The organism is Inquilinus ginsengisoli (assembly GCF_031453975.1).
In the GTDB taxonomy this organism is placed as follows: Bacteria; Pseudomonadota; Alphaproteobacteria; order DSM-16000; family Inquilinaceae; genus Inquilinus; species Inquilinus ginsengisoli_A.
On record NZ_JAVDPW010000008.1, the window covers coordinates 112,750 to 226,353 of the forward strand.

Genomic DNA, 113,604 nt, shown 5'->3' on the forward strand with positions numbered 1-113,604 from the left:
GATCGTGCGCGCGGTGGCCGACGCGCTGCGCCGGCACGGGCTGACCCAGGTGGTGGTCGACCCGGTCATGGTGGCCAAGAGCGGCGACCGGCTGCTGCGCCAGGACGCCGTCTCCGCCCTGCGCGAGGAGATCCTGCCGCTGGCCGCGTTGGTCACCCCGAACCTGCCGGAGGCGGCCGACCTGCTGGACCGGCCGGCGGCCGCGCGCCGGGCGGAGATGCCGGAGACCGCGGCGGCGCTGCTGGCACTGGGGCCGCGCGCGGTGCTGCTGAAGGGCGGGCACCTGGAGGACGAGGCGGAGAGCCCGGACCTGCTGCTGGGCCCGGCCGGCGCCGTCATCCTGACCGCGCCGCGCATCGCCACCCGCAACACCCACGGCACCGGCTGCACCCTGTCGGCCGCGATCGCCGCCCTGCTGCCGCAGCGTCCCGACCTGGAGACGGCGGTGCGCGAGGCGAAGTCCTATCTGACCGGGGCGCTGCAGGCCAGCGGCCGCCTGTCGGTCGGCGGCGGCCACGGCCCGCTGCACCATTTCCACGCGCTATGGGGCTGACCGGTCAGGCGGCCGCCGCCTGATCCCGCTGCTGCGCTTCGAGCAGCCCCGCCCGCTCCGCCTCGGTCAGCTCGATCCGGGTCAGCCCGGCATCGAGCAGGAACGGAACGCCGCCCGCCGCGCCGGTCACGGCGAGCGCGCGCTTGCCCTTGGCGTCGAGCGTGAACGGCAGGAAGTCCTTGGCGGTCATCACATTCGCCTTGGCCTCACGGCCGGCGGACGGATAGCTGAACCGCCAGGCGATGGATTTCCGGACCTTCTGGCGGGTCCGGATGGTCACCGCCACTGGGGTCAGCTTCTGGCCGTCCAGCGCCAGGGCCTGCCGCTCGCCGCGATGCTGGCCGATCGAGGCGCGGACCATCCCGATGACGCCGACGACCAGCAGCACCACGGCCGCCGCGAAGCAGAGGACCCGGTCCCAGAAATAGTCGAGCCCCAGGGTCGTGGTCAGCAGATGCGGGTCGTCGGCGCTCTGCACCACCTCGGTGTCGTAGTCGCCGGAATGGATGTCGAGGAAGAAGTAGGAGACGTCGGAGCGGAAGGCGGTGCCGTCCGGGCCGGGCGCGGTCAGGGTGGCATCGCAGAAGGTGATGGCCAGTCTTGTCTGGCAGCTGCCGTCCGCAACCTCACCGTCCTGCGCGATTGCCGGATTCTGGCGGATCCGCGCATCGTTCAGCAGCGGCGGCGCCATCCACACGAACAGGGCGGCAAGCATTCCCAGCAGGATCACCTCGACGAAGACGAGCATGATCACGCGACGCACCGTCTTCGGCTTGGGCGCGTTCACCCGCAGCGGCCGGGTCGGGAAGGCGGACAGGGTCTGCATGCGGGAACTCGTCGTCAGTGATTTCTGTGGGCGGGCGGGTCGATACCGCCCGCCCGCAGAAAGCGACTGAAGAGGATTTTGTTCCCGCCCCGACGCTGGCGACCGACTTCGCCGACCTCGCGATCGGCTTCGCCGACGCGGGGATCAGCCCTTGTTCTTGTTGTAGACGTCGAAGGCCACGGCGGCGAGCAGCACCAGGCCCTTGATCACCATCTGCAGGTCGATGCCGAGGCCGAGGATCGACATGCCGTTGTTCATCACGCCCATGATGAAGGCACCGATCACCACACCGGTGATCTTGCCCACGCCGCCCGAAGCCGAGGCGCCGCCGATGAAGCAGGCGGCGATGGCGTCGAGCTCGAACTGGTTGCCGGCCTGCGGCACCGCCGAGGTCAGGCGCGCCGTGGTGATCAGCCCGGCCAGCGCCGCCAGCACCCCCATGTTGACGAAGGTCAGGAACACCAGCCGTTCGGTGTTGATGCCGGACAGCTTGGCCGCCTTCTCGTTGCCGCCCACCGCGTAGATGCGGCGGCCGAGCGTGGTGCGGGTGGTGACGAAGGCGTAGAGCACCACCAGAACGCCCATCAGGATCAGGATGTTGGGCAGGCCGTTGTAGGTCGCCAGCAGGTAGCCGAGCCCGGCCAGGGCCACCAGCGTCGCCACGTTCTTGATGACGAAGAACAGCAGGGGCTCCTGCTCGACGCCGTGCTGGATCTCGTTGCGCCGGTTCTTGATGTTGAACCAGACCAGGATCAGCGGCACGGCCAGGCTGATCAAGAGCGTGGTGATCCAGACCTTGCCGTTGCCGGTGAACAGCTCCGGCACCGAGCCGAACGGCTCGGCGATGAAGCCCGAGGACATCTTCTGGAACTCGACCGGCACCGGCCCGGCGCGCTCGCCGTTCAGCACCATGATGCAGAGGCCGCGGAAGGCCAGCATCCCCGCTAGGGTGACGATGAAGGACGGGATCTTGCGGTAGGCGACGAAATAGCCTTGGGCGGCCCCGATCACCGCGCCCAGCACCAGGCAGGCGATGGCGGAGAGCCAGGGGTCGACGCCCTCCCACACCATGAGCGCGCCGCCGACCGCGCCGACGAAGCCCGCGATCGAACCGACCGACAGATCGATATGGCCGCTGACGATGACCAGCAGCATGCCGAAGGCCAGCACGATGACGTAGGCGTTCTGCTGGATCAGGTTGCTCAGGTTCAGGGGGGTGAACAGCCGACCGTCGGTCGCGAACTGGAAGAAGACCATGATCGCGACCAGCGACAGCAGCATCGCGTATTCGCGGATGTTGTTCTTCAGGAACTCGCCGATCCGGGTGTTCACCCGAGTCTGCAGGGCAGTGGTTTCGGTGGTCATCGCCTTGGTCCCTAGGCCCGTTCTCTCGAGCGCATGATCGCCCGCATGATGTTTTCCTGAGAGGCTTCCTTCGCCGGCATCTCGGCGACAAGGCGGCCCTCGTTCATGACGTAGATCCGGTCGCACATGCCCAGCAGTTCGGGCATCTCCGACGAGATCATGATCACGCCCTTCCCGGCCGCGACCAGCTGGTTGATGATGGTGTAGATCTCGTATTTGGCGCCGACATCGATGCCGCGGGTCGGCTCGTCGAGGATCAGCACCTCGGGCCCCGCGAACAGCCACTTGCTCAACACCACCTTCTGCTGGTTGCCGCCGGACAGGTTGACCGTCCGCTGCTGCACGCCGGAGGAGCGGATGTTGAGCTTGCGCCGGTAGTCGAAGGCGACGCCGAGCTCACGCATCTCGTCGATGATGCCGCGGCGGGCCACGCCGGGAAGGCGGGCCAGCGGGATGTTGTGCTGGATCGAATCGCCCAGCACCAGGCCCAGCTGCTTGCGGTCCTCGGTGACGTAGGCGAGGCCGGCGGCGATCGCCTTGGGCACGGTGCCGAGGTCGGCCGGCTGGCCGCGCATGGTGGCGGTGCCGGTGATCTTCTGGCCGTAGGACTTGCCGAAGACGCTCATGGCGAATTCGGTCCGCCCCGCCCCCATCAGCCCGGCGATGCCCACCACCTCGCCGGCCCGGACATGCAGGTCGATGCCCTTGATCATCTGCCGGTCGCCATGCAGCGGGTGGTAGACGCTCCAGCCCTTCACCGCGAGCAGGGTCTCGCCCGGCTCCGGCTCGCGCCCGGGATAGCGGTCGGTCAGGTCGCGGCCGACCATGCCCTTGATGATGCGGTCCTCGTTGACCACGCCGCCGCGCGCGTCCAGCGTCTCGATGGTCGAGCCGTCGCGCAGGATGGTGATCGAATCCGCGACCTTGGTGATCTCGTTCAGCTTGTGCGAGATCAGGATCGAGGAGATGCCCTGGCGCTTGAACTCCAGCAGCAGCTCCAGGAGCGCGTCGCTGTCGCTCTCGTTCAGGCTGGCGGTCGGCTCGTCGAGGATCAGGAGCTTCACCTCCTTCGACAGGGCCTTGGCGATCTCGACCAGCTGCTGCTTGCCGATGCCGATATTGGTGACCAGCGTCGCCGGGTTCTCCTTCAGCCCGACCTTGCCGAGCAGCGCCCGCGCCCGGACCAGCGTCTCGTTCCAGTCGATGACGCCCCGGGTCGCCACCTCGTTGCCGAGGAACAGGTTCTCGGCGATCGACAGGAGCGGCACCAGCGCCAGCTCCTGATGGATGATGATGATGCCGGCGTGCTCGCTGTCCGCGATCGAGCGGAACTGTCGTTCCCGCCCCTCGAAATGGATTCCGCCTTCATAGGTGCCGTGCGGATAGACGCCGGACAGGACCTTCATCAGCGTCGACTTGCCGGCGCCGTTCTCGCCGACCACGGCATGGATCTCGCCGCGCCTGACCGCGAGATTGACGTCACTGAGCGCTTTCACGCCCGGGAACGTCTTGGTGATGCCGCGCATCTCCAGGATCGTATCGACCGTAGGATTAATCGTATCCACCTCAAGGCTCCGCTCGCCACGGGCGCCGACCTGCCGCTTGGGCGCGGCAGATGCAACGGCAGGGCCCCGCGCCCGGAGGCGCGGGGCCCTGGGGGCATTGTCAGATTACTTCAGTTGGGCGGCGGTGTAGTAGCCGCTGTCGACCAGGGTCTTCTGGACGTTGGCCTTGGTCACCGGCACCGGAATCAGCAGGTAGGACGGCACCACCTTGACCCCGTTGTTGTAGGTCTTGGTGTCGTTGACCTTCGGCTCGGCGCCCGACATCACGGCGTCGATCATGTCCACCGTCACCTTGGCGAGGTCGCGCGTGTCCTTGAACACGGTCGAGTACTGGTCGCCGGCAAGGATCGACTTGACCGACGGGACCTCGGCGTCCTGGCCGGAGACGAAGGGCAGCGGCCGGTCGCCCGAGCCGTAGCCGACCGCCTTCAGCGAGGCGATGATGCCCATCGACAGGCCGTCATAGGGCGACAGCACCGCGTCCACCTTCTTGTCGCCGTAATAGGCCGACAGCAGGTTGTCCATGCGGGCCTGGGCAGTGTTCGGGTCCCAGCGCAAGATGCCGACCTTGTCCATGCCCATCTGGCCGCTGGGCACCACCACCTTCTTGCTGTCGATGTAGGGCTGCAGCACCGACATCGCGCCGTTGTAGAAGAAGAAGGCGTTGTTGTCGTCCGGCGAGCCGCCGAACAGCTCGACATTGAACGGGCCCTTGCCGTCCTTCAGGCCGAGCGCGTCGACCAGCGAACCCGCCTGCAGCACACCGACCTGGAAGTTGTCGAAGGTGGTGTAGTAGTCGACATTCGGCGTGTCGCGGATCAGGCGGTCATAGGCGATGACCTTGATCCCGGCATCATGCGCCTGCTGCAGCACCGAGGTCAGCGTGGTGCCGTCGATCGACGCGATCACCAGCACCTTGGCGCCCTTGGTGACCATGTTCTCGATCTGGGACAGCTGGGTCGGGATGTCGTCGCCCGCATATTGCAGGTCGGCGCTGTAGCCCTTGGCCTGCAGCGACTTGACCATGTTGTCGCCGTCGGCGATCCAGCGCGCCGAAACCTTGTTCGGCATGGAGACGCCGACGAGGCCCTTGTCGGCCGCCTGTGCCTGGGAGGCGAGGGCGAACAGCCCCACCGCCAGCGCCGCGATTGCGGATTTCATCGTGCTCAAATGTCTCTCCCTCGATTTTGTGTTGAGCCGCCGGAGGGACCGAAATGGTACGGTTCCGGTGGCCGGTTTCGACGTGGATGGTCCAGGGGCACCGCCCCCGGTCATCTAAGCCGAACCATTCGCTTTCATGCGCTTGGGTGGAGTGTGGCGCCCGCGGCCCCGGCAAGACAAGGCCGTCGCGACGCCCGGCAGCCGTCCTGGCGCGATGGCCGGGCCGGTCGCGGCCGAAGGGTCAAGGTCGGCGCCCCGTGATTGATCTGGAATGCATGTCGTCCTCCCTGGCTCGGGCGCGGTTCGGCCGCGCCATCAATCCTCATACAAATAGGCCGCCACTTTCCTTCGGCGCCGGGATGCTGTCAAGCGGCGCCCGCGTCACCCGGTGAAAGGAAGCGTCGCCACCGGGCGGATGCTGTCGGCCGTGCAGCGCAGCACCGTCACCGCCTCGATCCGCCCGGCGATGGAGAGCCCGTCCCTCCGGATGTCATTCGCCAGCGCGGCCGCGCCGGCCGCATCGGCAAACCGGGCCACCGTGATGTGTGGGCAATAGGGCAAGTCAGGGCGCAGGGCCGGGGCCAGCGCGCCGGTGTAGAGTCGGTCGTGCAGCGCCGTGAGCGCGACGCGGCCGTGGCCGGGCAGCAGGAAGACCAGGTGCTCGCCCATCGCGTCGTCCACGGCCGGTTCCGCCGCCGACAGGGTGAATTCGATCGGCGCATCGCCGCGCAGCCGATCGTGCAGATGAGCCAGAACCGCATCCTCGTTCAGCAGGCCGGTCGGGAACACGAAAGTGACATGGGCCGCGATCATCGCAGCCTTGGCCGGGTCATGACGCCGGCGAATGCCCTCGACCCGGTCGCGATCCGCATCCGACCAGGCGGGATAGCCGACCACCGCGATCTTGACTGATGCCCCGCCCATCGCTTCACCCAAGCTGCTTCGAAACACTAGCCACACCTTCCCGCCGCCGCAAAACCCGGCTAAAGCTCCGCCCCATGTCCCTGCTGCGCGGCATGGCGACGGTCGGGGGATTGACGGCCGTCAGCCGGATTGCCGGATTCGCCCGCGATATCCTGACCGCGTCCCTCCTGGGCGCGGGGCCGATGGCCGACGCCTTCGTCATCGCGGTCAAGCTGCCGAACCTGGCCCGCCGGCTGTTCGGCGACGGCGCCTTCATGGTCACCTTCGTGCCGCAATACGCCGCCGAGCGCGGCGAGAACGGCCGCCGGGCGGCGCTGGATTTCGCCGGCGAGACGCTGGCGGTGATGCTGGCGGTGCTGATCCCGCTGACCGTCTTGGCCCTCTTGGCCATGCCCGGCATCCTGGCGGTGATCGCGCCCGGCTTCGTCGCCGACCCGGCGCGCCAGGTCCTGGCGCTGGACTATGCCCGCCTCGCCTTCCCCTACCTGCTGCTGATGTCGGTGTCGGCCCTGCTGGGCGGCGTGCTGAACGCGCAGGAGAGGCTGGCGCCCTTCGCCGCGGCGCCGATCCTGTTCAACCTGGTGCTGATCGCGGCGCTGCTGTTCGGCACCCATATCGCGGGGTCGCCCGGCCGGGCGCTGGTGGTCGGGGTCACCCTGTCGGGCATCGTCCAGGTGGCCTGGCTGGCCCTGGCCTGCCGCCGGCACGGCGTGTCGATCCGGCTGATGCCGCCACGCATCGGGCCGCGGCTGAAGCGCCTGCTGGTGCTGATGGGGCCGGGCGCGGTCGGGGCCGGCATCACCCAGATCCAGATGTTCCTGAACACGCTGATCGCCAGCTTCCTGCCGGCCGGCGCGGTCAGCGCCCTATACTACGCCGACCGCCTGACCCAGCTGCCGCTCGGCATCGTCGGCATCGCGCTCGGCACCGCCCTGCTGCCCACCCTCACCCGCCTCCTGGTCGAGGACCGGCCGCAGGATGTGACGGCGACGCAGAGCCGGGCGATCGAGTACGCGCTGCTGCTGGGCCTGCCCTCCGCCGCCGGGCTGATCGCCCTGGCCGGGCCGATCATCCACACCCTGTTCGAGCGCGGCGCCTTCGGCCCGGCGCAGACCGTGGCGGTGTCCGGCGCCCTGGCCGCCTACGCGCTGGGCATCCCGGCCTACATCCTGATCCGGGTGTTCTCGACCCTGTGCTTCGCCCGCGCCGACACGACGACGCCGATGCGCACCGGCGCGGCCGCCACCCTGCTGGCCGTCGCCGGCGCCGTGGTCCTGATGCGGCCGCTGGGCCATGTCGGCATCGCCCTGGCGACCGGCATCGCCGCCTGGGTCAATGCCGGGCTGCTGGCCTGGTCGCTGCACCGCCGCGACGCCCTGCCGCTCGATTCCGGACTGCGGCGGCGGGGCTGGAGGATCGTGCTGGCGGCGCTGGGCATGGCCGCCGGCCTGCTGCTGGGCCGGCAGGCGCTGGGCGCCGTCGGCGGCGGCGCGCTGGCCACGCTGATCGGCGGCGGCGTGGTCCTCTACACCGCCCTGTGCCTGCTGCTGGGGGCGGTCGACCGCGGCGAACTGGCCCGGTTCCGCCGCCGCGCGCATCTGGCGGGTTGACCCGACCGCTGCGGCCCGGCGATATACCCAGCCTTCCCCAACCCCTGTCGGCATCGGCGGACATGAAACGCATCTTCTCGGGCATCCAGCCCACCCACAACATGCACCTCGGCAACTACCTGGGCGCCGTGCGGAACTGGGTGGCGCTACAGGGGGACGAGTTCGAGACGATCTACTGCGTCGTCGACCTGCACGCCCTGACCCAGCCGCAGGATCCGGTCGAACTGCGGGCTCATATCCGCGAGCTGGCAGCGACGCTGCTGGCGGTCGGCATCGACCCGGCGCGCAGCATCCTGTTCGCGCAGAGCCAGGTGCCGGGGCACAGCGAGCTGGCCTGGCTGTTCTCCTGCGTCACCCCGCTGGGCTGGCTGCGCCGGATGACCCAGTTCAAGGACAAGGCCGGCAAGCAGCAGGACACGGCGATGCACGGCCTGCTGGCCTATCCCGTGCTGATGGCGGCCGACATCCTGCTGTACAAGGGCACCCATGTGCCGGTGGGCGAGGACCAGAAGCAGCATCTGGAACTGACCCGCGACATCGCCCAGTCGTTCAACCAGCGCTACGGCGTCGACTTCTTCCCGTTGCCGGAGCCGCAGATCCTGGGATCGGCGACGCGGGTGATGAGCCTGCGCGACGGGTCGAAGAAGATGAGCAAGTCGGACCCGTCCGACTACAGCCGCATCAACATGACCGACGACGCCGACACCATCGCCCTGAAGTTCCGCAAGGCCAAGACCGACCCGGAGCCGCTGCCGACCGAGGCGGAGGGCCTGGCGACGCGGCCCGAGGCCGAGAATCTGGTCAACATCTACGGCGCCCTGGCCGGCAAGGATGTGGCGGCGGTTCTGGCCGAATTCGGCGGCACGCCGTTCTCGACCTTCAAGGGCGCGCTGACCGACATCGCGGTCGCGGTGCTGGCCCCGATCGGCGGCGAGATGCGCCGGCTGATGGCCGACCCCGGCCATGTCGACGCGGTCCTGCGCCAGGGCGGCGAGAAGGCGGCGGCCTTGGCCGCGCCGACCCTGGCCGAGGTGCAGGACATCATGGGGCTGCTGCGGCCATGAGGGAGCGCCCGATCTCCACTTTGCCGAATCTCGGCCCCAAGACCGCCGACTGGCTGGCCGAGGTGGGCATCAGCACCGAGGCCGAGCTGCGCGCGCTGGGCCCGATCACGGCCTGGCAGCGGCTGAAGGCGTGGCAGCCGGAGAAGATCACGGTCAATGCGCTGTACGCCCTGCATGGCGCCCTGACCAACCAGCACTGGGCCTCGCTGACCCAGGAGCTGCGCGCCGAACTGCGCCGGGACGCCGGGGTGGAGTGAGGCAAACCGCGTAGGTTGGGTTCGCCTCGGCGAACCCAACATCGGTCGAACGGAAAAGTGTTGGGTTCGCGATGCGAACCCAACCTACGCCTCATCTTCCATTGTCATTGCCGGGCCTTGACCCGGCAATCCAGGGGCCACCAAGGACCGCTCCGGCCGCCCCTGGATGCACCCCTCGGACTTGATCCGGGGCAAGCCGTGGCATGACAGGAACGGAGAGTGCAGGCGCTAGATCGACGGATCGACGCCTTCCGCCACCCGCTTGGCCGAGCCGGCGAAGCTGGTGATGGTGAAGGATTCCAAGAGGTCGATCGCCGCGTCGATCGGCATGGTGCCGGTGTCGATGGCGAGGTCCGGCGTCTCCGGCGCCTCATACGGCGCCGAGACGCCGGTGAAGCTCTGGATCTCGCCGCGGCGGGCCTTGGCGTAGAGGCCCTTGGGGTCGCGCTGCTCGCAGATCGCCAGGTCGGCCTTGACGAAGATCTCGCGGAAGCCGTCGCCGACCACGTCGCCGGCCAGCGCCCGGTGCCAGCGTTCGGGCGAGATCAGCGCCACGATGGCGATCAGCCCGGCCTCGGCGAACAGCCGGGCCACCTCGGCGGCGCGGCGCACATTCTCGGCCCGGTCCTCGGTGGAGAAGCCGAGGTCGCGGCCGAGGCCGGTGCGCAGCGAATCGCCGTCCAGCACCGTGGTCTGCCAGCCGCGGGCGAACAGCCGCAGCTCCAGCGCCGTCGCCAGCGTCGACTTGCCGGAGCCGGACAAGCCGGTCAGCCAGACCACGCCGCCGGAATGGCCGTTGGCCAAGCGCCGGGCCTGGGCGTCGACCCGCCGTTCGGTCGGGAACAGCAGCCGGCTGTCGACCGTGGCGTCGAGGATGGTGACGCCGCCGACCACGTCATAGCCGTCGATCAGCACGCCGCGGCCGGTGCCGGGCAAATCGGCATGGCGGTCGAAGGCGATCGCCGTGCGGCCGACCACCTCGATCTCCGCCGTCTCGTTGCGCCGCACCAGCTCCGCCGTCCGGGTCTCCAGCGTGTGGACCTCGACCACATGGTCGATCCGCTCCACCGTCACGGTGTGCTCGGCGGTGGCCAGGCGGAGCGTCAGCCGGGCGCCGGGGCGCAGCGGTTCGCGCGCCAGCCAGAACAGCCGCAGCTTGATCCGGGTCGCGGTCGGCGGCGCCGCCTCGGCCAGGGTCGCGATCTGGCCGCGCTCGACGAAGATCGGCGGGTCCAGCGTCAGCCCGACCGCCTCGCCGGCCTTGGCGATGGTCTGGTCCGCCGCCGCCGGCCAGTTCTCGATCGTGGCGATGCGCGCGACCTTGCCCGACGGGGCGAAGCGCAGGGTCTGGCCGACCTTGAGCGTGCCGCTCTCGATCCGGCCGGCGACGATGCGGCGGTCGTCGAATTTGTAGACATCCTGCACCGGCAGGCGCAGCGGCCGGTCGGTCGGCGCTGGGGCGGCTTCCAGCCCGTCCAGCGCCTCGACCAGCGACGGCCCCTCGTACCAGGGCATCAGCGCCGACCGGGTGACGATGTTCTCGCCATGCCGAGCGGCGAGCGGCACCACCACCCAGGGGGTGATGCCGACGCTGTTGAGATAGGCCGAGATCTCGTCGGTCACCGCCTGGTAGCGGGCCTGGTCGTATTCGACCAGGTCCATCTTGTTGATCGCCACCACCACCTGGGTGATGCCGAGCAGGCCGAGGATCAGGGCGTGGCGGCGCGACTGTTCCAGCGTGCCCTCGCGGGCATCGACCAGCAGCAGGGCGGCATCGGCCCCGGCCGCGCCGGAGACCATGTTCTTGAGGAATTCGGCATGGCCCGGCGCGTCGATCAGCACATAGCGCCGGCGCGGGGTGCGGAACTGCACCTCGGCCGTGTCGATGGTGATGCCCTGGTCGCGCTCGGACTGCAGCGCGTCGATCAGGAACGACCATTCGAACGGCATGCCGCGCTTCTTGCTCATCGCCTCGACGGCGGTGACGCGCTCGGGGCCGAGGGTGCCGGTGTCGTGCAGCAGCCGGCCGATCAGGGTCGACTTGCCGTGGTCGACATGGCCGGCGATGACGACGCGCAGGGTGCGGGCGGCGGCGAGCGCCGGGTGCAGGGCGACGATGCCTTCCATGTCACATGTACCCCGCGCTGCGGAGGCGTTCGAAGCCGTCCTCGGTTTCGTTGTCGATGATCCGGCCGGAGCGTTCGGAGACCTTGGTGGTCTCCAGCTCGGCGATGATCGCGTCGATGGTGTCCGCGTCGCTTTCGACCGGCAGGGTGATGTTCTTCTCGCCCAGCGAGCGGTAGCGCAGCCCGTCCTTGGCCAGGTACAGCGGCACGATCGGGATGCCCTCGCGCTGGGTGTAGCGCCAGACGTCGATCTCGGTCCATTTCAGGATCGGGTGGATGCGGACATGGGTGCCGGGTTCGAACCGGGTCTTGTACTGGCCCCAGAATTCCGCCGGCTGGTCGGTCACGTCCCAGCCGCCCTCGAAGCTGCGCGGGCTGAACACCCGTTCCTTCGCCCGCGTCCCCTGCTCGTCCCGGCGGATGCCGACGATGATGCCCTCGAAGCCCTCGCGGTGGATCACCGACTTCAGCCCCTCGGTCTTGCGCGCCGCCGCCCGGGCGCCGGCCGCCAGCGTCGGGTCCATCGCCGCTTCCGGCGGGCAGTCCTCGATGATCAGCGGCAGATTCCACTCGCGCACCAGCCGGTCGCGGAACTCATAGACCTCCGGCAGCTCCATATGGGTCTCGAGCTGGACCAGCGGGAACGGGATATGGCCGAAGAACGCCTTGCGCAGCAGCCACAGGATGAGGGTCGAATCCTTGCCGATGGACCACAGCAGGCCGAGACGATCGATACGGGCGAAGGCTTCGCGGAGAATCGTGATGCTCTCCGCTTCCAGTTCGTCGAGATGATTCATTTTTACGGGGTATCGCTCAAAGAGAGACAGGATCGGCGGGGCGATGGATGCCGCATTCGGTCTTGGCCTGGCCAGACCAGCGGCCGGAGCGCGGGTCGGCGCCAGGCGCCACCCGCTCGGTACAGGGCATGCAGCCGATCGAGGGGAAGCCGTCGGCCTCCAGGGGATGGTGCGGCAGGCCGCGGGCGTCGAATTCCGCCGCCACCCGGTCGGGCGCCCAGCTGGCCAGCGGGTTGATCTTGAACCGGCCCTCGTCCGGCGCCCATTCCACCGCCGGCAGCACCGCGCGGGTGGCGGCCTGGAAGCGCTTGCGCCCGGTGATCCAGCCGCCGAAGCCGGTCAGCGCCCGCGCCAGTGGTTCGACCTTGCGCAGGCCGCAGCAGGCGTCCGGGTCGCGCTGGAACAGCAGCAGGTCGGGGTCGCGGCGGGCGATCTCCGCCGAGTCGGGTTTGACCGAGCGCACATCGGTCAACCCGAGATGCGCCACCAGCTTGTCGCGGTAGCGCAGGGTCTCGCCAAAGTGTCGCAGGGTGTCGAGGAAGATCACCGGCGTGGCCGGCGCCACCTCGGCCAGCAGGGCCAGCAGCACCGCCGCTTCCGTGCCGAAGGACGAGACCAGGGCGATACGACCAAGCCGTGGTTCTGCCAGCGCTTTTTCGATCAGGACGCGCCCGTCCAGCCCATCGAACTGGGCGGCGATCAGCTCCGGATCGAGCGGCGAGGATGCGGCGGCGGCAGGCATCGGGTACTCATACTCAGCAAATTGCCCGTACTTTCCTGTAAAATAGAGCCTATTTGCTGATTGACTGTGTGTGAATCTCGAAGCTAATGTCAACACTCAATTTGTGGATAAGAACGCCGCCTCATGTCCGCCGATCTTCCCGCCGCCCCCGCGGCCCCGCCGAAGCTTTCCGCTGTAGAAGGCGTGAAGGAACAGAGCCGATTCCTGCGCGGCGACATCGCCGCCGACCTGACCGCACCCGGCACATCGGTCACGGAAGCGAGCTATAACCTGCTGAAATTCCACGGCAGTTACGAGCAGTACGACCGTGACACCGCGACCGCTCTGAAGAAGCAGGGGCTGGAGAAGGAATACCAGTTCATGATCCGCGCCCGCATTCCGGGCGGGCGGATCACAGCGGACCAGTACCTCGCCCTCGACGCCATCGCCGACAGATATGCCAACGGAACGGTGCGGATTACCACGCGCCAGGGCATCCAATTCCACGGCGTTCTGAAGGGAAATCTGAAGCCCACCATCGCCGACATCAACCATTCGCTGCTGACCACCATGTCGGCCTGCGGCGACGTGGTGCGCAACGTCATGACCACCCCGGCGCCGATCCGCGATGCGGTGCATGGCCGGCTGGAGGCCGACGCGCGGTTCCTGTCGCAGCGCCTGCTGCCGAAAAGCCGCGCCTATTACGAGATCTTCCTCGACGAAGAGAACCTGACGCCGGACGCGCCGGTGGCGGAGCCGCTGTACGGCGCCACCTACCTGCCGCGGAAGTTCAAGATCGGCCTGGCGGCGCCCGAGGACAACACGGTCGACATCCTGACCCACGACCTCGGCGTGCTCGCCGTGTTCGAGGGCGACCAGTTGCAGGGCTACAACCTCAATCTCGGCGGCGGCCATGGCCTGACCCACACCAAGCCCGGCACCTACGCCCGCATGGGCTCGCCGATCGCCTCGGTCGGCCCCGGCGAGCTGCTGCAGGGCGCCGAGGCGGTGATCCGGCTGTACCGCGACCACGGCAACCGCGCCGACCGCAAGCGCGCCCGGCTGAAATACGTGCTGGACGACATGGGGCTGGACTGGACCCGGGCGGAACTGGAGCGCCAGTTCGGCCGGGTGCTGGCCGACCCGCTGCCGCACGCCCCATTCCAGGTGCCCGACCATCTCGGCTGGCACGAGCAGGGCGACGGCCGCTTCTGGCTGGGCCTGCCGATCGCCAGCGGCCGCATCCAGGACGGACCGCAGATCCGCCTGCGCACCGCGCTGCGCACCCTGTTCGAGAATTGGGCCAAGCCGGCGGTGCTGACGCCGCAGCAGGACATCCTGATCGCCGACATCGCCGCCAATGAGCGCGACGAGATCGAGGCGCATCTGCGCAGCCACGGCGTGGTCTTCGCCGAGGAGCTGACGGCGGTGCGGCGCTGGGCCCTGGCCTGCCCGGCCCTGCCGACCTGCGGCCTGGCCCTGTCCGAGGCCGAGCGCATCCGCGAGCCGCTGATCGATTCGGTCGAGGTGGCGCTGCGCAAGCATGGGCTGATCGACGAGCGGATCAGCATCCGCATCACCGGCTGCCCGAATGGCTGCGCCCGCCCCTATGCCGGCGACATCGGCCTGGTCGGCCGCACGCCGGGCACCTTCGCCCTGTTCGTGGGCGGCGATTTCGAAGGCACCCGGCTGAACGCCAAGCTGACCGAGAAGGTGCCGGAGGCGTCGATCGCCGACACGCTGGACCCGCTGTTCGGCGCCTTCGCCAAGGAGCGGCTGCCGGGCGAAGGCTTCGGCGACTATTGCCACCGCCAGGGGCTGGACCGGCTGGCCACCCTGCTGCCGGGCGGAAAGGCGCTCTGATGCTGCCGATCACCCTGTGCCCCGAGGCGGTGCCGGTCGCCCTGGTCGGCATCGGCGACAAGACGGTGCATCGCCTCGCCCAGCTCGACGAGGGCGGCTTCACCGTCACCGTGTTCTCCGATGCCCCGTCGTCCGACCTGGTCCTCGCTGCCGGCAAGCGCCTGCACCGCCGGCTGCCGACCGCCGCCGATCTCGGTGCCCAGCGCCTGCTGCTGGTGGCCGATCTGGACGAGGCCCGCGCCGTCGACCTCGCCTTCCTCGCCCGCCAGCTCGGCCTCCTGGTCAATGTCGAGGACCGCACGGCGCTGTGCGACTTCCACCTGCCGGCGATCGTGCGCCGCGGCGACCTGGTGGTGGCGATCTCGACCGGTGGGCAGAGCCCGCGGCTGGCCGGCCGGCTGCGCCGCGCCGCCGAGCGGCTGATCCATCGCGACTGGGGCGCCCGCCTCGCCCGGCTGGGCCTGCTGCGCACCGAACTGCGGGCACAGGGACGCGGCCCGGCCGAGATCGCCCGCGCGGTGGATGTGGTGATCGACCGCGAAGGCTGGCTGGGCCGCCCCGGGACCTGACCCGCTTCTCCACCCGCGATTCGACCTCTATCGTCCGGCCGGTTTCCACCGCCGGACCGATGATGACCAGCCCCACGATCGACCTTGCGGACGCCGAAGCCCGCCTCGAGGCGGTGGCCACCGCGGCCGTGCCCGCCGGCGACGGGTCGCACGACCTCACACATCTGCGCCGCGTCCGGGCCAATGCCCGCGCCATCGCGGCGGACGAGGCCGAAGCCGGCGATCCCCTGGTGCTGGCCGCCGCCTGCTGGCTGCACGACCTGGTCGCGATCGAGAAGAACGACCCGCGCCGGGCGGAGGCGTCGCGCCTGTCGGCCGTGGCCGCCGCCGACCTGCTGCGCAGCTGGGGCTGGGACGAGGGCCTGATCGCCGGCGTGAGCCATGCGATCGAAGCCCACAGCTTTTCCGCCTGCATCGCGCCACGGACGGCGGAGGCGCGGATCCTGCGCGACGCCGACCGGCTGGATGCGATCGGCGCCGTCGGCATCGCCCGCGCCTTCGCCGTGTCGGGGCGGCTGGGCCACGCCCTGTACGATGGCGAGGATCCGGCTGCGGCACACCGGCCGCTGGACGACCGCCGCTTCGCCATCGACCATTTCCGGACCAAGCTGCTGGGCCTCGCCGACGGCATGCTGACCGCGACCGGCCGCCGGATCGCGGCGGAGCGGACCGTGGTGCTGCGCGAGTTCCTGGACCGCTTCCTGGCCGAGATCGACGGCCGCGCCTGAACGAGGAAGGGCCCGTCCGGTGGGACGGGCCCTTGTGCCGGGCGGCCGGCTATTCCGCCGGAGTCGGGGTCGGATGCGCCGGCGGCGCGTCGTCCTCGACCACGCGGTGATGGTCGCGCGCCAGGAAGGTGTAGACCATCGGCACCACGAACAGGGTGAACAGCGTGCCGATCGACATGCCCGACGCGATCACCAGGCCGATCGAGAAGCGCGCCGCGGCGCCGGCGCCGCTGGCATAGAGCAGCGGCACCACGCCCAGCACCATCGCCGCCGTGGTCATCAGGATCGGCCGCAGGCGGATCGCCGCCGCCTGCTCGATCGCGTCGCGCCGCGACAGCCCCTGCTCCTCCTGCAGCTTGTTGGCGAACTCCACCATCAGGATGCCGTGCTTGGTGATCAGCCCGACCAGGGTGATCAGCCCGATCTGGGTGTAGATGTTCAGGCTGGCCCCGGGCAGGTCGGCGAGCTGCATCCCATGCAGGATCCCGCCGACATTCAACACCGCCAGCGCGCCGAAGATCGACAGCGGCACCGACATCATGACGATCAGCGGGTCGCGGAAGCTCTCGAACTGCGCCGCCAGCACCAGGAAGATCACGATCACCGCGAACAGGAAGGCGATCATGATGGTGTTGCCTTCCGTCACGTATTGCCGCGAATCCCCCTCGTAGTCGTAGGAGACGCCGCGCGGCAGGACACGATTGGCCGTGTCCTTCAGGAAGTCCAGCGCCTGGCCCAGCGTCACCACGTTCGGGATCGGCACGGCCTGGATGGTCGAGCTGTTCAGCTGGTTGAACTGGGAGAAGGCATTGGCCGTGGCCTGGGTCTTCAGCTTGACCAGGGACGACAGCGGCACCAGATCGCCGCCGCTGGACCGCACGAAGTACTTGTCCAGCTCCTCCGGGTTCAGGCGGTCCGCCTGGGCGACCTGCGGGATCACCTTGTAGCTGCGGTTGTCGCGGTCGAAGCGGGCGATGTCGTTGCCGCCCAGCATCACGTTCAGCGTGGTGCCGATGTCGGCCATGGCGATGCCCAGCGCCGCCGCCTTGTTGCGGTCGATCTCGACCGACAGCTCCGGCCGGTCGAAGGACAGGGTGGCGCTGGCGAAGATGAACATGCCGCTCTTGCGGGCCTCGTTCGCCACCTGCTCGGCCAGGGCATAGACCTGTTCGGGAGAGCCGGGGGATTTGATGACGAACTGGATCGGCGGGCCGCCGCCCGACCCCGGCAGGGCCGGGGGCGTGGCGGCGAAGCCTTCCACCCCGGCGATGGCGGACAGGGCGGCCTGGACCGCCGCTTCCTGGGCCGCGGCCGTGGTCGTCCGTTCGCTCCAGGGCTTGAACACCATGCCGCCGAAGGCCGAGGACAGCCCGTCGAAGCCCGAGACCAGGAAGATCTTGTCCTTGTCGGGAATGCCGTTGAGATCCTGGATCAGCTTGTCGCTGAACCGGTTCATGTATTCGAGATTGGCGTAGCGCGGGCCGTTCATGATCATGAACATGAAGCCCTGGTCTTCCTTCGGCGCCAGCTCGCTGGGCGTCTTGAGGAAGAGGAAGGCCGTGGCCCCGAGCAGGACCACGCCCATGAAGACGGTGACCGGGCGGTAGTTCAGCGAATGGTGCAGCCGCCGCTGGTACCAGCCCTGCAGCCCAGTGAAGAAGCGGTCCACCACACGCTGGAACCGGCCGGCCCCCTGGCCATGCGGCTTCAGCAGCTTGCTGGTCATCATCGGCGACAGGGTCAGCGCGACGATGCCCGAGATGATCACGGCGCCGGCCAGGGTGAAGGCGAATTCACGAAACAGCGCCCCGGTCAGGCCGGTGGCGAAGCCGATCGGCGCATAGACGGCCGCCAAGGTGATGGTCATCGACACCACCGGCCCGGCGATCTCCCCTGCGCCCTGCAGCGCCGCCTGCCTGGGCGTCAGCCCCTCCTCGATGTGGCGGTGGATGTTCTCGACCACGACGATGGCGTCGTCGACCACCAGGCCGATCGCCAGCACCATGGCCAGCAGCGTCAGGGTGTTGATCGAATAGCCCAGCACGTAGAGGCAGAACAGCACGCCGATCAGCGACAACGGGATGGTGACGACCGGGATGATCACCGCCCGGAACGATCCGAGGAACAGCAGGATGACGACCACGACGATCGCCACCGCCTCGGGGATGGTCTTGCCGACCTCGTAGATCGATTCCTCGATGAACTTGGTCGCGTCGTAGACGATCTGGCCGCTCATGCCCTCCGGCATCTGGCGGAGGATGGTCTCCATCGTGCCGCGCACATTCTCCGCCGTCACCAGCGGGTTCGCCGCCGGCGTCGGGTTGATGGCGACGAAGATCGCCTCCTTGCCGTCGAAGGTGACGCGGGCGTCGTAGCTTTCGCTGCCCAGCTCGACCTTCGCCACATCCTTCAGGCGGATGATGTTGTCGCCGGACGACCGCACGACCAGATCGCCGAACGCCTCGGCGGTGCGCAAGGTGGTGTCGGTGCGGATCGCGAAGGTGACCAGCTCGCCTTCGGTGCGGCCCGGGGCCGACAGGAAGTTGTTGGACCTGATCGCGGTCACCACATCGGCCGCCGTGACCTGGCGCGCGGCGAGGCGGAGCGGGTCGACCCACACCCGCATGGCGAAGCTCTTGGCGCCGAGGATCTTCGCCTCGGCCACGCCTTCGGTTGTCGCCAGCTGCGGCTGGACCACGCGGGTGATGTATTCGGTCACCTCCTCCGGCGACATCCGGTCGCTGTTGAAGGAGAGATACTGGATGGCGACGTCGTTGCCGGTGCCCTTCACCACCACCGGATCCTTCGATTCGGTCGGCAGGTCGTTGCGGACCTGCTGCACCTTGGTCAGGACCTCGGTCAGCGCCGCATCGGGATTGGCGTTCAGCTTCATGTGCACCGACACGGTGCTGAGGCCCTGGACGGACGAGGAGGTGACGTAGTCCAGGCCCTCGGTGCTGGCCACGGCCTGGGCGATCGGGGTGGTGATGAACCCCTGCATCAGGTCGGCATTGGCGCCGGGATAGGAGGTGGTGACGGAAATCACCGTCTCTTCCGTCTTCGGGAACTGGCGCACCGGCAAGGTGGACAGCCCCTGCAGGCCGAGCAGGAGGATGAGAAGGCTGATCACCGACGCCAGCACCGGCCGGCGGATGAAGATCGAGGTGAAGTTCATGGCGTTCCCCCTTCCCGGCCGGGCTTAGGAGCCGGCCTGCGGCGGACGGGTGGGATCGACCGAGTTGTCGACCACCACCGGGAAGCCGTTCTGCAGCTTGAGCTGGCCGGAGGTGACGACCTGGTCGCCGGCCTTCAGCCCCTCCAGGATCTCGGCGATGCTGCCCTGGCGCTGGCCGACGCGGACGAACACCTGCTCGACCACCAGCGCCGGCCCGGCCGGCGCGTGGGCGCCGCCGCCGGCCGCCGCCTGCGGCTCGGGCTGCGCCGGCTGTCCGGCCTCGGCCTTCTTCTCCCGGATCACGAAGACCGTGTCGCCATAGAGGCTGTAGGTGATGGCGGTCTGCGGCACCGTGACCACGTCCGGCCGTTCCGGCAGGATCAGCCGGACATTGGCGAAGAAGCCGGGGCGCAGCTTGAGGCCGGGATTGTCGATGGTCGCCCGCACCTTGACCATCCGGCTGGCCGAATCGATCACCGGCTCGATGCCGCTGACCTCGCCGCGGAACACCTCGTTCGGGAAGGCGTCGGCCCGCACCTCGACCTTCTGGCCCTGGCTGACGCGGCTGATCGCCTGTTCCGGCAGGGTGAAGTCGGCATAGACCTGGTCGAGGCGCTGCAGCGTCACCAGCGGGTCGCCGGCGGCAACGTAGCGGCCGACATCGATCTTGCGGATGCCGACCATGCCCGCGAAGGGCGCCGCCACGGCCTTCTTCTCGATCATCGCCTGGGCGCGCGACAGCTGCGCCTGGGTCTTCAGCAGGTCGGCATTGGCATTGTCGAGATCGGCCTGCGGGGCATTGCCGCGCGAGCGCAGCGTCGACACCCGGGCCAGCGTCTGCTTGGCCAGGTCGATCGACGCCTGGTACAGCCGCGCATCGGTCTGGTCGACCGTGTCGTCGAGCTGCACCAGCCGCTGGCTGGCGCTGACCGTGTCGTTGGCCTTGAAGTCGATCGATTTGACCATGCCCGGCACTTCCGAGGCGACCTCGATGCCCTCGATCGCCGCCACCGTGCCGATGCCCTCGAGATAGTCGGTCCAGGTCTTCGCCTCGACCTTGGCCGCGGAGATGGTGACCGGCGGCATCTGCATGTTGGCGAAGAAGTCGGCCGTGCCCTTCTCACGCATGACATTCATACCGACAAGCGCACCGACGACGAGGACGAGGGCCACCCCGACCAGGAAGAAACGGAGGATCATGTGGAGACCTGTTCCCTGGCAGCCGATCCGTCTTATCGGGGCCGAGCAAGAATCGAAAGGCAGCGCAACATACACCAGACTGTTACAGATGACATAATTCGAAACATACATGCATGAACGGCATGGGTAACCGACCAGCCCTGCCGCCGTTGCATCCGTTTGTTTTCGCTGCCATTAGCCTTCGCATCCGCCGCCGCACCGATTAAGGTGCCGGACGGAGACAGGACGGACCCGCCCCGATGCAAGTCTATCTGCCGATCGCCGAGGTGTCGGTGAACGCCCTGCTGATTCTCGGCATGGGCGGGCTGGTCGGTTTCCTGTCCGGCCTGTTCGGCGTCGGCGGCGGATTCCTGATGACGCCGCTGCTGATCTTCATCGGCATCCCGCCCGCGGTCGCCGTCGGCACCCAGGCCAACCAGCTGGTCGCGGCCAGCGTGTCGGGCATGCTGGCGCATTGGCGGCGCGGCAATGTCGACGTCAAGATGGGGCTGGTGCTGCTGGCCGGCAGCACCGTCGGCAGCGTGCTCGGCGTCTGGCTGTTCGGCATCCTCAAGGCGCTCGGCCAGATCGACCTCGCCATCAACCTGTTCTACCTGATCTTCCTGGGATCGGTCGGCGCGCTGATGCTGCTCGAAAGCGTGCGCTCGATGCTGCGCTACCGCCGCACCCCGGGGCAGCGGCGCAAGCTGCACAAGCACGGCTGGTTCCACGGCCTGCCGTTCAAGACCCGGTTCCCGAAGTCGCGGCTGTACATCAGCGCGTTGGCGCCGCTGGCGATCGGCGCGCTGGGCGGATTCCTGACCGCGATCATGGGCATCGGCGGCGGCTTCATTCTGGTGCCGGCGATGATCTACCTGCTCGGCATGCCGGCCTCGCTGGTCGCCGGCACCTCGCTGTTCCAGATCATCTTCACCACCGCCCTGGTCTGCTTCCTGCAGGCCTTCCAGAACCAGACGGTGGACGTGCTGCTGGCGTTGCTGCTGCTGGCCGGCGGGGTGATCGGGGCGCAGTTCGGCACCCATGCCAGCGGCCGGCTGCGCGGCGACCAGGCCCGCGCCCTGCTGGCGACGCTGGTGCTGATCATCTGCGTCAAGGTCGCCTTCGACCTGATGGGGACGCCGCCCGACCTGTTCACCATCGCCATGCGCCGGGGGGGCTGAGTCTTGGCCCGCCTGCTGCTGCTCGCCGCCCTCCTGTGGACCGCGGCCTTCCTGCCCCGCGAGAGCCGCGCCCAGGACCTGGTCGCCGACCTGTCCGACCATGTCATCGCCATCAACACCGGCTTCACCGGCACCCGCGTCCTGCTGTTCGGCGCCACCGAAGGCAACGGCGATGTCGCGGTGGTGGTGCGCGGCCCGGTCGACCGGGCAACGGTGCGCGAGAAGGACCGCGTCGCCGGCATCTGGATCAACCAGGCCAGCATGAGCTTCAACGGCGTGCCCGGCTTCTACGCCGTGGCGTCGAGCAAGCCGCTGGAGGAGCTGGCGCCGGCCAGCGTGCTGGACCGCATCGGCATCGGGCTGAACCATCTGCAGCTGGCGACGGCCGACGCCAACGACGCCAGCCCCGAAACCGTCGCCGCCTATCGCGGCGCGCTGATCCGCGGCCTGCAGCGCCGCAGCCTCTATGTCACCGAGACCGGCCAGGTCAGCTTCCTCAGCGGCCGGCTGTTCCGGACCCGCATCGACTTCCCGGCCAACGTCCCGACCGGGCAGTACCAGGTCGAGGCCTATCTGTTCCGGAACGGCCAGGTGGTCGACGCCCAGACCACGCCGCTGATCGTCGGCAAGGTCGGGCTGGGTGCCGAGATCTATGATTTCGCCCACCGCGAATCGGCCCTGTACGGGCTGGCCGCCATTCTCGTCGCCGTCGCCGCCGGCTGGCTGGCGAGCGTCGTCTTCCGCCGCGCCTGATCGTCTTTCCAACCCAGAGGGTGCCATGACCGACAACGCCCCAGAGACCCCGCAGAAGGAGATGCCGCGCATCTTCCTCGTGGTCGTCGACAATTCGGAGGAATGGCGGGCGGCCCTGCGCTACGCCTGCCGGCGGGCGCAGCACACCGCCGGCCGGGTCGCCCTGCTGCATGTCCTGAGCCCCAGCGAAATCCAGCATTGGGGCGCGATCGAGGACGTGCTGCGCGAGGAGGCCCGCAACGACGCCGAGCAGCGGCTGCAGCGGGTGGCGCGCGAGGTCAACCAGCTGACCGGCACCATCCCGATCCTGCACATCCGCGAGGGCGCGCCGCGCGACGAGCTGATCGCCCTGATCGCAGAGGAGCCCTCGATCTCGGTGCTGGTGCTGGGCGCCGACACCGTCTCCTCCGCCGGACCGGGCCCGCTGATCCAGTACCTGACCAGCAGCCGGGGCATGGCCAAGCTGCGGGTGCCGCTGACCATCGTGCCGGGCAACCTGTCCACCGACGCGATCGACGCCCTGACCTGAACACCCTCTGCGGCCTGCCGGCGCTTGACGCCGCCGGCCCGCAGTGGCATCCGAGCCAAGACGGGCAACGGGTGCCGCAACGGGCCCGATGCCGCCATCGACGAATCGAGACATGGACGACCCTGACAGTCGCCCCGCCAGGGGTGCCATCGAACCGGACGGGCGATCGACCCGGATCGCCCCGAGACATGACGGACGGCCGGGCATCGGACCGGCCGGGGTGACCCGCTAGGGCAGCGCGGGCCTCCGGCCCGGCACGGTGCGCCGGCCCGCAGAGGAAGCACCGCGATGCTGCGTGCCTATACGCTTTCCAACGCCCATTTCGCGACGATCGACCCGTCGGCCGGCGCCCCCTTCCCGCCGGATGCGGTCTGGATCGACCTGTTCAACCCGACGCCCGAGGAAGAGCACTTCTCCGAGCAGCATCTGGGCCTGCTGCTGCCGACCCGCGAGGAGATGCAGGAGATCGAGGCGTCGAGCCGGCTGTACCAGGAAGACGGCGCGATGTTCATGACCGCCAGCGTCCTGTTCGCCACCGAGACCGATGCGCCGGGCACCGCCCCGATCACCTTCGTTCTGAAGGGCCAGACTCTCGTCACCATCCGCTATGCCGAGCCGAAATCCTTCGCCGGCTTCATCGCCCATGCCGAGCGCCAGCCGATGCTGTGCCCTTCGGGCTCGGCGACGCTGATCGGCCTGCTGGAGGCGATCGTCGACCGCACCGCCGACATCCTGGAGCGGGTGGCGACCGAGGTCGACGCCCTGTCGCAGCGCATCTTCAAGGTGCATGAGGCCGTGCACAAGCGCACCACCAACGAGGAGCTGGAGGCCAATCTGAAGCTGATCGGCCGCAGCCAGAACCTGGTGTCGAAGGTGCGCGAGAGTCTGGTCAGCCTGGCCCGGCTGCTGAGCTTCCTGGCGGTCGGCGACGCCACCAAGGACAAGGCGTTCCGCATCCATCTGAAGAGCCTGAGCCGGGACGTGCTGTCGCTGACCGACCACGCCACCTATCTCGGCAACAACATCACCTTCCTGCTCGACGCCTCGATGGGGATGATCAACATCGAGCAGAACGCGATCATCAAGATCTTCTCGGTGGCAGCGGTGGTGTTCCTGCCCCCGACCCTGGTCGCCAGCATCTACGGCATGAACTTCACCAACATGCCGGAGCTGCAATGGCTGCTGGGCTATCCCTGGGCGATCGCGCTGATGATCCTGTCCGCAGTGCTGCCCTACTTCTGGTTCAAGCGGAAGGGCTGGCTGTAGGAGCCCATTCGACAATGCTACTGGTGCGGCCGTCTGATGGCGGTTTCTGCGCTTCCGGTGCTCACGGACCCAAACGTCCGCTGCGCGCCGGTTCTCGACACCACCACCAGCCGACTCACACCAGCGCATTCTCGAACGGTCTCGCGGCCGAGCTGGCGACCGTATCGATCGCAACCGTGGCCAACCGGACCGCGTCGGCATAACAGTGGGCGTATTGCGGTTCGCCGCCCCATATTCCACGGATATGCCGATGATCGAGTTGCGTCATCTCCGCTACTTCATCGCCGTGGCCGAGGAGGGCCACCTGACCCGCGCGGCGGAGCGGCTGGGCATCCAGCAGCCGCCGCTGAGCCAGCAGATCAAGGCGATGGAGCAGGAGCTCGGCGTCATCCTGTTCCGCCGCCTGCCCCGCGGCATGCAGCCGACCGAGGCCGGCCTGGCCCTGCTGGCCGAGGCGCGCGCCATCCTGGCCCATCTCGACCGTGCGCTGGAGACCGCGCGCCGGGTGGCGCTGGGCCAGGAGGGGCGGATCGCCATCGGCTTCACCAGTTCGGCCGCCTTCCACCCCTTCGTCTCCGCCGCCATCCGCGGCTTCCGCGAGGCGGCGCCGCAGGTCGCGCTGGCGCTGGAGGAGAGCAGCACCGGCGAGCTGGTCGAGGCGTTGCGGGCGGAGCGGCTGGACGCGGCCTTCATCCGCTCCCCGGTCGGCGAGGCCGCCGACCTCGTGGTCGAGCCGCTGCTGGACGAGGAGATGCAGGTGGCGGTGCCGGCCGGCCACCCCCTGGCGTCGGGGCCCGGCGTCATCCCGCTGTCCGCCCTGGCCGAGATCCCGTTCGTGCTGTACCGCCGCCCGAGCGGGCCGGGCCTCTATGATTCGATCATCGCCGCCTGCCGCGCCGCCGGGTTCAGCCCGCGCATCGCGCAGGAGGCGCCGCGGATGGTGTCGACGCTGAGCCTGGTCGAAGCCGGGCTGGGCGTGTCGATCGTGCCGGCCTCGATGTGCCGGCTGGACACCGGCGGCATCGCCACCCTGCGTCTGGCCGACCGCCCGGCCCTGACCGCGCCGCTGCACCTGGCCCGCCGCGGAGTCGAGCCGCTGGGCGCCACCCGGCGCTTCATCGAGCATGTCCGTCGGATGGCCGCGGCGCTGCGCAGCGAAGGTCCGGCCTAGCGGGCAAAACGCTTGGCCCCGGCGACGCAGAGCACGACGGCGGCGGCGCAGCCGACCAGGGACCAGCCCACCGGCTCATGCAACAGCGCTGCGGCGAGCGCAAAGCCGAAGAAGGGCTGCAGCAGCTGCAGCTGGCCGACCGCGGCGATACCGCCCAGGGCCAGGCCGCGATACCAGAAGATGAAGCCGATCAGCATGCTGAACAGCGAGACGTAGCCGAGCGCCGCCCAGGCCGGCCAGCCGATCGCGCCCCAGGACCCCGGCAGGGTCAGCAGGGTCGCCGGCAGCGACAGCGGCAGCGAGATCAGCAGCGCCCAGGAGATCACCTGCCAGCCGCCGAGGCGCCGCGACAGCCGGGCGCCTTCGGCATAGCCCAGGCCGCAGGCCAGGATGGCCGCCAGCATCAGCCCGTCGCCCAACGCCGAGGCGTCGCCCCCCTGGCGCAGGGCATAGGCGCCGACGATCAGGGCGCCGAGGATCGAGAACGCCCAGAAGGCCGGCCGCGGCCGCTCACCGCCGCGCAGCACGCCGAACACCGCCGTCGCGATCGGCAGCAGCCCGACGAAGACGATGGCGTGGGCCGAGGTGACGTAGCGCAGCGCGATGGCGGTCAGCAGCGGGAAGCCGACCACGACGCCGAGCGCGGTCACGACCAGCGGCCCGATGTCCGACCGTTCGGGCCGGCGCGGCCGCAGCACCAGCAGCAGCGCCGCCGCGAGCAGGCCGGCGATCGCCGCGCGCGCCACGGTCAGGAACAGCGGGTCGAGGTCGAACACCGCCAGCCGGGTCGCGGGCAGCGAGCCGCTGAAGATCAGAACGCCGAGCAGGCCGTTGATCCAGCCCGCCGCGGCGTCGCTGGACGGGGCGTTGATGGTCGCGATTGCCGTTTTCATGCCGGCACCCTGGCCGCCTCGGACAGGACGCGCCAGACATGGTAAGGTACAATTCTGACGAACTGTACTGATCCGGAGTCCGGTACGGATGCTCGACCTCGCCCCCGAGCCGAAGCCCGGCACCACGCTGGTGGTCATGGTGATGGAGACGATCCGCGACCGGATCGCGGCGCGGGTCCTGGTGCCGGGCGCCCGGGTGCCGTCGATCCGCCGCCTGGCCGAGACGCTGGGCGTGTCCAAATCGACCGTGGTCGAGGCCTATGACCGGCTCGCGGCGGACGGGGCCATCGCTGCCCGCGCCGGGTCCGGCTTCTACGTCACCCGGCAGGCCCAGCCCTTCGCCCTGGCCGAACCCGGCAGGCGGCCGGAGCGGGAGATCGACCCGCTGTGGATCATGCGGCAGGCACTGGAGGAGGGCGGGCCGGCGCTGAAGCCCGGCTGCGGCTGGCTGCCGGCCGACTGGATGCCCGACGCCGCCATCCGGCGGGCCCTGCGGGCCCTGGCCCGGTCGGACACCGCGGGCCTGGTCGAGTACGACTCGCCGCTCGGCTTCGCGCCGCTGCGCCACCATCTGGCCGGCCGCCTGGCGGAGCGCGGCATCGCCGCCGAGTCCGGCCAGGTCCTGCTGACCGACAGCGGCACCCAGGCGATCGACCTTGTCTGCCGCCTGTTGCTGCAGCCGGGTGACACGGTGCTGGTCGACGACCCCTGCTACTTCAACTTCCTGGCGGTGCTGCGGGCCCATCGGGTCAAGGTGGTCGGCGTGAAGCGCACCCCGGCCGGCCCGGACCTCGACGCCTTCGCCCGGGCCGCGGCGGAGCACAAACCGCGGCTGTACGTCACCAACGCGGCGCTGCACAACCCGACCGGCGCCAGCCTGTCGCCGGCGGTGGCACACCGGCTGCTGATGCTGGTCGAGGCGCATGACCTGATCGTGATCGAGGACGACATCTTCGCCGATTTCGAGATCGAGCCGTCGCCGCGGCTGGCCGCCCTGGACGGGTTCGACCGGGTGATCCATGTCGGCAGCTTCTCCAAGACCCTGTCGGCGGCGGTGCGCTGCGGCTTCATCGCGGCGCGGCCGGATTGGATCGAGGGGCTGATCGACCTGAAGCTGGCCACCGGCTTCGCCAGCGGCGCGGTGGCGGCCCGGCTGGTCCACCGGCTGCTGACCGACGGCAGCTACCGCCGCCATGTCGAGGGGCTGCGCGGCAAGCTGGCGCGGGCGATGGGCGAGACGCGGCGGCGGCTCGAGGCGCTGGGGCTGACACTCTGGGTCGAGCCGCGCGGCGGCATGCTGCTGTGGGCGGCCCTGCCCGACGGGCTGGATTCGGCGGATGTCGCGCGCCGCGCCCTGGCGCTGGACGTGGTGCTGGCGCCGGGCGACGTGTTCAGCCCGTCGCGCACCGCCGGCCGCTTCCTGCGCTTCAACGTCGCGCAATGCGCCAGCCCCCGGATCTTCACGGTGCTGGAGGAGGCGATGCGGGGGTGAGGATGCCGCAGAGTTTGTAGGTTGGGCTCGCTCTTGCGAACCCAACAATGGACCCGGCTGCAGGATGTTGGGTTCGCAAGAGCGAACCTAACCTACACAATGCAGAAGGGCGCCCCTGGAGGCGCCCTTCTGTCTTCAGCCCAACCGTCGATCAGGCCAGTTCGGGTTCCTTGGCCGCGTCGTCGGAAGAGACGGGGGCGGTCGGATTCTCGATGTAGTCGAAGCTCAGGCTATCGCCGTCCGGCGCGACGTCGACCCGGACCTGGCCGCCCTTGACCAGCTTGCCGAACAAGAGCTCGTTGGCCAGCGGCTTCTTGATGTACTCCTGGATCACCCGGGCCATCGGCCGGGCGCCGTAGAGCTCGTCATAGCCGCGCTTGACCAGCCACTGCCGCGCCGTCGAGGTCAGCTCGATGGTGACATGGCGGTCGGCCAGCTGGGTCTCCAGCTGGATCACGAACTTGTCCACCACCTGGGCCACGATCTCCGGCGTCAGATGGCCGAAGGCGATGGTGGCGTCGAGCCGGTTGCGGAACTCCGGCGTGAACATCCGGTTGATCGCCTCCGTGCCGGCATCGTCCTTGCGGCTGGCGCCGAAGCCGATCGACTGCTTGGTCAGTTCGGTGGCGCCGGCGTTGGTGGTCATGATCAGGATGACGTTGCGGAAATCGACCGACTTGCCGTTGTGGTCGGTCAGCTTCCCGTGATCCATGATCTGCAGCAGGATGTTGAAGACATCAGGATGCGCCTTCTCGATCTCGTCCAGCAGCAGCACGCAATGCGGGTGCTGGTCGACCGAGTCGGTCATCAGCCCGCCCTGGTCGAAGCCGACATAGCCCGGCGGGGCGCCGATCAGCCGGCTGATCGAATGCCGCTCCATGTATTCCGACATGTCGAAGCGGACCAGCTCGATGCCGAGCAGCTTGGACAGCTGGCGCGCCACCTCGGTCTTGCCGACGCCGGTCGGGCCGGAGAACAGGTAGTTGCCGATCGGCTTCTCCGGCTCGCGCAGGCCGGCCCGGGCCAGCTTGATCGCGGCCGACAGCGCATCGATCGCCGGGTCCTGGCCGAACACCAGGGTCTTCAGGTCGCGGTCGAGGGTCTGCAGCAGCGTCTTGTCGTCCCGGCTGACGCTCTTCGGCGGGATCCGGGCGATCTTCGCCACCACCGCCTCGACGTCGCGCATGCCGATGGTCTTCTTGCGCCGCGACGCCGGCAGCAGCATCTGGGCGGCCCCGGCCTCGTCGATCACGTCGATCGCCTTGTCCGGCAGCTTGCGGTCGCCGATGTAGCGGGCCGACAGCTCCACCGCGGTGCGGATGGCATCCGCGGTGTAGCGCACCTGGTGGTGCTTCTCGTAATAGGTCTTCAGGCCCTGCAGGATCTTGATCGTGTCCTCGACCGACGGCTCGTTGACGTCGATCTTCTGGAACCGGCGGACCAGGGCACGGTCCTTCTCGAAGTAGTTCCGGTATTCCTTGTAGGTGGTCGACCCGATGCACTTCAGCGCGCCCGAGGCCAGCGCCGGCTTCAGCAGGTTGGAGGCGTCCATCGCCCCGCCCGAGGTGGCGCCGGCGCCGATCACGGTGTGGATCTCGTCGATGAACAGCACCGCGCCGGGCAGGTTCTCCAGCTCGGTCATCACGGCCTTCAGCCGCTCCTCGAAGTCGCCGCGATAGCGGGTGCCGGCCAGGAGCGCGCCCATGTCGAGCGCGAAGATGGTGGCGTCGGCCAGCACCGGCGGCACTTCGCCGTCGACGATGCGGCGGGCCAGGCCTTCGGCGATGGCGGTCTTGCCGACCCCGGGGTCGCCGACATAGAGCGGATTGTTCTTCGAGCGGCGGCACAGGATCTGGATCGTTCGCTCGATCTCGGCCTCACGGCCGATCAAGGGGTCGATCTTGCCCTTCGTCGCCTTCTCGTTGAGGTTGACGCAATAGGTCCTGAGCGCTTCCGAGCCCTTCTTCACGACCTTCTCCGCCTGCGCATCCTCGTCGGCGCCCGAGATCGGACGCGATTCGCCCGCCCCTGCCCCTGTCCGTGTTCCGCCCGAGGCCCCGGCCTTGGCGATGCCGTGGCTGATGTAGTTCACGGCATCGAAGCGGGACATGTCCTGCTCCTGCAGGAAGTACACCGCATGGCTCTCGCGCTCGGAGAACAGGGCGACCAGCACGTTGGCGCCGGTCACCTCCTCCCGCCCCGAGGACTGGACGTGGATCGCGGCGCGCTGCAGCACGCGCTGGAAGCCGGCAGTCGGCTTCGCGTCCTCGATCCCGTCGATCTTCAGGGTGGCGAGTTCGGTGTCGATATAGCCCACCAGGTCGCGGCGCAGCTTTTCGAGATTGACGCCGCAGGCACGCATCACCGCGACGGCATCCTGGTCTTCGGACAGCGCCAGCAGCAGGTGTTCGAGCGTGGCGTACTCATGCCGTCGCTCATTGGCGAAAGCGAGAGCCCTGTGCAGCGTCTGCTCCAGATTACGCGAGAGCATCGGTCGTCCCCATGCCGGGAGGGCCCGCCAAGCCTGGTCAGGCCTTCTCAAGAATACATTGTAGAGGATGCTGGTTGCGGCGCGCGAAGTCCATCACCTGCGCCACCTTCGTCTCCGCCACCTCGTAGGTGAAAACGCCGCAGACGCCCACACCCCGCCGGTGAACATGGAGCATGATGGTGGTCGCTTCCTCGCGACTCTTCGCGAAAAAGCGTTCCAGGATATGGACGACGAACTCCATCGGCGTGTAGTCGTCATTCAGCATCAGGACCTTGTACATGGACGGCTTCTTCGTCCGCGGCTTGGTCTGAATGACAACCCCGGTGCCGGCGTCGTTGCCGCCTCCTTGATCATCCTTCCGTTCGATATCGCTCATGGATATGGGATGTGCATTGCCGGTTTTGAACCCAAGGAAGAACCCTGGGTTAGATGATAGTGCCGCAGAGGCCGGAGTTGTAGACCCGCAACGCGGAATAGCTGAAATGAGGACGGCCCCGTCGACATCGTCGACGGGGCCGTTGGCCGCGATCTCAAACCGGCGATCCCTGGGGGTCACCGGTCCGGGAAAGAGGGTTGGATCAGGCGGCGAGCGGCTTGGACAGCTTCTCGACGGCGACGTTGACGCGGGCGGCGATCGGCGCCACGGCGTCGTTGGTGACCTTCAGGCCCAGCTCCGACAGCTTGCTGCTCTCGGCGACGAAGCCGTCGAAGGCGGTCTTGCTGTAGGTCGACTGCAGGTCGACGACCTCACGCAGGGTCTTGGCGGCGAACAGCGAACGGGTCGCCTCGGCGGCCTGCTCGGCGGCACCCTGCTGCAGCGCGAACCAGGCGCGGCTCAGCTGCTCGGTGCCCTGGGCGAAGACGGCGGCCGACGCGAAGAAGGCGTCGACATTGCCCTTGGCGAGGGTGACGAGGTCGTCGAAGCCCTTGGTGGCCGCCTGGGCGGTCTTCTCGAACTGCTCCTTCGACAGGGCGAGGCCCTGGGCGAGGTTCTTTTCGACGGCGGCCTGGCTGGTCTTCACGGTGTCTGCCACGGTGTTCCTCACGATCTCGGTGTTGGATTCGACGGCTTCGAGCACCTTGCTCGTCCCGGCGCGGGTCTTGCTGGTCGTCATGACGACAGCGCTCCTGTAAGTGGTTGACCGACGCAGCCGACCTGCGATGCCCTGGAGCAACCGGTCATGCTGCACTGCAACATGCCGCGAATATGGGCAGGTCGATGCGATCTGTCAACGTTTTTTGTGCACTGCAACATAACTGACCCGGGACGAGGCCGGGGCGAGCCGTGGCGGTGCCCGCCGGCTCTTGCCGCAACGCCGTTGCCTTGACCCGGCCGAGCCTGCCAAAATCCCTGCGGCCGCGCTGGGCGACACGTCTGCCCGGTGAAATTTATGGCCTTGCCATCAATTGAATTATAGACAGAAATCAACGGGTTATTTTACACTTCTGAAATCACGCCTGAACCAAGACCGGCAAATGGCGTGAAGCGGGGGGTTGGCATGCCAGGTTTCCTTGCGCGATCGGCGGCGGCGGCTCTTGCCTGTCTTGCTCTCGCGCTTCTGCCGATCCGGGCCGAGGCGGCGGGGCGCTATGCCGCCTATGTCATCGACGCGCGCACCGGCGAGGTGCTGCACCAGGAAAATGCGAATCAGCAGCTGTACCCGGCGTCGCTGACCAAGCTGATGACGCTGTACCTGACCTTCCGCAGCCTGCAGCAGGGCGACCTGACGCTCGACACCCGGCTGGCCGTGTCCGGCTACGCCGCCGCCCAGTCCCCGACCAAGCTGGGCCTCGTGACCGGGTCCCGCATCCGGGTGGAGGACGCGGTCCTGGGCCTCGTCACCCAGTCGGCCAACGACGCGTCGGTGGTGCTGGCCGAGGCGATCGGCGGCAGCGAATCCCGCTTCACCCGGATGATGACGCAGCAGGCGCGGGCGCTGGGCATGAGCCGCACCAACTTCAGCTCGACCAACGGCCTGCCGGACCCGGACAACGTCTCGACCGCGCATGACATGGCGGTGCTGGCCCGGGCGCTGATCAACGACTATCCGCAGTACTATCCCTATTTCGCGACCAAGAACTTCCGCTATCGCGGCCGCAACTTCCCGAACCACAACCGGCTGATGCAGGCCTATCCGGGCATGGACGGCATGAAGACCGGCTACATCCGCGCCGCCGGCTTCAATCTCGTGGCGTCCGCGGTGCGGGGCCGGACCCGGCTGATCGGCGTGATCTTCGGCGGCACCAGCCCGACCGAGCGCAACGCCCGGATGGCGGAGCTGCTGGACGAGGCCTTCGAGGCCGGCTCGGGCACCGGCGCCTATGTCGCCGACGCGCCGGCCGCCCCGCCCGCGGTGGCTGCGACGCAGGTGGCGAGCGTGCCGTTCGAGCCGCCGCTGCCCGACCGGCGTCCGTCCGACACCGATGCCATGCTGGCGTCGGCGGAGGGTGATGCCGAAGAGGAAGGGTCGACCGGCAGCGACGGCATCGGCGCCATGATCGCGATGCACGCCCCGGCCCGGGCACAGAAGGTCAGCTTCGAGCCGGTGCCCCGCGCCCTGGCCAACATTCCCCTGCCCAAGCACCTGCCGGCCCGGCGCGCGTCGCGCTGAGCCACGGCCCCGTTCAGCCCGGTAGGGATCCCCGTTTCCACAGGGATCCCGGCGGCGGCCTGCGTCAACCGCGCAGCGTGCCGCCCTGCTTCTCCACCGCGGCGACGATCTTCTTGCCGACCGCCTCGATCGCCTCGTCGGTCAGGGTCGCCTCGACCGGCTGCAGCGTCACCGCCAGGGCCAGCGACTTGCGCCCTTCCCCCAGCCCCGCGCCGCGATAGACGTCGAACAGCGCGACATCGGCGACCAGCGCCTTGTCCGCGCCCTTCGCCGCCTTGACGATGCGATCCGCCGGCACGTCCTCGGCCACCACGAAGGCGAAGTCGCGCACCACCGGCTGGAACGCCGCCAGCTTCAAGAGCGGCTTGGCCGTGCCCGCCTTCTTCTTCGGCTGCGGCACCGCGTCGAGGAACACCTCGAAGCCGACCACCGGCCCGTCCACCGCCAGCGCCGACAGCACCGCCGGATGCAGCTCGCCGAAATGGGCCAGCACGGTCGGCCCCAGCCGCAGGCAGCCGGAGCGGCCGGGGTGGTACCAGTCCGGCGCGTCGGTCGAGACCACGAGGTTGGCGACCGGCGCCCCGGCGGCGTCGAGCGCCCCGATGGCATCGGCCTTGGCGTCGAAGGCATCGACCGGGCGCGGCGGCTGGGCCCAGTGTCGTGGGCCGCTCTGGCCGCTGCGCACGCCGGAGGCGACCATTTGCTGGCCGGTCTCGGTGGCGTCGCGATAGACGGGGCCGATCTCGAACAGCGCCGCGTCGGGCAGGCCGCGCGCGGCGTTGCGGCCAGCGGCGCGGATCAGGTTCGGCAGCACCGAGGGCCGCATGGTGTCGAGATCCGAGGCGATCGGGTTGAGCAGCTTCAGCCCGCTGTTCTGGAAGCCGAACCAGGACGCGTCGCGGCCATCCATGAACGACCAGGTCACCGCCTCGTCCAGGCCGCGCGCCGCCAGGCCGCGCCGCACCAGCTCGCGCGCCTTCTGCTGGGGTGTCAGCGCCGACTGGGTCAGGGTGCTCATACGCGGCAGCGGCACCGCCGGGATGGCGTCGTAGCCATTGACCCGCAGCACCTCCTCGACCAGGTCGGCCTCGCCCTGGACGTCGCCGCGCCAGGACGGCACGGCCGCCACGGTGGCGCCATCGGCACCGTCGGAGATGCCGAAGCCGAGCGCCGCCAGGATCGCCTGCTGCCGCTCGCGCGGCACCACGATGCCGCCCAGGCTCTCGACCCGGCTGGGGCGCAGGGTCAGGCTGCGGCGCCAGTCGGGCTCGCGCCCGGCGACCACCAACTGCGAGGCCTCGCCGCCGCAGAGATCGAGGATCATGCGCGTCGCCTGCTCGACCCCTGCGAACACCGCCGCCGGGTCGACGCCGCGTTCGAAGCGGTAGCGGGCGTCGCTGGTGATGCCGAGCGCGCGGCCGGTCATGGCGGTGCGGATCGGGTCGAACAGCGCGGCCTCGAGGATCACCTCGGTGGTGTCCCCGGACACGCCTGTCGAGGCGCCGCCCATGATGGCGCCGAGGCTGAGCACCGCGGCGTCGTCCGCGATCACGGTCACGCCGTCGCCGAGCGTGTAGGTCTTGTCGTTCAGCGCCTCCAGCGTCTCGCCCGGCTGCGACAGGCGCAGCGACAGCCCGCCCTGGACCTTGGCCTTGTCGAAGACGTGCAGCGGCCGGTTGCGGTCGAAGGTGAAGAAGTTGGTGATGTCGACCAGCGCCGAGATCGGGCGCAGGCCGATCGCCTTCAGCTTCTGCTGCAGCCAGACCGGGCTGGGGCCGTTCTTCACGCCGCGGAAGACGCGGGCGACGAACAGCGGGCAGGCCGAGGCGGCGTCCGCCGGGAAGTCCAGCGTCACCGTCAGGTCGGTGTGGAAGCGGCCTTCGACCGCGGTCTCGTCGAGCGGCTTCAGCGTGCCGAGGCCGGCGGCGGCGAGGTCGCGGGCGATGCCGCGGATGCCGGCGCAATCCGCGCGGTCCGGGGTCAGCCCGATCTCGATCACCGGGTCGTCCAGCCCGCGCCAGGCGGCGAAGGAGGCGCCCAGCGGCGCGTCGTCCGGCAGCTCGATGATGCCGTCATGCTCGTTCGAGAGCCCCATTTCGCGCTCGGAGCACAGCATGCCGTTCGAGGCCTCACCCCGGATCACGCCGGGCTTGAGGTCGACGCCGGTGCCGGGGATGTGCGCGCCCGCCGGGGCGAACACGCCCTTCATGCCGGTGCGGGCGTTGGGCGCGCCGCACACCACCTGGACCTCGCCCTTGCCGGTGTCGACGATGCAGACCCGCAGCCGGTCGGCGTTGGGGTGCTGCACCGCCGATTTGACATAGGCGATGGTGAAGGGCGCCAGCGCGGCGGCCGGGTCCTCGACGCCGTCGACCTCAAGCCCGAGGCTGGTCAGCGTCTCGGTGATCTCGCCCAGCGACGCCGTGGTGTCGAGATGGTCCTTCAGCCAGGACAGGGTGAACTTCATGGTCTCGGCCTCGATGCGGCAGGACGTGTCAACGGGGGGCGGGTCAACGGGTGAGGCCGGTGGCCAGGCTGGGGACGTCCAGCGGCAGGAAGCCGTAGTGCTTCAGCCAGCGCAGGTCGGCGTCGAAGAAGGTGCGCAGGTCGGGGATGCCGTATTTCAGCATCGCCGGCCGCTCGATCCCCATGCCGAAGGCGAAGCCCTGGTAGCGGGTGGAATCGATGCCGCAGGCCTCCAGCACCTTGGGATGGACCATGCCGCAGCCCAGGATCTCGAGCCAGTCGCCGTAGTTGCCGATCTTCAGCTCGCCGCCCTTGCGCGAGCAGCCGATGTCGACCTCGGCCGACGGCTCGGTGAAGGGGAAGAAGCTGGGGCGGAAGCGGAGCGGCAGGTCGGGCACGTCGAAGAAGGTGCGGCAGAACTCGATCAGGCAGCCGCGCAGATGGCCCATATGGATGGCCTCGTCGATCACCAGCCCCTCGATCTGATGGAACATCGGGGTGTGGGTCTGGTCGTAGTCGGACCGGAAGGTCCGGCCCGGCACCACGACGCGGATCGGCGGCTTCTGCGACAGCATGGTGCGGACCTGCACCGGCGAGGTGTGGGTGCGCAGCACCGCCGCCTTCCCGTCGGGGCGGTCCGGCAGGTAGAAGGTGTCGTGCATCTGCCGGGCGGGGTGCTCCGGCGGGATGTTCAGCGCGGTGAAGTTGTGCCAGTCGTCCTCGATGTCGGGTCCTTCAGCGACCGTGAAGCCCATCTCGGCGAAGATCGCGACCATCTCGTCCCGGGTCTGGCTGATCGGGTGGATGCGGCCCGTCCGCTCCGGCCGCACCGGCAGCGAGACGTCCAGCCGCTCCCGCGCCAGCCGGGCGTCGAGCGCCGCCCGCTCCAGCACCGATTTGCGCGCGTCGAGCGCCGCCGAGATCTCGTCCTTGACCACGTTCAGCGCCGCGCCCGCGGCCTTGCGCGCCTCGGGGTCGAGGTCGCGCAGGCCGGCCATCAGCCCGGTCAGGCGGCCCTTCTTGCCCAGCGCCCCGACCCGGACCGTGTCCAGCGCCGCGAGGTCCTGCGCGGCGGCCACGGCGTCGGCCAGCTCCTGCTTCAGCGTCTCAACCTGTTCCATCGCCTGAATTCCCCGATGGGCATGCCGGCTATCCCGGCGGCCATATCACGGCCATGAAAAAAGGGGCCGAGCCTTTCGGCCCGACCCCCGCTTCTCTATCGCTATATCCTGTCCCGCCGGGGCGGGATCGGATCAAGCGGCGTTCTTCAGCGCGGCCTGGGCCTGATCGACCAAGGCCTTAAACGACTCCGGCTCGCGCGTGGCGATGTCGGACATGACCTTGCGGTCGATGTCGATGCCGGCCAGCTTGATGCCGTGCATGAACTTCGAATAGGTCAGCCCGTGCTCGCGGACACCGGCGTTGATGCGCTGGATCCACAGGCCGCGGAAATCGCGCTTCTTGTTGCGGCGATCCCGGTAGGCGTATTGCAGCGCCTTCTCGACCTTCTCGATCGCGACGCGATAGTTGGTCGAAGCGCGACCCCGATAGCCCTTGGCGAGCTTGAGGATCTTCTTGTGACGGGCGTGGCTGGTGACGCCGCGTGAAACTCTTGCCATTGCTTAGCGCTCCCCTGCTCAGCCGTTGACCAGGAAATAGCGCTTCACCTTCGTCGCGTCGGCGTCGCACATGATCTTGGTGCCCTGGTTCCGCTCCTTCGCTGCCTTGGTCTTGGTCAGCAGTCGGTGGCGGCGATAGGCCGAGTTGTAGCGGACCTTGCCGGAGGCGGTCAGCCGGAAGCGCTTCTTGGCGCTGGAGTGGGTCTTCATCTTGGGCATTTTCAGTCCTTCCGAGGGAAGACGATGGAAGGGTGGTTGGGCATGCCCCGGGGGTCGTACCCCGGCCTCGCCACCCCGAACGAAGCGCGCGTTATAACGGCACGGGCGCGCGTTGACAAGCACCGCATAAACTGGGCTAAGTCGCTGCCTTCCCGCAACCCACGAGACTCTGTCCAAGACTCTCTCTCAGCGAGCCTGTCCATGATTCCCGCCGTGATGCCGACCTATGCGCGTGCCGACCTCGCCTTCGAGCGGGGCGAAGGGGCGTATCTGTTCGGGACCGACGGGCGACGATACCTGGACCTGATCGCGGGAATCGGCGTGTGCGCGCTCGGCCACGGCCATCCGCATCTGGTCAAGGCGCTGCAGGACCAGGCCGCGAAGCTGTGGCACACCTCGAACCTGTACCGGATCCCGGAGGGCGAGCGCCTGGCCCAGCGGCTGGTCGACAGCACCTTCGCCGACACGGTGTTCTTCACCAATTCCGGCGCCGAGGCGTGGGAGGGCGCGACCAAGCTGGTGCGCAAATACCACTACACCCGCGGCAACCCGAAGCGCTGGCGGGTCATCACCGTCACCTCCAGCTTCCACGGCCGGACCCTGGCCGCGATCTCGGCCGCCAAGGGCGAGAAACTGATCAAGGGCTTCGGCCCGCTGGTCGACGGCTTCGACCAGGTGGCCTGGGGCAACATGAACGAGTTGCGCGCGGCGATCACCGACGAGACCGCGGCGATCTGCATCGAGCCGATCATCGGCGAGGGCGGCATCAAGGCCGCCACGCCGGAATATCTGCGCGAGCTGCGCCGCGTCTGCGACGAGTTCGGCCTGCTGCTGTTCTTCGACGAGATCCAGTGCGGCTACGGCCGCACCGGCAAGTTCTTCGCCCATGAATGGGCGGGGATCACGCCGGATGTGATGTGCATCGCCAAGGGCATCGGCGGCGGCTTCCCGCTCGGCGCCTTCATGGCGACCGAGGAGGCGGCCTGCGGCATGACCCCCGGCACCCACGGGTCGACCTATGCCGGCAACCCGCTGGCCATGGCGGTCGGCAACGCCGTGCTCGACATCGTCCTGGCCGACGGCTTCTTCGAGACGGTCGAGCGCACCGGCCAAGCCTTCAAGGCCGAGCTGGAGGCGCTGGTGAAGCGCCACCCGACGGTGCTGGAGGAGGTGCGCGGCAACGGGCTGATGCTGGGCCTGAAATGCGTGCAGCCGAGCGACCAGATCGTCCCCGAGCTGCGGGCCGCGGGCCTGCTGACCGTGGGCGCCGGCGAGAACGTCATCCGCATCCTGCCGCCGCTGACCATCGGCGCGGCCGAGATCGCCGAGGCGATCGCGGCCTTCGACAAGGTCTGCGGCGCGCGGGCGACATCGGGCAAGGCGGCGGCGAATGGCTGACATCCGGCACTTCACCGACCTGCACCATCTGTCCAAGGGCGACCTGCGGCAGATCATCGACCGGTCGCTCGACCTCAAGCGCACCGATCCGCGCGGCACCCGGTCGAAGCCGCTGGCCGGCCAGACCCTGGCGCTGATCTTCGAGAAGCCGTCGACCCGCACCCGCGTCTCCTTCGAGGTCGGCATGCGCCAGCTCGGCGGCGAGGTGGTGATGCTGACCGGGGCGGAGATCCAGCTGGGCCGCGGCGAGACCATCGCCGACACCGCCCGGGTGCTGTCACGCTATGTCGACGCCATCATGCTGCGGACCTCGGACGAGGACCGCCTGCGCGAGATGGCGGAGAACGCGACCGTCCCTGTCATCAACGGCCTGACCGACGAGACCCATCCCTGCCAGCTGATGGCCGATGTGATGACCTTCGAGGAGCTGCGCGGCCCGATCGCCGGCCGCGTCGCCGCCTGGAGCGGCGACGGCAACAACGTCGCCCGGTCCTGGATCCGCGCCGCCGCCATGTTCGATTTCGAGCTGCGCCTGGCCTGCCCGGACGAGCTGGCGCCGCCGGCCGACCTGATCCACTGGGCGCATCGCGAGGGGGCCCGGGTCTCGGTCGGCACCGATCCGGACACCACGGTGCGCGGCGCCGACCTCGTCGTCACCGACACCTGGGTGTCGATGGGCGACAAGGATGCCGCGTCGCGCCACAACCTGCTGCGGCCCTACCAGGTCGACGAGCGGCTGATGGCGCAGGCCAAGCCCGATGCGCTGTTCATGCACTGCCTGCCGGCCCATCGCGGCGAGGAGGTGACGGACGGCGTGATCGACGGGCTGCAATCGGTGGTCTGGGACGAGGCGGAGAACCGCCTGCACGCCCAGAAGGGCATCCTGCTGTGGTGTCTCGGAGCGTTGTGACCATGGTGGCCGACGATATCGTCCTCCCCTTCCAGATCGAGGCGTCGGGGCTGCGCGGCCGGCTGGTCCGGTTCGGCCCGCTGCTCGACGACATCCTCGGCCGCCACGCCTATCCCGAGCCGGTCGCCCATCTGCTGGCCGAGACCGTGGTGCTGACCGCGCTGCTGGCCAGCGCCCTGAAATACGAGGGCGTGTTCACCCTGCAGGCCAAGGGCGACGGGCCGGTGCGGCTGGTGGTGGCCGACGTCACCGCGGACGGCGCCGTCCGCGCCCATGCCGTGTTCGACGAAGCCCGGCTGGCCGAGGCCGAGGGCAGCACCACGGTGCCCGCCCTGATGGGCCGCGGCCACCTGGCCTTCACCGTCGACCAGGGTGCGGACACCGAGCGCTACCAGGGCATCGTCGACCTGTCCGGCGAGACGCTGTGGGAATGCGCCCAGCATTACTTCCGCCAGTCGGAGCAGTTGCAGGCGGGCCTGCGCTCAGCCGTGCGGCTGACCCCGACCGGTTGGCGCGGCGGCGGCATCATGCTGCAGCGCCTGCCCGACCCCGAGAAGGAGGTGCCGACCGATCGCGAGGACGATTGGCGCCGTTCCATGGTGCTGCTGGGTTCGGCCACCGATGACGAGCTGACCGAGCCGCAGCTGGCGGGCGAGGCACTGCTGTACCGCCTGTTCAATGAGGACGGGGTGCGGGTCTTCGCGCCCCAGCCGATGCGCTTCTCGTGCCGCTGTTCGCGCGAACGGGTGACGGCGATGCTGTCCTCGCTGCCGCGGGCGGAGGTCGAGAGCCTGGCCGTCGACGGCCGGGTCGAGGTCGACTGCGAGTTCTGCAACACCCGCTACGTGTTCGACGAAGACCAGCTCGCGGCGCTGTACGCCGCCTGACCCGGCGGGAGGCCGGGTCCGCCCGGACACCCGCAGATGTTCCAGTCCCGGAGAGCCCCGATGCCCCATCTCACCCGACGCAGCCTGCTCGCCGGCGCCGCCCTGCTGCTCGCGGCCTGCAGCGGCCCGGCCGACCTGACGCCCTTGCAGCCGGTGAATTTCGCCGGGCGTGCGCCGATCCGGCTGAACGTCGCCCGGGTCGACACCGTCGACCAGTCCGCTGCGGGCGCGGCCGGCTTCGGTGCCACCCTGGCGCAGAGTCCGGCGGCGGCGATCCGCAACTGGGGCGCGGCGCGGCTGCAGGCGGCCGGGCGCGCCGGGACCGCCCGGCTGGTCATCCAGCAGGCCAGCCTGACGCAGGAGCGGCTGGCCACCCAGGGCGGCCTGACCTCGCTGTTCAACGACCAGCCGGCGCAGAAGCTGACCCTGCACTTGGTCGCCCGGCTCGAGATCGGCCCCGTGGGCACCTACACCGGCGGCTACACCGACGTGAAGGTCGAACGCTCGACCACCCTGACCGACGGGTCCAGCGCCGCCGACCAGGCCCAGGCGACGAGCGGCCTGGTGCGGGACGGCATGGATGATTTCGACCGCCAGTTCGAGGCCAACATCCGGCAGTATCTGGCGCCGCTGCTGCTGCCCTGACAGCCATTGGTACGACCGCGCGGCCGGGCCTCATCCGTCCGGCCGCTTTCCTTTTCGCCGTCGCCTATGGCACAAGGCATGAGGTGAAGCGTTCTTAGCGGCGTTCCAGGTTTCAGAAGAAGGCGTTCATGTCCGAGCCCGTCAAGGTTGCCGTCTTCCCCGTCGCGGGTCTTGGCACCCGGTCGCTGCCCGCCACCAAGGCGGTGCCCAAGGAAATGCTCTGCGTCGTCGACAAGCCGGTGCTGCAATACGCGGTCGAGGAGGCCAAGGCCGCCGGGATCGAGGAGTTCATCTTCGTCTCGAGCCGGGGCAAGACCGCGCTGGAGGACCATTTCGACCAGCACACCGAGCTCTATGCCAGCCTCGAGGCGCGCAACAAGACGGAGCAGCTGAAGGCGGCGCGGGATGCCGAGCTGCCGCCCGGCCAGTTCAGCTTCGTGCGACAGGCCCAGCCGCTCGGCCTCGGCCATGCCGTGTGGTGCGCCCGCCACCTGGTCGGCAACCGGCCCTTCGCGGTGCTGCTGCCGGACGAGATCTTCAAATGCAAGACCCCGCTGCTGGCGCAGATGGCCAAGGCCTATGCCAGCCATGGCGGCAACGTGATCGCGGTGCGCGAAGTGCCGAAGGCGCTGACCTCGCGCTACGGCATCCTCGCCATCGGCCAGGATGACGGCACCGTCGCCGAGGTCACCGGTCTGGTCGAGAAGCCGAAGCCGGAAGACGCACCGTCCGACCTCTCGGTCGTCGGCCGCTACATCCTGCAGCCCGAGGTGTTCGCCCATCTCGACCGGCAGGAGCGCGGCGCCGGCGGCGAGATCCAGCTGACCGACGCGATGGCCCGGCTGATCGGCAACCAGCCCTTCCACGGCACCCGCTTCGAGGGCGACCGCTTCGACTGCGGCGACAAGGTCGGCTTCATCGCCGCCAATCTGGCCTACGGGCTCGATCGCGCGGATCTGTCGGCGGCGCTGCGCGAGGCGATCGCCCCCTATCTGCGATGATCGCGCCGGAATGATTTGGCCGGCTTGGGTCCGGCGGTCCGTCTGACACTGGAGTACATGGGCCCATGCGCATCGCCATGATCGGAAGCGGCTATGTCGGCCTCGTCTCCGGCGCCTGCTTCTCCGAATTCGGCCACGACGTCGTCTGCGTCGACAAGGATGCCGGCCGGATCGAGCGGCTGAAGCGCAACGAGATGCCGATCTACGAGCCCGGCCTCGACGCGCTGGTGGCGAAGAACGCGGCCGCCGGCCGGCTGTCCTTCACCACCGACCTGGCCGCCGCGGTCGACGGCGCCGACGCCGTGTTCATCGCCGTCGGCACGCCCAGCCGGCGCGGCGACGGCCATGCCGACCTGACCTATGTCTTCGCCGCGGCCGAGGAGATCGCGCGGGCCCTGACCGGCTACACCGTCGTGGTCACCAAATCGACGGTGCCGGTCGGCACCGGCCGCAAGGTCGCCGAGGTGATCCGCCAGACCCGGCCGGACGCCGATTTCGACGTCGCGTCGAACCCGGAATTCCTGCGCGAAGGCTCGGCGATCGGCGACTTCATGCTGCCCGACCGGGTGGTGATCGGCACCGAGGGCGAACGCGCCAAGAAGATCCTGTCCGACGTCTACCGGCCGCTGTACCTGATCGAACGGCCGATCGTGATCACGGCGGTGGAAACGGCGGAGCTGATCAAATATGCCGCCAACAGCTTCCTGGCGATGAAGGTCACCTTCATCAACGAGGTTGCCAATCTGTGCGAGCAGGTCGGCGCCAACGTGCATGACGTCGCCCGGTCGATCGGGCTGGACAAGCGCATCGGGCCGAAGTTCCTGCATCCCGGCCCGGGCTATGGCGGATCGTGCTTCCCCAAGGACACGCTGGCCTTCGTCCAGACCGCGCGCGAGGCCGGGGCGCCGCAGCACCTGATCGAGGCGGTGATCGAGGTCAACGAGGCCAGGAAGACGGAAATGGCCGATCGCGTGATCGCGGCCTTCGACGGCGATGTCGCCGGCAAGACCATCGCGGTGCTGGGCCTGGCCTTCAAGCAGAACACCGACGACATGCGCGATTCCCCCAGCCTGACCGTGGTGCCGGCGCTGCAGCAGGCCGGGGCCCGGATCCGGGCCTACGACCCGGCGGCGATGACCGAGGCGCGCAAGCTGCTGACCGACATCGACTACGCCACTGGCGCCTATGAGGCGCTGCGCGGCGCCGACGGCGCGGTGATGCTGACCGAATGGAACGAGTTCCGCGCCCTCGACCCCGCCCGTATGCGCCAGCTGCTGACCGGCCCGGTGTTCGTCGACCTGCGCAACGTCTACAAGCCGGCCGACATGACCGAGGCCGGCTTCCGCTATCACAGCATCGGCCGCCCGGTCCCCGGCTCCGCCGGCTGACCTGGCCAACAAGACCCGTCCTCAAGGAACGCGCCCGCATGACCCACAGCTTCCACCCCACCGTTCTTCGCGAGTACGACATCCGCGGGGTCATCGGCAAAACCCTCAACGCCGCCGACTATCGCGCGGTGGGATCCGCCTTCGGCACCATGGTCAAGGGCAAGGGTGGCCGGCAGGTGGTGGTCGGCTATGACGGAAGGCTGAGCTCGGTCGAGCTGGAGGCGGCGCTGGTCGAGGGGCTGGCTTCGACCGGGCTGGAGGTGGTGCGGGTCGGCCTGGGCCCGACGCCGATGCTGTACTTCGCGCAGAAGCATCTCGACGCCGATGCCGGGGTGATGGTCACCGGGTCGCACAACCCGCCGGACTACAACGGCATCAAGATGGTGGTGCGCGGCGGCCCGGTCTATGGCGACCAGATCCTGGAGATCGGCCGCATCGCCGCCGCCGGCACCCTGGCCAAGGGCGAGGGCCGCGTCAGCAACGTCGACCTGCAGGACCTCTATGTCGAGCGCATGCTGCGCGACTATGACGGGCCACGCGACCTGACGGTGGTGTGGGACAACGGCAACGGCGCCGCCGGCGAGATCCTGCGCCGGCTGACCAGGAAGCTGCCGGGCAAGCACATCCTGCTGTTCGACGACATCGACGGCCATTTCCCCAACCACCATCCGGATCCGACCATCCCGGACAACCTGGTGGCGTTGCAGGCCAAGGTGGCCGAGACCAAGGCCGACATGGGCATCGCCTTCGACGGCGACGCCGACCGCATCGGTGCCATCGACGGCAACGGCCGGATCATCCCGGGCGACATGCTGGTGGCGATCTATGCCATCGACGTGCTGCCGCGCCATCCCGGCGGCGTCGTCATCGCTGACGTCAAGACCAGCAAGACGGTGTTCGACGCCATCGCCAAGCTGGGCGGCACACCGCTGATGTGGAAGACCGGCCATTCCCTGATCAAGGCGAAGATGGCCGAGACCAAATCGCCGCTGGCCGGCGAGATGTCGGGCCACATCTTCTTCGCCGACAGATGGTACGGCTTCGACGACGCGCTGTATTGCGGCCTGCGCCTGGTGGCCCAGGTCAGCCGCAGCGGCGGCACGCTGGCGGCGCTGCGCGACACCTTCCCCAGCACGGTGTCGACCCCCGAGGTCCGCTTCCAGATCGACGAGACCAGGAAGTTCGCGGTGATCGACGAGGTGATGGCCCGGCTGCGCCAGTCCGGCGCCGACGTCAACGACATCGACGGCGCCCGGGTGACCACGGCGGATGGCTGGTGGCTGCTGCGCGCCTCGAACACCCAGGACGTGCTGGTGGCCCGGGCCGAGAGCGGCGACGAGGCCGGTCTGGAGCGGCTGAAGGCCCAGATCGTCGACCAGCTGAAGGCCAGCGGCCTGGCCGAACCGAGCTTCACCGACTCGGCGCATCACTGAGAGATGAGGGGGCTCTCCCCTTTTCTGTCATTGCCCGGCTTGACCGGGCGATCCAGGGGCCGCCAAAACTGCTCTCGATGGCCCCTGGATCCTCGGGTCAAGCCCGAGGATGACAGAGGGAGCAATGCGGTTCCCTACCCTGGAAGACCCCGGAGCCGCGCCATCGCCAGCACATCGGCATAGGCGCCGTCGCGATAGCCGTAGGCGCGCAGCCGACCCTCCTCGACGAAGCCGGATTTGCGGTACAACGCCAGGGCCGGCGCGTTGTCGGCCCACACCGTCAGCTCCAGCCGCTTGAGGTCCAGCCAGTTGTCGGCGGCGTCGATCAGCGCCGCCATCAGGGCGGTGCCGATGCCCTGGCCCTGCCAGCCGTCATGCACGCCCATGCCGATCCCGGCGGCGTGCCGGCGGCGGCCCCGCCCGCAGGTCAGGTCGGTCAGCCCGACCACCTGGCCCTCGGCCTCGGCCGCGATGTAGAGGTCGCCCGGCGACCGGTCCTCGAGCCATTTGCGGACGGCGTCGCGGGATTCATAGGGCGGCCGCAGCGTGCCCCAGCGAAAGCCCGGCTGGGCCTGCATCTCGGCGACGTCAGGCCAGTCTTCGGTGTGCAGCGCCCGCAGGGTGAAGCCGGGCGCGGCGGTCACGCCTCCTCCTCGCCCCGGGCGATGGCCACCGCACGGCGGGCGCGGGCGGTGATCGCCGCCCAGTCGCCCGCTGCCATCTCCGACTTGCCGGCCAGCCAGGTGCCGCCGACCACCGCCACGTTCGGCAGGGCCAAGTAGGTGCGCAGGTTGGATTCGCGGACGCCGCCGGTCGGGCAGAAGCGCATGCCGCCGAACGGGCCGGCCAGGGCCGCCAGCGCCGACTGGCCGCCATAGATCTCGGCCGGGAAGAACTTCAGGACGCCATAGCCCAGATCCCGCGCGGCCATGATCTCCGACGGCGTCACCGCGCCGGGCAGGAAGGGATAGCCCTCCGCCGCGCGCGCCAGCTCCGGCGTCAGGCCCGGGCTGACGCCGAACACGGCGCCGGCCTTGCGCGACGCCTCGAGGTCGGCCGGCGACAGCACCGTGCCGGCCCCGACCACGGCGCCGGGGACCTGCGCCATCGCGGCGATGACCTCGAGCGCCACCTTGGTGCGCAGCGTCACCTCCAGCACCGGCAGGCCGCCTTCGACCAGGGCACGGGCCAGCGGTATCGCCGCCTCCACCGTCTCGACGGTCAGCACGGGGATGATCGGGGCGCGGGCGATGATGGCGTCGATGGTCATGGCGGATCTCGGGTCAATCAGCGGGTCATTCGGTTGCGCCGCACCTTAGCAAATTGCAGCGCCCGGAGGAGAGTCATCCGCCCGGAGCGGCGATGAAACGCGGTCGCGTGGCCTTTCCGGCTTGCTGGACCATTTCACCACACCCATTCCCGGTCGTCATTGCGAGGAGGCGAAGCCGACGAAGCAATCCATGGCGCCGGTTCGAGCCGCCCGATGATTGCTTCGCTGCGCTCGCAATGACGGTGTTGGGAATTCCGAAAACGATCTCGTCAGGCCACGGGGCCGCCGGCGAAATCCGGCATGGCGTCGCGCGGCACGATGGCGCCGCGATGGCCGATCACCACGGCGGCCAGGCGGTGGCCGCGCCCCGCCGCCGCCGCCGGGTCCAGCCCGGCGAAGCGGCCGGCGAGGTAGCCGGCGTTGAAGCTGTCGCCCGCGGCGGTGGTGTCGACCGGGGTCACCCGCACCGGCACCGGCACCGTCGTCTCCGCCCCGTCCGCGGCGATGTGGCAGCCTTCGGCCCCGCTCTTCACCACGATCTCGCCGACGCCCCAGCCGCGCAGCCGGGCGATGGTGGCCTGCGGGTCGGCGTCGCCGAACAGCGCCTGTTCGTCGTCGAAGGTCGGCAGGGCGTGGGTCGCCAGCCGCAGGAAGCGTTCGAACACCGCCTGCGCCCGGGCCTTGTCGGGCCAGCCGCGCGGCCGGTAGTTGCCGTCGAAGGCGATGCGGGCGCCCTTCGCCTTGGCAGCTGCCAAGGCGGCATGGAAGGCGTCGCGGCCGCGGTCGCTGTACAGCGACAGGGTGATGCCGGAGAAGTAGATCAGGTCGTAGCCCAGCAGCCGCTCGACCAGCCCGTCCGACCCCGGCAGCTCGAACAGCTCGCGCGCCGGCGCCCGGTCGCGCCAGTAGTGGAAGCTGCGCTCGCCCCGGTCGTCGGTGCGGATCATGTAGAGGCCGGGCACCCGGCCGGGCAGGCGCGGCACCAGCCCGGTCCCCACCCCTTCCGCCTGCCAGCGCGCCAGCATCTCATCGCTGTAGGGGTCGTCGCCCAGCGCGGTGGCGTAGTCGACCGCGACGCCCTGGCGGGCGAGATAGACCGCGGTGTTCAGCGTGTCGCCGCCGCTGGCGAGCTGGGCATCGCCGCCGGACTTCACCGCAATCTCGATCATGCACTCGCCGATCGACGCTACACGCATGGCAACACGCCCTTCCCCAGCTTACCGCCGGTCCATTCAGGGTGTCGGCGCGTCGGTGCGAATCAAGGTTTCCGATTTCAGATCCGACCACAGGCCGGCGGGGATCGGGTAGCGGAAATTCTCGACGTTGCGCACCACCTGGTCGGGCGACAGCGCCCCGGGGATGACCGAGGCCACGATCGGATGGCCCAGCGGGAACTGCAGCGCCGCCGCGGCCAGCGGCACGCCATGCGCGGCACAGACCCGCTCGATCCGGCGGCAGCGCTCCAGCTCCTCCGCCGTCGCGTCGCGGTAATTGTACTTGGCGCCGGCGACCGGCCCGGTGGCGAGCAGGCCGGAGGCGAAGACGCCGCCGATGACGATGCCGGCGCCATGGCGCTGGCACATCGGGAACTCCTCGGCCAGCGGCGCCTGCTCCATCAGCGTGTAGGGCATCGCCACCAGGAAGGCGTCGAGATCGGCGGCGTCGAGCAGCCGCGGGATCATGCCGTTGACGTTGATGCCGGCGCCGACCGCGCCGATCACGCCGGACGACTTCAGCTGCTCCAGCGCCCTCCAGCCCGATGACGACAGCTGGTCGAGATGGGCCCGCACCCGGCCCTCGGTGGCGTGGTGCGGCAGGTCGAGGTCATGGATCAGCAGCAGGTCGATCCGCGGCAGGGTCAGCCGCATCCAGATCTGCTCCATCGCCCGCATGATGCCGTCATAGCCGTAGTCGAAGACGACGTCGAAGGGCAGCCCGCCGGCCCATTTGTCGGAATGGTAGCTCTCCGGATGCGGCGAGGGCCGCAGCCAGCGCCCGACCTTGGTCGAGACCCTGAACTCGCCGCGCTTCTGGCCGTGCAGGAAGCTGCCCAGCCGGTGCTCGGCCAGGCCGAGCCCGTACCAGGGGGCGGTGTCGAAATAGCGGATGCCGGCATCCCAGGCCGCCTGCAGCGTGGCCTGGGCCTGGGGTTCCGGCACCTTGACGAAGAGTTCGCCGAGCGCCGCCGAGCCGAAGCCGAGCGTGGTCACGGCGACATCGGTCCGGCCCAGGCGGCGGGTCTCGAACGGCATCGGCGAACTCTCCCTGTCAGTCCTCGGAGGTCACTGTTGGTCGGCGCCGGAGGCCTTGACGATCGGCGCCCATTTCGCGAGTTCGAGCACCACATGCTTGGCCAGCTCGTCGGCGGAGGAGCCGACCACGGTGGCGCTGAGATCGGCCAGGCGCGGCTGCAGGCCTGGGTCCTTAACCGCCTTGACCGCCGCGGCGTTCAGCCGGTCGACCACCGCCTGGGGCGTGCCGGCCGGGGCGAACAGGGCGTTCCAGGTGTAGGTCTCGTAGCCCGGCACCCCCGCCTCCTCCATCGTCGGCAGGTCGGGGAAGCTGGGGGAGCGGGTCTTGGTGGTGACCGCCAGGGCCCGCAGCGTGCCCGCCTTGATGAACTGGGTCGAGGACGGCAGGTTGTCGAACATGATCGGCACCTGGCCCGCCACCACATCGTTCAGCGCCGGCCCGGCGCCGCGATAGGGCACATGCACCATGTCGACGCCGGCCAGGGCCTTGAACAGCTCGCCCGACAGATGCAGCGGGGTGCCGATGCCGGAGGAGGCGTAGCTGTATTCGCCCGGCTTGGATTTCAGCAGCGCGATCAGCTCCTGCACCGACTTGACCGGCAGCTCGGGGTTGACCTCGAGCACGTTGGGCACCAGCACCAGCAGCGAGATCGGCGCGAAGCTCTTCACCGGATCATAAGGCATGTCCTTCATGATCGCGGGGTTCAGCGCGTGGGTCGCGATGGTGCCCATCAGGATGGTGTAGCCGTCGGGATCGGAGGTCGCGACGGCGGCGGCGCCGATGTTGCCGCCCGCCCCGGCCTTGTTCTCGACGATCACGGTCTGGCCGAGATCCTCGGTCATCTTCTCGGCGATGATGCGGGCCACCAAGTCGGTCGACCCGCCGGCGGCGAACGGCACCACCATGGTGATCGGCCGCGACGGATAGTCGGCGGCCGACGCCGTCCCGGCCGGAAGCGCGACGCAGGCCGCCAGCCCCGCCAGCAGGATGGTTCGTCGAATCAGGCCGTGCGGCATGGTCATGGTTCCCCCCTCTTTGATCCAATGGCTGGTGCGCGGTTCTTGTCGTTCGGACGCCGCGTCCTGGCGGCAGCGTCCGGTCCCGGCGATTGTCGCGGAGGATGGCGGCGCTGACAACCCGCGCCGCGGCCGCTATCAGGCCGGCGCGTCGGCGGCGATCGCGACGGCCGGGCTGGCGGCTTCGAGCTCGCGGGCGCTCTGGTTCATGATGAACTGCATCGCCTTGCGCGCCGCCTTGGCGTCACCCGCCGCGATGCCCTCATAGACCGCGCGGTGGTCGCCCACCGCCAGCGGGAAGGCCCGGTTGTGCCGCGCCTGGGCCTGGAAGCTCATGGTCAGCAGCGGCCCGAGGATGGTGCTGAGCCGGTCGATCAGGACGTTGCGGCTGGCGGCGAACACGGCGAGGTGGAAGCGGACATCGGCGCTGTAGAAGGCGCGCGGGTCCTCGCCCGCCTTCTCCATCTCGTCCAGCGCCTCCAGGATCACGGCGCGGTCCTCGGGCTGCGACCGGCGGGCCGCCAGCTCCGCCGCCGCCGGCTCGATCGCCCAGCGCAGCTCGACCAGGTCGCGGCGGAAGCTCGGGATCAGCGCCTCGGGCGAATGCCAGCCGAGGATGTCGGGGTCCAGCAGGTTCCAGGATTCACGCGGCCGCACCCGGGTGCCGGAGCGGCGGCGCGGTTCCACCAGCCCCTTGGCCGCCAGCACCTTCACCGCCTCGCGGATCGCCGAACGGCTGGCCCCGTAGGTCTCGGCCAGCTCGCCTTCGCTGGGCAGCGTATCACCCGGCGGGATCTTGCCGGAGACGATCCGGGCTCCGATGTCGTGGACGACGCGGCCATGCAGGCCGGCGGAGGGGTATCCGTTTTTCTTCATGCCGCGGTCGTCGACCTTCTTTGGATCCTGGGCCATTGTCGCCGTTTTCTCCCGCGTTGCAATGATTTGACAAAAAAAGGGGGTGTCAGCGCCCCCCCGACACGTCGATGGTGGTCGCGGTCATGTAGGAGGCGGCGTCGGACAGCAGGAACAGCGCCGCCTCGGCGATCTCCTCCGGCCGGCCGATGCGGCCGAGCGGGATGGTCGGCGCGATCACGCCCAGCACCGACTTGCCGCCGTCATGGCCGTCATTGATGTCGGTGTCGGTCAGGCCCGGGCGCAGCCCGACGACGCGGATGCCGTCGGCCGCCACCTCACGCGCCAGGCCGGTGGTCAGGGAGTCGATGGCGCCCTTGGACGAGGCGTAGGCCACCTCCCCCGCCAGCCCGCCATGGCGCGCCGCGACCGAGGAGATGTTGATGATCACCCCGCCCGGGCCGCCCCGGCGCCGCGACATCCGCCGGATCGCCTCGCGGCTGCAGTGGAACACGCCGAAGACGTTGGTGGCGTAGAGCGCAACCAGGGCCTGCGGGTCGTCCAGCGCCTCGACCCGAGCCACCGGGCCGATGATTCCGGCGTTGTTGACCAGCGACGTGACCGGCCCCAGCACCTGGTCGATCTCGGCGAACATGGCGGTGACCGCGGCGCTGTCGCCGATGTCGGCGGCGAAGGCGGCCGCCTCGCCGCCCGCCGCCGCGATCTCCGCCACCAGCGCTTCGGCCGGCGCGCGCGACCGGCTGTAGTTGACCGCGACGCGCCAGCCGCGGGCGGCGCCCAGCCGGGCGATCGCGGCGCCGATGCCGCGCCCCGCGCCGGTGACGAGCAGCACTCCTGCCATGGCGTCCTCCTCTTGTCCGACGAATGAAGGTAGCAGAGGATGAGGGTCCTACCAATGGAGTGTGATGTGGCCACCCCGCCGAATGCGGCCGATCTCCTGGCCGCCAACCGCCTGCGGCCCGGCGCCTTCGCCGGCCTGCCGCAGGGCCTGCGCCCGGCCGACGCCGCCGCCGGCCGCCGCCTGCAGGATGCGGTGCACCAGCGCCTGTCCGCCGCCGGGCTGGGGCCGCGGGTCGGCTGGAAGATCGGCTGCACCACCCCGGTGATGCAGCGCTTCCTCGGCATCCCCGAACCCTGCGAGGGCGGCATCTTCCAGGCCAATGTCCAGCCGAGCCCCGGGCGCTTTGCGGCAGCGGCGCATCACCGCCTCGGGGTGGAGTGCGAGATCGCGGTGCGGATCGGCCGTGACCTGCCGCCCGGCCCCCATGACCGCGCCAGCGTGGCGGCGGTGGTGGAGGCGGTGCTGCCGGCGATCGAGGTGGTGGACGACCGCTATGCCGATTTCGCCGCACTGGGCGCCCCGACCCTGCTGGCCGACGATTTCTTCCAGGCCGGCTGCGTGCTGGGCGCCCCGGTGGCGGATTGGCGCGGCCTGGACCTGGCCGCCCTGTCCGGCCGCATGCTGGTCGACGGCGTCGAGGTCGGGCGCGGCCATGGGCGGGACGTGCTGGGCCATCCGCTGGCGGCACTGGCCTGGCTGGCCACCACGCTGGGCACCCGCGGCCGGGGCCTGATGGCAGGCGAGACCGTGCTGCTGGGCAGCCTGGTGCAGACCCAATGGATCGGGCCGGGCGCCCATGTGGCGATCGAGATCGAGGCGCTGGGCCGGGTCGAGATGACGGCCTGAGCGTTCGCGCTGGACTTTCCGTCCCGCCCGCCGTCGAGTCATGGAGGTGCCGAGACAGAACCAACGGGAGGCTGCCGCCATGGAGGCCGATCGGATCTTCCAGGGACCCATCCCTGCCTTGTACGACCAGCATCTGGGACCGATGATCTTTGCGCCCTATGCCAGCGATCTGGCATCCCGGCTGACAGGCCTGCGGCGCGGCCGCGTGCTGGAGACGGCCGCCGGAACCGGCATCGTCACGCGGGCGCTGCTCTCCGCCCTGCCGGATGAGGTTTCCATCGATGCGACGGACATCAATCAGGCGATGCTCGACCGGGCATCGGGCCTGATCTCGTCGCCACGGGTGACGTGGCGTCAGGCGGATGCCCAATCCCTGCCGTTCCCGGACGGGATGTTCGACGCCGTGGTGTGCCAGTTCGGCGCGATGTTCTTTCCCGACAAGGTCCAGGCGTTCTCCGAAGCGCATCGCGTCCTGAAGCCGGGGGGACGCTTCCTGCTCAACGTCTGGGACCGGATCGAGGCCAACGAGTTCGCCGATGTGGTGGTGAGATCGGTCGCACGCCTGTTCCCCGACGACCCGCCGATGTTCCTGGCCCGCACGCCGCACGGCTTCCACGACGTCGCGGCCCTGGAAGTCCAGCTGCGAGCCGCGGGGTTCGGGTCGGTGACATCAGACACGGTCACGCGGCAAAGCTCGGCGCCGGATGCGCTGTTCGCCGCCATCGGATACTGCCAGGGCTCGCCGATGCGGAAGGAGATCGAGGACCGCGCCGCCGGCCGGCTGGCGGAAGCGACCGAAGCCGCAGCCGCCGCGATTGCCGCCCGCTTCGGCCCCGGCCCCGTCGTCGGGCAGATCCAGGCCCATGTGATCACCGCCGGGCGATGAGATCCCGGCGGCTCAACCGTGATCCAGGCGCCCGTCACCGCCCCAGGCACGCCGCGGCGCAGGCGTCGAGGATGGCGTCGGCGTCGAGGCCGTACTTCTTGTAGAGCTGCGGGATGGTGCCGGACTGGCCGAAATGCTCGACCCCCAGCGGCTTGACCCGGTGGCCGTGCACGCCGCCCAGCCAGGACAGCGTCGCGGGATGGCCGTCCAGCACCGTGACCAGCGCCGCGTCGGGCGCCAGCGGCGCCAGCAGCCGGCGGGCCAGGCAGGGTTCGACCGGATGGCCGGCGCGCACCGCCGCCAGCTCGGCATGCCAGCCGGCGTTCAGCCGGTCGGCCGAGGTCACCGCCAGCAGGCCGGCGCCGGGGATGTCCTCCAGGATCTGGTCGAAGGCGGCGATCGCGTCCGGCGCCACCGCGCCGGTGTAGACGATGGCGAGCGAGGCGCCCGGCGCCGGCTCGCGCAACCAGTAGCCGCCGGCGATGATCGCCTGGCGCAGCACGTCGGTCATCTCGCGCTTGGGCTGCTCCAGCGGCCGGGTCGACAGCCGGAGATAGACCGAGCCGCCGTCATGGTCGCGCACCCAGTCGGCGGCCTTGTCGGATTCCGCCGGCTCGGGCGACCGCTGCATGTACTCGAAGCCCCAGGCCATCACCGCCGCCAGTTCGTCGACATAGGCCGGCTCGAAGCTGGCCAGGCCGTCCTGCGCCATGCCGATCAGCGGCGTGCCGATCGACTGGTGCGCCCCGCCTTCCGGCGCCAGGGTCAGGCCGGACGGCGTCGCCACCAGCATGAAGCGGGCATCCTGGTAGCAGGCGTAGTTCAGGGCATCGAGGCCGCGGGCGATGAACGGGTCGTACAGGGTGCCGACCGGCAGCAGCCTTTCACCGAACAGCGAATGGGTCAGGCCCAGCGCCGCGAGATTGATGAACAGGTTGTTCTCGGCGATGCCCAGCTCGACATGCTGGCCGTCCGCCGACATGCCCCAGCGCTGGGCCGAGACCACCTTCTGCTCCTTGAACACATCGGCGCGGCCGTGGCGGTCGAAGATGCCGCGCCGGTTCACCCAGCCGCCGAGATTGGTCGAGACCGTGACGTCGGGCGAGGTGGTGACCACGCGTTCGCCCAGCCTGTCCTCGCGCTTGGCGAGGTCGCCCATGATCCGGCCGAAGCCCTCCTGGGTCGACGCGGTCTCGGCCGGGCTGAAGTCGAGGTCGCGCGGCACCGCGATCCGCGCCGCCTGGTAGCGCCGCCGCCCCTCCGCCGTGAACGGCACGGCGCCGAGGAAGGCCTGCAGCTCGTCCGCCAGGTCGTCGATGCCGGCGAAGGGCTCCCACTCGCGGCCCTCGGGCACGCCCTGGCTGGCCTGGAACGCGGCCATCTGGTCCGGGTTCATCAGCCCGGAATGATTGTCCTTGTGCCCGGCGAAGGGCAGGCCGAAGCCCTTGATGGTGTAGGCGATGAACACCGTCGGCACGTCGTCGGTGATGCCGTGGAATCCCGCCAGCACCGCTTCCATGTCGTGGCCGGCCAGGTTGGTCATCAGCGCCGCCAGCGCCGCATCGTCATGGTCGGCCAGCAGCTCCGGAATGCCGGTCTCGCCGCCGATATCGGCCAGCAGCTGGCGGCGCCAGGCCGCGCCGCCCTGGTAGACCAAAGCGGAGTAGAGCGGGTTCGGGCATTCGTCGATCCAGCGCTGCAGCGCCTTGCCGCCGGGGCGCTTGAACGCGGCCTCCAGCAGGCGGCCGTATTTCAGCGACACCACCCGCCAGCCCATGTTCTCGAACAGCTTGTCGATGCGGGTGAACAGCCGGTCGGTGACGATCGAATCCAGGCTCTGGCGGTTGTAGTCGATCACCCACCAGACATTGCGGACATCGTGCTTCCAGCCCTCGAGCAGGGCCTCGTAGATGTTGCCCTCGTCGAGCTCGGCGTCGCCCATCAGGGCGATCATGCGGCCGCCGGCCTTGGCCCCGCGGCCCCAGTCCTTCAGCGCCACGTAGTCCTGCGCGATCGAGGCGAACAGCGTCATGGCGACGCCGAGCCCGACCGAGCCGGTGGAGAAGTCGACATCGTCGACATCCTTGGTGCGCGAGGGGTAGGACTGCGCCCCGCCGAGCGATCGGAACTGTTCCAGCTTGTCCTGCGTTTGGTTGCCGAGCAGGTATTGGATGGCGTGGAACACCGGGCTGGCATGCGGCTTCACCGCCACACGGTCATGCGGCCGCAGCACGTCGAGATAGAGCGCGGTCATCACCGTGACCAGCGAGGCGGAGGAGGCCTGGTGACCACCCACCTTGAGCCCGTCCGGGCTGGGCCGGAGATGATTGGCGTTGTGGATCGTCCAGGCCGAAAGCCAGAGGATCTTCTTCTCCAGCGCCTTGAGCAGGCGCAGCCTGTCGGCTGCCGCCGACGCCGCGCCGTCCGTCTCGATGCGGGCGTCCCGCGCCCTGCGACCAACCGTCCCCATCGCCCGCAATCCTCGTCCTGCCGCGGTTTTGACTCTATCTATGGAGCACATCAGTGAACCGGACGCAACGCGACCCGACGGCCCCAATCGCGACGCTTGCCGACGGAATCCCACCCGATGATCGTGGGTTGGGGTAGAAGGGGCCGACATTCGAAAGCGGAGACGGAGGAGCCCAATGTCTCTCGTCGAAGCGGCCATTGCCGCGAACCGGTTCGGCTTCGGCGCCCGGCCCGGCGACCTCGACACCATCGCCCCCAATCCCAAGGGCTGGCTGCAGGCGCAGATCAAGCAGCCCGCCGCCCCGGCCGGTGACATGCCGCTGACCCGGGCCGGCGTGGCCCTGCTGAGCGCGATCCAGTCGGCGCCGGCCATGGCGACGCAGAGTCCGCAGCAGAAGGAGGCGTTCGCTCTGCGCGACCGCGACCGCGTCGCCCACATCCAGGCGGCGATCGCCAGCGACACCCCGTTCCGCGAGCGGCTGGTCAAGTTCTGGACCAACCACTTCACCGTGTCCTACGCCCAGAACTATGTGATGCCCTTCGCCGGCGCCTATGAGGCCGAGGCGATCCGGCCCAACGTCACCGGCCGCTTCCGCGACCTGCTGGGCGCCGTGGTCCACCATCCCGCCATGCTGTACTACCTCGACAACGCCCGGTCGATCGGGCCGAATTCGAAGCAGGGGGCGAAGGCCGACATCGGGGTGAACGAGAATCTCGGCCGCGAGCTGATGGAGTTGCACACCCTGGGCGTCGACGGCGGCTACACCCAGGCGGATGTCCACAGCCTGGCCCTGATCCTGACCGGCTGGTCGGTGGGCGGCACCCGGGACCCCGCCGGCACGACCTTCATCTACCGCCCCTTCGGGCATGAGCCGGGGCCGAAGACCTTCCTCGGCAAGACCTACGCCCAGGGCGACCAGGCGGAGGGCGAAGCCGCGCTGGACACGCTGGCGGCCCATCCCTCGACCGCCAAGCACATCGCCACCCAGCTGGTGCGCCACTTCATCGCCGACGACCCGCCGCCGGCCGCGGTGGACCGGCTGGCGAAGACCTTCCAGGACAGCGGCGGCGACCTGGCCGCGGTGTCCCAGGCGCTGATCGATTCGCCCGAGGCCTGGACGCCGGACCGGCGCAAATACAAGGCGCCGCTCGACCTGGTGGCCTCGGCCCTGCGCGGCCTCGGCGTCGAAACCGCCGACCTGAACACCGTGAACTGGCTGCGCCGGCTGGGGCAGCTGGTCTACAACGCCCCGTCGCCGGAGGGCTGGCCCGACCGCGAGGCCGACTGGCTGGCGCCGGAGCTGATGATGCAGCGGATCGAATGGGGCTACCTGTCGATCCCGCGCAACGTCGCCGACCAGCCGCCCGTGCCCTTCGCCGAGGCGGTGCTGGGCCCGACCCTGTCCGACAAGACCCGGTCCGCGCTGAGCGCCGCGCCCAGCGCCCGCGAGGGCATCGCGCTCGCCCTGCTCAGCCCGGAATTCCAGAGGAGGTGAGAGCATGATCCTCACCCGACGCCATCTGCTCGGCGGCCTGGCCGCCACCGCCGCCGCCACGACGCTGCCCGCCCGGCTGCTGCTGGCCAAGGCGCCGATCGAGCAGCGCTTCGTCCTGATCATCCTGCGCGGCGCGCTGGACGGCCTGGCCGCGGTGCCGCCCTATGGCGACCCGGACTACCGCACGCTGCACGGGGCGCTGGCCCCGCCCGACCCCGCCAAGGACGGCGGCATGGTCGACCTCGACGGCCATTTCGCCCTGCATCCGGGGCTGGCGCCGCTGAAGCAATGGTACACTGAAGGCAGCCTGCTGCCGCTGCACGCCGTGGCCTCGCCCTATCGCGACCGGTCGCATTTCGACGGGCAGGACCTGCTGGAGACCGGCGCCGCCAAGCTGGACGGCACCCGCGACGGCTGGCTGAACCGCACGCTGGGGCTGATCGGCGCCACCGACCGGCGCTTCGGCATCGCCTTCGCCGAGGAGATTCCGCTGGTGCTGCGCGGGTCGACCGCCGTCACCTCCTGGCTGCCGGACCGGCCCTCGGGCCTGCCGCCGGGCTTCCCGGACCTGGTCTCCAACCTCTACGACAAGGACCCGGCGCTGCACGCCGCCTATGTCGCCGGGCTGGACACCACCGCCTTCGGCAAGCAGATGCAGGACATGGCCCAGGGGGGCGCCAATGCCCGAGGCGCCGGGGGCGATGCCGCGCTGGCTCAGGCCGCGGGCAAGTTCCTGGCCGACCCTGCCGGGTCGCGCATCGCAGTGATGGAGCTGTATGGCTGGGACACCCATGTGCTGCAGGTCAAGCGGCTGAACGAGCTGCTGGCCAGCTACGCCGCCACGCTGCAGGCCCTGCGCACCGGGCTGGGTCCCGCCTGGAAGCAGACCACGATCCTGACCGTGACCGAGTTCGGCCGCACCGCCGCGGCCAACGGCTCCGGCGGCACCGACCACGGCACCGGCTCGATCGCGCTCTTGGCTGGCGGCGCGGTGCATGGCGGCCGGGTGCTGGCCGACTGGCCCGGCCTGTCCAAGGACAAGCTGTACCAGGCCCGCGACCTGGCCCCGACCACGGATCTGCGTGCCGTGGTCAAGGGCGTGTTCCGCGACCATCTCGGCCTGCCGGAGGACGCGTTGAACCGCGTCGTCTTCCCCGGCAGCACCGAGGCGGCGGCGATGCACGATCTGGTGAAGAAGGCCTGACGGGAACCCGTCAGGCCGGCAGTGCTCTACTCGTCGAGCTTCTGCAGCCCGATGGTGGCGAGCAGGACGCTGCCGTCATTGGTCAGCGCCCAGCCGCCGCCCGCCGGCGCGATCAGCCCGCGCGACTGCAGCGACCGGCACAGGCGGTCGTCGACCGCGCCGCCGCTGTTGATGCGGCCCAGCGCGTCGCGCTCATCGGCCGCCAGGTCTTCGGGTCGCAGTTGCGGCATGGTCGTCCTCCCAGCAGGAATGTCCCCGGCGGCCGGCCGGGTCCGCCGCGGCGAACCCGGCCAGCCTGACCCTCAGGCCGCGGCCTTGCGCAGGCCCCGGTTGACCGCCCCGGCCACGGCCTTGAGCGAGGCCATGACGATGTTGCTGTCGATGCCGACGCCGAACAGGGTCTTGCCGCCGATCTGCGCCTCGACATAGGTCGCGGCGCTGGAGTCGGACCCGCTGCGCAGTGCGTGCTCGCGGTAGTCGGCGATGTCGACATCGATGTCGATCTCGCGCTTCAGCGCGTCGACGAAGGCGTTGAGCGGGCCGTTGCCCTCGCCCCGGATGGTCTTCTCCACCCCGTCGATCCTGACCTGCGCCTCGATGTGGCGCTCGCCGCGGCCGGTCGGCAGCGTGGTGTGGCCGATCACCTCGACCCGGCCGGGCACGAGGTATTCCTGCTCGAACTCATGCCAGATCACCTTGGACGAGATCTCCTTGCCGGTCTCGTCGGCCAGTTTCTGGATCACCTGGCTGAACTCGACCTGCAGCTTGCGCGGCAGGTCCAGCCCGTGATCGGTCAGGAGGAGATAGGCGACGCCGCCCTTGCCCGACTGGCTGTTGACCCGGATCACCGCCTCGTAGCTGCAGCCGATGTCCTGCGGGTCGATCGGCAGATACGGCACCTCCCACAACCCGCTGTTGCTCTTCTCCATGGCCGCGAAGCCCTTCTTGATCGCGTCCTGGTGCGAGCCGGAGAAGGCGGTGAACACCAGCTCGCCGCCATAGGGGTGGCGCGGATGCACCGGCAGCTGGTTGCAGTATTCGACGGTGCGGACGATGTCGCCGACATCGTGGAGGTCGAGCTCCGGGTTCACGCCCTGGGTGAACATGTTCAGCCCCAGGGTGACGATGTCGACATTGCCGGTGCGCTCGCCATTGCCGAACAGCGTGCCCTCGACCCGGTCGGCGCCGGCCATCAGGGCCAGCTCGGTCGCGGCGATGCCGGTGCCGCGGTCGTTGTGCGGATGGACCGACAGCACGAAGCTGTCGCGCCGGGCGAAGTTGCGGTGGCACCACTCGATCTGGTCGGCATAGACGTTCGGCGTCGCCATCTCGACCGTCGCCGGCAGGTTGAGGATGGCCTTGTGCTGCGGCGTCGGCTGCCAGGCGTCGAGCACCGCGCCGCAGATGTCGCGGGCGTAGTCGAGCTCGGTGCCGGTGAAGCTCTCGGGCGAGTACTGGAACACGATCTCGGTCTCCGGCACCGTCGGCACCAGCTCCTTGATCAGCTTGGTGCCCCGCACCGCGATCTCGGTGATGCCGTCGCGGTCGAGGCCGAACACGACGCGGCGCTGCAGGGTCGAGGTCGAGTTGTAGAGATGGACGATCGCCCGCTTCGCTCCACGGATCGCATCGAAGGTGCGGCGGATCAGCTCTTCCCGCGACTGGGTCAGCACCTGGACGGTGACGCCGTCGGGGATCAGGTCGTTGTCGATGAGGTGGCGGACGAAGTCGAAATCGGTCTGCGAGGCGGCGGGGAAGCCGACCTCGATCTCCTTGAAGCCCAGGCGGACCAGCAGGTCCCACATGCGCTGCTTGCGGTCGGTCCCCATCGGCTCGATCAGCGCCTGGTTGCCGTCGCGGAGATCGACCGAGCACCAGATCGGAGCGCGGTCGATGACCCGGTTCGGCCATTGCCGGTCGTGCAGCGCGACGGTCTGCACCGGGCGGTATTTGTCGATTGGCATCACGGACATCGGAGGTCTCTCTCGCACCGGCCGGAGAACGGCCGGACTGAAATCATAGGGCGGAATGACGACGGGCGCATGACATGGATGCGCCAAGGGGCCGCGGGGCGCGCGATGCGCCGCTCAGCGGCCGGTGATAAGTCGCAGCGTGGACCGGATGGTGTGGGAAACGGCCGGTCGAAAAGGTCGGGCGGGGGTCATGGTGAGGATCCGGACAGAGGTCGCAAAGGCTTCGGCACGACGCCCCTTGGGGCGTCGGTCAGATAAGTCGAAGCGTGCGACGGTGGATCACCATGCCTCCACCTAAGGGGCGGGCGGGTTCTCTGTCAACTGAATCCGTGGGTCGGTCAGCCGGTCGAAGAAGCTCACGATGGTCGGGCCGGTGCCGTCCGGCCAGCCATGTGCATAGGGCCGGCTGCGGTTGAAGGTCGAGGGTAGGTCGCAGAACACCACGGGGTCGGAGATGGCGCGCGCCCCCCAGCGCTTGCAGCGGAAGGTGGCGCTGGCGTCGACCGGGTTGGGCTGCAGCCGGTTCTGGGCGATGCGCTTGTCGCGCTCGATGATGCCCTGGCTGTAGGCCACCATGTTGTCCTTGGGATTGTGCAGCAGGATCGCCGCGATCTCGCCGCGGCAGGGCCGCACGCTGCCGATGCCGCCGGCGACCACGGCGGTGGCGCGGAACACCCCGGTGCGGGCGCAGGACAGGTCATTGACGAAGCTGCCGCCCATCGAATGGCCGGCGGCGAAAATCTGGGTCTGGTCGACGCACAGCGTCGCCTTCAGCCGGGCCAGCAGGGTGTCGACATAGGCCATGTCGCGGTCGGCCTTGCCGCCCCAGCCGGATTGGGCCTGGGGGTAGACCACCACCGCCGGGCGGGCGGCCGGGCCCTCCAGGTCGAAATAGGTACGCACCTTCTCCGCCGTGCCGGTGCGGCCGTGGAAGGCCACGATCAGCCGGTAGGGGTGCGATTTGTCGTAGCCGGGCGGCAGGTCGACGATGTAGCGCCAGGACGCGCCCTGGAACTTCAGCGTCTGCGTGCCCGCCGCCGCCGGGATGCCGCAGCCGCTGGTGGGCTGCGGCGGCACATCGGCCACGGCGGCCTGCTGGCTGCCCGGCCGGCCGGTGCCGCCGGGGGCGGCGCAGGCGGCGAGGACGAACATCAGGGAGAGGACGGCCAGCCGGCCGAGGCGAAGAAAGGGCGGCATGGCGGTCACTTCTCGAGCAGCCGGGGCATCAGTTCGACGAAATTGCAGGGCCGGAACCGGTTGTCGAGCTGGTCCTTCAGGATCAGGTCCCAGGCGTCGCGGCAGGCCGAGGGCGACCCCGGCAGCGCGAACAGGTAGGTGCCGCCGGCGACCCCGGCGGTCGCCCGGCTCTGGATCGTCGAGGGGCCGATCTTGTCGTAGGACAGCCAGCGGAACAGCTCGCCGAAGCCCGGGATGTGCTTCTCGTAGACCGCGTGGAAGGCCTCGGGCGTGACGTCGCGGCCGGTGACGCCGGTGCCGCCGGTGGCGATCACGGTGTCGATCTCGGGGTCGGCGATCCAGGCCCGCAGCTGCGCCTCGATCCCGGCCTGGTCGTCCCGGACGATCAGGCGGGAATGGACCCGGTGGCCGGCGCCGGTGACCCGCTCGACCAGCGTGTCGCCCGACTTGTCGTCGGCGGGCGTCCGCGTGTCCGACACGGTCAGGATCGCGATGTTGACGGCGATGAATGGACGAGTCTCGTCGATCCGGCCCGGCATGCGCCCCCCTGTCCCTGGGTCGAAGGAAGCGGCCAAGCTAGCCGAGACGATCCGGCAGGAAAAGCAAAACAGGCTCGCCGCCGCGACCTGTCGGATTTGGGGGCGCGAGCTCTCCCGCAAGCGGGACCGTTTCAGAAGCCCCTTCGGGGTCCATCGTGATCGACACGATCTTTATCGGGTGATGCGACCTTTATGGAGTCCCCCCCCCTCCCCTTGCGGGAGGGGGTAGGGGGAGGGGTCTGCGCGCGTCCGCGCGCAAATGCGCAAAGGACAGGCTTCGCCATCAACGGCCGGATTGTCGGAATCGAGGCCGGCTCCAGCGGCGAAAACCCCCTCCTCCTACCCCCCTCCCGCAGGGGGAGGGGGACTAAGAGAAGGCGCGCCGCTCCACACCTCTCCTTGGGGAGAGGTCGAAATCGCGCAGCGATTTCGGGTGAGGGGGTGGCTCCGCCCCATCCAACCCGTCACCCGGTGTCCGGCGCCTCCGGCTTGAAGCCGTAGACCATCGGGCTGAGCCCGAGCGACCGGCAGAGACGGTTGGCCGCGGTGGCGATGGTCTCGGTGTCGAGCATCTCGATCACATCGGGCTCCTGCAGCCGCACCGCCAGCCCGGCCCGGAGCGCCGGGATCCAGGCGGGATCGGCGCATTCCGCAAAGTCGCGCTCGACCGCCGCGGTCACCGCCTTCCGGCGCTTGGCCCGGATCGCCCGGATCTCCGCCGGGCTGCCCGCCGGCCGGGCCGGGCGCGGCGTGCCCGGCCATTCCTCGCCGCGCCAGCGCTGCCAGGTCTCCGACAGGCCGAGGCCGCAGGCCACCCCCGCCATCACCGACCCCACCGGCCGGTCCTCGACCTGGACATCCTGGTCCTCGTAGAGCCCATCGACCCGCTCCTCGAGATCATCCTTCAGGGCGTTGAAGCGGCCCTCATCCTCGATCTCCTCGCAGATCATGTCCCGCAGGGTGTCCTGGACCTCGTCGCGGTGGCGGTCGCGGCGGGCCTTGCGGGCCGCCAGGCGGTCGGGGGTCTCGGCCCGGTCCTGGGCGCACAGCTTGTCGGCGGCGCGGGCGCGCTGGGCCAGCGACTGATGCACCGTGCGGGCGAAGCGGGTGAAGGCCAGCCCGGCCTCCCGCGCCTCGGCCCTGGCCGCCACCGCTTCGTCGGACTTGGGCCCGGCGGCCTTGACCTGGGCCTGGGCGTCGAGCGCACGGGCGCCCTCCCCCCTGACCAGCTGCATGCTGAGCTCGGCGATCTCGGTCAGCATCTCCATCTGCTGCAGCGCGAGGCTGCGGCAGTGGGCCTGGATGTCGAAATCGTCTGGTGGTGCTTTCATGGAACGTATCATGAACGAGTCGTTCCACTTAACACAATGCACGTTTTGTTCACGCCGATTGCCTCTCCCGTTTACGGGAGAGGTCGGAGACGCGAAGCGGCTCCGGGTGAGGGCTCTTTGTCGAAGCCTGGGCCCGCCCTCACCCGGTCTCGCTACGCGAGCCCGACCTCTCCCGCCAGGCGGGAGAGGCAATCTGAGCGGCTGCCTAGCTTCCCGTCCCAGCCTCTCAAGAGGGGAGGAGCGATGCGAGAGTCTAGGCGTCGGGCTTGAACGCGCAGCCCAGCTCTACCATCCGGCGGCGCAGCACCAGCAGGTCGCGCCAGACGTCGCGCTTCATGCCGGGCTGCCGCAGGATGAAGGCGGGGTGGTAGATCGGCATGGTCGGCACCGGCGCCGGCAGGTCGGGGAAGGACCGATCGTACCAGCGGCCGTGAATCCGGGTGATGCCCTCGCGCGTCGCCAGCAGCGCCGCAGCCGAGGTGCCGCCGGCGCAGAGCACGATCTTCGGCTTCTTGAGCGCGACATGCCGTTCGATGAAGGGCAGCGAGATCGCGATCTCCGCCGCGTTGGGCTGGCGGTTGCCGGGCGGGCGCCAGTTGACGATGTTGGTGATGTAGACCGTGGTGCGGTCCAGCCCGATCGCCGCCAGCATGCGGTCGAGCAGCTTGCCGGACTGGCCGACGAAGGGCTTGCCCAGCCGGTCCTCCTCCGCCCCCGGCGCCTCGCCGACGATCATGATGTCGGCCTCCGGGTTGCCGTCGGCGAACACCATCTGGGTGGCGGTGGCCTTCAGGCCGCAGCCGTCGAAGGCGGCCAGCGCCGCCGCCAGCTCGTCCAGCGTGTTGCAGCCGGCGGCGATGCGGCGGGCGTCGCCGGTGGCGGCGTCGCTGCCCGGCAGCACCGCGGCGCCGGCGGCGCGCGGCGGTGGCGGCGCGGCCGGCTGCAGCTGCGGCAACGGTGCCTCGGCCAGCGCGGCGGCGGGCACGGGGGCGAGGACGGCGGACGGCGGCGGCGCGGCCCGGGCGGCGCGGCGGCGGCCGAGCGCGCCGGCGTCATCGCCGATCGCCTCGTCGATGCCGGCGTCCTGGTACCATTTCAAGAGCGCGATGATCTCGGCGGGGTGCACGGCGACGGTCGATTCGCTGGTCCTGTCCATGCCCTAGAAGCGGCAGCCCCGCCTGCCCTGTCAACCCTGCCGCCGGACCCGTTGCCGCACCTGCCGCAGCGGCCGCCGAGGGAGATCGGCGTCGCAGCCGGCGCGAAAGCTGCCGCGACATGATCGGCCATTCGATTCCCGGGATGCATTTATGTAGCATGCCGCCAACCAAGGAAGGGGCGCGCGATGGAACGCGAATCGATGGAGTACGACGTCGTGATCGTGGGCGCCGGGCCGGCAGGCCTGGCGGCGGCGATCCGGCTGAAGCAGAAGGCGGCGGAGACCGGGCGCGAGGTCAGCGTCTGCGTGCTGGAGAAGGGGTCGGAGGTCGGCGCCCACATCCTGTCCGGCGCCGTGCTGGACCCCCGCGCGCTGAACGAGCTGATCCCCGACTGGAAGGAGAAGGGCGCCCCGCTCGACACCCCGGTCACCAAGGATGAATTCCACTACTACACGTCCGTCAGCAGCTTCCGCCTGCCGAACTTCGGATTGCCGAAGGAGCTGCACAACCACGGCAACTACATCGTCAGCATGGGGCTGGTGACGCGCTGGATGGCGCAGCAGGCCGAGGCGCTGGGGGTCGAGATCTATCCCGGCTTCGCCGCGGCCGAGGTGCTGTACCACGAGGACGGGTCGGTCAAGGGCGTCGCCACCGGCGACATGGGCATCGGCAAGGATGGTCAGCACACCGGCAACTACACGCCGGGCATGGAGCTGCACGCCAAATACACCCTGATCGGCGAAGGCGTGCGCGGGTCGCTGGCCAAGATGCTGATGGAGAAGTTCCAGCTGCGCACCGAGTGCGACCCGCAGACCTTCGGCCTGGGGGTCAAGGAGCTGTGGGAGGTGAAGCCGGAGAATCACCGCCCCGGCCTGGTCCAGCACGGCTTCGGCTGGCCGATGAACAACGAGACCTATGGCGGCGGCTGGCTCTACCATTTCGGCGAGAACCTGGTCTCGATCGGCTATGTCGTCGCGCTCGACTACAAGAACCCGTATCTGTCGCCGTTCGAGGAGTTCCAGCGCCACAAGAACCACCCGCTGATCCGCCCGACGCTGGAGGGTGGCAAGCGCCTGGCCTATGGCGGCCGCGCCATCAACGAGGGCGGGCTGCAGTCGATCCCGAAGCTGACCTTCCCCGGCGGCTGCCTGATCGGCTGCTCCGCCGGCTTCGTCAACGTGCCGCGAATCAAGGGCAACCACACCGCGATGAAGAGCGGCATGGTCTGCGCCGAGGCGGTGTTCGATGCGCTGGCCGAGGGCCGCGAGGGCCATGACGAGGTCACCGCCTATCCCGAGCGGCTGAAGGCCAGCTGGCTGTGGCAGGAGCTGACCACGGTGCGCAACTGCCGCCCGGCCTTCCGCTGGGGCACGCTGCTGGGCACGCTGTATTCCGGCCTCGAGCTGTGGACCCGCGGCAAGCTGCCCTGGACGCTGCGCCACAAGCATGCCGACCACGAATCGCTGCGCCCGGCGGCGCAGTCGAAGAAGATCGACTATCCCAAGCCGGATGGCGTCGTCACCTTCGACCGCCTCTCCTCGGTGTATCTCTCGAACACCAACCACGAGGAGAACCAGCCGTCGCATCTGAAGCTGAAGGACCCGTCGGTCCCGATCGCCTACACCCTGCCGCTGTATGACGAGCCGGCGCAGCGCTATTGCCCGGCCGGGGTGTACGAGGTGGTGCGCGCCGAGGATGGCAGCGACCCGCGCTTCGTGATCAACGCGCAGAATTGCGTGCACTGCAAGACCTGCGACATCAAGGATCCCAAGCAGAACATCGTCTGGACCGTGCCCGAGGGCGGCGGGGGACCGAACTACCAGATGATGTGAGAACGGCGGGCCGCAACCCGCCCCCTTCCTGTCATTGCCCGGCTTGCCCTCGGATCAAGTCCAAGGGGGCAATCCAGGGGCCACCGAGAGCCGCTCTGGCCGCCCCTGGATGCCACGGTCAAGCCGTGGCATGACAAGCAAGGGGCTGGCCGCCCCTCTCGGGGCAGCAGGATCGCGCTATGTTGTACCCTGGGCGCACCACAGTTATGGTGCGAATCGGGACTCATTGCGGAACCAGAATGGTGCAGGCCGAGATCAACACCGCCGTCGACCGACTGCAGAAGGCCGGTCTGCGCCCGACGCGACAGCGCGTGGCCCTGGCGCGGCTGCTGTTCGACGGCCGCGACCGCCATGTCTCGGCCGAGGCGCTGCACGGCGAAGCCATCCTGGCCGGCCATGCAGTGTCGCTGGCGACCGTCTACAACACGCTGCACCAGTTCACCGAGGCCGAGCTGCTGCGCGAGGTCGTGGTGGATGCCGGCCGGTCGTATTTCGACACGAACACCTGCAACCACCATCATTTCTACCGCGAATCGACCGGCGAGCTGCAGGACGTGCATGACGAGGCCGTGGTGGTCTCGGCCCTGCCCGCCGCCCCCGCCGGCACCCGCATCGCCCGGGTCGACGTGGTGATCCGCCTCGCCGAAGAAACCTGAGCGGCGCCTGCCGATGACGGCCACGCCCCGCATCTCCGGCCTGCTGGAGACCTCGCTCTACGTCGCCGACCTCGACCGCGCCTCCGCCTTCTACGAAGGCGTGCTGGGCCTGCGCGTCATGCTGCGCAGCCCGCGGCTGGTGGCCCTGGATGCCGGGCGGCAGGGCGTGCTGCTGCTGTTCCTGGCCGGCGCCACCTCCGCCGATGTGGTCGAGGCCGGCGGCACCATTCCGGGGCATGAGGGGGCGGGCCGGCTGCACATGGCCTTCGCGGTCCCGGCCGAGGACCTGGACGCCTGGCGCGCGCGGCTGGCCACAGCCGGCGTCGCCCTGACCGGCGAGATGGCCTGGGCCCGCGGCGGCGTCAGCCTCTATATCGCCGATCCCGACGGCCATGTGGTCGAGCTGGCCACGCCGGGGCTGTGGCCGAACTACTGAGGCTCTAGGGCTGCGGGACCCGCCGGTCCGCGAAAGGACGGAACAGCCCCGACACCAGGCCGGCGACCAGCACGGACAGGCCGCCAAGGCCGAGCCCGACCACCACGTCGCCCAGCGTGTGGCCGCCCAGCGTCATGACCCAGGCCACCGCCAGGACGGTGGCCACCGCCGCCGCGATGCGCAGCCGGGGCCGGCCCGGCCCGGCCAGCAGCGCCAGCGTGCCGACCGCCACCACCGCCAGGGCGGAATGGCCGCTGGGCAGCACCAGCCCGACCTGGCCGAATCCGTCGGGGTGCCAGTCCACCACCATGCGCGCGGCGCCCACACCGGCGACGGCCAGCGCCAGCGCGGCCAGGCTGAACCCGGCCAGCCGCCATTGGCCGCGTGCATAGGAGACCGCCGCGACGATGACCTGCAGCGGCACCACCACGGTCCACCAGCCGAGCAGGCCGATCGACATCAGGAGGACGATGGTCTTCATGGCGCGATGGTTCCACGGCTGTCGGCCCCGGTGAAGGGGCAAGGCCCCACCGCCTTCAAAAAGCCCGAGGCGTGCGCGATGCTGGGCCCGGTATCCAGGCCACTCCGCCCCACCCGCATGGCATCATCAAGAAGAAGGCGTTTCCGATTCGCCGCTCATGCGTTTAGTAAGAACCGCCCTGGGATCGATGAACCGCCCGCATGTCCGCCAGCTTCTCCGTCGCCGCCGTCCTCCTGCAGCTCCTGACCGCCACGGCGGGGCCTGAGCTGCACCTGCCCGATGCCGGCCAGCTCGCCGCCTACCGGCCGCTGCAGACCACGCGCATCTATGCCGCGGACGGGTCGCTGCTGCGCGAATACTATGTCGAGAACCGGGTGGTGGTGCCGATCGCCAGCCTGCCGCCCTATCTGGTGCAGGCCTTCATCTCGGCCGAGGACCAGAATTTCCGCCACCATCTGGGCGTCGACCCCGCCGGCCTGGCCCGCGCCATGGTCGCCAACATCCGCAATCTGCGGAAGGGACGGCGCCTCGAAGGCGGCTCGACCATCACCCAGCAGGTGGCGAAGAACCTGCTGCTGACCAACGAGGTCAGCGCCCTGCGCAAGATCCGCGAGCTGATCCTGGCCTTCGAGATCGAGGGCGACTTCTCCAAGGACCAGATCCTGGAGATGTACCTCAACGAGATCTATCTCGGCCGCGGCGCCTACGGCATCGGTGCGGCCTCGGCCCGCTATTTCGGCAAGCCGCCGGCCGAGCTGTCGCTGTCCGAGGCGGCGTTCCTGGCGGCGCTGCCCAAGGCGCCGAACAACTACAACCCGATCACCCGGCCGGAGGCAGCCCGGACGCGCCGCGACTACGTGCTCGACCGCATGGCCCAGGATGGCGCCATCACCGCTGCCCAGGCGGCCGATGCCAAGGCCCAACCGCTGGCGGTGCGCGCCCAGGCGCCGCTGGAGACGGTGCACGCCCCCTATTTCGCCGAGGAGGTCCGGCGGTCGCTGCGCAAGAGCTACGGCAACGACCAGCTCTACGGCGGCGGGCTGACCGTCCGCACCACGCTGGACCCGCGGCTGCAGCGCATGGCCGACCAGGCGCTGCGCGCCGGGCTGGAGCGGTTCGACCGCAACCGCGGCTGGCGCGGGCCGATCGCCAACATCTCGGCGATGCTGGACCTGCCGGCCGCCGCCCAGGAAGTGGCCCAGGCCGAGGCCGCCCAGCCGCCGGCCGCAGAGCCGGCCCCGCCGCAGCAGGGCCGCCTGCTGGGCGCGCTGTCGGCCATGGGCGTTCATCTGCCGGAGCATGAGGCGAAGCCGGCCGTGGTCGCGACGCCCAAGGACACGCGCCCGGTGTGGCAGCGCTTCCTCAACGGCATCGACCGCCCCGCCGACATCGACGGCTGGAACCTCGCCGTGGTGCTCGAGGTCGACCGCCAGGCCGCGACCGTCGGGCTGGAGGACGGCAGCCAGGGCCGCATCGACCGCGGCGACCTGGGCTGGGCCCGGCGGGTGGAGAACGGCCGCCTGGGCCGCCAGGTCAACGGCGCCGACGACGTGCTGGCCAAGGGCGACGTGATCTGGGTGCGGCCGTCGGAGAAGACGTCGGCCGTCGCGGTCGCCGCCTATTCGCTGCGCCAGGTGCCGGAGGTGTCGGGCGCGCTGGTCGCGGTCGACCCCTTCACCGGCAAGGTGCTGGCGATGTCGGGCGGCTTCGACTTCTCGCTCAGCGAGTTCAACCGCGCCACCCAGGCGAAGCGCCAGCCCGGATCGGCCTTCAAGCCCTTCGTCTACCTCTCGGCGCTGGAGCACGGCTACACCCCGTCCAGCCTGCTGTACGACACGCCACTCTCGGTCGACCAGGGCGAAGGCGTCGCCCGCTACCGCCCGCGCAACTACGGCGGCGGCTACATCGGTGTCGCCACCCTGCGCTCCGGCGTCGAGCGGTCGCGCAACGTCATGACCGTGCGCCTGCTGGTCGAGATGGGGCTGCAGCCGGTCAAGGAGACCGCGGAGGCCTTCGGCGTCTACAAGGACATGCCGCTGTACCCCTCGATGGGGCTGGGCGCCGGCGAGACCACGCCGCTGAAGCTGACCACCGCCTACGCCACCATCGCCAATGGCGGCTACCACATCAGCCCGTACCTGATCGAGCGGGTGCAGGACCGCGACGGCCGCAGCCTGGTCCAGGGCGGCGTGACGCCGGCCCGGGCGGATTGCGTGCCCTGCGCCGCCCCGGCCTGGACCGGCCAGGCCGCCCCGGTGCGGCCGCTCGGCCAGCAGTTGGACGACCCGATCGCCAACTACCAGATGATCTCGATCCTGCAGGGCGTGACCCAGCGCGGCACCGCCGCCCGCCTCGCCGGGCTGGGCCTGCCGCTGGCCGGCAAGACCGGCACCACCAATGATTCGAACGACGCCTGGTTCGTCGGCTTCTCGCCCCGCCTGGCGGTCGGCATCTTCGTCGGCTACGACAAGCCGCGCACCCTCGGCGCCGGCGCCACCGGCGGGTCGATCGCGGTGCCGATCTTCAGCGACTTCATCAAGGACGCCCTGGCCGGCAGCGATCCCGGCAACTTCGCCGTGCCGCCCGGCGTCAGCTTCGCCTATGTCGACCGCCGCAGCGGCTATGCCGCCGAAGGCAGCGGGCCGGACGTGATCATGGAGGCGTTCCGCCCGGGCACCGAGCCCGGCCCGCCGCCGGTCGTCGACACCTATGGCGAGACCAGCCAGGACGCGCTGACCGGGACCGGCGGCCTGTACTGAGCCCGCTCTGACCGCTTCGCTCAGGCCGCCTCGGCGCCATCCTTGATGCCCGCCGGCCGGGGGCCGCCGGTGGCCCAGTCCAGCAGTTCCACCGTGTGCACCACCGGCAGATCCGTGCCGAGGCCGATCTGGGTGATGCAGCCGATGTTGCCGGCGGCGACGATCGCCGCCCCGGTGCTTTCCACCGCCCGCACCTTGCGCGCCCGCAGCTCGTCGGCGATGTCGGGCTGCAGCAGGTTGTAGGTGCCGGCGGAGCCGCAGCAGAGATGCCCGTCCGGCACTTCGCGCACCGCGAAGCCGGCGGCGGCCAGCAGGCGGCGGGGCGGCGCCGCGATGCGCTGGCCGTGCTGCATCGAGCAGGCGGAATGATAGGCCACCGCCTGGCCGGTCGCGGTCGAGGGCGGGTTCAGCCCGATCTCGTCCATCAGCTCGGTGACGTCGCGGGCCAGGGCCGAGACCTTGGCCGCCCGTCCGGCCCAGGTGGGGTCGGTGCGGAACATGTGGCCGTAATCCTTGACCGTGGTGCCGCAGCCCGAGGTGTTGATGACGATGGCGTCAAGCCCGCCGGACTCGGCCTCGCGGCTCCAGGCCTCGATGTTGGCGCGGGCCGAGGCCCGGGCCGCATCCTCGCGCCCCATATGGTGGGTCAGCGACCCGCAGCAGCCGGCGCCCCGGGCCACCACCACCTCGACGCCATGGCGGGTCAGCAGCCGGATGGTCGCCTCGTTCAGCCCCGGATCGAGCACGGTCTGGGCGCAGCCGGACAGCAGCGCCACGCGCCGCCGCCGCGGCCCCTGCGCCGCGAACACCTGCGGCCGGTCGACCGGGCTGGGCGGCGCCAGCCGGCGCGGCGCCAGGGCCAGCATCGCGCGCAGCCGGCGCGACAGCAGCGGCGCCGCCGGCCGCGCCAGCCCGGCCCCGATCAGCGCCAGGCGGAACAGCCGCGGCCGCGGCAGGATGGTGGCCAGGAGCGCCCGGAGAGCGCGGTCGCGCAGCGGCCGGCGATAGGTCTCCTCCACCACCGCGCGGCCATGGTCGACCAGATGCATGTAGTGCACGCCGGACGGGCAGGTGGTCATGCAGGCGAGGCAGGACAGGCAGCGGTCGAGATGCTTGGCGACGCTGGCCGGCGCCGGGCCGCCCGTCTCCAGCATCGACTTGATCTGGTAGATGCGGCCGCGCGGGCTGTCGAGCTCGTCGCCCAGCACCTGGTAGGTCGGGCAGGTGGCGAGGCAGAAGCCGCAATGCACGCAGGCGCGCAGGATCTTCTCCGATTCCGCCGTGTCGGCATCGGCCAGCTGCGCCAGCGAAAAATGTGTCTGCACCCGAACCCTCCATCGCTGCGCGACACTAGCCTGCGGCCCGGCGCGAAGGGAACCCGGCGGACACTGTGATTCGCATTGTCAACCGGCATGGGGGTTAGTAGGCTCGCCTGCACGCGCCGCAGCAGACGGCGCCGAAGACAGGAGGCCGTTGATGAAGATCATGCGGATGCGCCACGCCCTGCCCGTCGCCCTGTTCCTGGCCGAGCCGGCCATTTCGGGCGCCGCACCGGCCGGCGGGCTGGTGATCCAGGACATCGCGCTGGGGCAGACGCCGCAGCAGGCCTCGGCCTATTCCGGCCAGGCCGTGGCCTTCGAGGCGGCGCGCTGGACCGGGCTGGTGGCCGCAGCGCGGCCGGACAGCGACACGCTGCTGCTGCAGTTCACCCCGCCCGAGCAGGGCAACAAACTATACTCCGTGGCCGAGACCCTGCACCTCGACGCCAGCGGGCCGCGCACGGCCAAGGCGGCGCTGGCCCCGCTGCAGGCCCGCTTCGGCGATCCGTCGGCGGTGTACGACCAAGCCGGCAAGCAGGTCGCGATCTGGCGCTTCGTCGACGGCAAGCCGGCGGGGGCCAGCGTCGATATCGCCTCGGACTGCTCGCCCTATGCCGCGACCACCCTGGCCGGGGTTCGGCCGATCGGCTGGCCGGCGCCGTGCGGCGAGATGGTGTTCGCGACGGTGGAGCTGGCGGCGGACGGCACGCCAACCTTGATGCGGGTCAGCCACGCCGATACCAATGCGGCGCAGGCGCTGCAGCCGCGCCGCGGCGAGCCCTACGCGCATCTGGCGAAGGCGGCGCCTTAGGCAGGGAAGGAGGGCACGGTCCCCGAGGATCGCGCCCCCTCTCAGGCCGCCTCAGGCCGCGCTGCTGCGGCCGGCGATGACGCGGTAGATGATCAGCAGCACGATCGCCCCGACCACGCCCAGGGCGAACTTCCCGAACCCGCCTTCCGGAGCGATCCCGAACTGCTGCCCGAGCCAACCGCCGACGAAGGACCCGGCGATGCCCAGCAGGATGGTGATGATGAACCCGCCCGGGTCGCGCCCGGGCATCAGGAATTTCGCGACCAGGCCGATCACGAAGCCGATGATGATGGTGATGATGATGCCCATGGTGCTCCCCCGAAAGTGTCGCGCTTCAGCATAACCCGCAATCAGGCCCGAGGTTGCCGATCCTGTTTCAGGCGGTCATCCGGCCGGGCGACAGGATGCCCCGGGGATCGAAGGCGTCGCGCACGCGCCGGTTGAGCGCCTCCAGCGCCGGCGGCTGCGGCTCGAACACCGGCACCGCGGCGCGCAGCCCGGCCGGCGCCCGTACCAGGGTGGCGTGCCCGCCGCCCGCCGCCGCCACCGCGGCCCGGATCGCGGCCGCGCCGGCATCGCCCTCAGGCGTCGTGGCGATCCACACCAGCCCGCCGCCCCAGTCGAAGTAATACGCACCGCCCGCGGCGGCCGCGACCTGCGGCCCGGCATTCGGCGCCACCGACACTCGCCACACTGCGCGCCCATCGCCGACGAAGGGTGCCGCATCGCGGATGCCGCGCCACAGATCGACCGATTCGCCCGGGTCGAGGACGGAGAGCGGTCCGGCATCGCCGAGCAGCGCCGAGAGCGCGGCGACCCGGCTGTCGACCGACGGGCCGAAGCCTTCGATCCGGATCAGGCTGCGGGCCGATTCGCCGAGCATCCCGGCCGGCAGATGTGCGGCGCCCGAGACCTCATAGGGGCTGGTCAGCGCCCGGGTCAGCATGGCGACGCCGGCGCGGTCGTCCAGCCCGGCCACCGCCAGGGTGCGCACCGTCTCCGGCGCCGGCAGCACCTTGACCGTGATCCGGGTCATGGCGGCCAGGGTGCCGAAGGCGCCGGTCAGCAGCTTCGGCAGGTCGTAGCCGGTGACGTTCTTGACCACCCGCCCGCCGGATTTGAAGGCCTGGCCGCGGCCGGACACCGCCTCGATGCCCAGGACATGGTCGCGTGCGGCCCCGGCCTTGATCCGCCGCGGCCCGGAGAGGTTGCAGCCCACGACGCCGCCCAGCGTGCCGGCGCCGGCCGGCCCGCCATAGAGCGGCCCGAGATCGGCCGGCTCGAAGGCCAGGGCCTGGCCGCGGGCGGTCAGCGCCGCCTCGATCTCCGCCATCGACGTGCCCGCCCGGGCGGTCAGCACCAGCTCCTCCGGCTCATAGACCTCGATCCCGGCGAGGCCGGAGAGGTCGAGCGCATGGGCCGCCTGCACCGGCCGGCCGAAGCCGCGCTTGCTGCCGCGGCCGACCAGCTCCAGCGGCCGCTCCTCCGCCACCGCCCAGCGGATCGCGTCCAGCACCTGGTCTTCGCTGGCGGGCTTCAGGGTCTCGGTCATGAGGGGCACATCGCGATCGAGTCCCCCCTCCCCTTGCGGGAGGGGGTTGGGGGAGGGGGTTCGGGCAGCAAGAGCCACGGCCGAGTTGATGTTCTCGACACGGAGCAGGCCGGCTGGATTGTGATCTTCGATCGACAACCCCCTCCCCCTACCCCCCTCCCGCAAGGGGAGGGGGGACTCAGGAGAGAGGAGATGTCCTCGGCAGCAATCATCAGAACCGCGGCAAATCGGGGAAGCGGGTCTCGCCGTGATGGACGTGCACCCGCCCCAGCTCGGCGCAGCGGTGCAGGGTCGGGAACACCTTGCCCGGGTTCAGCAGCCCGTCCGGGTCGAAGGCGCATTTCAGGCGCTGCTGCTGGGCCAGGTCCTCCGGCCCGAACTGCACCTCCATCAGGTCGCGCTTCTCGACCCCGACGCCGTGCTCGCCGGTCAGCACCCCGCCGACCTCGACGCACAGCCGCAGGATGTCGGAGCCGAACTCCTCGGCGCGCTCCAGCTCGCCCGGCACATTGGCGTCGTAGAGGATCAGCGGGTGCAGATTGCCGTCGCCGGCATGGAAGACATTGGCGACGCGCAAGCCATGGCGGCGCGACATCTCCTGCATCCGCGACAGCACCTCGGTCAGGCGCTTCCGCGGGATGGTGCCGTCCATGCAGTAATAGTCGGGGCTGATGCGGCCGACCGCCGGGAAGGCGGCCTTGCGCCCGGCCCAGAAGCGCAGCCGCTCCTCCTCGCTGGCGCTGACCTGGCACGACACCGCACCGCAGTCGCGGGCGATCGCCTCGACCCGCTCGATCAGGTGGTCGACCTCGGCCTCCGGCCCGTCGAGCTCGCAGATCAGCAGGGCCTCGACATCCAGGGGGTAGCCGGCATGGACGAAGGCCTCGGCGGCATGGATCGCCGGCTTGTCCATCATCTCCAGCCCGCCCGGGATGATGCCGGCGCCGATGATGCGGGCGACGCAGTCGCCACCGGCCTCGGACGACGGGAAGCCCATCAGCACCGCGCGCTGGGTCGCCGGGCGGCGCAGCAGCCGCACCGTCACCTCGGTGACCACGCCGAGCAGCCCTTCCGAGCCGGTGAGCACGCCGATCAGGTCGTAGCCCGGCGAATCGAGGTGCTTGCCGCCCAGCCGCAGGATGGTGCCGTCGATCAGCACGATCTCCAGCCCCAGCACATTGTTGGTGGTCAGCCCGTACTTCAGGCAGTGCACCCCGCCGGAATTCTCCGCGACATTGCCGCCGATCGAGCAGGCGATCTGGCTGGACGGGTCGGGCGCGTAGTAGAAGCCGGCATGGGCGACGGCGTTGGTGATGCCGAGATTGGTCACCCCCGGCTGCACCCGGGCGCAGCGGTTGTCGAGATCGACCTCCAGCACCCGGCTGAACTTGCCCAGGCCCAGCAGCACGCCGTCCTCGAGCGGCAGGGCGCCGCCGGACAGCGAGGTGCCGGACCCGCGCGGCACCACCTTCACCCCCATCGCCTGGCAGGTGCGCAGCACCGCCGAGACCTGTTCGGTGGTCGAGGGCAGCACCACCACCAGCGGCAGGGTGCGATAGGCGGTCAGCCCGTCGGATTCATAGGCGCGGCGTTCGCTTTCCGCCGTGATCACGCCTTCGCCCGGCACGATGGCGCGCAGGGCGGCGGCAATCTCCTCGCGCCGCGCCAGGATGGCGGCATCGGGGATGGGCATCTTCATCGGCGGGACCTCCTGTCGGCCCCCTATCGGAACGATAGGAAGTCCGGACGATAGGAAGGCAGCACCGATCCGGCAAGGGACCTCGATCGCGGCCGGCCACAGCAAAAGGCCGCGTCCGGAGACACGGCCTTCAGCTTGGTCTGCAGGCGCCGGCCACAAGGGCCGGCTGGCCACAAGGAACGGCTGAAATCAGCCCTGGCGCGCCTTGAAGCGCGGGTTTTCCTTGTTGATGACGTAGACACGGCCCTTGCGGCGCACCACGCGGCAAGCACGGTGGCGGGTCTTCAGGGTCTTCAGCGAGTTCGCGACTTTCATTTCTTCAATCCCATGCGGCAGCGCCGGCGCCGCCGGGAGCGCAAGCTCGCGGGCCGGAATTCGAGGCGCGGAACATAGTGTCAGGCCCCTCCCCTGTCAACCACCTGCGAAACCCCGCGACACCTCGCAGCGAACGGGCGAAAGGGGCGCGAACGGGCTGGCGATTTCAACCGCTTCTCCAGCATACTCGCGCCCTGTTCTTTGCCGAACCGGCACCCACCCATCGGGAGGCACCATGCGTTCGTGGAAGTTTGCGGCCATCACCGCCGCCATTGTCAGTTGCGGCGCCGTCGTCGCCTGGGCGGCGACGCCGGAGGAGGTGGTGACCCAGCGCGAAGATACGATGAAGACCTTCGGCGCCGGCGCCAAGACCCTGACCGCCTTCGTCAAGGACGGCCAGGGGTCGATCGACGACGTCAAGGCCGCGACCGCCAAGATGGCGGGGGCCAGCGCCAACCTGCTGGCGCTGTTCCCGGAAGGCACCGCCGTCGGCGTCGGCAAGAGCGCGGCCAAGCCGGAGATCTGGACCAACTGGGCCGATTTCCAGACCAAGGTCAAAGGCGCCCAGGACGCGATCACGGCCCTGGACGCGGCCGCCCAGGCCGGCGACGCCGCCAAGGTCAAGGCCGCCTTCCCGGTGGTCGGCCAGGCCTGTGGCGCCTGCCACGAGACCTATCGCCAGAAGAAGAGCTAGCAGTCCGCCGCAGGTTGGGTTCGCCTCAGGCGAACCCAACTCCCTCATTCCATCAGTTCAAAGCCTGCGCGATCGCGCGGAAGCCGGCCAGCAGCCGGTGGTCGAGCGCGTCGTCGACCGCCAGGGGCTGCGACGAGAATTTGGCGATGACCAGCTCGGCGGCGCGGTCGACATACAGCCATTGGCCGTGGATGCCGATGGCGCAGACCACGTCCCGGCCCGGCCCCGGCACATACCATTGGCTGCGATAGCGCCCCTGCGGCGCCAGCCCCGTCATGTCGCCGCGCGCCCAGGCCTCGCGGTCGCCGCGGTCGAGGATGTCGTCGACCCAGGCCTTCGGCAGGATCTGGCGGCCGGCGGCCCGGCCGTCCTGGCGCATCATCTCGCCGATCCGGGCAAGGTCGCGCAGGGTCATGCACAGACCGCCGGCGGTGCGCGGCGCGCCCAGCCGATCGACGGTGATGTAGGCGTCCGCCTCCGCCCCCATCGGCCGCCACAGCATCTGGTCCATCAACGCGGCGAAGCGCATTCCGGCGGCGCGCTCCAGGATCCAGCCGAGCATGTCGGAGTTCGGCGAGACGTAATGGAAGCGTTCGCCATGGCGGCTGCCATCGGCCGCCAGCCCGGCGACGAAGCCGTGCAGGTCGCCGCCGCGGGCCACCTCGCTGGGCGGGTTCCAGGCCATGGCGACGCGGTAGCGGGCGACGTCGCCGGCAGGGTCGACATAGTCCTCGACGAAGCGGATGCCGACGGTCATGTCGAGCACGTGGCGCACGGTGGCATCGGCATAGGCCGACCCCGCCGCCTCCGGCACATAGGCGGTGACAAGCGCGTCGGGGTTCAGCTCGCCGCGATCGACCAGGATGCCGGCGATGGCGCCGGTGATCGACTTGCTGACGGAAAAGACGATGTGGGGGGCCCGCACCTCGAGGCCGTGGGCATAGTGCTCGGCCACCACCGACCCGCGATGCAGCACCAGGAAGCCGTCGGTGTCGCTGTCGGCCAGCAGCCCCGCGACCGAGGCGCCGCCCGGCACGGCGACACGGTCGAGATCCAGCGCCGGCCCGCGCCGCAGGCACATCGCCGCGTCGCCGCGCGGAATCTCCGCCACCGGCACCAGCCGGCGGACGTTGCGGAACCCCCAGCGGCTGTAGGGGGCTTGCCGCCAATTGGCCAGCGTCGCCTCAGGCGCCGCATCCTCGGTCTCGACCGCCATCCCTGGGTCCCTGTTTCTTCGCCCGGCCGGCGGGCGGGCGCCGCCGCATTGGCTGCGACGACCCCACTCTAGGCGAAGACGGCTGGCCCGGCCCAGTCCCCTTGCCACCCCCTTACAGCACGAAATCGGCGGCCGTGAGGGTATGGTCGGAGATGACGTTGATGGCGAAGTCGAGCTGCCGGTCGCCATTGGTGTCGGCATAGACCAGCTGGACCCCGCCGATGGTCGCCACCCGCAGTTCCCCGGGCACGCCGGTGAGCGGCCCGGTACCGAAGATGAAGACGCCGTCGCCGGCCGCGGGGCCGTTGGCGTCGATCGCCGACAGGTCGATCTTGTCGCCGGTGGTGAAGTCGAAGATGGTGTCCTTGCCCGCCGCCGCCACCGTGCTGTCGCCGATCACGAGATAGATGAAGCTGTCGTTGCCGGCGCCGCCCTTCAGCAGGTCGCCCCCGCCGCCGCCGGTGAGCAGGTCATCGCCGGCCCCGCCCCACAGCGTGTTGACGCCGCCGTCGCCGGTCAGCGCGTCGGCCTGGCCGGAGCCGAACAGGTTTTCGATCCCGGCCAGGGTGTCGCCCTCGGCGTCGCCGCCCGTACCGGCGCCGGTGACGAGGCTGACCGTCACCCCGGCGGCCGAGCTGGCGTAGCTGGCCGTGTCGACACCGATGCCGCCGGTCAGGAGGTCGGCCCCGGCCGCCCCTTCCAGCACGTCGTTGCCGTCGCCGCCGTCGATCTGGTCGTCGCCGGCACCGCCATAGAGGCTGTCGTTGCCGGCCTCGCCGAAGACCTGGTCGTTCTCGCTGCCGGCATCGACCGAATCGTTGCCGGCGCCGCCATGGAGGATGTCGATGCCGGCACCCCCGACCAGCCGGTCATTGCCGATACCCCCATCGAGGGTGTCGTTGCCGGCCTCCCCGTTCAGGACATCGTCGCCGCCGTTCCCGGCCAGCGCGTCGTCGCCGAGCCCGCCGCCGAAGATGGTGCGGCCGTCGTCGCCGGTGAGCTGGTCGCCGAACCGCGACCCGTACAGGCCTTCGATGCCGGTCAGCACGTCGCCCTGGGCGTCGCCGCCGCTGACGGTGTGGGCCAGCAGGTCGATGGTCACCGCCGCGACCGAGCTGCGGTAGTTGGCCATGTCCGTGCCGGCCCCCCCGGTCAGGATATCGGCCCCGACCCCACCGATCAGCGTGTCGTCCCCCGCCCCGCCGTCGAGTTGGTCGTTGCCGGTGCCGCCATCGAGATTGTCATTGCCCAGGCCCCCCAGCAGCACATCGTCGCCGCCGAAGCCGCGGACGATGTCGTTGCCGTCGCCGGAGGTCACCACGTTGCGGTCGTCGCTGCCCACGATCAGGATGTCGGACTGCACGCCGAGCAGCATCAGATGCGCCGGCAGCCCGATCGGGCCGCCGCCGCTGGGGAAACCGATGTCGATCTCCTCGATGCCGCGCAGGTCGTCGCCCTGCAGCACCAGCAGCAGATCCCCTCCCGGCAGCGGGGTGAAGACGACGACATCGTAGCCGTCGCCGCCGTCGATGACCTCGCCCGCCACATGTTCGGCAGCGTCGAGGAAGCCGAACACGTCGTTGCCGGCGCCGCCCTCCATGACGTCCGCGCCGCCGCCGCCATAGATGATGTCGTCGCCGTCGCCGCCCTGCAGCAGGTCGGGCCCGTCGCCGCAGCCGCAGCCCCCCGCGCCCGGCTCGTAGTCGCCGGCGAGCATGTCGTCGCCCGCCCCGCCGACCAGGGTGTCGGAGCCCTCATACCCCACCAGCAGGTCGTTGCCGTCCAGCCCGGTCAGCACATTGTCGCCGGCATCGGCGTCGATGGTGTCGTCGCCGGCGCTGCCGGTGACGTTCTCGATCCCGGTGAGGGCGTCATTCTCGGCATCGCCGGCCGAGCCGCTGCCCAAGAACAGATCGACCTCGACCGGCTTGAGGCTGGTGCTGTAGTCGGCGGTGTCGATGCCGTCGCCGCCGGTCAGCACGTCCGGCCCCAGCCCGCCGCGGAGCAGGTCGTCCCCGGTGCCGCCGTCGAGCTGGTCGCTGCCGTCGCCGCCATCGACGATGTCGTTGCCCGCGCCGGCCAGGATGAAGTCGTCGCCACCGAGGCCGTTCAGCTGGTCGTCGCCGGACAGGTCCAGGATCGTGGCGTCGGCGCCGGGCGGCACCACCACCGAATCGGTCGCGCTGAAGATGTAGTCGGGGTTGGCGGTGCCGGTGAAAAGGGTCATGAAATCGCCTCCGGTGACAATGCGGGCGACCCCGTCTTTCCGCGCGGCCAAGCCGATCGCGGCCGGCTTCAGGAGGGCCGGGCGGCAGGATCACGGTTCGAGAAAGCTCGGCGCCCGCGGTTCAGCAATGATCAGGCGTCGACGGGGATAATGCGAATGTTCCTAAAATTGTGCACGCACAAACATATAGGCGATTCCGCCAGACCGGTACATGGCCTTCGCGGTCCGGCCCGCCTCGCCAATGCCGAGGACGCCGCCCTCCGGTCGGGAAGGCGGCGCCCCGGTCGATCCGACAGGTCCCAGGCGCTACAGCACGAAGTCCGATGCCGTCGGCGCATGGTCGGCGCGGACGTTGATGGCGAAATCGGCGATGCGGTCGCCATTGGTGTCGGCATAGACCACCTGGGTCGCCCCCGCCGTCACCACCAGCATCTCCCCGGCATGGCCGGTGAAATTGCCGGCGATCAGGCTGAAGGCGGTGTCGCCATTGGCCGAATTGCCGTCGGCGTCGATCGCCGAGAGGTCGATATGGTCGCCGGTGGTGAAGTCGTAGATGGTGTCCTTGCCCGCCGACGCCACGGTGCTGTCGGCGATGGCGGTGTAGACGAAGCTGTCATTGCCGGCCCCGCCCTGCAGCAGGTCGGCGCCGATGCCCCCCGTCAGGACATCGTCGCCGGCCCCGCCCGACAGGGTGTTGGCAGTCTCGTCGCCGGTCAGCACGTCGTTATGGGCCGACCCGGCGAGGTTCTCGATCCCGGCCAGGGTGTCGCCCTGGGCGTCGCCGCCCACGCCGGCGCCGCCGGCCAGGCTGATCGTCACCCCGGCCGCCGAGCTGGCGTAGCTGGCGGTGTCGATCCCCGCGCCGCCGGTCAGGGCATCCGCGCCGGCCGCGCCTTCGAGCACATCGTTGCCGTCGCCGCCATCGATCTGGTCATTGCCGGTGCCGCCATAGAGGCCGTCATTGCCGGCATCGCCGAAGATGATGTCGTTCTCGCTGCCGCCATCGACCGAGTCCGCGCCGGTGCCGCCATGGATGGTGTCGATCCCGGCGCCGCCGACGAGACGGTCGTTGCCGTCGCCGCCGTCGAGGCTGTCGCCGCCCGCCTCGCCGTTCATGGCGTCGTCGCCGCCATTCCCGACCAGGACATCGTTGCCGTTCTCGCCGCCGATGACGTTGCGGGCGTTGTCGCCGGTCAGATGGTCGTCGTTGCTGGAGCCGTAGAGGTTCTCGATGCTGGTCAGCGTGTCGCCCTGGGCGTCGCCGCCGCTGACGGTGTGGGCCTGCAGGTCGACGGTCACCGCGGTCGCGGAGCCCTGGTAATTGGCGAAATCCGACCCGTCGCCGCCATCCAGGGCGTCCGCCCCGGCCCCGCCACGCAGGGTGTCGTTCCCCGCCCCGCCGGACAGCCCATTGGCGGTGGCGTCGCCGGTGAGATGATCGGCGAAGGCCGAGCCGACCAGGTTGTCGATCTGGAACAGCGTGTCGCCCTCGGCATCGCCGCCATGGCCGGTGCCGGAAATGAGATCGACCGTGACCCCGGCGGCCGAGGCGGAGTAATCCGCCGTGTCGATGCCGGTGTCACCGGAGCCTCCGGGAAAATCGCCGTAGAGGCGGTCGGCGCCGGCGCCGCCGGCCAGCACGTCATTGCCGTTGTCCGCCGAAAGATCGCTGTCGCCGATGAGGGTGTCGTCGCCGGCGCCGCCGACCAGCCTGTCATCGCCCATTTCGCCTGCAAGCAGGTTCGCGCCGCCGTCGCCGATCAGGCTGTCGTCGAAGGCGGAGCCGTCCAACCCTTCGATGCCGGAGAGCGTGTCGCCCTCGGCATCGCCGCCATGGCCGGTGCCAAGCGACAGGTCGACCGTCACCGCGGCTGTGGAGTCGCTGTAGGAGGCGACATCGAGAAGGCCGTCGCCGCCGACCAGATGATCGGCGCCGCCACCCCCGAACAGGCCATCATTGCCCGCGCCGCCGATGAGGGTGTTGTCGACGGCGTTGCCGGTCAGCTTGTCGTCGAAGGCGGAGCCGACGATGCCCTCGATGCTGGTGTAGATGTCACCCTGGGCATCACCCTGGTTGACGCCGGTCTGCAGGTTGGCGACCACCCCGGTGGCGGCGTTGTCGTAGCGGGCGAGGTCGAAGCCGGCGCCGCCGTCGAGCTGGTCGGCGCCGGCCCCGCCATAGAGGTTGTCGCCGCCACCCCCGCCGGTGAGCACGTCGTTCCCGGCGGAGAAGGAGATCAGGTCCACCGGCCGCTCGCCGGCCAGCCCGCCGGCGTTCAGCGTCACGGTGCCGCCCTGGGCGGTGCCCTGGACAATGAGATGCGCCCCGGCGGCGACATTGGCGTCGTAGAAGTCCTGGCCGATGGTCAGGTCGACGCTGCCGGTGGCCTGGGCGTTGACGATGCCGAAGCCGGTGATCCCGGCATAGCCGGTCAGCGCCAGGACCAGGTTGCCGCCGATGCCGAAGCCGAGGGTGGCGTTCGCCGCCCCGGTCACGGTGTCGGTGGTGTCGAAGAAGGCGAGGTCGTTGACGATGGCGAATTCGCCGGGGCCGACCGAGCCGGTCTCGGGCCCGTCGACGGTGAAGGTGTAGTTGGCCATGACGTGTCTCCCTGCAATCGCTTGGAAAATGCTTTCCGCCCGGCGGTGGCGGGGCCTCTCGTCTGCCACACGACCGTCACCCCCACCGCGGAGGTGGAGTAGCTGGTGGTGTCGATGCCGGCGCCGCCGTCCAGCAGCTCGGCATTGATGCCGCCGCCATCCCGGACCGTGCCCTCGAACTCGTCGATCCTGATGCCCCGGTCGAAGCCGGAATATCCGGGTAGGATACGGGGGCGGGGCGCGCAACCCCGTCACCGATGCATCACGGATTGCCGGTGCGACGAATTTTAACGATCATCCGGCACCACGAAATTGCGGGGATCGGGAAGGCCCGGACATGCAGGCATTGGGCCGGCGGGACGACATCGGCGCCGCGGACCGGGGCCGCGCGCCCGCGGCCGAGGGCCTGGTCGTCCGCACCCGGCTGCTCGACCTGCTGGACCAGGCCCCGCCGCAATCCCTGCTATGGATCGTAGCACCCCCCGCGGCGGGCAAGACCGCCCTGGCCGCCAGCTGGGCCCGCACCCCCTGGGGCCAGGCCGGCGCCCAGGTTCTGTGGTACGACGTGGACGAGGTCGATGCCGACCCGCTGCGCTTCTTCGCCACGCTGGGCGGCTTCCTCGGGCTGCCGCACGGCTTCGGCGCCGACATCCCGCCCGACCCGACGCCGCAGGCCTTCGCCGAGATCGGCGCCCAGGCGCGGCGCTGGCTGGACGCGGCGCCGGCAAGCCGCCGGGCCGGCCCGCGCCTGATCGTGTTCGACGACGTCCACCATGCGCCGGCCGAGGCGGTGACCATCGCGCTGCTGCCGGTGCTGGCCGCGGCGCTGGGGCCGGAGGACCGGATCCTGTGCCTGTCGCGCCTGGACCCGCCCGCATCCTTCGCCTCCCCACCGGTGACCATCACCGACCTGCGCGTCACCGCGGCGGAGCATGCGGATTTCGCGCGCGACCTGCCGGGCGGTGCGGCGCTGTCGCACGACCTGTTCCTGGCCTGCCTGCGCCGGTCCGGCGGCTGGATCGCCGGCATCCTGGCGGCGGCCTGGCCGCATCTGCTGGGCGCCGGCGCGGCCGGGCGCGATGCGGCGGCGGACCGGCAGGCGCTGCTGGACACCGCCTTCCTGCAGCAGGGCGCCCCCGCCGACTGGGCCGAGATCGGCGGCGCCGAGGCCGCCGCGGCGCTCGACCGGCTGGCCGGCGCCGGCGGCCTGGTCTCGCGCCTGGCGGACAACGTCCTGCGCAAGCATGACGCCTTCCAGGCGACGCTGGTGCGCGAGGCCGAGGCCGGGCTGCCGCCGGCGGCGCTGGGCGAGGCCCGGATCAGGGCCGCCCGGGTGCTGGGCCGCCAGATGCAGGTGCTGCCGGCGGCGCGCCTGCTGCTGGCCTGCGGCGCCGAGGACGAGGCGCTGCGGCTGGTGCTGGGCCATGCGCCGGCGCTGTCGCTGGCCGGGCGCAACCAGGAGCTGCGGGAGGCGATCGAGCTGTTCCCGCCCGCCGTCGCGGCCGGGACGCTGCCAAGCATCTGGCTGGCCTATGCCCTGATGCCCTATGAGCCGCGCCAGGCGCAGCAGCGCCTGAGCAAGATCCGCAGGACGCTGACGCCGGAGGCGGAGCCGGCCGCCTACGCCTGGGCGCTGAGCGGCGAGACCCGGGCGGTGCTGTCGGATTTCTTCGATTTCCAGGAGCTGCCGCGGCTGGTCGGCGAGATCGACGACGTCCTGCCCCGGCTGGGCGCCCTGCCGGAGGCGATGCGACAGACCCTGGCGATGACCCGCTGCATGGCGATCCTGATCGGCTGGCCGAGCCACCCCGAGGTGGCGCAGGCGCAGCGCCATATCGAGACGGCGCTGCCGTTCCTGCCGCAGACCACGCAGCTGCTGCTGGGCAGCGTGCTGGTCAACTACCTGATCTGGTGGCGCGGCGACCTGGGCGCGGCGCGGCCGTTCCTGAACAGCCTGGACGCCCTGGCGCGCCAGCCGGAGATGGCGCCGCTGGCGGTGATGACCTGGTACTACGGCGCCCTGGCCCAGGCCTATCGCGACGGCGACGACGAGGCGCTGCGCCGGCTGGCGGACGAGGCGGTGGCCTATGCCGGCGACCGCGGCGTGTCGCACCGCCTGACCAATGCCTTCTGGGTCATCGTCCAGGCCGTCGCCACGGCCGGCGACCGCCCCGCCGCCGAGGCCATGCTGCAGCGCTACGCCGCCTGCGCCCAACAGCGCTGGCGGCGGACCGACTTCATCGGGCAGCACCATCTGCGCGCCTTCGTGGCGTTGTGCGCCGGCGACACCGCGGCCGCGGTCGCCGAGGCGGGCCAAGCGATGGACTATGCCCGGCGCTATGGCGGCCCGCATCAGGTGGCCAACCAGAGCCTGCTGCTGGCGACCGCCTTCGCCATGGAAGGGGACGAGGCGGCGCGGCCGCATGTCGAGACCCTGCGGCAGGTTGCGGCGCAGACCGGCAACGCCGTGTTCCTGCTGCATGCCGATTTGGCCGAGGCCTTCCTGGCCCTGGCCGCTGGCGGCGACGTCGCCGGCCCCTGGAACCGCGTCGCCGAGGCGATCGGCCGCCTGGGCCTGCGCCGCATCGCCGGGATGAACCGGCCGCTGCTGGCCCGCCTGGCCGACCACGCTTTGGCACATGGCGCCGAGGTCGAGGCGACGCGCCGGGTGATCGCGCTGTGGCGGCTGCCGCCGCCGGAAGGCGGCGGCCATGAGCTGTGGCCCTTCGCGGTTGAGATCCGCGCGCTGGGCGGCTTCACCGTGCAGGTCGACGGCGCCCGCATCGCCATGGGCACCACCAAGGCGCAGCGCAAGCCGATGGAGCTGCTGTGGTGCCTGATCGCCGGGCCGGACGAAGGCTGGGCCCAGGGCGAGCTGGCCGACGCGCTGTGGCCCGAGCTGGACGGCGACCGTGCCATCCCGGCGCTGCGGTCGGCGATCTACCGACTGCGCAAGCTGATCGGGACGCCGTCCATCCGCCATGAGGACGACCGCGTCGCCCTGGCCCGCGACCAGGTGCGGACCGATGTGGCGCGGCTGCGGGCCGCCCTGGCGACGGTGCAGGACGGCGCGGCCGAGGCCGCCGGCCGGCTGGCGGCGCTGGACCTGGCCCTGGGCCTGACGCGCGGGCCGCTGCTGCCGGGGATCCCGCTGCCGCCGGTCGCGGAGGCCCGGGCCGCGCTGCGGACGCTGCTGGCGACGGCGGCGACCGAGCTGCTGCTGGCGCAGGATCCGGCCGATCCCGCCACGGCGCTGCGCGCCGGCCGCCTGCGCGCGGTGACGCCGGACCTGCGGCTGCCGCCGCCGCTGGACGCGCTGCTGCCGGGCTGACCGCCGGCCGGGCTGCACGCGCCCGGCGAGAGACATGACCCGCTATTCACCTGTAGGATGCCGGCCGCCGCCCCGTGGCGCGGTCCCGGCAGGATGACGCCCGATGAGCCCGGAATGGCGATAGCGACCGAGTCCCGACCCGCCGGCACGGAGCGGCCAAGCCTCCTCCTGGTCCTGACCGGCCTCTACCTCGCCCAGGCGATCCCGACCTCGCTGTTCCTGGTGGCGATGCCGCCGATCCTGCGGCAGGAGGGGGTGACGCGCACCACCATCGGCTACCTCGGCCTGCTGGCGATCCCGGGGGTGCTGAAATTCCTGTGGGCGCCGATGGTCGACCGGGTGCGCCCCTTCGCCCGGGCGCACCGGGCCGGCTGGATCGCCCTGACCCAGGTCGGCGTCGTGCTGACGGTGCTGTCGCTGCTGCTGATCCGCCCCGGCGACATCGCCGGCTTCATCCCGATCGCCTTCGTCATCGCCATGCTGATCGCGACCCAGGACATCGCCGCCGACGGCTTCGCCACGCTGGCGCTGCGGCCCGGGCAGCGGCCGATGGGCAATGCGGTGCAGAGCGGCGCGGCCGCGGCCGGCGTGGTGCTGGGCGGCAGCGTCGGCCTGCTGCTGTACCACCAGTTCGGCTGGGCCGGCATGGTGCTGGGCATCGCCGGATTGTGCCTGCTGCCGCTGGCGGCGGTGCCGGCGATGCGGGAGGACAGCGACATCGCGGAGGGGTCCGCACTGCGCCCCCGCCCCCGGGTCATGGCGTTCCTGCAGCGGCCGGAAGCCCGGCGCATCCTGTGGGTCGCCCTGATCTTCCGGGCCAGCGAGGGGCTGGTGAAGCCGATGGAGGCGCCGTACCTGATCGACGCCCAGGTCGGCCTCGACACCATTGCCTACCTCTCCGGCGCGGCGGCGACCGTCGCCGGCCTGGCCGGCACGGTGCTGCTGGCCTGGTTGCTGCAGCGGCGCGGCGCCACCGCCACGCTGGGCCTGATCGGGATCTTGCGGGTGCTGGCCTGCCTGGTCTTCGCGCTGCATGCCGCCGGGCTGGTGCCGGGGCTGCCGCTGCTGTTCGGCGCCGCGGCGCTGCAGACCCTGATCCGCTACACCGAGCTGGTGGCGCTGTTCAGCCTGTTCATGACCGTGGCCACGCCCAGCCAGCCGGGCACCGACTTCACCATCCTGGCCTGCGCCCAGTATGCGGCCTACCTGCTGGGGTCGGTGCTGTCGGGCATGATCGCGGACCGGTTCGGCTATGCCCTGCTGTTCGGGGCGGCCACGCTGCTGTCGGTGGCCGTGCTGCTCGGCACCCTCCGCCTGCTCGCCGGGGCTACCGGCCCGGCAGCGGCGTCAGGCTCTTGAGGTAGGTGGCGATCGCCTGGCGGTCACCGTCGGTCAGCTTGCTGGTGTCGTTCTTGATCACCTCGACCATGGCACCGCCGGCGAAGTCGCCGTCGGGCATGCCCCCGGTCTCCAGGTAATAGGCGATGTCCTTGTCGCTCCACTCGCCGATGCCGTGTTTCGGGTCCGGGGTGATGTTGGGGATCTTGCCGTCGCCGTCCGGCGCCTGCGGGTTGCCGGAGAACGGGCTGTACCAGTTCAGGCCGCCCAGCAGGTCGCGCGGGGTGTGGCATTCGCCGCAATGGCCGAGCACGCGGACGAGATAGGCGCCGCGGTACCATTCGCTGGACTGGCCGACCGCCACCAGCGGCGGCCCTTCGGTGAAGTTGAGCAGGCGCCAGCCTGGCAGCAGAGAGCGCCAGGAGAAGGGCCAGCCCAGCTCATGCGGCTGGTTGGCCTGATGCACCGGTTGGACGCTGCGTAGATAGGCCCAGAGGTCGTCGAGGTCGCGGTCGGTGATGCCGGTGAAGGAGGTGTAGGGGAAGGCGGGGTAGTAGTCGTCGCCCTGCGGCGACACGCCCTGCCGCATGGCGCGGCGGAAATCATCCTCGCTCCACTTGCCGATGCCGGTGTCGGGATCCGGGGTGATGTTCGGGGTGTAGAAGGTGCCGAAGGGCGTCTTCAGCGCCCGGCCGCCGGCCAGCGGCTTGGCATCGGCGCCCGGCGCGGTGTGGCAGGCGGCGCAGCCGCCGGCGGCGAAGACATAGGCGCCCCGCACCACCGGGTCGGCCGAGGCCGGATCCGCCGGCACCGGATCGGCCGCGCGGGCCGGCCCTGCCAGGCCGAGGGCAAGCATCAGGCCCAAGGCCGTCAGGACGGGGAGCTGGCGCATGCTGGCCTCCGGATCGAAGCGGTTGGTTCTTATAACCCGATCTGCCGCCGCGCCTGCTTATTCCGCAGCGATGCGACAAGTCGTGCCAGGGAGCGCCCGGAGCACGCTCGAGAAGGCGCCAGCGGCCCTCAGGCCACCCGTTCACCCTCGCGCCACACGGAGCGGACGACGGGCACGCCATCGACCAGCCGCACGCGCAACAGGTCGGCGCGCAGCCCCGGTTCGATCCGGCCACGGTCGCCGAGAGACGCAGCGCGGGCGGGGTTGACCGATACCGTCGCCAGCGCCGCCGGCAGGCCGATGCCGGAGTCCGCCCCACCCTTCCCTGCCAGGGTGAAGGCGCCGTGCAGCAGGCTGACCGGGACATAGTCGGAGGACAGGATGTCGACCAGCCCCTCGGCCGCCAGCTCGCCGGCCGAGACGTTGCCGGAGTGGGATCCGCCGCGGACCAGGTTCGGCGCGCCCATCAGGATCTGCAGCCCATGCTGGCGCGCCGCCCGGGCCGCGGCGAGGGTGGTGGGGAATTCCGACACCACCATGCCCAGCGCCGCCGCCTCGGCGACATGGGCCGGGGTCTCGTCGTCATGGCTGGCGATCGGCAGGCCGCGCTCGCGCCCGATCGCGGTCAGGGCGTCGCGGTTGGTCACGCCATAGGTGCGCGACGCCGCGATCCGCGACGCCGTCTGCGCGTCCAGCTGCTCGTCGGTCATGCCGAGCATGCCCTTGTAGATCTCGCGGTACTTGGCCAGGTCGGCGAACTGGCGGTGGCCGGGCGCGTGGTCCATCACCGACATGAAATGCACCAGCGGGTCGTCGCGAAAGGGCTCGAACAGCTCCAGCACATGGGCCTCGGTGACCTCGCAGCGCAGATGCAGGAAATGCTCGGCCCGCAGCATGCCGCCGGCCTGGGCCTGGCGGATGCCGTCGACCATCGGGCGCAGCGTCTCCAGCCGGTCCTCGCCGCTGCGGCCGCCGACCAGCGCCAGGGCGTCGAACACGGTGGTGATGCCGGCCGCCGCCACCTGGGCGTCATGCGCCATCACCGCGGTCACCGCCGGCCAGCGCACGCCGGGCCGCGGCGTGTAGTGCCGCTCGAGATGGTCGGTGTGCAGCTCGACCAGCCCGGGCAGCAGGTAGTCGCCCTCGAAATCGACGGCGCCGGCCAGCCCGGTCGCGCCCTCGTCCAGGCCGGTGATGCGGCCGCCCGCGGCGGCGAGGCTGCCGGTCAGCTCGGCCTCCGCGGTCACGATCCGCGCATTGGCGACGATCAGGTCACCCGCCATGGGTCCGGTCCTTCTTGTTCTTCCGCTTCGGTCTGCCGCGCGCCCGCACGCACCGGCCGGCAACGCCGCCCTGATATGGGCGGCCCCGGCCATGCCGCAAAGGCTGGTGTGCGACTCCGCTTTCGCGGCGCCCTTATGCCCTGACCTTTGCGACGAATTGATGACTGTCGCCCGGCCGCGTCGATTTTGCCTCGGGCCAGACCACGCGCTCGACCCCGGCGAAACGCTGGATGCGCTCGACCTGCCGCTCCAGCCGGGCCTGCCGCGCCTTGCTGGATCGCACCTTCGGTTCCCACCAGAGTCCGGCCACGGCCAGGTCGCCGCTGTCGCGCTTGGCCCGCATGTCGATGCGGCCGACGAAGCGGTCGCCCTCCAGGATCGGGAAGACGTAGTAGCCCCAGCGGCGCTTGGCCTCGGGCACGAAGGCCTCGAAGCGGTAGTCGAAGCCGAACAGCCGCTCCAGCCGCTGGCGGTTGCGGATCACCGGGTCGAAGGGCGACAGCACCCGCAGCACGTCCGGCGCCGGCGCCGCCGCGGCCAGCCGCGCCTCGATGTCGGCGAAGGCGAAGGCCGCGGTGGTCTTGCCGTCCGCGCCCTGGACGTGGACGACGCACAGATCGCCGCGCCGGGCCGCCTGGTCGCACCACTGCTCCGCCTCGCGGATGCTGATCAGGTCCCAGAAGCCGGCGATCTCGCCCGGCCGGGCCGCGCCCAGCCGCTCCAGCGCCGACCGGCAGGCCCAGTCGACCACCTCCTCCGGATCGGGTGCGGCGGCGCGATGGGTCTCGGGGATCACCCGCTCGGTCAGGTCGTAGACCTTCTGGAAGCTCTCGCGCCGCGCCACCGCCAGCACGCCGGTGCGCCACAGGAACTCCAGCGCCATCTTCGACGGCGTCCAGTCCCACCAGCCGCCGGACGGGCGCACCCGCTCCTCCCCGAAGTCGCGGGTCAACAGCGGGCCTTCGGCCGCCACCCGGTCGCGCACCTGGTCCATCACCTTCGGGAAGTCAGGCCCGGCCTCGGCCCACCAGCGGCTGGAGACGAAGCGCTTGTGCTCGTCCGCGAATTTCCGCCCCCAGTAGGGGAAGAAGCGGGTCGGGATCAGCGACGCGTCGTGGGTCCAGTTCTCGAACAGGCCGCGGGTCTTCTCGACCAGCCGCGGCAGCTGGGTCTGGGCATAGCCGTGGCGCCGGGCGAACATGATCATGTGATGCGCCCGCTCGACCGTGTTGATGCTGTCGATCTGGACGAAGCCGATGCGGTCGACCAGCGCCTGGGCGCCGTCCGCCGTCAGCCGGCCCAGCGGCGGGTCGGACAGGGCGTGGAGGTCGAGGAACAGCCGCCGCGCGTCGGCATTGGCGATGGTGAGGGGCGTGGGCTCGGACATGAACGATACGAGAACATGCAAGCCGGGATCGGGCAAGAGGAAAGCCGGAATGCCCCTGTTCCGCGCCGGACGGGCGGCTATAGTCGGGGGACATCGACCAGGATTCTGCCAGTGACCACCGCCATCTCCCTCGAATCGCCGCGGCAGGACGCCGTGCTCGACCTGATCCGCCAGTCGGACGCCTATGCCGCCAGCCTGTACCCCGCCGAAAGCAACCACATGCTGGACCTCGGCGCGCTGGATCGGCCGGCGGTGCGCTTCTTCGTGGCGCGGCGGGACGGGCGGGTGGTCGGCTGCGGCGCGCTGGTGGTGGGCGGCGACGGGCAGGCCGAGCTGAAGCGGATGTTCGTCGACCCGGCCACCCGCGGGCTGAAGGTCGGGCGCGACCTGCTGGCCCGGATCGAGGGCGAGGCCCGAAGCCTCGGCGTGACGCTGATCCAGCTCGAGACCGGCATCCGCCAGCCCGAGGCGATCGGGCTGTACCGCCGCTTCGGCTATCGCGACCGCGGCCCGTTCGGCGATTACGGCCCCGATCCGCTGAGCGTGTTCATGGAGAAGGCCCTGGACTGAAAAAGCCCGGCGGTTGGCGCCGCCGGGCTTTGCAGGTCCGGTTCCGAGAGACGGGCCTATTCCTTGGCCGATTCCTCGGTGAAGAAGCGGCCGATCAGGCCGCCGATGACGCCGCCGACGATCGGCGCGACCCAGAACAGCCAGAGCTGCTGCAGCGACAGCCCCTGGGCGATCAGCGCGACGCCGGTGCTGCGCGCCGGGTTGACCGAGGTGTTGGTGACCGGGATCGAGATCAGGTGGATCAGGGTCAGGGCCAGGCCGATCGCGATCGGCGCGAAGGGCGCCGTCGTCGAATTGCTGACGACGCCGACGATGACGACCAGGAAGACCGCCGTCAGCACCACCTCGGACACCAGGGCGGCGGTCAGGCCGTAGCCGTCGGGCGAACCCGCGCCGTAGCCGTTCAGAGCAAAGCCCTTGGTGATGTCGAAGCCGGCGGTGCCGGAAGCGATGACATAGAGGACGGCGGCGGCGATGACCGCACCGATCACCTGGGCCACGACATAGGGCACGACATCGGTCGCGCTGGTCTTGCCTGCCGCCCACAGGCCGACCGTGACGGCCGGGTTGAAGTGACCACCGGAAATCCGGCCGAGCGCGAAGGCGCCGGTCAGCACCGTCAGGCCGAAGGCCGCGGCGACGCCGCCGAACCCGACGTGCGACCCGGCCAGGACAGCCGTGCCGCAGCCGCCGAGGACGAGCCAGAACGTCCCCAACGCCTCGGCAAGGACTCGCTTGAGCATGGAGTTTCCCCTCCGTTCGATCTCCTACTGCCGCTAGTGGCATGGATGATCGACGGGACAATATATAGTTTTATGTAATTGCACGCAATAAAATGACTTTTAGACAATATGGAGCATTCCTCTCAAGGCCGATTGCAATAGCGGCCGCGACGATGGGCTCGATCCCGGCCATCGCCCCGTGTGCCCTTGGAGAAGTCGGGCGGCAGGACATTGTCGAACGGCGGCCACGCATCGATGTTGTTTCTTGTCCGTTCCGAAGGTCGGAGACCGCATCCTTGTGCGACGGATCCTCTCGGACCTGGACGGTTTCGCGGTGCTGGAACCTCCGGCCGGGTCGGTTGTTGATGCCCACGCGCGACATGGTACCCTATGGCGAAATCCGACCGCCGCCCTGCCCTCCCGCAAGAAGGATGATTCGCGATGACAGGTTCGGGTCTATCGATCGACCGCAACGGACGGGTCGTGACCGGCGCCGACGGCAAGACGACGCAGCCCTCGCCGCTGTCGGCGGAATGGGCGAACGCCATCCAGCAGGCCGCAAAGGCCAAGGGCGTCAGCGTCGACGACCTCGACAAGGACTACTATTTCGTCGCGGTGCAGCCGGGCGGTTCGATCTATGGCATCGGTGAGGAAAGCGGCCTCACGGATCCGGTGATCGCGGCGCAGGTGCTGCCGGCCAATGAGCATCTGGTGCGCCCGGGCCACGGCCAGGATCTGGTCTTCGGCGACCAGGACCCGGCCGGACAGCAGGATGTCGTGCTGCTGCCGAAGACGGCGTTCCAGCAGGATCCCAAGACGCCGGACACTCCGTCGCCCCAGGCCTTCGGCGCGACGCTTCCCGGCATGCCCGAGAAGGACCGCGCGCCCGCGGTCCGGCAGTACATCTCCACGGTGCCGGCCGGCCAGCAGGAGGCGGCGCTGACCACCCTGATCGGGCTGGATTACGGCCAGGGCAACGACGCGATCCGGCGGTCGATCTTCGAAGGATATGTGGATCTCGGGTCGGAGTGGGGCACCAGCAACGACGACAACAAGCCGCAGACGGTGAAGGGGATCGTCGATCCGTTGCTGCGCCACAGCTGGGGCAACGACAAGACCGACGTCGCCATCGACACCATCCTCGCCAAGCTGGCCAAGGAGAAGTACGGCGTCGACGTCGACAAGACCGCCTGGAACGAGAAGGAAGGCAAGGACCCGGACGGCACGCCGTAGGCATCCGGGCAGCCCATCTGACATCACGCGTTTCCACGGCCGGGCCATCGCCGGGACCCGGCCGAAGCGTTGGAAAGGACAAGGATGCCGGAGCCGATCCGCGGCCCGCAGCGGCTTCAGCCCTACCGGCCCCTGACCGGGACCTCGGCGCGCACGGCCGACTTCCAGTCCGCCGTGGCCAAGGCCCGGACCGGACAGCCGGTGCTGCCGCCCGCCGCCGCGCCGCTCCCCGCCGCGGCCCCTGCCGCCACGCCGGCGGCCGACACGGCCCCGGTGGTGCCGGTCGTCAGCGACGACCGCCGGCGCAGCATCGACGACTGGGTCGAGCATCATTCCGACGCCAATGGCGGCTTCCTCGGCTTCGGCCAGACCCCGTCGCACGAGCATGTCCGCGAGGCGCTGAAGGGCCATTCGACCGAGCTACGGGGCCTGACCCCGGACGAGCAGCGCTACCTCGTCGACCGCATGCTGGACCGCTGGTCGGACGGCAAGGGCGGCGGGCTGGGCGAGGCCGGCCATCTCGCGGGCTCCCTGGGTGACAGCCCGCAGCTGCGCGGCGTGGTCGGCGAACGCTTCGCGCTGCGCGCCGCCGCGCTGATGCAGCAGCCCGCCGGCAACGGCTCCGGCGACGATCCGCACAGCAAGGCCCTGGCGCTGGCCCTGGGCACGCTGCAGGCGACCTCCGGCGACCTCAACGAGACGACCTCGACCCTTGCGGCGCTGCGGCAGACCGTCGTCTCGCTGGGCCCGGAGAACGCCGCCCGCTTCATGCAGGCGCTGCAGTCCCGCGGCGGGGCCGACGGCATCCAGGCGATGGCCCGGCAGCGGGTCCTGACCGCGATGAATGACGGCCCGCCAAGCCCGGCCGTTAGCGCCACGGTCCAGGCCGCCTTCGCCGAGGCCACGCCGTTCGACATAGACAAGCGCGACGGCCTGCGGCAGGAGATGGCGCAGGCCCTGGCGCGCGAATGGTTCCCGGACGATCCGGCCCAGCGGGATGCGGAGACCCGGCGGCTCGACGGCATCCTCGGCACCCATCAGGGCCAGGTCCTGCTGTTCGGCAACGGCAATGACGGCAAGATCGGGCTCGACGGCCGGGTCGGCGCCCTGGCCACGATCCGCGCCGACCGCAGCATCACCGCCGACACGCTGAAGCGGACCGAGGATCCCTGGACCAACCCGGCGATCGTCGGCCTGCAGGCGCAGGACAACGCCAAGCAGTACCTCACCGGCCGGGGCGACGCGGCGCAGACGCTGCAGGGCACCGATCTCGACAACACCGTCGGCTACGCCATGGGCTTCCCGCCGGCGGTGCCGAAGGGCATGTCGCCGGAGGAGGCCCAGGCCAAGGTGGCGCAGGGGCAGCTCTCCTACTACGCCGACGGGCCGGGCAAGGACCCGGTCGGCACGGTGGCCAACCAGATCCGCACCATCGGCGGCGCCAACGCCCAGGTCACGGTGCTGCCGATCCAGTATTCCAGCAACGCCTCGGGCCCGGTGCAGCTGCCGCTGTTCCGGGTGCAGACCGCGTCCGGCGACAAGTTCGTCGACAACACCGGGCGCAGCTACCAGGATTTCGAGGACTGGAAGGCCCACAACGAACTACCGCCCGGCGACGTCACCTATCCGACCGACGGCCATCTGACCCTGAAGCCGGACGGCACGGTGGACCTGTCGCACGGCAACACGCCGAAGACGATCGACACCACCTGGGAGGAGGTGAAGAGCGTCTTCGACGGCGCCGCCCTGGTCGGCGGCATCATCGCCGGCGGCATCCTGATCGTCGGCAGCGGCGGCACCGCGACCCCGGTCCTGGTCGGGATCGGCGTCGCGGCCGGGGGCTGGGGCGTGTACCAGACCGGCAGCGAGCTGATCGACCGGTCGCAGCACGGCCAGTCGATCAACCCCTTCACCGATGGCGACGCCCGGATGCTGTGGCTGGGCCTGGCCGCCAACGGCACCGGCATCGCCGCCTTCGCCAGCGCCGGCGCGCTGACCCGCCTGGCCGGCGCCGGGGCGCGGCTGAGCCCGGCGGCGGCCCGGGTGATCGGCACCACCCAGGCGGTGGCCAACACCGCCAATGCCGGCGCCTTCGTCGACATGGGCATCCATCTCGCGGTGAATTGGGGGTCGATGACGCCGGAGCAGCGGGCCCAGGGCCTGCTGACCATGGGCTTCTGGGGCGCCACCATCGGCGTCGGCGCCCGCGCCACCGGATCGCCCGGCGAGATGTTCAACCCGGCGGCGCTGACCCGCCGGCTGACCGCCGCCTATGAGCCGCCGGTGGCGCGGACCAGCGAGCTGGAGGGCGATCGGGTCAGCATCGTGCAGGACCCGAAGACCGGCGCGATCACCATCAAGGCCGGGCAGCAGGCGACCGACGCCGACATCGCCCTGCATCGCGACGTCGCCCGCATGATGGCCCAGGACCGGGGGCTGCAGGGCCTGATCCGGGGCTGGATGGATGAGCCCAAGCCGGGGACCCTGGCCTATTCGGTCAAATACGAGGGCATCAAGCTCGACCGCAAGATCGCCGACCTGCAGCGCCGGCTCGACGACCCCAATCTGACGGCGCAGCAGAAGGACGCGCTGCGCGGCGACATCCAGACCACCCGGGCCTATCTCGACCAGCAGAACGAGGCGCTGGGGCGGATGGTCACCGACTCCACCCAGGCCGACATCGAGGCGCCCAGCACCGGCCAGGCGCGGGCCGAGGAGGTCCAGCCGGGGCTTGGCGACGCGATCGACAACAGCCCCTATGCCGGCCAGGGCTATTACTTCCGGACCACCGGGCCGGAGACCGTGCCCGAGATCGTGCGGACGGATGCCTATGACAGCAGCCATCCGCGGCTGGGCCTGGTGAAGGGCGACGACGGCGTCTACCGCATCCAGGAGGTGACCGAGGGGCACCTGCCGACCTACGCCCCGGCCATCGCCGGCGGCGCCGCACCGAAGATCAGCCTGCCGACGGGGCTGACCCCGGAACAGCAGACGCAGCTCACCTCCGCCCTCGCCGCCCGCGACACCGCGGTCTCGGAGCGCGACGCGGCCACCGACACATCGGTCAAGAACGCCAAGGGCCAGGAGGTGGTGGCGCAGAGCGCCGAGATCGGCGAGCTGGGGGGCATGGCCTATGTGGCGCAGCAATACCCCGGCGCCCGGCTGGAATATGGCGGGCCCGGATCCGGCTCGCGGCCCGGCGACTTCGATCAGGTCTACCGGCAGACGCTTCCGGACGGCAAGATCCGCTTCATCGTGGTCGAGGCCAAGGGCGGCGGCTCGCCGCTCGGCACCAAGCTGGTGAACGGGCAGGTGGAGACGCAGGGCACCGCCGAGTACTTCGCCGCCATCGCCGACAACATGCGCACCAACCTGACCGGCCAGGCGAAGACCACCGGGAAAGAGCTGCTGAACACCTACCGCTACGGCAAGACGCCGGATGGCAAGCCGGCGGAGGTCGTGTATCTCACCGTCCGGACGCCGATCGGCCACGATCCATCCTCGGGCGCCGCGACGGCGCCGGCGGCGACGGCGAAGCAATTCGATCTGGGGACGCGGTGATGGCTGACGGCAGGACCATGGACGGGGACAGCGCCGGCTTCGTGGCCCGGCACCGGCCCGGCCGCGACCGCGGCGCGCTGGCGGAACAGGCGGAGGACCGGGCCGACGAGATCCCGATGCTGCGCGACAGCCTGGCCGAGCGCCCCGGCAACCTGGTGCCGCTGGCCGACGAAGCCCTGGCCCTGGCCGGGCTGCGCCAGCTGCTGGGGCCGGAGGACGAGGTGCCGTCGCGGCTGCGGCTCGGCGCGCGGGCGGCCATGGCCGCGGGCGTGACGGTGACGCCGGCGGGACCGCCGCTCCGGGTCGATCTCGGCCCGCCGGGCCCACCGGGCGCGGTCGAGCTGCCGCGTGGGCGGGAGCGGCCGACGGGGCTGACCCCGCGCCGGCTGGTCGAGGCCTGCCACGCCGCCCTGGCCACCCGCGACCGGATCGCGCTGGACCTGTTCGCGCAGGTGCCGGTCGACCGCATCGCGCGGCAGCCCCCCGCGGCGGAGGAACGGATCTACGGCCTGGCGCACGCCCAGGGACTGCAGGCCCTGCTGCGCGGCGATGCCGCCGGCAACCAGCTGCTGCTGCAGGCGATCCAGGGCTGCAATGATTCCGGACTGGCCCCGGCCGCCCGCGACTATGCCCAATTCCTGGTGTCGCCGGAGATCGAGCTGACCCTGCTGCACCGCGACCCCGATGCGGCGAAGTTCGACACGGCGCTGCGCAACGCCCTGGTGCTGCACCGCCGCTACTGGTCGGAGATGCAGGCCAATCCGGGCGAGCCGCAGGACAGCGACCCCAACGGCTTCATCGCCCTGGGCCCGCTGGCCTGGGCGGCGCTGCGCCGCGATCTGGGCCTGCCGGTCGGGATCCGGTCCGACTACCTGCCGCAGGGCGTGGTCGACGGCACCGCATAGCCCGCATGGAGGCGGCCCGGCCGATCGCTCGGCCGGGCCTTGGGGGTCATCTGAATAAGAGGGTCTGCCGGGAAAGCGGGCCGGACGGTGCGCCCGCGCCGCCCGGCCCGGTCGCGGATCAGGAGCCCTACCGGGCCCCCTCATGCGCGATGGTGTAACGCTGATGCGCGTTGCTGGTGGTCGCGGCGGCGAGTTGGCGCCAGGTGTGCAGGGCGTCGTCGTAGTTGTCGAACGGCCCCTGCAGGCTGGTGGTGCCGTCGATCGGCCGGTCGAAGCGGGTGTCGGCGTATTCGCCGCCGATGATCCAGAATTTGTTCGGGCGGGTCATGGCATTCCTCCTTTGGGCGCGAGAGATCAGTGGAACTGGGCGGCTTCGGTCGAGTCGCCGAGGGCGGTGGTCGAGGCCTTGCCGCCGGAGATGGCGAGGCTGACGGCGTCGAAATAGCCGGTGCCGACCTCGCGCTGGTGCTTGGTGGCGGTGTAGCCATGCGCCTCGGCCGCGAACTCGGCCTGCTGCAGCTCGGAATAGGCCGCCATCTGCCGGTCCTTGTAGCCGCGCGCCAGCTCGAAGGTGGCGAAGTTCAGGCTGTGGAAGCCGGCCAGGGTGATGAACTGGAACTTGTAGCCCATGGCCCCCAGCTCGCGCTGGAACTTGGCGATGGTGGCGTCGTCGAGATTGGCCTTCCAGTTGAAGCTGGGCGAGCAGTTGTAGGCCAGCCGCTTGTTCGGGAACTGCTTGTGGATGCCTTCGGCGAAACGCTTGGCCTGGCCGAGATCGGGTTTCGACGTCTCCATCCACAAGAGGTCGGCATAGGGTGCGAAGGCCAGGCCGCGGGCGATGCAGTACTCCATCCGGTTCTCCGGCTTGATGGGGTGGAAGCCTTCCTCGGTGCGGGTGCCGCGGTCGATGAAGGGATGGTCGCGCTCGTCGACATCGGTGGTGATCAGCTTGGCGCTTTCGGCGTCGGTGCGGGCCAGCACCAGGGTCGGCACCCCCATCACGTCGGCGGCCAGACGGGCGGCGTTGAGGGTGCGGATGAAGCTGCGGATCGGCACCAGCACCTTGCCGCCGAGATGGCCGCACTTCTTCTCCGACGCCAGCTGGTCCTCGAAATGCACCCCGGCGGCGCCGGCCTCGATCATCGCCTTCATCAGCTCGAAGGCGTTGAGCGGGCCGCCGAAGCCGGCCTCGGCATCGGCCATGATCGGCGCGAACCAGTGCCGCTTGGCGCCGCCCTCGGCATGCTCGATCTGGTCCGCGCGCTGCAGCGTGCGGTTGATCCGGCGCACTGCCTCCGGCACCGAATCCGCCGGGTACAGGCTCTGGTCCGGATACATCTGGCCGGCGGTGTTGGCGTCGGCCGCGACCTGCCAGCCGGAGAGGTAGATCGCCTCCAGCCCGGCGCGGACCTGCTGCATCGCCTGGGTGCCGTTGGTGGCGCCCAGCGCATTGACGAAGTCGCGCTTGTCCAAGAGCTCCCACAACCGCTCGGCGCCGAGCCGGGCCAGCGTGTGCTCGATCCGGACCGAGCCGCGCAGCCGCTCGACATCGGCGGGGCTGTAGTCCCGGACGATGCCGTCGAACCGGCCGCTGGCGATCCGGGTCTCGGTCTGGTTCGGGGAGTCGAGGGGAGCCATCCTGTAAATCCTTTTCATTCTCGGTCGGGGCGGCGCGTCATGTTGCGCTGCGAAGATAAGAATGATGTTGTGTCTGGCCCTATCTCGCGTCAACGCATCCTTGAGCGTGAAAGGGAAAGGTTGTAAATCTTGTTGACGAACATTTTGTAAATCGGAGAATTTCGATGGCGGCGCGCAAGGCGATGCTGGGGCACAAGATCCGGCGGCTGCGGCGCGACCGCGAGGTCAACCAGGCGCAGCTGGCCGAGCGGCTCGGCATCTCCGCCTCCTACCTCAACCTGATCGAGAGCAACCAGCGGCCGGTCACGGTCGAGATCCTGCTGAAGCTGGGCCAGATCTTCGACCTCGACCTCGCGACCTTCGCCGAGGATGAGGGCGAGCGGCTGGTGGGCGGCCTGAGCGAAGTGTTCGGCGACCCGCTGTTCGCCACGCCGCGGCCGGGCACCGCCGGGCTGAAGCGGCAGGACATCATCGACCTGGCGGCCCAGGCGCCGGCCGCGGCCGAGGCGGTGCTGGCGCTGTACCAGGCCTATCGCGAGGGGCGCGAGACGCTGCGCCTCCTGGCCGAGAAGCAGTCGGCGCCCGACAGCGCCTTCGCCGACACGGCCTCGCCGCTGGACGAGGTCCGCGACTGGGTGCAGGCCCATGGCCACCATTTCCCCGAGCTGGAGACGGCGGCGGAGGAGATCTGGCAGGCCGGGTCGATCGAACCCGGCGCCCTGTTCCCCGGCCTGATCCGCTATCTCGACGAGGAGCTGACGCTGCGGGTCAAGGTGATGCCGGTCGAGGTGATGGGCCCGGTGCGCCGCCGCTACGACCGGCACGGCCGCCGCATCCTGCTGTCGGAAATGCTGCCGCTGCCCAGCCGCAGCTTCCAGCTGGCGGTGCAGATCGCGCTGATCAAGTATCGCGGGCTGCTGGACGAGATGGTGGCGCCGGTCGGCTTCTCCGGCCCCGCGGCGTCGCGGCTGGGCCGCATCATCCTGGCCAACTACCTGGCCGGGGCCGTGATGATGCCCTATGACCGGTTCTGGCGGGCCGCGACCGCGCTGCGCCACGACATCGAGGTGCTGCAGAGCCGGTTCGAGGCCAGCTTCGAACAGGTCTGCGTCCGCCTGACCACGCTGCAGCGCCAGGGCGCCAAGGGCGTGCCCTTCTTCCTGATCCGCAGCGACAAGGCCGGCAACGTCTCCAAGCGGCTCGGCGCCACCAATTCCGCCTTCGCCCGCATGGGCGGCGCCTGCCCCCTGTGGATCCTGCCCGATGCCTTCCGCTCGCCCGGCCAGGTCCAGACCCAGGTGGCGGAGCTGCCGGACGGCAGCCGCTGGTTCAGCATCGCCCGCACCGTGTCCAAGCCCGGCGCCGGCTTCCGCATGCCGGGGCAGAGCTTCGCCCTGGCGCTGGGCTGCGACATCGCCCAGGCGGCGCAGCTGGTCTATGCCGACGGCATCGACCTGGCCTCGGACGAGGCGGCGGCGCCGATCGGGCTGCATTGCCGGCTGTGCGAACGGCCGGATTGCGACCAGCGCGCCTTCCCGCCGCTCAACCATGTGCTGTCGGTCGACGAGAATCTGCGCGGCGCCACCCCCTATCAATTCACCCCGGCGGGATGAGGCGAAGACGATCCCGGGTCAGGCGGCCCGAAGTTGCTTGCGATTGTTGGGTTTCTCAGATCAAACTCGACATCTGGACTTGATGATCGGAGGGAGCGACCCATGGCGCACAAATTCGAGATCTACAAGGACAAGGCCGGCGAATTCCGGGTCCGGTTCAAATACAATTCGGAAGTGATCTTCTCGACCGAGGGCTATTCCAGCAAGGCCTCGGCCAAGAACGCCATCGAATCGATCAAGAAGAACGGCCCCGACGCGCCGACCGACGACACCACCTCGGCCTGATCCTGGACGACGGGCTCGGCTGCGCCCTGCCGCATGGCTGAGCCCGTATTCCAGACCGTCCTCGGGCTGGACTGGCCGAGGCTGGGCACTTCCATGCGCCTAACGATCACCCATCCCCTGTTCGGCGACCTGTTCCGATATAGCGGGCGCTTTTCCCTGCCACCGGACTCAGGGCGGCACCCGGCCCCAGCATCATTGACCGAACGATCGGTCAAGGATTGGCGGCGCGCCGGTCCCGGCTAGGAAGCGCTGCCTGCTTCGCCCTAGACTGGCCGAACCCGACCGCGCCGCAGGAGCCCCGCATGACCGACCGTCTCAGCCGCCGCACCACCCTGAAGGCCGGCGTCGCCGTCGCCGCGGCCGGGCTGGTCCCCGCCCCGCTGCGCGCCGCGACCACGCCCAAAATCAAGCTGCGGATCCTGGAGACGACGGACCTGCATGTCGCGGTCTTCCCGTACGACTACTATCGCGACAAGGGCGACGACACGATGGGCCTGGCCCGCACCGCCGCGGTGCTGGCCGCCGCCCGGGCCGAGGCCACCAACGCCCTGCTGTTCGACAATGGCGACGTCATCCAGGGCAACCCGATGGGCGACTACATGGCCTATCAGCGCGGGCTGGACGGCGGCGCGGTCCACCCCATCGTCAAGGCGATGAACCTGCTGAGCTACGACTGCGGGACCATGGGCAACCACGAGTTCAACTACGGGCTCGACTATCTCGGCAAGGCGATGATGCAGGGAGCCAACTTCCCGCTGGTCTGCGCCAACCTGCTGAAGCCGGACGGCAGCACCTACCTGCCGCCCTACAAGGTGCTGGAGCGCACGCTGCGGGACGAGGCCGGCGGGCCGCAGCCGGTCAGGATCGGCGTGATCGGCTTCGTGCCGCCGCAGATCATGCAGTGGGACCAGGGCCATCTCGCCGGCCATGTCACCACCACCGACATCGTCGACGCCGCCCGCAAGTTCGTGCCCCAGCTGCGCAAGGAGGGCGCCGAGATCGTGGTGGCGCTGTGCCATTCCGGCATCGCCGGCGGCACCCGCGCCGGCGGCGAGGAGAATGCGGCCCTGTTCCTGGCCGAGGTGCCCGGCATCGACGTGATCCTGACCGGCCACCAGCATTTGGTGTTCCCCGGGCCGGATTTCGCCGGCATCGACGGCGTCGACGCCGAACGCGGCACGCTGCACGGCATCCCGGCGGTAATGGCCGGGTTCTGGGGCAGCCATCTCGGCGTCATCGACCTCGACCTCGAGCATGACGGCACCGCCTGGAAGGTCGCCGGCTTCAAGTCCGAGGCGCGGCCGATCTACGACCGCAAGGACCGCAAGGTGACGCCGCGGGTCGACTCCCGGCCGGACATCCTCGCGGCGGCACAGCCGGAGCACGACGCCACCCTGGCCTATGTCCGCCAGCCGGTGGGCGAGATCACCGCGCCGATCACCAGCTTCTTCTCGCTGGTGGCCGACGACCCGTCGGTGCAGATCGTCTCCCGAGCCCAGCTCTGGTACATCGGCCCGCTGCTGGCCGGCACCGCCGCGGCCGGGCTGCCCTTGCTCTCCGCCGCCGCGCCGTTCAAGGCCGGCGGCCGCGGCGGGCCCGACTACTACACCAGCGTCCCGGCCGGGCCGATCGCGATCAAGAACGTCGCCGACCTCTACCTCTATCCCAACACGGTGCGGGCGGTGCGCATCTCCGGCGCCATCGTGCGCGAGTGGCTGGAGCGGTCGGCCGGCATCTTCAACCGGATCGACCCGGCGAAGACGGAGGAGCAGCCGCTGATCGACACCAGCTTCCCCTCCTACAATTTCGACGTGATCGACGGCGTCACCTACCGCATCGACCTGTCCCAGGCCTCGCGCTACGACGGCGACGGCAAGCTGGTGGCGCCGGACGCGCACCGCATCACCGACCTGCAGTTCCAGGGCAAGCCGATCGACGAGAAACAGGAGTTCGTGGTCGCCACCAACAACTACCGCGCCGGGGGCGGCGGCAGCTTCCCCGGGCTGGACGGCAAGAACATCGTGATCACGGCGCCGGACACCAACCGCGACGTGCTGGTGCGCTACATCCACGAGCAGGGCCGGATCAACCCGACCGCGGACGGCAACTGGTCCTTCGCGCCGCTGCCGAAGACCGTGGTGGTGACCTTCCCCAGCGCCCCCGCCGCCGCCCAGGCAGTGCCGGCCGGGCTGACCATCGAACCGGCGGGAGATGCCGGCGACGGCTTCGCCAAGTATCGGCTGGTGTTCGGGGGGTAGGCAGCATGCTTGACAACAAGCGCTCCGAATAAAGGCGGCTCCACCGTTGTCATTGGCGGGCTTGACCGGCAATCCAGGGGCTGTCGACAGCCTCTGGATGCCCGGGCGAAGTCCACCGGTCTCAACTTTTAATGTCATTGCCCGGCTTGACCGGGCAATCCAGGGGCCACCAAGAACTGCTCTGGCCGCCCCTGGATGCCACGGTCAAGCCGTGGCATGACAAGTTTGGGTTCAGTTATTGTTCAAAGTGACGAAGGCGTGCGCCTCAAGGCCCGAAGCGTTCGAGTCGCCGCCTCACCTTCGTCGAGATCCACGAACAGCCCCGCCCGGCGCTGATCGATCAGCGACCGGAGGGCCGAGAGTTCCCCGTCACGCATCTCGCTGTCACGCCGCAGCATGTCGAGCCCGCGCTGGAGCAGCGCGCTGAGGCTCGGATACTCCCCGCTGGCGACGAGGCCGCGGGCATAGGCTTCCTGGTCGTCGGTCAGCGAGATCGAGATCTCGACGGTCATGATCGCCTCCTGCCGTTCAACACTATCAAGCGGCACCGCCCGAAGGCTTGCGGTTTACGGATGGCGTTCCCTGGGTAGGGGCCGCATCCGGTATGATTCACTGGTCAAACTCGGAAGGGAGGCCGCGATGCAGATCGTTCTGGCCGCGAAGGAGAACCGGCTCGCCGACGCCTGGGAGAAGACCTTCATCGATGTCGCCGAGGTCACCGTCCATCGCGGCTCGATCTTCGATGTCGCCTGCGATGCCGTGGTCAGCCCGGCGAACAGCTATGGCTTCATGGATGGCGGCATCGACGCGCTGTATGTCGATCGCTTCGGCATCGAGGTCCAGACCCGGCTGCGCCGCCTGATCCTGGACCGTCACCATGGCGAGCTGCTGGTGGGGAGCGCCGAGGTGGTCGAGACCGGCAACCTGGCGCAGCCATTCCTGATCGCCGCGCCGACCATGCGGGTGCCGATGGTGCTGGGGCCGGAGACGATCAATCCCTATCTGGCGACCCGCGCCGTGCTGCTGCTGGCCCGGCACGGCGCCCTTCCGACCGGCGAGCCTCTGTCGAACCAGCTGCGCACCATCGCCTTCCCGGGGATGGGCACCGGCGTCGGCCGGGTTCCGGCAGACATCTGCGCCCAGCAGATGCGGACAGCGATCGATGAGGTCCTGCTGGGCCGATACCGGATGCCGACAAGCTGGGCCGAGGCCAGCGAGCGCCACCAGCTGCTCTACACCGACCGCCCGACGCGGCTGCAGTACTAGGGAGCTGGCCCGAGCCTAATCCATGTGCACCGACACCGCGGGGCCGGCGGCGACCTTGGGCTTGCGCAGCAGGATCAGCATCGGCATCGCCACGATCGCCAGCACCATCAGCAGCTTGAAGTCGTCGATATAGGCGATCAGCGAGGCCTGCTGGTTGACCATCTGGTCGAGCATGGCCCGGCCGGTGGTGGTGGCCGGGGACATCATCTGCGGCAGCTGCTGCACCGCCGGGCTGTAGGCGTTGACATGCTCGCCCAGCAGCTGGTGGTTGATCTGGGTGTTGCGGGTCAGCAGCGCGGTGACGATCGAGATGCCGATCGAGCTGCCGAGGTTGCGCGACACGCTGTAGATGCCGGCGCCTTCGTCGAGATAAAGCCGCGGCAGGGTCGAGAACGCCATGGTCGAGAGCGGCACGAACACCAGGCCCAGCCCGGCGCCCTGCACCAGCCCGTCGATCATGAAGCCGGTGGTCGAGACGCCCAGGCTGTAGCCGCTCATCCGCCACAGCGACCCGATGATCATGCCGAGGCCCAGCAGCAGCAGGATGCGGGTGTCGACCTTTCCGATCAGGCGGCCGACCACCAGCATCGCCGCCATGGTGCCGATGCCGCGCGGCCCCATCACCAGCCCGGCGGTCACCACGGGATAGCCCAGCATGGTCTGCAGGAACGGCGTCGCCAGGGCCATGATCGAGTAGTAGAGCGACCCGACGATGGCCATCACCACCATCGCCACCACGAAGTTGCGGTCGGCGAACAGCCGCGGCCGGACGAACGGCGCCTCCGCCGTCAGCAGGTGCACCACGAACATGTAGAAGCCGAGCGCCGCCAGCACGGTCTCGATGATAATCTCGAGCGAGTTGAACCAGTCCTGGTCCTGGCCGCGGTCGAGCATCATCTGCAGCGCGCCGACGCCGAGGCTGAGCAGGCCGAAGCCGAGCCAGTCGAACCGCTTCGAGTCCTGGCGGCCGCTGTCGGGCATGAAGAACAGCATGCCGGACAGCGCCAGGGCGCCGATCGGCACGTTGATGTAGAACACCCAGCGCCAGGAATAATGGTCGGTCAGCCAGCCGCCCAGGACGGGGCCCAGGATCGGCCCGACCATGACGCCGACGCCCCAGATCGCCATGGCTTGGCCGCGCCGTTCCGGCGGGTTGATGTCGATCACCGTGGCCTGGGACAGCGGCACCAGCGGCGCGCCGAACACGCCCTGCAGCAGGCGGAAGCCGACGATCTCGGTCACGTTCTGGGCCAGGCCGCACAGCACCGAGGCGGCGACGAAGCCGACCACCGCGACGATGAACAGGTTCTTGCGGCCGATCCGGCTGACCAGAGCGCCGGTGACCGGCGTCATGATCGCCGCGGCGACGATGTAGGAGGTCAGGACCCAGTTGATCTGGTCCTGGTTGGCGCCGAGGTTGCCCTGCATGTAGGGCAGGGCGATGTTGGCGATGGTGGTGTCCAGCGCCTGCATGATGGTGGCCAGCATCACGCAGGCCGTGATCATCCCGCGATGCGGGACGGATGCACCGGATTCTGGGCTGCTCATCACTGCGCCCCGAAGAGCGAGCCCCCGATGAAGGGCAGGCCGCGCGCATGGCCGGTGTCGATCGAGACCTCGGCGCTCATGCCCGCGCGCAGCTGCGGCTTGTCGGCGGTGTCGACCACGACGCGGACCGGGATGCGCTGGGTGACCTTGACCCAGTTGCCGCTGGAGTTCTGCGGCGGCAGCAGTGAGAACTCGGCGCCGCTGGCGGGGCTGAGGCTTTCGACCTTGCCGGTCCAGGTGACGCCCGGATAGGTGTCGACCGTGACCGTGACCGGCTGCCCGACCGTGACATGGGTCAGGTCGGTCTCGTTCATGTTGGCGTCGATCCACAGCTTGTCGGATCGCACCACGGCCAGCACCGGCGTCCCGGCAGCGACCATGGCACCGGGCAGCACGGCGTCGGCCTTGGCGGCGATGCCGGAGAACGGCGCCTTGACCTGGGTGTGGTCGAGGTCGAGCTGGGCCTGGTCGCGGTCCGACACGGCCTGGGCGTAGGGCGGGTACTTCTCCAGCGGCAGGTTCTCGTCGGCGCCCAGCTTGGCCAGGGTGACGTCGATCTGGGTCTGCGCCACCTGGACGAAGATCGAGGCGGTGGTGAGCAGGATGCGGGAGAGGTCGAGCGCCGACTGGGAGGCGTTGTCGTTCTTGGCCAGGGACGAGGTGCGGTCGTATTCGCGCTGCTCATAGGCCGCGCCGGCCGCGGACACCTGCTGCAGCGCCCGCGCCTGGGACAGGCTGGCCTTGATGCCCTGGTAGTCGAAGTTGGCGCTGCGCATCGCGGCCTCGGCGCGCTGCAGCGCATAGCGCGGCGCCCGGTCGTCGATCCGGAACAGCACCTGCCCGGCCTGGACCGGCTGGTTGGTGGCGACGTCGATGCTGACCAGGCGGCCCGAGATCTCCGGCGCCACCGACACGGTGTCGGCATGGACATAGGCGTTGTCGGTGCCGGCGTAGCGGCCGCCCATGCCATAGAGCACCAGCCCGACCGCCGCGATCACCAGCGGCACGCCAACCAGCAGCACCAGGCGCAGGCCGCGGCGGCGCGGCTTCGCCGGCGGTGGCGCCAGTGTCGGCTGGGGTGTCGGCGCCGGGGCGGAAGCCTGCTGCGGCCGGTCCGAGGTCGGGGTGTTGGTTCCGTCCGGCATGGTCAGTCCTGCCCGGCGGGCTTCGCCGCCGGCTCCTCCGCATCCGTGGCCAGCCTGGCCTTCAGGATTTCGAGATCATGGATCAGCCGGGCCACCACCTCGGGCGGCAGCCGGGCGTTATAATCGTCCTGCCACTGCGCGATCATGACCTCGAGCTGGTCGACGATCGGCCGTGCGGCGGGGCGCAGATGCAGCGAATAGGCGCGGCGGTCGTTCGGGTCGCGCCGGCGCTCGACCCAGCCGCGCGTCTCCATCCGGTCCAGCAGGCCGGTCACGGTCATCTTCTCGACGTCGAGGTACTCGGCCAGCCGCGCCTGGGTGATGCCGGGGTGGCGGTCGAGGAAGATCAGCACGCGGTATTGCGGCCGGCTGAGGTCGAGCCCGGCCGCCCGCACCCGCTCCTCGAAGCGGCGGCGCATCAGCTGATCGACGTCCTTGATCACGGTGTAGAGGCTGACGAGCGGCTTGATCTCGCTCATGTGCAAAGGCACCTGACTGTAAGGTGCCTTACTATATAGCGGTTGACCGATTCGGGCAAACGGCCCAGCCATGGGCGCGACGCAAGGCTGAGCCTCGAACGTTACGGGAAGAAGAACCGCTTAGCGCAGCCAGACCCGCGCGGTGGCGGTGGCGCCGGTGGCGTCGATCACGGTGATCTGCGCCGCGCCCGGGCCCGGCGGCGTCCAGTCCGCGTCGCGCTTCATCGGCGAGGACGGGATCGGCCGGCCGTCGACCATCCACAGGAAGGGTCGCCGCCCGCCCGCCGCGACCAGCGAAAGCGAGCCGAAGCGATCGCCGTCGCGCGGCCGCTCGACCGTGACGCCGTCGACCGGGAAGGCGATGGCCAGCGGTTCGACCCCGGCCAGCGAGGGCAAGGGCGCCACCACCGCAGCATCGGGCGACAGCCGCTGCAGCCGCGGCGGCAGGTCCTCGGCCCGCAGCACCGGCGTGCCCGAGGGCGCCGGTCCCACCACGTCGTGGGCCGGCGGCGGCAGCAGGGCGAAGGCGCGGAACAGCAGCGGCGCCGCGGTGTTGCGGCCGAAGCGGTCGGGGCTGGGCGACCCGTCCGGCCGGCCGACCCAGACGCCGATGGTGTGTTCGGCGTCGAACCCGATCGCCCAGGCGTCGCGGAAACCATAGGAGGTGCCGGTCTTGAAGGCGATGCGGCGACCGTCGCGCATCAGCCCGGGATCGGCCATCGCCACCGGCGGCGGCGCCGAGGCCAGGATGTCGGTGACGTACCAGGCGGCGGAGGCGTCGAGGATGCGCGGGCCGTCCGTGCCCGAGGGCGGCGCGTCGGCGCGCCACACCAGATCCGGCAGGATGCCGCCGCGGGCGATGCCGGCATAGAGCCGCACGAGGTCAAGCAGGGTGGTGCCGCCGCCGCCCAGGGCGATCGGCAGGCTGGGCAGCACCGTGGGGTCGTCGAAGCGCAGCGGGGCGCCGACATTGCGCAGCCGGGCGGCGAAGCGCGCCGGCCCGACATGGTCGAGCATCTGCACCGCCGGGATGTTGAGCGACCGCTGCAGCGCCTCGCGCACCGACACCTCGCCGGAGAAGCCGGGGTCGAAATTGTTCGGGGCGTAGTCGCCGAACCGCATCGGGAGGTCCAGCACCACCGTCTCGGGCAGGATGATGCGGTCCTCGAACCCCATGCCGTAGATGAAGGGCTTCAGCGCCGACCCCGGCGAGCGCACGGCCCGGGCCAGGTCGATCTGGCCGTCGCGCCGCTCCTCGAAGAAGGTGCCGGAGCCGAGATAGCCGACGACACGGCCGGTGGCGTTCTCGATCACCACCGCGGCCAGGTTGCTGGTGGCGTCGAGGCCGCGCAGCGACCGGTCGGCCAGTTCCTCCAGCCCGCCCTGCAGCCGCCCGTCGATGGTGCTGCGATGGACCTCGCGGCCGCGATCCTCGGCCACCAGCCGTTCGGCCAGATGCGGCGCCCGGAACGGCAGCAGGCGGCGGACGGTCGGCGTCGGCTGCTCGGTCGCCTCCTGCGCCGCCTGGGGGTCGAGCGCGCCGGCCCCGGCGACCCGCAGCAGCACCCGGTCGCGGGCGGCGCGGGCGGCCTTGGGGAAGCGGTCGGGGCGCAGCTTGGTCGGCGACTGCGGCAGCGCCACCATCAGCGCCGCCTCGCCCGGGGTCAGCAGCGTCGGCTCCTTGCCGAAATAGGCCAGCGAGGCCGCGCGCACGCCTTCGAGATTGCCGCCGAACGGGGCCAGGGTCAGGTAGATGCCGAGGATCTCATCCTTGGAATAATGCGCCTCGAGCTGCAGCGCCCGCGCCATCTCGATCAGCTTCGACCCCAGGGTGCGCGGCCGCGGTTCCAGCAGGCGCACGGTCTGCATGGTCAGGGTCGAGGCGCCGGAGACCACGCCGCCATGCCGGACCATCTGGCCGAAGGCGCGCGCCGTCGCCAGCGGGTCGACGCCGAGATGCCGGCGGAAGCGCCGGTCCTCATAGGCCTGCAGCATGGCGAGGTAGAGCGGCGACACGTCCGCGACCGTGGCCTTGAGGCGCCAGGTGCCGTCATGGGCGGTGAAGGCCCGCAGCAGCTGGCCGTCCTTGTCGAGGACGATGGCCGAGCGGTCGAGATAGCGGTCGAGCACCGGGGGATAGCGGGCATCGAGCCAGAAGGCGGCGCCCACCACCAGCGCGGCCAAGACCATGCCCGCCGCCGCCCCGATCGCGATCCGTCGCCAGAGTGTCCGCACTGCGCCCATCACCATCCCTCCGCGGCCATTCTAGCGCGGGGCGTGGCGGATTGATGGCTGCCCGTGGGGCAAGTCGACGAAGTTGTAAGTTTGTTTCCAGGCGGGACCCGGCGATGGCGGCCCTGCTGGTCTCGAACCTCGCGATCGTGGCGGGCAACGGGTGCGGCGCCCTGCTTCTGCTGCGGACGCGGCCCGGCTCGCCAGCGGCCTGCCCGGGCTGCGCCTGGACCCGCCTAGGCGGCGGCCGTCACTGCGGCTCGGGGATGGTCAGCGGGCCGCAATCGTCGTCGGCCACGAACACCGCCAGCAGCTCCGCCGAATCCGTCGCGCTGGCGTTCTCGGCGAACATGTGCAGCGCCCCCGGCGGCTCGAACCAGGTGGTGCCGGGGCCGAAGGTGTCGACCGGGCCGCCGGACAGCTGCGACCGGATGGTGCCTTTGACCACGAAGGCGGTGACCGAGCCGGGGTGGCGGTGCGCCGGGGTGTAGCCCCCGGGCGGGAACTTGACCAGCGCCGTGGTGATCGACTTGCCGGGCACGTTCGGCAGCCTTTCGCAGGATAGCGGCCTGACCGTCGTGGTGGGCCGGGCGGCGGACCCGGATGCGGCGCCTGCGGCCTCCGCCTGCATGTGCATGTGGTCAGCCATCGGCGTTTCGACCGCAAGGCCCGCCGGGCGGATCGACAGGGCGGCCGCCAGCGCCACCACGCCGGCGCCCACGGCCAGCAGCATCACCATGCGCAGGGGCAGCGGGTCGGGTCGCAGGGCGATCATGCCTCGCACTCCGTCACGGCGGCTCATGCCAGGCCCGGCAGCCGGAACCCGGCATCCCAGCCGAGGTCGCGCACCGCCTTGTCCGTCAGCACCGGGCCGCCGGCCTCGGCGATGTTGAAGATGCCCGGGCCCCCCCGGTCGATCGCCAGCCGCGCCGCCCGGGCCGCGGCGTCGACATGCACCGCCCCCGGGCCCTTCGGCGCGTCGACTCCGGTGCCTGGGCCATAGAACTGGCCGTAGCGCAGCACGATGCCCTGCAGCGGCGGCGTGTGCAGCACCTGCACCTCCAGCGCGGCCACGCCCTCGACGCTGATCCGCCGCGGCCCCTCGGCCTGCCGGTCGAGCGGCTGGTCCTCGGCATAGGGCGGCGTGCCCGGGGCATAGGCCCAGGCGATGCTCTGGGCGATCAGCCGCCGCGCGCCCGCCTCGCGCGCCGCGGCGACCAGGTTGCGGGTGCCCTCGCTGCGGATCCGCGCATTGCCGGTGACGGCCTCGGCCATGCGGGCGGGGTCGAGGGCGGGCGGCAGGTCGGTGAGCTGGTGGATCACGATCTCCGGCCGCACCGCGGCCATTGCCTGCAGCAGCGCCGGCGCGTCGAAGACGTCGACCACCACCGGGACCGCGCCGGCGGCGCGCAGATCGTCGGCCTTCGCGGCCGAGCGGGTGGTGCCGTGGACCTGGTATCCGGCCTCGAGCAGCAGCGGCAGCAGCCGCCGGCCGATGGCGCCCGTGGCGCCGGCGAGGAAGATCTTGGTCGGCATGGGTGTCATTCCCGGGGAGAGAGCGGCTGGGCGAAGCGCAGCGCCGTCGCGAGCAGCCCGTTGCGGTAGTAGAAGCGGTGGCCGAGGACATTGGTCAGCGGCGTGTCGAGCACCAGCCTGCTGCAGCCCAGCGCCCGCCCCTCCTCGACCAGCCGGGCCATCAGCCGGGCGCCATGGCCGCCGCTGCGCTCGGCCTCGTCGGTGACGAGGTCGTCGACATAGAGATGGACCCCGTGCACCAGGTTGTCCTGGACCCGGAAGCCGGCCAGCGCCACCGGCCGGCCGTCGCGCCACAAGGCGAGCAGGCGATAGCCGGACGCCGCCTGGCGCCGCCACCGCGACTCCAGCTCCGCCGCCGAGGCCAGATGCGGCCGCAGCTGCCGCATCAGCGGCCAGCAGGCGATGACCGCGGCCTCATCCTCCACCGGACGCAGATCGGCGGCGGGCGGAGGGGATTCGGAGAGGGGGAGCGACATCGCGATGGCCCTTCGATGGGAACCAGGATAGTATCAGAGCACGAACAATATATAAGAGCTCTGATATCATGGTCAAGAAGACTCCGGGGCCGGCGGTGCCACGCCCGGGCGAGGGCAAGCGCGGCGAGGACGGATATATCGGCTATCTCCTCCGCCAGGCCGGCGGCGCCTATCGGCTGCGGACGGAACGCGCCCTGGCGGACCTGGCGGTGACGCCGCCGCAATTCGCGGTGCTGACCATGCTGGTGGCCTATCCCGGCCTGTCCGGCGCCGACCTGGCACGGCTGGCGGTGCTGACGCCGCAGACGGTCAGCGTCATCGTCGCCAACCTGGAGAAGGCTGGGTCGGTGGTGCGGCAGCCGCATCCGGTGCATGGCCGGATCCAGACCCTGGAGGTCACCGAGGGCGGCAAGGCACTGCTGGCTCAGTCCCGCGAGCGCGTCCAGCGGCTGGAGGCGCAGCTTGTCGCCGGGCTGACCGCGGAGGAACAGCGGACCATCCGCCGCTGGCTGGCCGCGGTGGCGGTCGAGGGCGGCGGGGCGGAGCCGTGAGGTAGAGACCCGTTTAGACCGGGATCGTCTGGCGGTGATCGCAAATTTTCTGGTGTGCGGGAATAACGCGGTCTGTCCACCGATCTCATTGACAGCCGGACCAACGCTTCAGCACGGCATCGCGCATCACCGAGCGCTTCCCGCTCATCTGAGAGTTCAAGTTCATCGGCATCGGGACCTCCACCCACCCTGCAGGCGTGCTCCGCTTCGCCTTCACCAGCGCGACGCGCACCACCGCAACCGACGACCTCGTCGGCGATGGCGTGTCGGACTTCCACATCGCGCTTAGCCGCCGCGTCACCCTCGGGACCGGCGTCTTCGTGCTGCAGCGGCGCACTGTCCCGTTCCGTCCACCATCCCGCAAGCGGATCGATCATGACGACCATCAACGGCACCATCAACGACGACATGCTCACGGGCACCGACCAGGCCGACGTCATCCACGGCAATGGCGGCCTCGACCAGCTCACCGGGGGTGGCGGTAACGACGCGCTCTTCGGCGGCGACGGCGGCGACCTGATCGTCGGCGATCTCGGCAACGACACCATCTCCGGCGACGCCGGGGACGA

The 113,604-nt window shown here is 70.2% G+C and carries 98 protein-coding genes (2 of these 98 cut by a window edge); 43 read left to right on the forward strand and 55 right to left on the reverse strand.

Annotated elements, in window-relative coordinates:
• On the forward strand, positions 1-553 hold the 3' portion of the coding sequence (gene thiD / locus E9232_RS22380; protein WP_309797650.1) for a bifunctional hydroxymethylpyrimidine kinase/phosphomethylpyrimidine kinase. 266 nt of this gene lie to the left of the window's left edge; the window shows 553 of its 819 coding nt (coding positions 267-819); its start codon lies off the left edge, out of view; it ends in the stop codon at positions 551-553.
• Positions 554-557: 4 nt separating this feature from the next.
• Here the strand turns inward: thiD and E9232_RS22385 are convergent, their stop codons facing one another.
• From E9232_RS22385 to E9232_RS22405, 5 genes are all read right to left on the reverse strand, one after another.
• Positions 558-1,379 carry a hypothetical protein gene (locus tag E9232_RS22385; RefSeq protein WP_309797652.1) on the reverse strand — a complete coding sequence of 274 codons (822 nt, stop codon included), beginning with the start codon at positions 1,377-1,379 and terminating at the stop codon, positions 558-560.
• A 144-nt stretch (positions 1,380-1,523) separates the two neighbouring features.
• Complete coding sequence (mmsB, locus tag E9232_RS22390; RefSeq protein WP_309797654.1) at positions 1,524-2,744, reverse strand: multiple monosaccharide ABC transporter permease; 1,221 nt, start codon at positions 2,742-2,744, stop codon at positions 1,524-1,526.
• 11 nt (positions 2,745-2,755) lie between these two features.
• Positions 2,756-4,309 carry a multiple monosaccharide ABC transporter ATP-binding protein gene (gene mmsA, locus E9232_RS22395; RefSeq protein ID WP_441716509.1) on the reverse strand — a complete coding sequence of 518 codons (1,554 nt, stop codon included), beginning with the start codon at positions 4,307-4,309 and terminating at the stop codon, positions 2,756-2,758.
• 105 nt (positions 4,310-4,414) lie between these two features.
• On the reverse strand, positions 4,415-5,470 hold the full coding sequence (chvE, locus tag E9232_RS22400; protein ID WP_309797656.1) for a multiple monosaccharide ABC transporter substrate-binding protein: 1,056 nt from the start codon (positions 5,468-5,470) through the stop codon (positions 4,415-4,417).
• Positions 5,471-5,851: 381 nt separating this feature from the next.
• Positions 5,852-6,394 carry a 2'-5' RNA ligase family protein gene (locus tag E9232_RS22405; RefSeq protein ID WP_309797658.1) on the reverse strand — a complete coding sequence of 181 codons (543 nt, stop codon included), beginning with the start codon at positions 6,392-6,394 and terminating at the stop codon, positions 5,852-5,854.
• Positions 6,395-6,468: 74 nt separating this feature from the next.
• Here E9232_RS22405 and murJ point away from each other — a divergent pair, with 74 nt between their 5' ends.
• The 3 genes from murJ (at position 6,469) to E9232_RS22420 (ending at position 9,325) form a co-directional block, all read left to right on the forward strand.
• A complete protein-coding gene (gene murJ, locus E9232_RS22410; RefSeq protein WP_309797659.1) occupies positions 6,469-8,004 on the forward strand; it encodes a murein biosynthesis integral membrane protein MurJ in 1,536 nt (511 codons plus the stop codon).
• Between the two features lie 62 nt (positions 8,005-8,066).
• Positions 8,067-9,068 carry a tryptophan--tRNA ligase gene (trpS, locus tag E9232_RS22415; RefSeq protein ID WP_309797661.1) on the forward strand — a complete coding sequence of 334 codons (1,002 nt, stop codon included), beginning with the start codon at positions 8,067-8,069 and terminating at the stop codon, positions 9,066-9,068.
• On the forward strand, positions 9,065-9,325 hold the full coding sequence (locus tag E9232_RS22420; RefSeq protein ID WP_309797662.1) for a TfoX/Sxy family protein: 261 nt from the start codon (positions 9,065-9,067) through the stop codon (positions 9,323-9,325). Before trpS ends, E9232_RS22420 begins: the two co-directional genes overlap by 4 nt.
• A 228-nt stretch (positions 9,326-9,553) precedes the next feature.
• On the opposite strand, the gene cysC is transcribed toward E9232_RS22420, so the two are convergent.
• From cysC to E9232_RS22435, 3 genes are read right to left on the reverse strand one after another with little or no spacing between them, the layout of a single operon-like run.
• On the reverse strand, positions 9,554-11,452 hold the full coding sequence (gene cysC, locus E9232_RS22425) for an adenylyl-sulfate kinase (RefSeq protein WP_309797665.1): 1,899 nt from the start codon (positions 11,450-11,452) through the stop codon (positions 9,554-9,556).
• A 1-nt stretch (position 11,453) separates the two neighbouring features.
• Positions 11,454-12,248, reverse strand: coding sequence for a sulfate adenylyltransferase subunit CysD (gene cysD / locus E9232_RS22430; RefSeq protein ID WP_309797667.1), 795 nt, complete (start codon positions 12,246-12,248; stop codon positions 11,454-11,456).
• 16 nt (positions 12,249-12,264) lie between these two features.
• Positions 12,265-12,990: a phosphoadenylyl-sulfate reductase gene (locus E9232_RS22435; RefSeq protein ID WP_309797669.1), complete on the reverse strand. Its 726-nt coding sequence runs from the start codon at positions 12,988-12,990 to the stop codon at positions 12,265-12,267.
• Positions 12,991-13,113: 123 nt separating this feature from the next.
• Between E9232_RS22435 and E9232_RS22440 the strand changes: the two genes are divergently transcribed.
• The 3 genes from E9232_RS22440 to E9232_RS22450 all read left to right on the forward strand — a co-directional run bounded on the left by E9232_RS22440 (position 13,114) and on the right by E9232_RS22450 (position 16,129).
• Positions 13,114-14,832: an NADPH-dependent assimilatory sulfite reductase hemoprotein subunit gene (locus E9232_RS22440; RefSeq protein ID WP_309797671.1), complete on the forward strand. Its 1,719-nt coding sequence runs from the start codon at positions 13,114-13,116 to the stop codon at positions 14,830-14,832.
• Positions 14,832-15,401, forward strand: a complete 570-nt coding sequence (locus E9232_RS22445) for a precorrin-2 dehydrogenase/sirohydrochlorin ferrochelatase family protein (RefSeq protein ID WP_309797673.1) — start codon at positions 14,832-14,834, stop codon at positions 15,399-15,401. Before E9232_RS22440 ends, E9232_RS22445 begins: the two co-directional genes overlap by 1 nt.
• A gap of 62 nt (positions 15,402-15,463) precedes the next feature.
• The gene (locus E9232_RS22450; RefSeq protein ID WP_309797675.1) at positions 15,464-16,129 is read left to right on the forward strand and encodes an HD domain-containing protein; all 666 of its coding nucleotides are present in this window, start codon (positions 15,464-15,466) and stop codon (positions 16,127-16,129) included.
• A gap of 49 nt (positions 16,130-16,178) precedes the next feature.
• On the opposite strand, the gene E9232_RS22455 is transcribed toward E9232_RS22450, so the two are convergent.
• The gene (locus tag E9232_RS22455; protein ID WP_309797678.1) at positions 16,179-19,304 is read right to left on the reverse strand and encodes an efflux RND transporter permease subunit; all 3,126 of its coding nucleotides are present in this window, start codon (positions 19,302-19,304) and stop codon (positions 16,179-16,181) included.
• Positions 19,305-19,328: 24 nt separating this feature from the next.
• A complete protein-coding gene (locus tag E9232_RS22460) occupies positions 19,329-20,504 on the reverse strand; it encodes an efflux RND transporter periplasmic adaptor subunit (RefSeq protein WP_309797680.1) in 1,176 nt (391 codons plus the stop codon).
• Between the two features lie 239 nt (positions 20,505-20,743).
• Between E9232_RS22460 and E9232_RS22465 the strand changes: the two genes are divergently transcribed.
• The 5 genes from E9232_RS22465 (at position 20,744) to E9232_RS22485 (ending at position 25,383) form a co-directional block, all read left to right on the forward strand.
• On the forward strand, positions 20,744-21,664 hold the full coding sequence (locus E9232_RS22465; RefSeq protein WP_309797682.1) for a sulfite exporter TauE/SafE family protein: 921 nt from the start codon (positions 20,744-20,746) through the stop codon (positions 21,662-21,664).
• 3 nt (positions 21,665-21,667) lie between these two features.
• Positions 21,668-22,417, forward strand: coding sequence for a TIGR02186 family protein (locus tag E9232_RS22470; RefSeq protein WP_309797684.1), 750 nt, complete (start codon positions 21,668-21,670; stop codon positions 22,415-22,417).
• Positions 22,418-22,442: 25 nt separating this feature from the next.
• Positions 22,443-22,946, forward strand: a complete 504-nt coding sequence (locus E9232_RS22475) for a universal stress protein (protein WP_309797686.1) — start codon at positions 22,443-22,445, stop codon at positions 22,944-22,946.
• Positions 22,947-23,234: 288 nt separating this feature from the next.
• Positions 23,235-24,212 (forward strand): magnesium/cobalt transporter CorA, encoded by a 978-nt coding sequence (corA, locus tag E9232_RS22480; RefSeq protein WP_309797688.1) that lies wholly within the window; start codon positions 23,235-23,237, stop codon positions 24,210-24,212.
• A 250-nt stretch (positions 24,213-24,462) separates the two neighbouring features.
• The gene (locus tag E9232_RS22485; protein ID WP_309797690.1) at positions 24,463-25,383 is read left to right on the forward strand and encodes a LysR family transcriptional regulator; all 921 of its coding nucleotides are present in this window, start codon (positions 24,463-24,465) and stop codon (positions 25,381-25,383) included.
• Here the strand turns inward: E9232_RS22485 and E9232_RS22490 are convergent.
• Positions 25,380-26,276, reverse strand: coding sequence for a DMT family transporter (locus E9232_RS22490; RefSeq protein ID WP_309797692.1), 897 nt, complete (start codon positions 26,274-26,276; stop codon positions 25,380-25,382). The two genes, E9232_RS22485 and E9232_RS22490, sit on opposite strands and share 4 nt — an antisense overlap.
• A gap of 88 nt (positions 26,277-26,364) precedes the next feature.
• On the opposite strand from E9232_RS22490, the gene E9232_RS22495 reads away from it, so the two are divergent.
• Entirely contained in the window at positions 26,365-27,768 is a 1,404-nt protein-coding gene (locus tag E9232_RS22495) for an aminotransferase-like domain-containing protein (RefSeq protein ID WP_309797693.1), read from the forward strand.
• Positions 27,769-27,919: 151 nt separating this feature from the next.
• On the opposite strand, the gene clpA is transcribed toward E9232_RS22495, so the two are convergent.
• From clpA to E9232_RS22510, 3 genes are all read right to left on the reverse strand, one after another.
• Positions 27,920-30,259, reverse strand: coding sequence for an ATP-dependent Clp protease ATP-binding subunit ClpA (gene clpA / locus E9232_RS22500; RefSeq protein WP_309797695.1), 2,340 nt, complete (start codon positions 30,257-30,259; stop codon positions 27,920-27,922).
• 37 nt (positions 30,260-30,296) lie between these two features.
• Positions 30,297-30,635 carry an ATP-dependent Clp protease adapter ClpS gene (gene clpS, locus E9232_RS22505; RefSeq protein WP_309797697.1) on the reverse strand — a complete coding sequence of 113 codons (339 nt, stop codon included), beginning with the start codon at positions 30,633-30,635 and terminating at the stop codon, positions 30,297-30,299.
• Between the two features lie 202 nt (positions 30,636-30,837).
• Positions 30,838-31,374, reverse strand: coding sequence for a phasin family protein (locus tag E9232_RS22510; protein WP_309797701.1), 537 nt, complete (start codon positions 31,372-31,374; stop codon positions 30,838-30,840).
• A gap of 384 nt (positions 31,375-31,758) precedes the next feature.
• On the opposite strand from E9232_RS22510, the gene E9232_RS22515 reads away from it, so the two are divergent.
• Complete coding sequence (locus E9232_RS22515) at positions 31,759-32,871, forward strand: D-alanyl-D-alanine carboxypeptidase family protein (protein WP_309797703.1); 1,113 nt, start codon at positions 31,759-31,761, stop codon at positions 32,869-32,871.
• 64 nt (positions 32,872-32,935) lie between these two features.
• On the opposite strand, the gene pheT is transcribed toward E9232_RS22515, so the two are convergent.
• From pheT to rpmI, 4 genes are all read right to left on the reverse strand, one after another.
• Complete coding sequence (gene pheT / locus E9232_RS22520) at positions 32,936-35,338, reverse strand: phenylalanine--tRNA ligase subunit beta (protein WP_309797706.1); 2,403 nt, start codon at positions 35,336-35,338, stop codon at positions 32,936-32,938.
• A gap of 43 nt (positions 35,339-35,381) precedes the next feature.
• On the reverse strand, positions 35,382-36,458 hold the full coding sequence (gene pheS / locus E9232_RS22525) for a phenylalanine--tRNA ligase subunit alpha (RefSeq protein WP_309797708.1): 1,077 nt from the start codon (positions 36,456-36,458) through the stop codon (positions 35,382-35,384).
• 132 nt (positions 36,459-36,590) lie between these two features.
• Positions 36,591-36,956, reverse strand: coding sequence for a 50S ribosomal protein L20 (gene rplT, locus E9232_RS22530; protein ID WP_309797710.1), 366 nt, complete (start codon positions 36,954-36,956; stop codon positions 36,591-36,593).
• An 18-nt stretch (positions 36,957-36,974) separates the two neighbouring features.
• Positions 36,975-37,175, reverse strand: coding sequence for a 50S ribosomal protein L35 (rpmI, locus tag E9232_RS22535; RefSeq protein WP_309797712.1), 201 nt, complete (start codon positions 37,173-37,175; stop codon positions 36,975-36,977).
• Positions 37,176-37,376: 201 nt separating this feature from the next.
• Here rpmI and E9232_RS22540 point away from each other — a divergent pair, with 201 nt between their 5' ends.
• The 7 genes from E9232_RS22540 to pgmG all read left to right on the forward strand — a co-directional run bounded on the left by E9232_RS22540 (position 37,377) and on the right by pgmG (position 44,837).
• Entirely contained in the window at positions 37,377-38,573 is a 1,197-nt protein-coding gene (locus E9232_RS22540; protein WP_309797714.1) for an aspartate aminotransferase family protein, read from the forward strand.
• The gene (gene argF, locus E9232_RS22545; protein ID WP_309797715.1) at positions 38,566-39,483 is read left to right on the forward strand and encodes an ornithine carbamoyltransferase; all 918 of its coding nucleotides are present in this window, start codon (positions 38,566-38,568) and stop codon (positions 39,481-39,483) included. The genes E9232_RS22540 and argF overlap by 8 nt, the downstream gene beginning before the upstream one ends.
• A gap of 2 nt (positions 39,484-39,485) precedes the next feature.
• Positions 39,486-40,370 carry an Hsp33 family molecular chaperone HslO gene (locus E9232_RS22550; protein ID WP_309797717.1) on the forward strand — a complete coding sequence of 295 codons (885 nt, stop codon included), beginning with the start codon at positions 39,486-39,488 and terminating at the stop codon, positions 40,368-40,370.
• A gap of 60 nt (positions 40,371-40,430) precedes the next feature.
• The gene (locus E9232_RS22555) at positions 40,431-41,015 is read left to right on the forward strand and encodes a hypothetical protein (RefSeq protein WP_309797720.1); all 585 of its coding nucleotides are present in this window, start codon (positions 40,431-40,433) and stop codon (positions 41,013-41,015) included.
• Between the two features lie 128 nt (positions 41,016-41,143).
• Positions 41,144-42,016: a UTP--glucose-1-phosphate uridylyltransferase gene (locus tag E9232_RS22560; RefSeq protein WP_309797722.1), complete on the forward strand. Its 873-nt coding sequence runs from the start codon at positions 41,144-41,146 to the stop codon at positions 42,014-42,016.
• 65 nt (positions 42,017-42,081) lie between these two features.
• On the forward strand, positions 42,082-43,404 hold the full coding sequence (locus E9232_RS22565) for a UDP-glucose dehydrogenase family protein (RefSeq protein WP_309797724.1): 1,323 nt from the start codon (positions 42,082-42,084) through the stop codon (positions 43,402-43,404).
• A gap of 38 nt (positions 43,405-43,442) precedes the next feature.
• Positions 43,443-44,837, forward strand: coding sequence for a phosphoglucomutase/phosphomannomutase PgmG (gene pgmG / locus E9232_RS22570; protein ID WP_309797726.1), 1,395 nt, complete (start codon positions 43,443-43,445; stop codon positions 44,835-44,837).
• 134 nt (positions 44,838-44,971) lie between these two features.
• Here the strand turns inward: pgmG and E9232_RS22575 are convergent, their stop codons facing one another.
• The 7 genes from E9232_RS22575 to E9232_RS22605 all read right to left on the reverse strand — a co-directional run bounded on the left by E9232_RS22575 (position 44,972) and on the right by E9232_RS22605 (position 51,090).
• Complete coding sequence (locus tag E9232_RS22575) at positions 44,972-45,481, reverse strand: GNAT family N-acetyltransferase (RefSeq protein ID WP_309797728.1); 510 nt, start codon at positions 45,479-45,481, stop codon at positions 44,972-44,974.
• Entirely contained in the window at positions 45,478-46,107 is a 630-nt protein-coding gene (gene eda / locus E9232_RS22580) for a bifunctional 4-hydroxy-2-oxoglutarate aldolase/2-dehydro-3-deoxy-phosphogluconate aldolase (RefSeq protein ID WP_309797730.1), read from the reverse strand. Before eda ends, E9232_RS22575 begins: the two co-directional genes overlap by 4 nt.
• 269 nt (positions 46,108-46,376) lie before the next feature.
• Positions 46,377-47,303: a sugar kinase gene (locus E9232_RS22585; protein WP_309797732.1), complete on the reverse strand. Its 927-nt coding sequence runs from the start codon at positions 47,301-47,303 to the stop codon at positions 46,377-46,379.
• A gap of 36 nt (positions 47,304-47,339) precedes the next feature.
• Positions 47,340-48,359 carry an aldo/keto reductase gene (locus E9232_RS22590; RefSeq protein WP_309797734.1) on the reverse strand — a complete coding sequence of 340 codons (1,020 nt, stop codon included), beginning with the start codon at positions 48,357-48,359 and terminating at the stop codon, positions 47,340-47,342.
• Between the two features lie 30 nt (positions 48,360-48,389).
• Complete coding sequence (locus tag E9232_RS22595) at positions 48,390-49,382, reverse strand: Bug family tripartite tricarboxylate transporter substrate binding protein (protein ID WP_309797736.1); 993 nt, start codon at positions 49,380-49,382, stop codon at positions 48,390-48,392.
• Between the two features lie 132 nt (positions 49,383-49,514).
• Positions 49,515-50,288: a FadR/GntR family transcriptional regulator gene (locus E9232_RS22600; protein ID WP_309797738.1), complete on the reverse strand. Its 774-nt coding sequence runs from the start codon at positions 50,286-50,288 to the stop codon at positions 49,515-49,517.
• A 49-nt stretch (positions 50,289-50,337) separates the two neighbouring features.
• Positions 50,338-51,090, reverse strand: coding sequence for an SDR family oxidoreductase (locus E9232_RS22605; RefSeq protein WP_309797740.1), 753 nt, complete (start codon positions 51,088-51,090; stop codon positions 50,338-50,340).
• A gap of 66 nt (positions 51,091-51,156) precedes the next feature.
• Between E9232_RS22605 and E9232_RS22610 the strand changes: the two genes are divergently transcribed.
• Both E9232_RS22610 and E9232_RS22615 read left to right on the forward strand, forming a co-directional pair.
• Positions 51,157-51,936 (forward strand): 2-keto-4-pentenoate hydratase, encoded by a 780-nt coding sequence (locus E9232_RS22610; RefSeq protein WP_309797741.1) that lies wholly within the window; start codon positions 51,157-51,159, stop codon positions 51,934-51,936.
• A gap of 79 nt (positions 51,937-52,015) precedes the next feature.
• Complete coding sequence (locus E9232_RS22615) at positions 52,016-52,822, forward strand: class I SAM-dependent methyltransferase (protein ID WP_309797743.1); 807 nt, start codon at positions 52,016-52,018, stop codon at positions 52,820-52,822.
• 34 nt (positions 52,823-52,856) lie between these two features.
• Here E9232_RS22615 and E9232_RS22620 read toward each other — a convergent pair whose 3' ends face one another.
• Positions 52,857-55,292, reverse strand: coding sequence for a thiamine pyrophosphate-binding protein (locus E9232_RS22620; RefSeq protein ID WP_309797745.1), 2,436 nt, complete (start codon positions 55,290-55,292; stop codon positions 52,857-52,859).
• A gap of 175 nt (positions 55,293-55,467) precedes the next feature.
• Here E9232_RS22620 and E9232_RS22625 point away from each other — a divergent pair, with 175 nt between their 5' ends.
• Together E9232_RS22625 and E9232_RS22630 are read left to right on the forward strand one after the other, a co-directional pair.
• Positions 55,468-56,787 carry a DUF1800 domain-containing protein gene (locus E9232_RS22625; RefSeq protein WP_309797747.1) on the forward strand — a complete coding sequence of 440 codons (1,320 nt, stop codon included), beginning with the start codon at positions 55,468-55,470 and terminating at the stop codon, positions 56,785-56,787.
• Between the two features lie 4 nt (positions 56,788-56,791).
• Positions 56,792-57,991 (forward strand): DUF1501 domain-containing protein, encoded by a 1,200-nt coding sequence (locus tag E9232_RS22630; protein WP_309797749.1) that lies wholly within the window; start codon positions 56,792-56,794, stop codon positions 57,989-57,991.
• Positions 57,992-58,017: 26 nt separating this feature from the next.
• Here the strand turns inward: E9232_RS22630 and E9232_RS22635 are convergent, their stop codons facing one another.
• The 6 genes from E9232_RS22635 to E9232_RS22660 form a co-directional block, all read right to left on the reverse strand.
• Positions 58,018-58,221, reverse strand: coding sequence for a hypothetical protein (locus tag E9232_RS22635; RefSeq protein WP_309797751.1), 204 nt, complete (start codon positions 58,219-58,221; stop codon positions 58,018-58,020).
• 72 nt (positions 58,222-58,293) lie between these two features.
• Positions 58,294-59,964 carry a 2-isopropylmalate synthase gene (leuA, locus tag E9232_RS22640; RefSeq protein ID WP_309797753.1) on the reverse strand — a complete coding sequence of 557 codons (1,671 nt, stop codon included), beginning with the start codon at positions 59,962-59,964 and terminating at the stop codon, positions 58,294-58,296.
• A 294-nt stretch (positions 59,965-60,258) separates the two neighbouring features.
• On the reverse strand, positions 60,259-61,161 hold the full coding sequence (locus E9232_RS22645) for a CE1 family esterase (protein ID WP_309797754.1): 903 nt from the start codon (positions 61,159-61,161) through the stop codon (positions 60,259-60,261).
• 5 nt (positions 61,162-61,166) lie between these two features.
• Positions 61,167-61,700 carry a molybdenum cofactor biosynthesis protein B gene (moaB, locus tag E9232_RS22650; protein ID WP_309797756.1) on the reverse strand — a complete coding sequence of 178 codons (534 nt, stop codon included), beginning with the start codon at positions 61,698-61,700 and terminating at the stop codon, positions 61,167-61,169.
• 464 nt (positions 61,701-62,164) lie between these two features.
• Entirely contained in the window at positions 62,165-63,031 is an 867-nt protein-coding gene (locus E9232_RS22655; protein WP_309797758.1) for a hypothetical protein, read from the reverse strand.
• A 253-nt stretch (positions 63,032-63,284) separates the two neighbouring features.
• Entirely contained in the window at positions 63,285-64,187 is a 903-nt protein-coding gene (locus E9232_RS22660) for a uracil-DNA glycosylase (protein WP_309797760.1), read from the reverse strand.
• Between the two features lie 186 nt (positions 64,188-64,373).
• Between E9232_RS22660 and E9232_RS22665 the strand changes: the two genes are divergently transcribed.
• The 3 genes from E9232_RS22665 (at position 64,374) to E9232_RS22675 (ending at position 67,112) form a co-directional block, all read left to right on the forward strand.
• Positions 64,374-66,020: an electron transfer flavoprotein-ubiquinone oxidoreductase gene (locus E9232_RS22665; protein WP_309797762.1), complete on the forward strand. Its 1,647-nt coding sequence runs from the start codon at positions 64,374-64,376 to the stop codon at positions 66,018-66,020.
• Between the two features lie 239 nt (positions 66,021-66,259).
• The gene (gene irrA, locus E9232_RS22670) at positions 66,260-66,676 is read left to right on the forward strand and encodes an iron response transcriptional regulator IrrA (protein ID WP_309797763.1); all 417 of its coding nucleotides are present in this window, start codon (positions 66,260-66,262) and stop codon (positions 66,674-66,676) included.
• Positions 66,677-66,689: 13 nt separating this feature from the next.
• Positions 66,690-67,112, forward strand: a complete 423-nt coding sequence (locus E9232_RS22675) for a VOC family protein (RefSeq protein WP_309797765.1) — start codon at positions 66,690-66,692, stop codon at positions 67,110-67,112.
• A gap of 4 nt (positions 67,113-67,116) precedes the next feature.
• On the opposite strand, the gene E9232_RS22680 is transcribed toward E9232_RS22675, so the two are convergent.
• Complete coding sequence (locus E9232_RS22680) at positions 67,117-67,593, reverse strand: phosphatase PAP2 family protein (protein WP_309797766.1); 477 nt, start codon at positions 67,591-67,593, stop codon at positions 67,117-67,119.
• 200 nt (positions 67,594-67,793) lie between these two features.
• On the opposite strand from E9232_RS22680, the gene E9232_RS22685 reads away from it, so the two are divergent.
• The gene (locus E9232_RS22685) at positions 67,794-70,352 is read left to right on the forward strand and encodes a penicillin-binding protein 1A (RefSeq protein ID WP_309797768.1); all 2,559 of its coding nucleotides are present in this window, start codon (positions 67,794-67,796) and stop codon (positions 70,350-70,352) included.
• A 20-nt stretch (positions 70,353-70,372) separates the two neighbouring features.
• Here the strand turns inward: E9232_RS22685 and glcF are convergent, their stop codons facing one another.
• Positions 70,373-71,677: a glycolate oxidase subunit GlcF gene (glcF, locus tag E9232_RS22690; RefSeq protein WP_309797769.1), complete on the reverse strand. Its 1,305-nt coding sequence runs from the start codon at positions 71,675-71,677 to the stop codon at positions 70,373-70,375.
• Positions 71,678-71,828: 151 nt separating this feature from the next.
• On the opposite strand from glcF, the gene E9232_RS22695 reads away from it, so the two are divergent.
• Positions 71,829-72,482, forward strand: coding sequence for a hypothetical protein (locus E9232_RS22695; protein WP_309797771.1), 654 nt, complete (start codon positions 71,829-71,831; stop codon positions 72,480-72,482).
• Between the two features lie 51 nt (positions 72,483-72,533).
• Here the strand turns inward: E9232_RS22695 and E9232_RS22700 are convergent, their stop codons facing one another.
• The 4 genes from E9232_RS22700 to ykgO form a co-directional block, all read right to left on the reverse strand.
• The gene (locus E9232_RS22700) at positions 72,534-72,791 is read right to left on the reverse strand and encodes a GlsB/YeaQ/YmgE family stress response membrane protein (RefSeq protein ID WP_309797773.1); all 258 of its coding nucleotides are present in this window, start codon (positions 72,789-72,791) and stop codon (positions 72,534-72,536) included.
• Between the two features lie 67 nt (positions 72,792-72,858).
• Positions 72,859-74,034: a glycolate oxidase subunit GlcE gene (glcE, locus tag E9232_RS22705; protein ID WP_309797775.1), complete on the reverse strand. Its 1,176-nt coding sequence runs from the start codon at positions 74,032-74,034 to the stop codon at positions 72,859-72,861.
• Positions 74,035-74,245: 211 nt separating this feature from the next.
• A complete protein-coding gene (locus E9232_RS22710; protein ID WP_309797777.1) occupies positions 74,246-75,733 on the reverse strand; it encodes an FAD-linked oxidase C-terminal domain-containing protein in 1,488 nt (495 codons plus the stop codon).
• Positions 75,734-75,922: 189 nt separating this feature from the next.
• Complete coding sequence (gene ykgO, locus E9232_RS22715) at positions 75,923-76,048, reverse strand: type B 50S ribosomal protein L36 (protein ID WP_138893229.1); 126 nt, start codon at positions 76,046-76,048, stop codon at positions 75,923-75,925.
• A gap of 235 nt (positions 76,049-76,283) precedes the next feature.
• On the opposite strand from ykgO, the gene E9232_RS22720 reads away from it, so the two are divergent.
• The gene (locus tag E9232_RS22720) at positions 76,284-76,742 is read left to right on the forward strand and encodes a c-type cytochrome (RefSeq protein ID WP_309797780.1); all 459 of its coding nucleotides are present in this window, start codon (positions 76,284-76,286) and stop codon (positions 76,740-76,742) included.
• 52 nt (positions 76,743-76,794) lie between these two features.
• Here the strand turns inward: E9232_RS22720 and E9232_RS22725 are convergent, their stop codons facing one another.
• The 3 genes from E9232_RS22725 to E9232_RS22735 form a co-directional block, all read right to left on the reverse strand.
• Positions 76,795-77,958 carry a serine hydrolase domain-containing protein gene (locus E9232_RS22725; RefSeq protein ID WP_309797782.1) on the reverse strand — a complete coding sequence of 388 codons (1,164 nt, stop codon included), beginning with the start codon at positions 77,956-77,958 and terminating at the stop codon, positions 76,795-76,797.
• 112 nt (positions 77,959-78,070) lie between these two features.
• The gene (locus E9232_RS22730; RefSeq protein WP_309797784.1) at positions 78,071-80,185 is read right to left on the reverse strand and encodes a calcium-binding protein; all 2,115 of its coding nucleotides are present in this window, start codon (positions 80,183-80,185) and stop codon (positions 78,071-78,073) included.
• A gap of 306 nt (positions 80,186-80,491) precedes the next feature.
• The gene (locus tag E9232_RS22735; RefSeq protein WP_309797786.1) at positions 80,492-82,786 is read right to left on the reverse strand and encodes a calcium-binding protein; all 2,295 of its coding nucleotides are present in this window, start codon (positions 82,784-82,786) and stop codon (positions 80,492-80,494) included.
• Positions 82,787-83,123: 337 nt separating this feature from the next.
• Here E9232_RS22735 and E9232_RS22740 point away from each other — a divergent pair, with 337 nt between their 5' ends.
• Both E9232_RS22740 and E9232_RS22745 read left to right on the forward strand, forming a co-directional pair.
• Positions 83,124-86,117 (forward strand): AfsR/SARP family transcriptional regulator, encoded by a 2,994-nt coding sequence (locus tag E9232_RS22740; protein ID WP_309797788.1) that lies wholly within the window; start codon positions 83,124-83,126, stop codon positions 86,115-86,117.
• Between the two features lie 114 nt (positions 86,118-86,231).
• Positions 86,232-87,476, forward strand: a complete 1,245-nt coding sequence (locus E9232_RS22745; protein ID WP_309797789.1) for an MFS transporter — start codon at positions 86,232-86,234, stop codon at positions 87,474-87,476.
• On the opposite strand, the gene E9232_RS22750 is transcribed toward E9232_RS22745, so the two are convergent.
• The 3 genes from E9232_RS22750 to E9232_RS22760 all read right to left on the reverse strand — a co-directional run bounded on the left by E9232_RS22750 (position 87,445) and on the right by E9232_RS22760 (position 91,017).
• Positions 87,445-88,347 carry a c-type cytochrome gene (locus E9232_RS22750; protein ID WP_309797792.1) on the reverse strand — a complete coding sequence of 301 codons (903 nt, stop codon included), beginning with the start codon at positions 88,345-88,347 and terminating at the stop codon, positions 87,445-87,447. The two genes, E9232_RS22745 and E9232_RS22750, sit on opposite strands and share 32 nt — an antisense overlap.
• A gap of 128 nt (positions 88,348-88,475) precedes the next feature.
• The gene (locus E9232_RS22755; protein ID WP_309797794.1) at positions 88,476-89,630 is read right to left on the reverse strand and encodes an alpha-D-ribose 1-methylphosphonate 5-triphosphate diphosphatase; all 1,155 of its coding nucleotides are present in this window, start codon (positions 89,628-89,630) and stop codon (positions 88,476-88,478) included.
• A gap of 133 nt (positions 89,631-89,763) precedes the next feature.
• Entirely contained in the window at positions 89,764-91,017 is a 1,254-nt protein-coding gene (locus E9232_RS22760) for a winged helix-turn-helix domain-containing protein (protein ID WP_309797795.1), read from the reverse strand.
• A 111-nt stretch (positions 91,018-91,128) separates the two neighbouring features.
• On the opposite strand from E9232_RS22760, the gene E9232_RS22765 reads away from it, so the two are divergent.
• The gene (locus E9232_RS22765) at positions 91,129-91,587 is read left to right on the forward strand and encodes a GNAT family N-acetyltransferase (protein WP_309797797.1); all 459 of its coding nucleotides are present in this window, start codon (positions 91,129-91,131) and stop codon (positions 91,585-91,587) included.
• A 56-nt stretch (positions 91,588-91,643) separates the two neighbouring features.
• On the opposite strand, the gene aqpZ is transcribed toward E9232_RS22765, so the two are convergent.
• Positions 91,644-92,330: an aquaporin Z gene (gene aqpZ, locus E9232_RS22770; RefSeq protein WP_309797799.1), complete on the reverse strand. Its 687-nt coding sequence runs from the start codon at positions 92,328-92,330 to the stop codon at positions 91,644-91,646.
• Between the two features lie 420 nt (positions 92,331-92,750).
• On the opposite strand from aqpZ, the gene E9232_RS22775 reads away from it, so the two are divergent.
• From E9232_RS22775 to E9232_RS22785, 3 genes are all read left to right on the forward strand, one after another.
• Entirely contained in the window at positions 92,751-93,542 is a 792-nt protein-coding gene (locus E9232_RS22775) for a hypothetical protein (RefSeq protein WP_309797801.1), read from the forward strand.
• Positions 93,543-93,626: 84 nt separating this feature from the next.
• Complete coding sequence (locus E9232_RS22780; RefSeq protein WP_309797804.1) at positions 93,627-97,103, forward strand: DUF4781 domain-containing protein; 3,477 nt, start codon at positions 93,627-93,629, stop codon at positions 97,101-97,103.
• Entirely contained in the window at positions 97,103-98,008 is a 906-nt protein-coding gene (locus tag E9232_RS22785; protein WP_309797806.1) for an immunity 49 family protein, read from the forward strand. Before E9232_RS22780 ends, E9232_RS22785 begins: the two co-directional genes overlap by 1 nt.
• Positions 98,009-98,135: 127 nt before the next feature.
• Here E9232_RS22785 and E9232_RS22790 read toward each other — a convergent pair whose 3' ends face one another.
• Entirely contained in the window at positions 98,136-98,336 is a 201-nt protein-coding gene (locus tag E9232_RS22790) for a DUF4170 domain-containing protein (protein WP_309797808.1), read from the reverse strand.
• 26 nt (positions 98,337-98,362) lie between these two features.
• Positions 98,363-99,646, reverse strand: coding sequence for an isocitrate lyase (aceA, locus tag E9232_RS22795; protein WP_309797810.1), 1,284 nt, complete (start codon positions 99,644-99,646; stop codon positions 98,363-98,365).
• A 164-nt stretch (positions 99,647-99,810) separates the two neighbouring features.
• On the opposite strand from aceA, the gene E9232_RS22800 reads away from it, so the two are divergent.
• From E9232_RS22800 to E9232_RS22810, 3 genes are all read left to right on the forward strand, one after another.
• Positions 99,811-101,259 carry a helix-turn-helix domain-containing protein gene (locus E9232_RS22800; protein ID WP_309797812.1) on the forward strand — a complete coding sequence of 483 codons (1,449 nt, stop codon included), beginning with the start codon at positions 99,811-99,813 and terminating at the stop codon, positions 101,257-101,259.
• 102 nt (positions 101,260-101,361) lie between these two features.
• On the forward strand, positions 101,362-101,544 hold the full coding sequence (locus tag E9232_RS22805; protein ID WP_309797814.1) for a YegP family protein: 183 nt from the start codon (positions 101,362-101,364) through the stop codon (positions 101,542-101,544).
• 302 nt (positions 101,545-101,846) lie between these two features.
• Positions 101,847-103,802, forward strand: coding sequence for a bifunctional 2',3'-cyclic-nucleotide 2'-phosphodiesterase/3'-nucleotidase (locus E9232_RS22810; RefSeq protein WP_309797816.1), 1,956 nt, complete (start codon positions 101,847-101,849; stop codon positions 103,800-103,802).
• A gap of 242 nt (positions 103,803-104,044) precedes the next feature.
• Here the strand turns inward: E9232_RS22810 and E9232_RS22815 are convergent, their stop codons facing one another.
• A complete protein-coding gene (locus tag E9232_RS22815; protein WP_309797818.1) occupies positions 104,045-104,314 on the reverse strand; it encodes a ribbon-helix-helix domain-containing protein in 270 nt (89 codons plus the stop codon).
• Positions 104,315-104,441: 127 nt separating this feature from the next.
• On the opposite strand from E9232_RS22815, the gene E9232_RS22820 reads away from it, so the two are divergent.
• A complete protein-coding gene (locus E9232_RS22820) occupies positions 104,442-105,068 on the forward strand; it encodes a macro domain-containing protein (protein WP_309797820.1) in 627 nt (208 codons plus the stop codon).
• 15 nt (positions 105,069-105,083) lie between these two features.
• On the opposite strand, the gene E9232_RS22825 is transcribed toward E9232_RS22820, so the two are convergent.
• The 7 genes from E9232_RS22825 to E9232_RS22855 form a co-directional block, all read right to left on the reverse strand.
• The gene (locus tag E9232_RS22825) at positions 105,084-106,574 is read right to left on the reverse strand and encodes a DHA2 family efflux MFS transporter permease subunit (protein WP_309797822.1); all 1,491 of its coding nucleotides are present in this window, start codon (positions 106,572-106,574) and stop codon (positions 105,084-105,086) included.
• 41 nt (positions 106,575-106,615) lie between these two features.
• Positions 106,616-107,761, reverse strand: a complete 1,146-nt coding sequence (locus E9232_RS22830) for an HlyD family secretion protein (RefSeq protein ID WP_309797824.1) — start codon at positions 107,759-107,761, stop codon at positions 106,616-106,618.
• A 2-nt stretch (positions 107,762-107,763) separates the two neighbouring features.
• Positions 107,764-108,240, reverse strand: a complete 477-nt coding sequence (locus E9232_RS22835; protein ID WP_309797826.1) for a MarR family winged helix-turn-helix transcriptional regulator — start codon at positions 108,238-108,240, stop codon at positions 107,764-107,766.
• Between the two features lie 120 nt (positions 108,241-108,360).
• A complete protein-coding gene (pbpC, locus tag E9232_RS22840) occupies positions 108,361-110,484 on the reverse strand; it encodes a penicillin-binding protein 1C (RefSeq protein WP_309797829.1) in 2,124 nt (707 codons plus the stop codon).
• 238 nt (positions 110,485-110,722) lie between these two features.
• A complete protein-coding gene (locus tag E9232_RS22845) occupies positions 110,723-111,247 on the reverse strand; it encodes a cupin domain-containing protein (protein WP_309797831.1) in 525 nt (174 codons plus the stop codon).
• Positions 111,248-111,270: 23 nt separating this feature from the next.
• On the reverse strand, positions 111,271-112,008 hold the full coding sequence (locus E9232_RS22850) for an NAD-dependent epimerase/dehydratase family protein (protein WP_309797833.1): 738 nt from the start codon (positions 112,006-112,008) through the stop codon (positions 111,271-111,273).
• A 5-nt stretch (positions 112,009-112,013) separates the two neighbouring features.
• Positions 112,014-112,484 (reverse strand): GNAT family N-acetyltransferase, encoded by a 471-nt coding sequence (locus tag E9232_RS22855; RefSeq protein ID WP_309797835.1) that lies wholly within the window; start codon positions 112,482-112,484, stop codon positions 112,014-112,016.
• A gap of 68 nt (positions 112,485-112,552) precedes the next feature.
• Between E9232_RS22855 and E9232_RS22860 the strand changes: the two genes are divergently transcribed.
• Together E9232_RS22860 and E9232_RS22865 are read left to right on the forward strand one after the other, a co-directional pair.
• A complete protein-coding gene (locus tag E9232_RS22860; protein ID WP_309797837.1) occupies positions 112,553-113,035 on the forward strand; it encodes a MarR family winged helix-turn-helix transcriptional regulator in 483 nt (160 codons plus the stop codon).
• Between the two features lie 375 nt (positions 113,036-113,410).
• Positions 113,411-113,604: the start of a beta strand repeat-containing protein gene (locus tag E9232_RS22865; RefSeq protein WP_309797839.1), read on the forward strand. 2,347 nt of this gene lie beyond the right edge of the window; only the first 194 of its 2,541 coding nucleotides appear in the window; the start codon lies at positions 113,411-113,413; its stop codon lies off the right edge, out of view.

Excerpts from the sequence above, each read along its gene's own strand:
- E9232_RS22830 (WP_309797824.1), bottom strand. The coding sequence starts at position 107,761 with ATGCCGGACGGAACCAACACCCCGACCTCGGACCGGCCGCAGCAGGCT.
- E9232_RS22510 (WP_309797701.1), bottom strand. The coding sequence starts at position 31,374 with ATGACGACCAGCAAGACCCGCGCCGGGACGAGCAAGGTGCTCGAAGCC.
- E9232_RS22515 (WP_309797703.1), top strand. The coding sequence starts at position 31,759 with ATGCCAGGTTTCCTTGCGCGATCGGCGGCGGCGGCTCTTGCCTGTCTT.
- E9232_RS22805 (WP_309797814.1), top strand. The coding sequence starts at position 101,362 with ATGGCGCACAAATTCGAGATCTACAAGGACAAGGCCGGCGAATTCCGG.
- E9232_RS22460 (WP_309797680.1), bottom strand. The coding sequence starts at position 20,504 with ATGATCCTCCGTTTCTTCCTGGTCGGGGTGGCCCTCGTCCTCGTCGTC.
- E9232_RS22590 (WP_309797734.1), bottom strand. The coding sequence starts at position 48,359 with ATGCCGTTCGAGACCCGCCGCCTGGGCCGGACCGATGTCGCCGTGACC.
- E9232_RS22465 (WP_309797682.1), top strand. The coding sequence starts at position 20,744 with ATGCAAGTCTATCTGCCGATCGCCGAGGTGTCGGTGAACGCCCTGCTG.
- E9232_RS22825 (WP_309797822.1), bottom strand. The coding sequence starts at position 106,574 with ATGATCACGGCCTGCGTGATGCTGGCCACCATCATGCAGGCGCTGGAC.
- moaB (WP_309797756.1), bottom strand. The coding sequence starts at position 61,700 with ATGCCGGGCCGGATCGACGAGACTCGTCCATTCATCGCCGTCAACATC.
- E9232_RS22860 (WP_309797837.1), top strand. The coding sequence starts at position 112,553 with ATGGTCAAGAAGACTCCGGGGCCGGCGGTGCCACGCCCGGGCGAGGGC.
- E9232_RS22440 (WP_309797671.1), top strand. The coding sequence starts at position 13,114 with ATGTCCGCCGATCTTCCCGCCGCCCCCGCGGCCCCGCCGAAGCTTTCC.
- E9232_RS22810 (WP_309797816.1), top strand. The coding sequence starts at position 101,847 with ATGACCGACCGTCTCAGCCGCCGCACCACCCTGAAGGCCGGCGTCGCC.
- E9232_RS22485 (WP_309797690.1), top strand. The coding sequence starts at position 24,463 with ATGATCGAGTTGCGTCATCTCCGCTACTTCATCGCCGTGGCCGAGGAG.
- trpS (WP_309797661.1), top strand. The coding sequence starts at position 8,067 with ATGAAACGCATCTTCTCGGGCATCCAGCCCACCCACAACATGCACCTC.
- E9232_RS22675 (WP_309797765.1), top strand. The coding sequence starts at position 66,690 with ATGACGGCCACGCCCCGCATCTCCGGCCTGCTGGAGACCTCGCTCTAC.
- E9232_RS22540 (WP_309797714.1), top strand. The coding sequence starts at position 37,377 with ATGATTCCCGCCGTGATGCCGACCTATGCGCGTGCCGACCTCGCCTTC.
- irrA (WP_309797763.1), top strand. The coding sequence starts at position 66,260 with ATGGTGCAGGCCGAGATCAACACCGCCGTCGACCGACTGCAGAAGGCC.
- E9232_RS22855 (WP_309797835.1), bottom strand. The coding sequence starts at position 112,484 with ATGTCGCTCCCCCTCTCCGAATCCCCTCCGCCCGCCGCCGATCTGCGT.
- E9232_RS22605 (WP_309797740.1), bottom strand. The coding sequence starts at position 51,090 with ATGGCAGGAGTGCTGCTCGTCACCGGCGCGGGGCGCGGCATCGGCGCC.
- E9232_RS22585 (WP_309797732.1), bottom strand. The coding sequence starts at position 47,303 with ATGCGTGTAGCGTCGATCGGCGAGTGCATGATCGAGATTGCGGTGAAG.
- E9232_RS22405 (WP_309797658.1), bottom strand. The coding sequence starts at position 6,394 with ATGGGCGGGGCATCAGTCAAGATCGCGGTGGTCGGCTATCCCGCCTGG.
- cysC (WP_309797665.1), bottom strand. The coding sequence starts at position 11,452 with ATGGAAGGCATCGTCGCCCTGCACCCGGCGCTCGCCGCCGCCCGCACC.
- E9232_RS22745 (WP_309797789.1), top strand. The coding sequence starts at position 86,232 with ATGGCGATAGCGACCGAGTCCCGACCCGCCGGCACGGAGCGGCCAAGC.
- E9232_RS22635 (WP_309797751.1), bottom strand. The coding sequence starts at position 58,221 with ATGCCGCAACTGCGACCCGAAGACCTGGCGGCCGATGAGCGCGACGCG.
- chvE (WP_309797656.1), bottom strand. The coding sequence starts at position 5,470 with ATGAAATCCGCAATCGCGGCGCTGGCGGTGGGGCTGTTCGCCCTCGCC.
- mmsB (WP_309797654.1), bottom strand. The coding sequence starts at position 2,744 with ATGACCACCGAAACCACTGCCCTGCAGACTCGGGTGAACACCCGGATC.
- E9232_RS22820 (WP_309797820.1), top strand. The coding sequence starts at position 104,442 with ATGCAGATCGTTCTGGCCGCGAAGGAGAACCGGCTCGCCGACGCCTGG.
- E9232_RS22625 (WP_309797747.1), top strand. The coding sequence starts at position 55,468 with ATGTCTCTCGTCGAAGCGGCCATTGCCGCGAACCGGTTCGGCTTCGGC.
- pheS (WP_309797708.1), bottom strand. The coding sequence starts at position 36,458 with ATGGAACAGGTTGAGACGCTGAAGCAGGAGCTGGCCGACGCCGTGGCC.
- E9232_RS22615 (WP_309797743.1), top strand. The coding sequence starts at position 52,016 with ATGGAGGCCGATCGGATCTTCCAGGGACCCATCCCTGCCTTGTACGAC.
- E9232_RS22815 (WP_309797818.1), bottom strand. The coding sequence starts at position 104,314 with ATGACCGTCGAGATCTCGATCTCGCTGACCGACGACCAGGAAGCCTAT.
- E9232_RS22735 (WP_309797786.1), bottom strand. The coding sequence starts at position 82,786 with ATGGCCAACTACACCTTCACCGTCGACGGGCCCGAGACCGGCTCGGTC.
- aqpZ (WP_309797799.1), bottom strand. The coding sequence starts at position 92,330 with ATGCTCAAGCGAGTCCTTGCCGAGGCGTTGGGGACGTTCTGGCTCGTC.
- leuA (WP_309797753.1), bottom strand. The coding sequence starts at position 59,964 with ATGTCCGTGATGCCAATCGACAAATACCGCCCGGTGCAGACCGTCGCG.
- E9232_RS22555 (WP_309797720.1), top strand. The coding sequence starts at position 40,431 with ATGCCCCATCTCACCCGACGCAGCCTGCTCGCCGGCGCCGCCCTGCTG.
- E9232_RS22680 (WP_309797766.1), bottom strand. The coding sequence starts at position 67,593 with ATGAAGACCATCGTCCTCCTGATGTCGATCGGCCTGCTCGGCTGGTGG.
- E9232_RS22565 (WP_309797724.1), top strand. The coding sequence starts at position 42,082 with ATGCGCATCGCCATGATCGGAAGCGGCTATGTCGGCCTCGTCTCCGGC.
- E9232_RS22685 (WP_309797768.1), top strand. The coding sequence starts at position 67,794 with ATGTCCGCCAGCTTCTCCGTCGCCGCCGTCCTCCTGCAGCTCCTGACC.
- pheT (WP_309797706.1), bottom strand. The coding sequence starts at position 35,338 with ATGAAGTTCACCCTGTCCTGGCTGAAGGACCATCTCGACACCACGGCG.
- E9232_RS22475 (WP_309797686.1), top strand. The coding sequence starts at position 22,443 with ATGACCGACAACGCCCCAGAGACCCCGCAGAAGGAGATGCCGCGCATC.
- E9232_RS22850 (WP_309797833.1), bottom strand. The coding sequence starts at position 112,008 with ATGCCGACCAAGATCTTCCTCGCCGGCGCCACGGGCGCCATCGGCCGG.
- E9232_RS22730 (WP_309797784.1), bottom strand. The coding sequence starts at position 80,185 with ATGACCCTTTTCACCGGCACCGCCAACCCCGACTACATCTTCAGCGCG.
- pgmG (WP_309797726.1), top strand. The coding sequence starts at position 43,443 with ATGACCCACAGCTTCCACCCCACCGTTCTTCGCGAGTACGACATCCGC.
- E9232_RS22600 (WP_309797738.1), bottom strand. The coding sequence starts at position 50,288 with ATGGCCCAGGATCCAAAGAAGGTCGACGACCGCGGCATGAAGAAAAAC.
- E9232_RS22790 (WP_309797808.1), bottom strand. The coding sequence starts at position 98,336 with ATGACCCGCCCGAACAAATTCTGGATCATCGGCGGCGAATACGCCGAC.
- E9232_RS22835 (WP_309797826.1), bottom strand. The coding sequence starts at position 108,240 with ATGAGCGAGATCAAGCCGCTCGTCAGCCTCTACACCGTGATCAAGGAC.
- E9232_RS22800 (WP_309797812.1), top strand. The coding sequence starts at position 99,811 with ATGGCGGCGCGCAAGGCGATGCTGGGGCACAAGATCCGGCGGCTGCGG.
- E9232_RS22700 (WP_309797773.1), bottom strand. The coding sequence starts at position 72,791 with ATGGGCATCATCATCACCATCATCATCGGCTTCGTGATCGGCCTGGTC.
- E9232_RS22630 (WP_309797749.1), top strand. The coding sequence starts at position 56,792 with ATGATCCTCACCCGACGCCATCTGCTCGGCGGCCTGGCCGCCACCGCC.
- E9232_RS22755 (WP_309797794.1), bottom strand. The coding sequence starts at position 89,630 with ATGGCGGGTGACCTGATCGTCGCCAATGCGCGGATCGTGACCGCGGAG.
- ykgO (WP_138893229.1), bottom strand. The coding sequence starts at position 76,048 with ATGAAAGTCGCGAACTCGCTGAAGACCCTGAAGACCCGCCACCGTGCT.
- clpS (WP_309797697.1), bottom strand. The coding sequence starts at position 30,635 with ATGAGCGATATCGAACGGAAGGATGATCAAGGAGGCGGCAACGACGCC.
- murJ (WP_309797659.1), top strand. The coding sequence starts at position 6,469 with ATGTCCCTGCTGCGCGGCATGGCGACGGTCGGGGGATTGACGGCCGTC.
- aceA (WP_309797810.1), bottom strand. The coding sequence starts at position 99,646 with ATGGCTCCCCTCGACTCCCCGAACCAGACCGAGACCCGGATCGCCAGC.
- corA (WP_309797688.1), top strand. The coding sequence starts at position 23,235 with ATGCTGCGTGCCTATACGCTTTCCAACGCCCATTTCGCGACGATCGAC.
- E9232_RS22420 (WP_309797662.1), top strand. The coding sequence starts at position 9,065 with ATGAGGGAGCGCCCGATCTCCACTTTGCCGAATCTCGGCCCCAAGACC.
- E9232_RS22550 (WP_309797717.1), top strand. The coding sequence starts at position 39,486 with ATGGTGGCCGACGATATCGTCCTCCCCTTCCAGATCGAGGCGTCGGGG.
- E9232_RS22775 (WP_309797801.1), top strand. The coding sequence starts at position 92,751 with ATGACAGGTTCGGGTCTATCGATCGACCGCAACGGACGGGTCGTGACC.
- E9232_RS22740 (WP_309797788.1), top strand. The coding sequence starts at position 83,124 with ATGCAGGCATTGGGCCGGCGGGACGACATCGGCGCCGCGGACCGGGGC.
- E9232_RS22695 (WP_309797771.1), top strand. The coding sequence starts at position 71,829 with ATGAAGATCATGCGGATGCGCCACGCCCTGCCCGTCGCCCTGTTCCTG.
- E9232_RS22660 (WP_309797760.1), bottom strand. The coding sequence starts at position 64,187 with ATGGACAGGACCAGCGAATCGACCGTCGCCGTGCACCCCGCCGAGATC.
- E9232_RS22455 (WP_309797678.1), bottom strand. The coding sequence starts at position 19,304 with ATGAACTTCACCTCGATCTTCATCCGCCGGCCGGTGCTGGCGTCGGTG.
- pbpC (WP_309797829.1), bottom strand. The coding sequence starts at position 110,484 with ATGGGCGCAGTGCGGACACTCTGGCGACGGATCGCGATCGGGGCGGCG.
- rpmI (WP_309797712.1), bottom strand. The coding sequence starts at position 37,175 with ATGCCCAAGATGAAGACCCACTCCAGCGCCAAGAAGCGCTTCCGGCTG.
- E9232_RS22385 (WP_309797652.1), bottom strand. The coding sequence starts at position 1,379 with ATGCAGACCCTGTCCGCCTTCCCGACCCGGCCGCTGCGGGTGAACGCG.
- E9232_RS22750 (WP_309797792.1), bottom strand. The coding sequence starts at position 88,347 with ATGCGCCAGCTCCCCGTCCTGACGGCCTTGGGCCTGATGCTTGCCCTC.
- glcE (WP_309797775.1), bottom strand. The coding sequence starts at position 74,034 with ATGACCGAGACCCTGAAGCCCGCCAGCGAAGACCAGGTGCTGGACGCG.
- E9232_RS22490 (WP_309797692.1), bottom strand. The coding sequence starts at position 26,276 with ATGAAAACGGCAATCGCGACCATCAACGCCCCGTCCAGCGACGCCGCG.
- E9232_RS22435 (WP_309797669.1), bottom strand. The coding sequence starts at position 12,990 with ATGCCTGCCGCCGCCGCATCCTCGCCGCTCGATCCGGAGCTGATCGCC.
- argF (WP_309797715.1), top strand. The coding sequence starts at position 38,566 with ATGGCTGACATCCGGCACTTCACCGACCTGCACCATCTGTCCAAGGGC.
- E9232_RS22445 (WP_309797673.1), top strand. The coding sequence starts at position 14,832 with ATGCTGCCGATCACCCTGTGCCCCGAGGCGGTGCCGGTCGCCCTGGTC.
- E9232_RS22595 (WP_309797736.1), bottom strand. The coding sequence starts at position 49,382 with ATGACCATGCCGCACGGCCTGATTCGACGAACCATCCTGCTGGCGGGG.
- E9232_RS22560 (WP_309797722.1), top strand. The coding sequence starts at position 41,144 with ATGTCCGAGCCCGTCAAGGTTGCCGTCTTCCCCGTCGCGGGTCTTGGC.
- E9232_RS22710 (WP_309797777.1), bottom strand. The coding sequence starts at position 75,733 with ATGAAGATGCCCATCCCCGATGCCGCCATCCTGGCGCGGCGCGAGGAG.
- clpA (WP_309797695.1), bottom strand. The coding sequence starts at position 30,259 with ATGCTCTCGCGTAATCTGGAGCAGACGCTGCACAGGGCTCTCGCTTTC.
- E9232_RS22620 (WP_309797745.1), bottom strand. The coding sequence starts at position 55,292 with ATGGGGACGGTTGGTCGCAGGGCGCGGGACGCCCGCATCGAGACGGAC.
- E9232_RS22665 (WP_309797762.1), top strand. The coding sequence starts at position 64,374 with ATGGAACGCGAATCGATGGAGTACGACGTCGTGATCGTGGGCGCCGGG.
- E9232_RS22760 (WP_309797795.1), bottom strand. The coding sequence starts at position 91,017 with ATGTCCGAGCCCACGCCCCTCACCATCGCCAATGCCGACGCGCGGCGG.
- E9232_RS22655 (WP_309797758.1), bottom strand. The coding sequence starts at position 63,031 with ATGAAAGCACCACCAGACGATTTCGACATCCAGGCCCACTGCCGCAGC.
- E9232_RS22495 (WP_309797693.1), top strand. The coding sequence starts at position 26,365 with ATGCTCGACCTCGCCCCCGAGCCGAAGCCCGGCACCACGCTGGTGGTC.
- E9232_RS22845 (WP_309797831.1), bottom strand. The coding sequence starts at position 111,247 with ATGATCGCCCTGCGACCCGACCCGCTGCCCCTGCGCATGGTGATGCTG.
- E9232_RS22725 (WP_309797782.1), bottom strand. The coding sequence starts at position 77,958 with ATGGCGGTCGAGACCGAGGATGCGGCGCCTGAGGCGACGCTGGCCAAT.
- E9232_RS22785 (WP_309797806.1), top strand. The coding sequence starts at position 97,103 with ATGGCTGACGGCAGGACCATGGACGGGGACAGCGCCGGCTTCGTGGCC.
- E9232_RS22720 (WP_309797780.1), top strand. The coding sequence starts at position 76,284 with ATGCGTTCGTGGAAGTTTGCGGCCATCACCGCCGCCATTGTCAGTTGC.
- E9232_RS22780 (WP_309797804.1), top strand. The coding sequence starts at position 93,627 with ATGCCGGAGCCGATCCGCGGCCCGCAGCGGCTTCAGCCCTACCGGCCC.
- eda (WP_309797730.1), bottom strand. The coding sequence starts at position 46,107 with ATGACCATCGACGCCATCATCGCCCGCGCCCCGATCATCCCCGTGCTG.
- cysD (WP_309797667.1), bottom strand. The coding sequence starts at position 12,248 with ATGAATCATCTCGACGAACTGGAAGCGGAGAGCATCACGATTCTCCGC.
- E9232_RS22645 (WP_309797754.1), bottom strand. The coding sequence starts at position 61,161 with ATGCCGCCCTTTCTTCGCCTCGGCCGGCTGGCCGTCCTCTCCCTGATG.
- E9232_RS22450 (WP_309797675.1), top strand. The coding sequence starts at position 15,464 with ATGACCAGCCCCACGATCGACCTTGCGGACGCCGAAGCCCGCCTCGAG.
- rplT (WP_309797710.1), bottom strand. The coding sequence starts at position 36,956 with ATGGCAAGAGTTTCACGCGGCGTCACCAGCCACGCCCGTCACAAGAAG.